Origin of the sequence: Gordonia sp. SGD-V-85, assembly GCF_001456905.1 — a bacterium.
GTDB classification, from domain to species: domain Bacteria; phylum Actinomycetota; class Actinomycetes; order Mycobacteriales; family Mycobacteriaceae; genus Gordonia; species Gordonia hongkongensis.
Genome location: NZ_LNQO01000006.1, coordinates 1 through 113,230, shown reverse-complemented (window position 1 = coordinate 113,230; position 113,230 = coordinate 1). Strand labels below are relative to the sequence as shown.

Genomic DNA, 113,230 nt, shown 5'->3' with positions numbered 1-113,230 from the left:
GCGAGCGGTCGTCGGTTCAATCCCGACAGGGGGCTCCACGCACGAACGCCGCGCACCTCTTCCGGTGCGCGGCGTCTGACATTTCGTGGGTTTCGGCTCGCCGGCCGGGGCTACCAGATGACGGCGAGGCCCGCGGCGAGCAGGGACAGGGCGCCGGCGGACCAGAAGAGGGCGCGCGGTACGGGTTCGCCGGTGCGCTTCTGCCGAGCGCTGCCCATGCCGAGGATTCCGCCGAGGACGAGCAGGATCACCAGCTTGATGCCGATCTTCGGGTAGTTCAGCTCGATACCGGCCGGCCACGGCGCCGCGAGCGCGAGCCCGGTCAGCAGGGACAGCAGCAGTCCGTAGTCCATCACGCGGGTGAACCGGAACTCGCGAGCCACGAGTTGGGTGACCCAGCCGCCGAAGGTCACGGCGAAGCCGATGATGTGCAGGAAGATTACGACGTTGCGTAGTAGCTCCATGCGGTCACCATACCCAGCAGACACGGCCGAGTTCTGGATTACGAGAACGGGTTCACGGTGCACGATGGACGGATGAAGCACGACGAACCGGGCACCTCCGCCAACTCGACGTCCCCGACCGACGGCGTGGCTCCGGACGGGACCCGCCCAACGGCCCAGACCCGGGTCGGCACCTTCCCCGGGGTCGCCGGGGAACGGGCCGACGTGTGGCGGGGCATCCGGTACGCCCGCCCGCCCGTGGGGGAGTTGCGCTGGCGCCGTGCGATTCCCCTCGAGGAGGCCGATGCGCCCGAGGACGTGGTGGATGCCTCGACCTTCGGCGCGGTCTGCCCGCAACAACTCAACCCCGCCGTACGTCTCGGTCCCGATGTGGTCATGGACGAGGACTGCCTGTTCCTCAACGTCTGGACCCCGCCGGGGGCCGCGGAGCACGCCGACGACGCCATCGGACTCCCGGTCATGGTGTGGCTGCACGGCGGCGCCTACGTGCTGGGGTCGGGGGCCCAGCCGTTCTACGAGGGCTCGAACCTCGCCGCCACCGGCGACGTGGTTGTCGTGACGCTGAACTATCGGCTCGGTGTGCTCGGGTTCGCCGACCTGTCGTCGATCGACCCGCGGTTCGAGTCGAATGCCGGCCTCAGTGACGTGCTCACCGCGTTGGGCTGGGTCCGCGACCACATCGCCGCCTTCGGCGGTGATCCCGACAAGGTGACGGTGTTCGGCGAGTCGGCGGGCGCGGGACTGGTCACCGCGCTGCTCACCATGCCGGCCGCGGCCGGGCTCTTCGGCCGGGCGATCGCGCAGAGTTCGCCCGTGACGTCGATGTACGGTGCCGACCGGGCCGCGCGGGTCGCCGACCAACTGCTCGAGGCCGCCGGCATCGACGCCGGTGGACTCGACACCGGCGAGATTGTCGGGCGTCTCGAACAACTCGACGGCATGACCTGTTCGGCGATCACCACCACCCTGTTCGAGAAGGTCCCCACCGAGGTGCCGGGGACCATCGCGTTCGCACCGGTCATCGACGGCGATCTGCTGCCCGAACATCCCCTCGACGTCTATCGCGCGGGTCGGGCGCATCCGGTGCCGCTGATCATCGGGACCAACCGCGACGAGGCGAATCTCTTCAAGTACATGAAGTCGCCGCTGATGCCGATCACCACCGCCGACATCGAGCGCATGTTCGCCGGGATGGCGAAGGAGTATCCGGACGTCGTCCTGCCCGAACGTGCGCAGGTGCTCTCCGCGTATTCCGGTCTGCGCCCGAAGGTCACCGGACTCGGCGTGGCCCGTGACGTGGCGTTCCGCATGCCCACGCTGTGGCTCGCAGAGGCGCATGCGCGTTCGGCGCCGGTCTATGTCTACCGCTACGACTGGACGACGCGAATGTTCCGGCTGCTCGGTCTGGGGGCCGCCCATGCGACCGAGGTCCCGTACGTGTGGGGGAATCTGGGCAACGGGCCGAAGGACATCACGTTCCTGCTCGGCGGGCGTAAGCAGGGAGAAGCGGTGTCGGAGAGGATGATCCGACGGTGGACCGCATTCGCACACGGTCAGGAGCCGGACGCCGGGGCGCTCGGGGATCCCTGGCCGACCTACGACACCGGCCATCGCCCGGTGTTGCGCATCGACGCCGAGGACCGGGTCGTGCAGAACCTCGACGGCGACATCTGGGAGGCGTGGGGCGACGAGGTGCTCGGCTTCCGCTGAGCCGCAACTGCTTCAGTCCCGGCGGCAATCCGCGCGAGCGTCGATGTGCGGGAGATAGGCGTCGCGCTGGGCGTCGGTGACGGGAGCGGTGCTGGCGCAGATCCAGTCGCGGGCCTCGTCGAGATCGAGCGTGTGCAGGTAGACGTTCCCGGTGGTGTCACCGCCGGAGATGATGTCCTCGTCGGTGGGGAGTCGGGCGGGCAGCTGCCAGGTGGTGGTCGTGTCGGTGGTCGCGAGCAGCGTCCCGACCGGTTGCGGGTCGGTGACCCGGCCGTCGTCGTCGAGGGCGAAGCTGATCAGCTCGTGCGTCGCTGTACCCACCGTGAGGCGGTTCGGCGCGACGGACACCGTCGAGGCGAACATGTCCTCCTCCCGGTCGATCAGTTCGGGTTCGGCGTCCGTGCCGGCCGGCGGGAGCCGCCACGTGGAGAGGTCGCGGGAGGCGACCACCAGCACATCGCCGTCGAATACGGCCTGGGCGGCCGGCGCCTCGGCGGTGATGACGTCGACCGGGTCCGCGCCCGGCGACGTCAGGTCGTACAGGTAGACGCGTTTGTCGTCGGAGGTGACCGCGACCCGCAAGCCGTCGGAGCTGAAGGCGACGTTGCGGATGAGGTCGGTGGGTCCGCGCAGCGGTGCGCCCACGCGTCGCGGGGAGCCGGGCACCGAGGTGTCCCACAGGGCCACGGTGGTGTCGGTGTCTCCGGTCGCGAGCAGATGGCCCGACGGCGCGAAGGCGACCGGGAACGAATAGCGGGTGGCGACGTCGAGGGCCGCGGCGCGTCGCGGGGCCGCGGTGTCGGTGATGTCCCACAACTCGACGAGCCCGCCGTTGTTGTTGGCGGTCGCGGCGAGGGTGCCGGGGCCGTTGAGGCTGACCCGCGGATGGTCGTTGACCCGACGCTGGATGGGCGTGCGCGATCGCAGGGTGAGGCCGTCGGACATCGTCCACAGGTTCAGGGTGGTGTCGGCGCCGACCGTCGCCAGGACTCGTTGGGCGTCGTCGGTGTCCACGCCGGTGATGGTCCCGCCGCGGTCGGGTTCGGTTCGGCCGGGCAGGCTCCAGACGTCTATCGTCCCGTCGGAGCGGCCGGAGACGAGTTGGCGGCCGCTGGGGTCGAACCGGGCCGCGAAGGTCCGCACCGAGCCCTGTTCGGAGGTCGTCTGCAGCGCCCACTGCAGGATCGGCGAGGCCGGGTTCGCGGTGTTCCACACCCGGACCAGGCCGTCGGCCCGGGCGGAGGCCACCTGCGCACCCGAACCGTCGAAGGCGATCGACCACGACCCGGCCGTGCTGTTGGGCAGCGACGTGCTCAGCGGGCGGGGTGCGAGCGGGTCGGCCACGTCCCAGAGTTGGGTGTTCGGACTGTCGCCGGTGATCGCCAGCGAGCGGCTGTCCGGGCTGAACGCGACGGCATGGGTGATGCTGGGGAAGCCGGTCAGCGGCCCGCCCAGCGGCTGCGGCGATTCGCCGGTCGTCCACAGCCGGACGGTCCGGTCGTCGCCGCCGCTGGCCAGGACGCGTCCGTCGGGGCTGAAGGAGAGGGTGCGCGCCGCGGCGGTGTGGCCGCGCAGGACGGCCGTCTCCCGGATCGCTCCGGTCGGTGAGACGGCGTACATCGTGATCGTGCCGTCGTCGGACGATGCGGCCAGGGTCCGCCCGTCGGCGGCGAACCGCACCATGTAGACGGTGCCGTGGCCCGGGGACACCGTCGTCGCCAGCCGCGGGTTCAGTGCGTCGGTCAGGTCCCACATCCGGACGGAACCGTCCCCGCTGCTGCTCGCCAGCAGTTGCCGTGTCGGGTGGAAGTCGGTGCTGGTGACGTAGTTGCCGAAGCCGCGCAGGACCGCGACCTCCCGATAGTCCGACGAGCCGGACCGGGCCCAGACGCGCACGGTCCGGTCGCCGCTCGCCGACGCGAGCTGCGTGCCCGTCCGGTTGAACGACAGGTCGTAGACCGGGCCGGTGTGGCCGGTCAGCGGGGCCACCAGGGGCGTCGTCGCGGCGCCGCGCAGACGGCTCTGGACGGTCGGGTCGTCGGGATAGACCTCGTGGGCGACGAGCAACAGTCGCGCGGCCAGCGACGGGTTGGAGTACTGGATGCTGTCGATGTGCGACAACAGCGCCGAGCGTTCGGCGGCGTTGCGCTGTTCGCGCAGGTCGTGGGCCTGTCGGAAGCCGATGGCGGCGGTGATGGACGCCGCGATGGCCAGCACGACGATCACCGACACCGCGCCGACGCGCGTGATGCGGCGCCGCTGCTGCATGGCGACCGCCGCGTCGAGGAAGGCGTCGTTCTCGCTGCTCAGCAGATGCAGGTAATCGCTGCGCAGGGTTCGTCGCCGGCGCTTGGCGTCCTCGAGGCGCGACCCGGTGTAGAGGAACGACCGGCCGCGCCCGTTGGCCAGCCACGCCGCGGTGTCGGCGTCGACCTGCTGGCGCCAGAGGTGGTTGTCGGTGTCGTCGGCGATCCACTCGGCCAGACGTGGCCAGGCGGTGAGCACCACGTCGTGCACGAGCATCACCGAGTCGGTGGACACCGTGAGCAACCTGGCCTGGGCGAATTCGTCGATGACGGTCGCGACCTCGGGCGGGAACCGGTTCGCGATGGTCGCCGTGGAGAGCGGCACGCGCAGCGCGATGCCGGCCGGCCCGACGTGCACCAGGGCGAGGAGGACCGCGCGCGCGAGATCCCGATGACGCGGATCGATCGCCGCCCAGGCCGTCTCGGCGGTGTCGGCGACCGCGCGGGCGATACCGCCGGTGGCCCGGTACCCGGACAGGGTCATGCGGTTACCGGTCCGGCGTGCCCAGGTCGCCTGGAGAACGTGCGCCAGCAACGGCAGGCGGCCGGCGCGGTCACCGCCGGTCGACGCCTCGTACAGCTCGGTGATCATCACGTCGGCGAGTCCGGTCTCGATGCGGCCGCCGGCGAGTCGGACGGGCGCGGTGATCACCTCGCGCAACTGCGTGCGGGTCATCTCCGAGACGATCACGCAGCGGTGCTGCCACGCATCGGCGAGGAACGGATGCTCGACGCACTGACTGAAGAAGTCGGCTCGCACGCCGACCACGACCACGACGTCGGACGCCAGCTCTTGGACCTCGCGCAGCGTCTCGGTCCGCAGCGGGTCCTCGAGCGAGAAGACGTTCTCGAACTGGTCGATGACGATGACCGCGTCCCCGGTCGTCGAGGCCGGCGCATCGGTGTCGCCCGGCACGTCCGGGTCGGCGATGACGAGCCCACTCGGGGTGATCTCGCCGAGTCGGGGCGACGACAATCGCCTGTCCCGGGCGAGGCCGGCACGGAGCAGCGATGACTTGCCCGATCCCGAGACCCCGGTGACCACCACCAGTCGCGACGCGGGGGACAGCGGTGGCGGTCCGGAGCGGGCCGACAGGATCGCATCGACGAGGGTGCTGACGACGTCGTCCCGGCCGAAGTACATCTGACTGTCGGCCGCGGTCAGGGTGGCGAGGCCGGGGAACGGCCGGGCATGCTGCGGTGCGGGCGGCTCGGCGGTGGGGGTCTCGTCGGGCGTCCGGCGGTCCCACATCTCCCGCCACTGCGGGATGGTCAGGACGTCGTCGGCCCCGGCGGCGACGGCGCGTGCGGTCAGCCAGACGAGCAGCGGTTCGACGGTCGCGAAGTCGCGGGGGAGATGACGGCCGTTGCGCCAGTCACTGATCCGCTGCGCCGAGACCCGGGCCCGTGTCGCCGCGGCGCGCAGCGTGGGCCGACCGGCTTGCACGAACAAACGCGTGAGTGCCTGACCGAAATCCACTCAGCTGTCCTTGTGCTCGCCCCGACAGATCGACCGCACCATCATGCGATAGCCGAACCCACCGCGCCACCATCGGCGATCCGATGTGGTGACGGCCACACCGCGGACCGCGGATCACCGGACGTGGCGTGCGGATCCGGAACCGGTTCTGTCCGGTCCGGATAGTCCGTTAGCGGCTTGATCTGCGCTTATGTACCGGTTTCCGGAACGGGGGTGGAGTGGGTCGCGTTCGTGGGGTCTGCTGGTGGGGCGCAACTCGACGGGGGTCGGGAAGCGCACAGGTTGCGTCGGTCGAAGGACACACCGAAAGTGTCGCGAAACACTGCCCGTCGGGGGCTGTGTGTCGTTCGGCCCACACGACCGCGCGGGTGCCGGACACCGGGTCGACGGGGGTCGGCGGTCTCCGGCACCCGCGTCCCCTCCTCGCCTGCCGGGTCACCCGGGCTGTCGGCGTCGATCACTACGATCTGTCCATGCGACCACCCCGGGTGCCCGTGCGATGAGCCGCCTGTTGATCTCCGACTCGCAACGCCGCACTCGCCTCATGCGCCGGCAACACCTCGATGTCTCGTCTCGAGCCGCCGACTCCGTAGAAGCCGCTGCCACGATGGTCGGTCTGCACGCGACCACACCGTCGAGCGTCCACCTCGCCGCATGGGCCCGGGTCGATCCGGAGCTCGCGCGCGAGTCGGTCGACGCCGCCCTCTACGACGACCGGACGCTCGTCAAGCACCTCGCGATGCGTCGCACGTTGTTCGTCTTCCCGCGGGACATCCTGGCCGAGTCCGTCGGAGCCCTCGGGCCGCGGATCTCGGCGTCGGAACGTACCAACATGTTGCGCGACCTCCGGCGCAGTCCCGACTTCGACGACCCGGAGGGCTGGATCGAGACCGCTCGGCGGGAGGTCCTGGCCGAACTCGCCGGTGGCGAGTCGCTGACCTCCACCGAACTCCGCGAGCGTCTGCCCGCGCTCGACGGCTACATCAGTCACGGCGCGGGCACCACGTGGGCGGGCCGCGCCCCGATGGGGCCGCGCGTGCTCAACATGCTCGACGCCGAGGGGGCGATCGTCCGCGGACCCAACCGGCTGCGCTGGCATCTGTCGCGGCCGGCGTGGACGTCCATGCCGCTCTGGCTCGGCGAGGATCTGCCGTCGATGAGCGTCCACGACGGGCACTGCGCGCTGATCGGACGCTGGCTGCGGACCTACGGACCCGGCACCGAGACGGACCTGGTGTGGTGGCTGGGGTCGACCAAGACCGCGGTCCGCGCCGCCCTCGCCGAACTCGAGACCGTCCAGGTCGACCTGGAGGGTGGCGGAGTCGGCCACGTCCTGCCCGACGATCTACCCGAGGGCACCGGGGTCGACGGCATGGGGGACGAGCCGGTCGAACCGCAGGCCGTGCTCCTTCCGGAACTCGACCCGACCACCATGGGCTACAAGGAGCGCGGCTTCTATCTCGGCGGCCACGCGCCGAAGGTTTTCGACTCCGCGGGCAACGGTGGCCAGACGGCCTGGTGGGATGGTCGCATCGTCGGTGGCTGGTATCGCCGCGCCGACTCGACGATCGACGTCGTTCCGCTCGAACCGTTGTCCTCCGAAGCGCGTCGGGCTCTCGATGCCCGGGCCGAGGAGCTCGCGGCATGGCTGGGGGACGAACCGCTGAAGACCGGCTACACCGCGCCGTATGCGCGAGGGTTGTAGGTCGATGCTTTCGCTTGGTTCGACATCTGTCAATATTGATGAATGTCGAACCAGAACCTGCTGGCGACGGCCTCCCGCGGCATGACGACCCACGAGGCGGAGACCGTCGCTCCGGCGTTGAAGGCACTCGCGGACCCGGTCCGGTTGCGGTTGTTGTCCGAGATCGCCGCGCATCCGGGAGGTGAGGCGTGCGTGTGCGACATCTCCGGACCGTTCGACCTCTCGCAGCCGACGATCTCGCACCATCTGAGAGTGCTGCGCGAAGCCGGTCTGGTGTCGAGCGAGCGACGCGCGACCTGGGTGTACTACCGCGTGAACACTGGTGCGCTACAAGAATTGTCGGGGATGCTCGGCTGTCTCGCCACGGTCCTGGGGGAAGCACGTTCGTGTGAGGCCGGACGATGAACGTCACGGAAACCGCCGTCGCGGGCAGGCTGTCGATGCTCGACCGGTTCCTGCCGGTGTGGATCGGTGCCGCGATGGTGGTGGGTCTGCTTCTGGGTCGCATCGTTCCCGGCGTGGGCAACGCGCTGGCGGCCGTCGAACTCGACGGCATCTCGTTGCCGATCGCACTCGGGTTGCTGATCATGATGTATCCGGTGCTGGCCAAGGTGCGCTATGACCGGCTCGACTCGGTCACCGCCGACCGTCGCCTGCTGCTCGGGTCACTGGCATTGAACTGGATCATCGGACCGGCGTTGATGTTCGCGCTGGCCTGGCTCCTGCTCCCGGACCTGCCGGAGTACCGGACCGGACTGATCATCGTCGGGCTGGCGCGGTGCATCGCGATGGTCATCATATGGAACGACCTGGCGTGCGGTGACCGCGAAGCCGCTGCCGTCCTGGTCGCGCTGAACTCGGTATTCCAGGTGATCATGTTCGCCGTGCTGGGCTGGTTCTACCTTTCCGTGTTACCTGGCTGGCTCGGCCTCGAACAGACGACCATCGACGCCTCGCCGTGGCAGATCGCGAAGTCGGTCCTGATCTTCCTCGGCATCCCGCTGGTCGCCGGGTACCTGACCCGCCGGATCGGTGAACGGACCAGGGGGCGTGAGTGGTACGAGTCCGCGTTCCTGCCGCGCCTCGGACCATGGGCCCTCTACGGGTTGCTGTTCACCATCGTCATCCTGTTCGCGTTGCAGGGTGAGCAGATCATGTCGCAGCCCTGGGACGTCGCGCGTATCGCTCTGCCGCTGCTGATCTACTTCGCGGTGATGTGGGGCGGTGGGTTCGTGCTCGGCGCCGCGATGGGTCTGAGGTATGCGCGCACCACCACGCTCGCGTTCACCGCCGCCGGCAACAACTTCGAGCTCGCCATCGCCGTCGCGATCGCCACCTACGGTGCGACCTCCGGCCAGGCCCTGGCCGGGGTCATCGGACCGCTCATCGAAGTGCCGGTCCTCGTCGCCCTCGTGTACGTGTCCCTCGCGTTGCGGAAACGGTTCTCTGCAACACCCGACTCGACCGGGGAGCCCGCGCGCCATGTCTGACCTCATCAATGTGCTGTTCGTGTGCGTGAGCAACCGTGGCAAATCCGTGATGGCCGAACGTCTCTCGGTGACGGTCACCGACCGGATCGCGGCGTCGTCCGCCGGAACCAGTGCGAAGATCGGTGGGCAGGTCAACGAACTGTCCGCGCAGGTGCTCGCCGAGGTCGGAGCCGACGCCGGCGGACACCGGCCACGACAGCTCACGGACGAGATGATGCGAGCCGCGGACCTGGTCGTGGTCGTCGGCACTGCCGAGGTCACCCCGCCCGACGGGGTCCGTGTCGAGGTGTGGAACACCGACGAACCCTCCGATCGAGGCATCGACGGCCTCGAACGGATGCGGTTGATCCGCGACGACATCACAACTCGTATCCGCGACCTCGCCGACAGCTTGGAGGGGTGAGCGTTCAGAACGGTGGTGGGTCGGTGGCGTTCCACCCACCGACAAGAACGACGACGCTCGGTCAGCAGCAGGCTGTGCGAGCGTCGGCGGGGTCGGTGGCGCTACCGCCGCAGCACACCGACCCCTCGGTGGATTCGTCGACACCGCTCTCGGCCAACAGCTTCGGGCTGGTTCCGAAGGTGTCGGAATCCGCGAGCACGGTGTAGATCTCCCACTTTTCGTCGCTCGGACCGGTGACCCACACCTTGTCTTGCGTTGCGAAACAACAGGTGGAGTTGATCTCCTGCTGTGTGAACATGCCTTCGCCGGACAGTCGGGCGATCTCGGCATGCACCGTCTCGCTCGATTCGACCTCCACTCCGAGATGGTTGATCGTGCCGCCCCGGCCCGGGTTCTCCAGGAGCACCAGTTTCAGCGGCGGTTCGACGATCGCGAAGTTCGCGTATCCGGGCTTTCGCTTGGCCGGCGGGGTGTCGAACAGCTTGGAGTAGAACTCGATCGCGGTATCGAGGTCATCGACATTGAGTGCGAGTTGCATGCGGGACATGAGGGGAACCACCTTCACCTGTGAGACATATGTCGAAAACATTGGTTCTTGCAGGATGTCACCTTTTCGACATATGTCAATGACGAAGGTATGGTCGGCTCATGCCCAAGACCTTGCCGGTGGTCGACATCAGCGCTCCCATCTGCTGTCCGCCGGTGTCGTCGGCGCCGCTGGACGACGAGGCCGCTCTCGAGATCGCGTTGCGACTCAAGGCACTTGCCGACCCGGTGCGCATCAAGCTCGTGTCGATCCTCCTCGCCGACAAGGAGGACGGGATCTGCACGTGCGATCTGGCGACGGCCGTCGGACTCGCCGAGGCCACGACGAGCCATCACCTGGGGCAGCTGCGAAAGGCCGGCATGGTGGCGCCCGAGCGTCGCGGCATGAACGTCTACTACCGTGCCCGGCCAGAATCGCTGGAGGCCGTGCGCAACGTTCTCAGCGCGACCGCCGGCTGCTGCTGAACGCGGGGGCCCTACGACTGGTCAGGGGTCACTCACCGACATGCGGCGGGACGGCGGCGGGGTCGGCCATCACGTCGGTGCCGCCGAGTGCCTTGTTCGCGCGGCGTTCCACCAGGAGAGGTACGAAGTCGCGGACCTCGGTCCCGTCGAAGTGCTTGTACGCCTTTTCCACAGCCGCGGCGACGTCGTCCGGTGACCGGTGCGAGTAGAGGCCGATCAGCCGGTGCTGCACTTCGCTGATCTGACGAAGTTCGTCATTCGCATCCATGGACACAATTTAGTTCGAACACGACGAAGCGGTCTCTCCTGACGAATGGGTTCACGCACCGTTCATCTCGCCGCTATCGGCGCTCCACCTCGATCGGGGAGTGAGTCGACTGCCCGCAGGGCGAGACGGGGAGGGTCGGCGGTGAACGATCCGAGAACCTACGATGTCAGCCATGGTTCGTTCCGGCCGTCCCGTCGATCCCGTCGCACAGGCGCAGGCACGCGTGCTGATGGAGGAGCTCGAACGTGTCGCGGATTCCCTCGTGGACAGGCTGCAGAACGGAACCGGGGGCGAGAAGGCCCTCCGCACGGCGCGTCGGGAACTCTACGAAGTCCGCGAGCACGTACGACGCCTCCAGGACAGATACGAACTCTCCGCCTGACCGCGCGCCCCGCGTTTCGATGAATTCGAGGGTCGGACCGGGTCTGACCCGGTGGACTGTACTCACCATCGACATTCACCGAGCGAAAGGCACCGTCATGCGAGAGGAATCGTCATGAGCGCGGCATTCCCACCCGTCGCCGACCGCGACACCTGGGCGGCGGCGCTGGCCGACCTGCGGCGCCGCGAGAAGGCGGCGACCCGCGAACTCGACGCCATCGCCGCGCAGCGTCGTCGACTCCCGATGGTCGAGATGGACGACTACGTCCTCACTGGGCCCGCCGGGCCGATCCGTCTGGTCGACATCTTCGACGGACGCTCACAGCTGATCGTCTACAACCACATGTGGACCGACGGCGCCCGGTTCCAGTGTCCCGGCTGCACCGGTTTCACCACCCAGTTCAGCCGACTCGACTACCTCGCCGACTACGACGCACGGTTCGTCATCATCACGCACGGGCCGATCGACGAGGTGCTGGCGTACAAGCGGCGGGTCGGCAATCGCATGGACTGGTACTCGTCGGCGGGTACGACGTTCTCCGCCGACGTCGACGCCGCGCCGGGCGAGGGGTTCGCCGTGAATGTGTTCCTCCGGGACGGCGACACCGTCTATCGCACGTGGCACTCGACGGGACGCGGCACCGAACAGCTGGGCTTCACGTTCGGACTACTCGATGTGCTGCCCTACGGGCGGCAGGAAGAGTGGCAGGACTCCCCAGACGGATGGCCCCAGAGTCCGACCTATTCGCGGTGGCGTGGCTCGGAGGAGATGGCCGCGGCGTATGGTGATCCCGACGCTTGAGTTCACGTCGAGGTGAATCCGCTGGTCAGCGTTCACAGGAATCTCCCAGCGTGCCTACAGTGAGGTTCCAGGGCCGCCTGGGACTCTGGTCGTGTGAGTGAAGCGGCGAAACAGAACAACACGCGCGGCGCGAAGGTCCTCGTGGTCGACGACGAGGAGAACATCCGTCAATTGCTGTCGGTGTCGCTGAAGTTCCAGGGCTACGAGGTCGAGACCGCCGCCGACGGTCCGGCGGCCCTCGACCGATGCCGCATCGCCAAACCCGACGTCCTCGTCCTCGACGTGATGATGCCGGGAATGGACGGGTTCGGGCTGCTGCGCCGGCTGCGTGCCGACGGGGTGGAGGCGCCGGCACTGTTCCTGTCGGCGCGCGACACGGTGGAGGACAAGATCAACGGCCTCACCATCGGCGGTGACGACTACGTCACCAAACCCTTCAGTCTCGAAGAGGTCGTCGCCCGGTTACAGGTGTTGCTGCGCCGCAGCGGTTTCGACGACCAGAAGCGCGCGTCGTCGAAGATCACCTTCGCCGACATCGAACTCGACGACGAGACCCACGAGGTGTTCAAGGCGGGCGAACTGGTCGCCCTCTCGCCGACGGAGTTCACGCTGTTGCGCTACTTCATGGTCAACGCGGGCACGGTGTTGTCGAAGCCGCGCATCCTCGACCACGTCTGGAACTACGACTTCGGCGGCGAGGTGAACGTCGTCGAATCCTATGTGTCGTACCTGCGGCGCAAGCTCGACACCGGGGACAAGCGACTCATCCACACCCTCCGCGGCGTCGGCTACGTGATGCGTGAGCCCCGTGACTGATGCGACGGTGACGAGTGCCGGCCGCGGCACGCGGAAGCGCGGTGTCCCACTGCGGATCTCGATGGTGGCGCTGACGGTGTTGCTCGTCGCCGTCGGACTCCTCGCCTCCGGTGTCGCGGTGACCTCGTCGATGCGGCAGGACCTCATCTCCCGCGCCGACGAGGGGCTGGAGAACGCGGTACGCACGTGGGCCGAACCCCGTGGTCTCCTCGGCGACGGCCCCGGCCCACCCGGGCCGCGTCGGCCGCCGTCGCCCTACTACGTCGAGTCCGTCGTCTACGGGCCCGGCGGGATGTCGGCCGACAACGTCTACAACCAGTTCGACGACGCACCCGACCTCAGTGGACTGACCGGTGACAACGCCGGACCCGTCACCGTCCCGTCGGTCGACGGGGACGGGCCGCAGTGGCGGGTCATCAAGCACAGCAACAGCTTCGGCAGATCCATCGTGGCCACCCCGATGTCCGACATCGACGACACGGTCAGCAGGCTGGTCTGGCTGCAGCTCGCGATCGGCGCGCTGGTCGTCCTGCTCATCGGGGTGCTGAGCTACGTCCTGGTGCGCACGAGTCTGCGCCCGCTCCGCCGGGTCGAGGAGACCGCGCACGAGATCGCGGAGGGCAATCTGACGCGGCGGGTGCCGCCGGCGCCGCCGAACACCGAGGTCGGCAGTCTGTCGGACTCGCTGAACCGGATGCTCGGCCAGATCCAGCATGCGTTCGCCTCGACGGCCGCGTCCGAACAGCAGGCCCGCGCCTCCGAGGAGCGGATGCGCCGTTTCGTCGCCGACGCCAGCCACGAACTACGGACCCCGCTCACGTCCATCAAGGGATTCGCCGAACTCTATTCACAGGGCGGCGTCCCCGACGTGACCGACGCGATGCGGCGCATCGACGACGAGGCCGGCCGGATGAACCTGCTGGTGGAGGATCTGCTGATGCTCGCGCGACTCGACGCGCAGCGGCCGCTGGACTCGGCACCCGTCGACCTCCTCGGCCTGGCCGCCGATGCCGTGCAGAGCGCCCGTGTCGCCGCCCCCGAGCGCGAGATCCGGCTCGACGTCGTCCCGGGCGATCGGCCGCCGGTCGTGCTCGGCGACGGGCCCCGCCTGGTCCAGGTGCTGCGCAACCTCATCGGCAACGCCGTGAACCACACCCCGGCGGACGCCTCGATCACGGTCGGGGTGAGCGTCGACGACGCCGCGAGCCCCGGGGAGGCGGTGCTGACCGTCGCCGACACCGGGCCGGGGCTCTCGCCCGAGGACGCCGAGCGCGTCTTCGAACGCTTCTACCGCGGGGACTCGTCCCGACATCGCGGCTCCGGCGGCGGTAGCGGCCTCGGCCTCTCGATCGTCGCGGCACTGGTCGCCGCGCACGGCGGCCGCGTCGGTGTGGACACGAGCCCCGGTGCGGGAGCGACGTTCTGGGTGCGCCTACCGCTCGCGGAGGCCGATTAGATCAACCGGCGCAACTTCGCGAATTCGGTGACGTCGTCGCGGAACCGGTCGAGTCCGACGAGCGTGTACATCCCGTCGATCTGCCGGTTGGCCCACAGCTGGTGGATGCGGCGTAGGTCGGATTGCCGTGACTTCCAACCGATCCCGTCGATCACCGCGAGGACGAGCTGGGTCGGCAGCCGCACCTCGGCCATCTCCTCGATCTCACGGACCGCGTCGGTGAGTTTGGAGCCCGTCGAGTCGAAGCCCTTGGCCGCGACCACGATGTCGGCCGACGCCGGGTCGCCGACGATGAGGTCGGCGGGCGCGGTCCGGCCGTTGCGTCCCGCGAACCGCGAGCGGGTGACGTAGTCGAGGCCGATGTCGCGGGCGATGTCCTCGATCTCGTCCTCGACACGCCGGCCCGACGCGCCCGCGCGGGTGGCGGTGGCGCGGGTGCCGGCGCGGGCCACGAGAATGTCGGCGAAGGTGAACGTGCGGGACAGCTGGGTGCGCAACATGCGGACCAGGTCGAATTCGGTGTCGAGCCAGGTCACCAGCTCGACCGGTTGTGCGCGCGCCAATGCATGCCACCCACTGGTGTCGAACCGGTCGCGTAGGGCGTTCTTCAGCTTCTCCTGGGACAGCCCGACGGCGAGCCCCAGTACGGGGACATCGGTGGGGTTGTCACGCACCCACGCCGCCAGTCCCGCGATGTCGGTGTCGAGCAGTTCACCGAGACGCGCCGTGGCCTGGGTGATCCGCTCGGCCTCCGGCGTCGACGCGGTGGGGTCGACGTGAGAGGTCAACCGTCCCAACGATTGCAGATAGTCGTCGAAGTCGCCCGCGGTGCTCATCGTGGAAAGTCGTCCACTCAGTCCCGGCCGATGAACAGGTACTCGCTCACGTCGCGGCGGGTCGCCGCCGCGTGGGTGCCGAAGCTGTACTTGTGGTCGATCGCGATGACCTCCACCGACGGCTTGACCTTCCCGAGCAGGTCGACGATTCGGTCCTTGCCCGGCAACGCATTCGACGAGTACGACAGCACGATGGCGCCGGCGTCCTCGAAATGCTCGAAGGTACGCAGCAGCGCGTCCTCGATGGTCCGCTTGTAGGCGAACGGCGTGAAGCGTTTCGGCAGCTTCTTGGTCTTGGTGTTCTCCATGATGCTCATCCCGCGCCAGTAGGCCGACAGGCCTTCGAGGAAGTGGTAGCGCTTGATGTAGTCGTTGTCGTCGGTCGGCGGGGCATACGGGGGATCGAGGTACACGAGGTCCGGTGCTGCCCAGGGTAATTCGAGGTCGAAGATGTCGCCCTGCACGCTCCGGCTGTTGCGTCCGTTGCTGAACACGGTGGCGTTGTAATCCGCGGCTGCCCGCAGACGGAAGTGGTCGCGCAGCGACATCGTCAGGTCGCGACGACCGTCGGCGTAACGCGTCGAGTCGGTGAAGGTGAATACGCCACGGGGCTGTTTGCGGGCGGCCGAGAGGACGAGGGCGGCGATCGCGAGATCGCGTCGGTAACCGCGCAGTGCGTCGATGTGCGACCACGCGGAGTCGAGGAACGCACGGTCCTCGGTGGTGAAGTACAGCCCGTCGAAGGTCCGCGAGATGTAGTCGCGATCGTCGGCGGGCGGACCGCAGATTGCTTCGACCAGTTCCGGCTCGAGCCGGACACTCGAATTGGCCACCGACGCGCGGGTGATGATGTGCGGGAAGTTGAGGAAGTCGTTGCTGACGACCTCGAAGCCCTGCGCCTTCAGCAGATAGGACACGACTCCGGAACCGGAGAAGGCGTCGACCGCGGTGGTTCCGCCGATGTCGGCGAAGGTGCGTTCGAGGTGGGGCAGCAGCCGGTATTTGGAGCCCATGTACCGGAGGCGGGGGAACCGTTGGGCGCGGGCCAGGATGTCGCTGGATCCGACGACGGCTCGGGACGTGCGTCCTGCCCGGGATGATTCTGGCCCACTCACACCGAAAAGAATGTCATGGACCCCTGACATCCCGGGACAACACTCGCCGTCGCCGGCGGCGTCACCGTGGCGACGCCCGCAACACCTAGACTCGGCCCATGGCATCGGTCTTCAGCATGATCATCAATGGCGATCTCCCGGGTCGATTCGTCTGGAAGGACGGCGAGGCGGTCGCGTTCCTCACGATCGAACCGGTCACGCCCGGTCACGTCCTGGTGGTTCCCCGCGCCGAGGTCGACCACTGGGAGCAGATGGACACCGCCGCGTTCGCGCACCTCAGTGCCGTCGCGCAGAACGTGGGTCGCGCGGTGAAGGACGCCTTCGACGCGCCGCGGATGGGCCTGCTCATCGCCGGCCTCGAAGTCCCGCACGTGCACGTCCACGTGTTCCCGGCGCTCTCGATGCAGACCTTCGACCTCGCGAACGCGAACAAGAACGCCCGCCCCGAGGACCTCGACGCCGCGGCCGAGAAGATCCGCGCCAGCCTCCGGTCGCTCGGGTACGGCGAGTACGTCGCCGACTGACCCGACCGTCCGGCAAACCCACCACTTTTCGGCGAACCCACCCCTCGTCAGGGTGCTGGGTATGCCGAAAAGGGGTGGGTTTGCGTAGGGCTCACACCGTCCGGTGGATCAGCAGCGGTAGCACCGCGGTGGCGCCGGCTTCGCGGAGGGCGGCGGCGGCCAGGGTGATCGGCCAGCCCGAGCCGTTGGCGTCGACCACGAGCAGCACGGCGCGGCCCGCGACGTCGGGCGGGTCGCCGAGGTGGTCGCGCCAGTACGCGGCCTCGACCGCGCCGGTCGCGTCGGTGGGCGGATCGCCCATGCGCACGGGAAAACTGTCGCCCTCGCGTTTTCCGACCTTCCGCAGGTGGTCGGCCAGGGTCTCGGCCAGGACGGTGCCGGTCAGACGGAGCGACACGATGACGTCGGCCCGGATACCGGTGTCGCGCACCCACGCGGCCAGCGTCGCAACCGCGGCGTCGCCCAACTCGGCGAGCGCGCGCTCGTCGCCGTTGCGGGCCGCGGCCAGCACCTCGACCCACTCCGGGGCGTCGGCATGGGCCAGGACACGACCCGGCTCGGCCAGGAGATCGGCGGAAATTCTTCCGCGACGCCCGAATTCGCCGCCCGGCCACATCTTGCGGGGGTCCAGGGTCTGGGCCTTGCGACGCAGCGTCGAGGTCACGGTGCGGACGATCTCGGCGTCGACCGAATCGGGGAGTCCTTCGCTGAGGGCGCCCCGGCAGACCGAGCAGCGTCCGCAGTCCGCGGCCTGCGGGTCGTCGAGGGATTCGGTCAGCAACCGCATGAGGCACGTGCGGCCCGCGATGTAGGCGCGCATGATGTCGGCCTCCCGACGGCGCACGGCGAGGATGCCGTCGTAGTGCTCGGCGTCGTAGGTCCAGGGCTTGCCGGTGGCCACCCACCCGTCGGGGGTCCGGTCGGTGACGCCGTCCACCGCGAGTTGCTTGAGCATCAGTTCGATTCGCGTGCGACGGAATCGGGTCGCGGCCTCGAGTTGCACGACCGATTGCGGCTCGTCGGCGGACTCCAGGGCGGCGAGCAGGTCCCGCATCTTATCCGGGTCGGGGATCGTCGCGGTCGCGAAGTGATCCCAGATCCGGTGGTCGGTCTGCGAGGCCAGGAGCATGACGACGGCGTCGTCGAGGGCACGGCCGGCACGGCCGACCTGCTGATAGTAGGAGACCGGCGACGGCGGTGACCCGACGTGCACCACGAACCCGAGATCGGGCTTGTCGTAACCCATTCCGAGCGCCGACGTCGCGACCAGCGCCTTGACCTCGTTGCGCAGCAACGCGTCTTCGAGTTCGTGGCGGCGGTCGGCGTCGAGCTGACCGGTGTAGGCCGCGACCGCGAGGGCGTCGCCGTGGACCGCCCGGATGGCCTCGACCAGCCGGTCGGCGTCGGCGACGGTCAGCACGTACACGATGCCCGATCCCGGGAGGGCGGGCAGCGACTGTGCCACCCAGCCGTACCGCTGGACCGGGGAGAGTCCGTCGAGAACGTTGAGGTGCAGAGACTTTCGGGCCAGCGGTCCGCGCAGGACGAGAGTGGGCTCGCCGGCGGTGTCGGCGTCGAGCTGAGCGGCGACGTCGGAGGTGACACGCGCGTTGGCGGTCGCGGTGGTGGCCAGGACCGGCGTCGTCGGGTTGACGGTGCGCAGCACGTCGGCGACGCGACGGTAGTCCGGGCGGAAATCGTGACCCCAGTCGGATACCGCGTGCGCCTCGTCGACGACCAGCAGACCCAGGTTGCCGGCAAGGGCGTCGAGGACGCGGCGGCCGAAACCCGGGTTGGCGAGCCGCTCCGGCGACACGAGCAGGACGTCGAGATCACCGGCGCGCAGCTGTGCCTCGATCATCGACCACTCGTCGACGTTGGAGGAGTTGAGGGTGGCCGCCGACAACCCGCCGCGGGCAGCGGCCGAGACCTGGTCACGCATGAGGGACAGCAGCGGCGACACGATGAGGGTCGGCCCACCGCCGCCCGCCCGGATGATCGCGGTCGCCGACCAGTAGACCGCCGACTTGCCCCATCCCGTCGCCTGGACCACGAGGACCCGTGCGCCGCGCTCGGTGGGATCGGCGGGTCGGCCGGCCAGCGCGGTCACGGCCCGGAGCTGGTCGTCGCGCAGGGCGGCGCCCTCACCGGCCAGGCTGGTGATCACGCGATTGGCGGCGGTCAGCTGATCCGGGGTGAGGGTTGCGGCCATGTGCCCAATGTAGATGCGCCCTCGGACACGCCGATGACGCCGTCCACACGCCCCGTTCGCGCGGGGGATCCGTTCACAGGAACCTGACAGCTCGCGCGCAGAGTGACGAGAGGCTGGGAACCGAAGGTTGTACGCATGATCCCAGAAGCACCGCCGGCCCGGACGGCGCAGATGTACACACTCATCGACAGTTCCACGCCGAACCCGATACTCGACATCGTGGTCCCCGTCTACAACGAACAGGCCGACATCGCGTCGTCCGTGCGTCGCCTCGCCGACCACCTGCGTCTCCACGTGCCGTACGCCTCGCGCATCACCGTCGCCGACAACGCCAGCACCGACGACACCCTCGCGATCGCCGCCGCACTCGCGGACGAAATCGACGGCGTGCGCGTCGTCCATCTGGAGCAGAAGGGACGCGGCCGCGCGCTGAGCGCGGTGTGGCAGCACAGTGACGCCGAGATCGTCGCCTACTGCGACGTCGACCTGTCGACCGATCTCAACGCACTCATGCCACTCATCGCACCGCTCGTCTCGCGGCACTCCGACATCGCGATCGGTACTCGTCTCAGCCGGTCCGCACGCGTCGTCCGGGGACCCAAGCGCGAGTTCATCTCCCGCTCGTACAACCTGATGCTGCGCACTGCGATGGGCGCCCGGTTCTCCGATGCGCAGTGCGGATTCAAGGCCATGCGCACCGACATCGCCCGCGAACTGCTGCCGTTCGTCGCCGACACCGGCTGGTTCTTCGACACCGAACTGCTCGTGCTCGCCGAGCAGATCGGTCTGCGCATCGCCGAGGTGCCGGTGGACTGGGTCGACGACCCCGACAGCACCGTCGACATCGTGCCGACCGCGATCGCGGATCTGAAAGGCTGTGCGCGCGTGGGGCTCGCACTCGCCATGGGCCGGTTGCCGATCGCCCAGCTGCGCGCCTCCATCGGCCGCGACCGGGCCGCGGGACCACAGCTCGACGGGGTGCCGACGGGCATGGTCGGGCAGCTCGCCCGCTTCTGCGTGGTGGGCGTCGCCTCGACGCTGGCCTACGCGGTGTTGTTCCTGGCGCTCCACTCGTTCCTCGGCGCCCAGATCTCGAACGTGGTCGCGCTCGCGGTCACCGCCGTCCTCAACACCGCCGCCAACCGGCGCTTCAGCTTCGGTATCCGCGGCCGCGACAACGCGTTGCGCCACCAGCTGTTCGGCCTGGGCGTGTTCCTGTTCGGCTGGCTGGTGACCTCGGGCGCGCTGCTGGTGCTCCACACCGCCGCTCCCGACGCGACCAAACACATCGAACTGATGATCCTGGTGACCGCCAACCTGGTGGCCACCCTCACCCGGTTCGTCGGTCTTCGCTGGGTGTTCCGCAAGACGCCCGCTCCCACCACGGAGGTAACCGCATGAGCGCGACGGTCAGTCTGAATCCGCCGGCGAACACGACCGCGCCCGAATCTCGTTCGGAGAGCAGTCACCCGACATCGAGAAATACTGTCTGGGAACGGGTCTCACTCGCATTGCTGCTGGTCGGCACCACGGTCGCATACCTGTGGAACCTGTCGATCAACGGATGGGCCAACTCCTTCTACTCGGCTGCCATCCAGGCCGGGTCCCAGTCGTGGAAAGCCTGGTTCTTCGGGTCGTCGGACATGGCCAACTCCATCACCGTCGACAAACCGCCTGCCTCGCTGTGGATTCCGGGACTCAGTGCACGCATCTTCGGGGTCAACTCGTGGTCGATCCTGGTGCCCGAGGTGCTGATGGGCGTCGCCTCGGTGGCATTGCTCTACCTCATCACCCGGAAGTACCTGGGCCACTGGGCCGGCATCCTCGCCGGGGTGATCCTCGCGGTGACACCGGTCGCGGCCATGATGTTCCGCTTCGACAACCCCGAGGCGCTGCTCATCCTGCTGATGATCGCCGCGGTCTGGTCGATGATGAAGGGACTCGAGGACGGACGGTGGCGATGGCTGGTTCTGACCGGCGTGTTCGTCGGCTTCGGATTCCTCACCAAGCAACTCCAGGTCATGCTGATCGTGCCGCCGCTGGCGGTCACCTACCTCGCCTTCGGGCCGCGTGGTTGGTTGCGCCGGATCGGACAACTGTTCGCCGCGCTCGGCGCGATGATCGTCAGCGCCGGCTGGTGGATTCTCGCCGTCGAGCTGTGGCCCGCGTCGTCGCGTCCGTACATCGGTGGCTCGCAGAACAACTCGATCCTCGAGTTGACCCTCGGCTACAACGGCCTGGGCCGGCTCAACGGCAACGAGACCGGCGCCGTCGTCCCCGGTGGTGGGGGAAACGCGATGGAGGGCATGGGCGGTGGACCGGGTGGCCCCGGAGGCGGGGGCGGCGCGTGGGGCGAGACCGGCTGGCTGCGGATGTTCGAACCCGCGCAGGGCGGTCAGATCGCCTGGCTCATCCCGACCGGCCTGATCCTCGCCGCCGTGGCACTCGTACTGATCGGCAGGGCCCGACGAACCGACCCGCGCCGTGCGTATCTGGTCGTCTGGGCGCTGTGGCTGCTGGTCACGATGGGTGTCTTCAGCTTCATGGCCGGGATCTTCCATCAGTACTACACGGCGGCACTGGCTCCCGCGGTCGCCGCGGTCGTCGCCGGCGGCGCGGCGGTGTGCTGGTCGCACCGGGACCGGCTGTGGGTGCGGATCGCGCTCGGGATCTCCGTCGCGGCCGCCGCGGTCTGGGGCTATGTCCTGCTCGATCGCACACCCGACTTCGTGCCGTGGCTGCGATACGCGGTCCTCGTCGTGGGGCTGCTCGCCGCGGTGGCCATGGTCTTCGCCCAGCGTCGGATCTTGGCGACCGCAGCGCTCATCGGGGCCATCATGGCCGGCCTGGCCGGGCCGGCCGCCTACACCGTCGACACGATCGCGACCGAGAAGAGCGGATCCATCATCACCGCCGGACCGCGCGTCGAGGGCGAATTCGGTCCCGGTGGCGGTGGGCCGGGTGGACGAGGTGGCCCGGGTGGTCCCGGCGGACGGGGCATGCCCGGCATGCCACCGCAGGGATTGGGAGCACCCGGGCAGGGGATGCCCGGTATGGGTCAACAGGATGGGGGCGGTCGGGGTGGCGACGGAGCCGCCGGAGGACTGCTCCGTGGTTCGACGCCGTCGGCGGCGCTCGTGGACAGGCTCACCGCCGACGCCGATGACTACACCTGGGTCGCAGCTGCGGTGGGCTCGATGTCGGCGTCCGGCTACCAGCTCGAGACCGGGCACTCGGTCATGCCGATCGGCGGATTCAACGGCAGCGATCCGTCACCGACCCTGGTCGAATTCCAGCAGCTTGTGGCCGCGAAGAAGATCCACTACTTCATCGGTGGCGGTTCCGGTCCCGGTATGGGTGGCGGCATGGGCGGCAACTCGTCGCAACCGTCGTCGCAGATCAGCACCTGGGTGCAGGCGAACTTCACCGCCGTCACCGTCGACGGCGTGACCCTGTACGACCTCACCCAGCCCACGAGCTGACCGGCGCCGACACCGTTTGGGCGGTCACGGGTACCGGCGTTTAGAGTCATGGACGTGCGCGTACTCGTGATCGGCTCGGGCGGCCGCGAACATGCCCTCCTCATCGGTCTGGCGAACGATCCGGCGGTCACCGACCTGCACGTCGCCCCGGGCAACGCCGGCACCTCGTCGATCGCCACGAACCATCCCGTCGACGCCGTCTCCGGCGACGCGGTCGTCGCGCTGGCACGCGAGATCGGCGCCGACCTCGTGGTCATCGGTCCCGAGGTGCCCCTGGTCCTCGGGGTCGCCGACGCCCTGCGCGCGGCCGGCATCGCGACCTTCGGTCCGAGTGCCGAGGCCGCGCAGATCGAGGGGTCGAAGGCGTTCGCGAAGGACGTCATGAAGGCCGCGGGGGTCACGACCGCCCATGCCGAGATCGTCGACAACCCCGCCCGGCTCGACGCCGCGCTCGACCGCTTCGGCCCGACCTGGGTGGTCAAGGACGACGGACTCGCCGCCGGCAAGGGCGTCGTCGTGACCGCGGACCGCGACGTCGCCCGCGACCACGCCGCCGAGTGCCTCGAGAGCGGCCACCCCGTCCTGCTGGAGAGCTTCCTCGACGGGCCGGAGGTGTCGCTGTTCTGCCTCGTCGACGGTGAGACCGTGGTGCCCCTGCTGCCCGCGCAGGACCACAAGCGCGTCGGCGACGACGACGCCGGACCGAACACCGGCGGGATGGGTGCCTACACGCCGTTGCCCTGGCTGCCCGCCGAGATGACCACGCGCATCGTCGACGAGGTCGTCAAACCCGTTGCCGCCGAGATGGCTCGACGCGGCATCCCGTTCTCCGGCCTGCTGTACGCCGGCCTGGCGATCGGGTCGGACGGGCCCGCCGTCGTCGAATTCAACTGTCGCTTCGGCGATCCCGAGACCCAGGCGGTGCTGGCCCTGCTCGAATCGCCGCTCGGGCAGGCACTGCACGCGACCGCCACCGGCACCCTCGCCGACCTCCCGCCGCTGCAGTGGCGCGACGGGGCCGCGGTCACCGTCGTGGTCGCCGCGGAGAACTACCCCGGCAAGCCGCGCACCGGCGACCTCATCACCGGTGCCGACACCGACGGGGTGCTGCACGCCGGCACCGCGCGCAACGCCGACGGCGCCGTCGTCTCCTCGGGTGGGCGGGTGCTCGCGGTGGTGGGTACCGGCGCCGATCTCGCCGAAGCTCGCGAGCAGGCCTACGCGCGGATCGCCAACATCAAGCTTCCCGGTTCGCACTTCCGCCGCGACATCGGCCGCAACGCCCTCGAGGGCCGGATCAGCATCTGAGCCTCGCTCACTCGTCCCCGTTCCCGCTCACCGAAATCGGTTGAGCGAGAACGAAATAGGGAACGACGGTCGACTCAGACCGCCAGGTTCCGCCCGAGGAACTCGACCTGCTCGGGCAGGACGCTGCGCCAGTAGCGATTGGTGTGACCACCCGCCGCGGTCCCGAACGCCGCCGGTGGCCGGAGTCCGGCGGCCCACTGCCGTGTGTAGGTGTAGAACTGGTCGCTCGAGCCGATGTTGATCAGCAGCGGGATCTTCGCGAACTTCGGCTGGGCCCCGAACAGCGAGTTCGCCTGGTAGTCGGCGAGGCCGTCGAAGGCGCGCGGCGGGAAGTTGCGCGGGTCGGCCCACATCGCGGGGGAGCTGACCGCGACCGCGGCGACACGCGGCGAACCCAGCATGGCCGCCAGGCGCAACGCGCCGTACCCGCCCATCGACCATCCGAACAGGCCGATGCGTTCGGTGGACAGGTCCAGGTCGGGGTTGCTCGCGAGCATCGGCAGGAACTCGTCGAGGATCATCGCGCCCCCGTCGGCGCCGTCGGTGCGTCGGTGGTAGTAGTTGCGCCCGATGTCGGCGGCGGCCAGCGCGAACGGCGCGTTCCCGGCGTCGACGTACTGCTGCATCACCGACTGCATCTCGAGCTTCGGCCCGAAGATCGACTTCTCGTTGGTGTTGAGCGCGTGCAGCACGACGACGACGGGCAGGGTGCCCGTCACCCCGTTGGGCCGGGCGACGGCCCAGCGCGTGTCACGCCCGGCCATGCGCGCCGAGCGGAAGCTGCCGGTGATCAGCGGTGGGCCGCCGGTGACCGGTGGCGGCGACGCCTCGACCGGTAGTTCATCGTCGGCCCGACCCTCGAGCTTGCGGGGCTCCACCGACGTCGGCGGGGTCGACCCCGAGCACGCGGCGACCCCCAGGGCGGCGGCGCCGAGGCCGGCGGCCAGGACAGCACGACGCCCGACGAACGCACGGGCGTGTTCGTCGGGATTGCTGGGGAGGGGTGGCACTCGGGTCATCGAGTCAACAGGGTAATGGCCGACCCCCGTCCCGCCGCAACGGAATGGCTCCCGACGCGCACCGTTGTGAGGAATTCCTCTCAGCTGTGCTGCCAGAAACCGTCGTGGACCTCGTGTGCGGCGTCGATCGCGAACGGACCGCGTACCACGATCGGCCGACTGCCCGCCTCGAAGACCCGTCGGCACGGCATCGCCAGCGTGGGATTGGCGGGATCGTCGCCGGTCATCTCCCGCAGGTCGTCCTCGCCGAGCGCGTAGACGACCGTCCCGACCCCGGCCCAGTAGATCGCGCCGGCGCACATGGCGCACGGCTCGGTGCTGGTGTACAGCGTCAGCTCGGCGCGCGTGTCGAGATCGAGGTGCCCGACCGCGCGGACGACGTTCGTCTCGGCATGCCCGGTCGGGTCACCCGAGGTGTCCACGGAATTCATCGCTTCGGCGACCACGCTGCCGTCCGGCGCCACAAGCAGTGAGCCGAACGGGTGGTCGCCGCGCGTCCGGGCCCGGGCGGCGAGGTCGATCGCCTGCCGGAGATGGGTGATGTCGGGGTCCTCGTGACTGTCGGGGGACATGTCCCGATCGTCGCACGGTTCCGCACGCCGGCGTGGGGCGAACGGCGAGTGTCTCAGGCCTGCCCGACGAGTTCACAGCTGAAGTCGACGGGCCGCGCGCGCCGGTCGAACTCGACGTGCGCCACCGACTCGCCGTCGGTGACGTCGCAGATCGGCGACCGGCCGCCGTCGGAGCCGGTGCGCCAGCTGATGTGCCAGCCGCGTCGCGCGGCCATCCCGTGGATCGCGACCCGATGATCGTTGACCGCAAGTGATCTCATCACCGTCGGCATCGTGGTGGCGAAGTCGGCGAAGGTCGGTTCGGGCAGCGCGACGTCGTCGAGGAGGTACACCGCGAGATCCCCGTCGTCGTGCTGTGCCGTCCAGTACGGACTGATCCCGGTGCTCTCGACCGCGGCCGCGGCCACGATGTCGATCGCCTGCGTCCGGTAGTCGGCGATCTGGTCGCGAGAGAGGCTGGGCGGCAACGACACCCGGGGAACGGCGAAATCATCGACGCCGAATCGGGCGCCGACGTCGCGCAGCGCGGCGGCTGGACCCGCCGGTTCGCCGCGAGGATGGGCCCACCCCCACACGATCGCGTCCGATTCGATGACCGCGATCAGGGTGGCACGTGAACGGACACAGTCGCGGTGCCCGTCCGGGTCGGACGAGGCCGTCGAGGTGAAGACGACGGACCGCTCCGCCGGGTCGCAGCGCGACTCGAAGCTACCGAGCCGTTCGCGCAGGAAGTCGGCGAACGCGACCTGCCGCAGACAGGTGTAGAGCGCCGCGTAATCGGCGACAGCATGGAGGCCGTCGAACTGCATGAGGTCACGGTAACCGCGGGTGTGGTCGTCGTACCCCTCTGTCCGACGTCCGACTGACGGCCGACCGCCGTCGGGCATTCCGCCGAGGTCAGCGGGCTTATACGGGAATCCGCCTGGGCGTGTATCGCTTTGGTGAAAGCGATACGACGGTACCGGCCCTTTGGCAGCATTGACTCCCATGATGACCTCGGCGGCGACACCGAAGGGTGCGCGGCGGCGGTCTCGACTGATCGAGGCTGCCGGCGAGTTGCTGCTCGAAGGAGGCTTCGATGCGGTGCGTCATCGCGCGGTGGCCGAGCGCGCGCAACTACCGCTGGCGTCGACCACCTATTACTTCGGTTCCCTCGACGACCTGATGGCCGAGGCCGCCGCCTATCTGTGCGCGCACGACGAGACCGCAGTCGCCGCCCGCTGCAACGCTCTTCCGCGCCGGCACCGGGGCAGCACGGCGACGGCGGGTGCCCTCGCCGACGTCTTCGTCGGTTCCGACACCACCCTCCAGCAACTGTCCGCGCGGTACGAGATGATCGCGCTCGCGGCCCGGTATCCGCTTCTGCGCGAGGTCGTCGCGAGCCGGGGGCAATCGCTGGCGTTCCACCACTGCGAGGTCTTGGTGAAGTCGCACCGGGTCGCCGATCCGGCGCACATCGCGCAACTGATCGGCATCGAGGACGGAGCGATCGTGGGAGCGTTGTCCCAGACGGCCGTACGACCGGTCGACGCGGTGCGCGACGCCCTGCTCGACGTCGTCGACGTCCTCGCCCCACGGGAGTGACCGGACGGAGTGTCCGGGCCGAACCTCGCGAACTCACCGCGCGGTGGACGCGGCGATGACACGATGGGGCGTCAGGTCACCGACGGGGAAGGGGATCGCGTGTCAGCGAGACGATGGATGGTGGGAGTCGGGGCCGCGCTCGGCGCGGCCGTCATGGCAGCGACGGCGTTCGTCGCCCCGACAGCGCAGGCCGCGCCGGCCGGGCGGGTCGATGCGTCGGTCCCGTTCTCCTCGGCGGTCTACGGCACCGGCTGCACCTATCCGCTGACCGTGGCGGTCAACTCGTCCGGCTGGGTCGAGTTCTTCGAGGTCAAGGCGGGTCTGCCGCCGCGCTTCGTCGGACGCGACCTGCCGCAGGGTGCGCTCGCCTCGACCACCTGGGTGCCGCACCGGACCGGTGACAAGTATCTGTATGCCGTGCAGAACGGGAAGGTGTCGGCGCCGACGTTCGTCCGCGTGCGACAGGGTTACGGGTCCAACGGGGCGTGCATCGCGTTCTGACCGCGTGTGCGCGGCCCTCTCCGGGTTTTGAGGATCGCGACGGCCGCGACCTACACTGACCGGGTGTCGAAGCCCGTCATCGCCAACGTCCTGGCCAGCCGCTATGCCTCCGCCGATCTCGCCGAACTGTGGTCGGCGAGCACCAAGATCGAGCTCGAACGGCGACTGTGGATCGCGGTCCTCAAGGCGCAGCGCGACCTCGGCATCGACGTACCGGCCGACGCCATCGCCGACTACGAGCGCGTCGTCGACCAGGTCGATCTCGCATCCATCGCCGAACGTGAACGGGTCACCCGCCACGATGTGAAGGCCCGGATCGAGGAGTTCAACGCCCTGGCCGGCCACGAGCAGATCCACAAGGGCATGACCAGCCGCGACCTCACCGAGAACGTCGAGCAGCTGCAGATCCTGCGTTCGCTCGAACACGTCCACGCCCACGGCGTGGCAGTGCTCGCGCGCATCGTCGCACGCGCCGCCGACTACTCGTCGACGGTGATGGCCGGACGCAGTCACAACGTCGCCGCCCAGGCCACCACGCTCGGCAAGCGGTTCGCCTCGGCCGCCGACGAGCTGATGATCGCGCTCACCCGGTTGCGCGAACTCATCGACCGCTACCCGCTGCGCGGGATCAAGGGGCCGATGGGCACCTCGCAGGACATGCTCGACCTGCTCGGCGGCGACGCGGTGAAGCTCGCCGACCTCGAGGGCCGGGTCGCCGATCACCTCGGGTTCGCCCGCTCGTTCACCTCGGTCGGCCAGATCTATCCGCGGTCGCTCGACCACGATGTGGTGTCGGCACTCGTGCAGCTGGCGGCCGCGCCGTCGTCGCTGGCCCACACCATCCGGCTGATGGCGGGCCACGAGCTGGTCACCGAGGGCTTCCAGCCCGGTCAGGTCGGCAGCTCGGCGATGCCGCACAAGATGAACACCCGCAGCTGCGAACGCGTCAACGGGCTCGCGGTCGTACTCCGCGGATACGGCTCGATGGCCGCCGAACTGGCGGGCGCGCAGTGGAACGAGGGCGACGTCTTCTGCTCGGTCGTCCGTCGCGTGGCCCTGCCCGACGCGTTCTTCGCGATCGACGGACTGATGGAGACCTTCCTGACGGTGCTCGACGAGTTCGGCGCCTACCCGGCCGTGATCGCCAACGAACTCGACCGTTATCTGCCGTTCCTCGCGACCACCAAGGTCCTGATGGCCGCGGTGCGCGCCGGCGTCGGGCGGGAGACCGCGCACGAGGCGATCAAGGAGAACGCGGTCGCGGTCGCGCTCGCCATGCGGGAGGAGGGACGCGAACCCGACCTCCTCGACCGGCTCGCCGCCGACGACCGCATCCCGCTCGACCGCGCGCAGCTCGACGCGTTGCTGGCCGACAAGACGGCCTTCGTCGGTGCCGCCGAACAGCAGGTCGCCGACGTCATCGCGGCCGCGGAGAAGATCATCGGGCAGTACCCCGACGCCGCGGGCTACTCGCCGGCGCCGATCCTGTAGCTCTCCGCCATCTCACTCCGGCGCGCTGACGTCGGAGTGCCTGCTACCCCCTGCTCCCTGAGGAGCGCGACCCCGTCTGCTCCCTGAGGTGCGAGCGAAGCGAGCCACGAAGGGCTCCGCAACGTGTCTCACCAGGCCCTTCGTGGCTCGTCGCTATCGCTCCTCACACCTCAGGGAGCAATGGGGTCGTTCTTTCGGATCAGGGAGCAGAAGGTCGGCTCTGTCACTCGGGGGTCGAGACGTCGGAGTGGCCGAGGTTCCAGTCCGGGAGCGCGGTGTCGCGCACGCGACGCTTGAGTTCGGGAGCACCGGGGAAGCCGCCGTCGCGCTTGCGTTCCCAGATCTGGGTGCCGTCGACGTCGATGACGAACACCCCGCCGGTGCCGGGGACGAGGGTCACCGAGCCGATCTCGGTGCCGAAGGTGTTCAGCAGTTCCGAGGCCATCCACGACGCCCGCAGCAGCCAGTTGCACTGCGTGCAGTAGGTGATGGTGATGTGCGGCTCGCTCATCGGTCCAGGATCGCAGACCCCGGGGCCCACGGCCGGACGGGTGGTCCCTGCCGCCCCGCGGGGTCACCTCACCCTCTAGGGTCGAGTCCATGCGTCCTGAACTGCAGTCCTACCGTCATCTGGCGTCGGGGAAGGTCCGCGAGATCTACGAGATCGACGCCGACACCCTGTTGCTGGTGGCGTCCGACCGGATCTCGGCCTACGACCACATCCTCAGTCCCGCGATCCCCGACAAGGGGCGCATCCTGACGGCGATGAGCTTCTACTGGTTCGACGAACTCGGGGTGCCCAACCACCTGGCCGGCGGCCCCACCGACGAACGGATCCCGGCGTCGGTCGTGGGCCGGTCGATGGTGGTCCGTCGACTGCCGATGGTGCAGGTCGAATGCGTTGCCCGCGGCTACCTGACCGGCTCGGGCCTGCTCGACTACCAGGCGACCGGGTCGGTGTGCGGCGTCGAACTGCCGGCGGGACTGGCGGAGGCGAGCAAGCTCCCCGAACCGATCTTCACGCCGGCCACCAAGGCCGAGCAGGGTGAGCACGACGAGAACATCAGTTTCGAGCGGGTCGTCGAGCAGGAGGGGGAGGAGTTGGCGCAGGCGCTACGATCGGCCACCCTCGACATCTACGCCCGCGGCGCCGCCGTCGCCGCCGAGCGCGGAATCATCCTGGCCGACACCAAATTCGAGTTCGGCCGCGGGGCCGACGTTGAACTCGTCCTGGCCGATGAGGTGCTCACCCCCGACTCGTCGCGGTACTGGGAGGCCGCCACCTACGAGGCCGGCAAGGTGCAGCCCAGCTTCGACAAGCAGATCGTGCGAAACTGGCTCACCGGTGCCGAATCCGGGTGGGACCGGGCCTCCGATGTCGCGCCGCCGCCGTTGCCCGACGACGTCGTCGACCGCACGCGGCAGCGCTATATCGATGCCTACGAATGGATCTCGCGAAAGTCCTTCGCGGACTGGCCCGACGCAGAGGTGATCTGATGACCGACGAGAAGACCATCATGAACGCAGCGCCGGTCACCGCGCCGGTGGCCAAGAAGGTGCCCACCGAACGCACCCACCACGGCGACACCTTCGTCGACGACTACGAATGGTTGCGCGACAAGGACGATCCGGAGGTCATCGCCTACCTGGAGGCGCAGAACGCCTTCACCGAATCACACACCGCGCAGCTGGCGGACCTGCGCACGCAGATCTTCGGTGAGATCAAGAGCCGCACCAAGGAAACCGACATGTCGGTGCCCAACCGGCGCGGGCGGCATTGGTACTACGGGCGAACCCATGAGGGCAAGCAGTACTCGACGTCGTGCCGGTGCCCGATCCGGTCCGAGGACGACTGGACCCCGCCAGAGGTGGGCGACGACCCGCTGCCCGGCGAGGAGATCCTGCTCGACGCCAACGTCGAGGCGGAGGGTCACGATTTCTTCAGTCTCGGGGCGCTGACCGTCAGCGACGACGGCAACTGGCTCGCCTACAGCATCGACATCGTCGGGGACGAGCGATACACCCTGCGCGTCAAGGACCTTCGCACCGGGGAGCTCCTCCCCGACGAGGTTCGCGACACCTCGGGGGGTGCGGTGTGGTCGGCGGACGCCCGGCACGTGTTCTACTCGACGGTCGACGCCGCCTGGCGCCCGGACACGGTGTGGCGTCACGACATCGGTGCCGGGACGGCCGACGTCAAGGTCTTTCACGAGCCCGACGAGCGGTTCTGGGTCGGGATGGGCACCACCCGGAGCGACAAGTACCTCGTCATCGGCGTCGGGTCCAAGATCACCTCGGAGAGCTACCTGCTCGCCGCCGACGATCCGACGGGTGAATTCCGCAGCGTCACACCGCGGGTCGACGGGGTCGAGTACAGCGTCGAGCACGCCGTCATCGGCGGCGAGGACTATCTGGTCATCGTGCACAACGAAGTCCGCGACGGGCAGAAGGCGGAGAACTTCGCCATCGACCTCGCGCCGGTCGCCGACCCGTCGGACCGTCGTCCGCTGATCGCGCACGACCCGCAGCGACGGATCGAGGACCTCGACGCCTTCGCCGACTACCTGGTCCTGTCCTACCGCCGAGATGCGTTGCCGCGTCTCGCGATCGCCGATCTGCGGCAGATCGACGGCATCCCGGTCGAATCGGATTTCCGCGAGGTGACCTTCGACCAGGAACTCGGCTCCGCGGGCCTCGGCGCCAACCCGGAATGGCGTGCCCCGAGGCTCCGCATCGGATATGGCAGTTTCATCGAACCGGCGGAACTGTTCGAGCTCGACGTCGCCTCCGGCGAGCGGACCCTGCTCAAGCGGCAGCCGGTGCTCGGCGGTTACGACCCGGCCGACTACGTGCAGTCGCGGGAGTGGGCCGTCGCCGAGGACGGCACCCGGATCCCGCTGTCGGTGGTGCGGCGCAAGGAAACCGACGCCGCCAAGCCGGCGCCCCTGCTCCTCTACGGCTACGGCTCCTACGAGGCGAGTATCGACCCGTACTTCTCGGTGGCGCGACTGTCGATGCTCGATCGCGGCATGGTCTTCGTCCTGGCGCACATCCGCGGTGGCGGGGAGATGGGGCGCTACTGGTACGAGAACGGCAAGGAACTCAGCAAGCGGAACACCTTCACCGACTTCGTGGCCGCGGGACGGCATCTCGTCGACACCGGGTGGACGACACCGCAGCAGATGGTCGCGGAGGGCGGGTCCGCGGGCGGTTTGCTGATGGGTGCGGTCGCGAACCTCGCGCCCGAGTTGTTCAACGGGATCCTGGCGTCGGTGCCGTTCGTCGACGCGCTGAACTCGATCCTCGATCCGTCGTTGCCCCTCACGGTGATCGAGTGGGACGAGTGGGGTGACCCGCTGCACGACCCGAAGGTCTACGAGTACATGAAGACCTACACGCCGTACGAGAACGTCGACGCGAAGCCGTATCCGCCGATCCTCGCCTTGACCTCGCTCAACGACACCCGGGTGCTGTTCACCGAGGCGGCCAAATGGGTTGCGCGACTGCAGGAGAAGACCACCTCGGACAACCCGGTACTGCTCAAGACCGAGATGTCCGCCGGCCACGGCGGCGTCAGCGGACGCTACAAGCAGTGGGAAGAGGTCGCGTTCGAGATCGCGTGGATCCTGCAGCAGTCGGGCGCGCTCGATACTCCCGCTGGTTGAGCTCACCCTTCCGCTGGTTGAGCTCACCTTCCGCTGGTTGAGCTTGTCGAAACCACAAAGCCCCACCGACCCGGGAGTCGGTGGGGCTTTGGTTTGCGATCAGCAAGAGATGATCAGTGCATCATGATCGGACCGCGGTCCATGTCCTCTTCGGTGAGAGGCGACGCGATCTTTTTGCGGGGCAGGAAGAACGCGGGGATCAGGGTGAGGACGATCAGGACCACCGAGATGGTGAACGTACTCGAGAACACGTCCGCGGCCGTCTCGAAGAACGACTCCGGCAACGGGTTCGGCACGCCCGGCGGCAGCGGATCGTCGGAGGTGTTCGCCATGATCGCCAGTCCCGCCTCGGGTCGGCTCGCCAGACTGCTGGCCAGGATCACCGAGATGACGGCCGTACCGATCGACGTGGCCGACTGCTGGATGACGTTCAGCAGCGTCGAACCGTCCGGGACCTGCGGGTTGCTGAGTGTCGCGAGAGCCGCGGACATGATCGGCATCATCGTCATGCCCATGCCGAGACCCTGCACGAACAGCGAACCGCAGATCAGCCAGTACGAGGTCTCGGCGCCGAGGAACATGAACGTACTCAGACCCAGCACGATCAGGACGATGCCGGCGAGCACGAACTTGCCCGGACCCATCTTGTCGGTGAGACGGCCGGCGATCGGCATGGTGAGCATGGCGCCGATGCCCTGCGGGGCCAGCAGCAGACCGGCGGTCAACGTGGACTCGCCGCGCACGCCGATGAAGTACTGCGGGAACAGCAGCGCCGCACCGAAGAACGCGACCATGAACAGCACCATCGTGATGACGGAGATGCTCAGTGTGCGGTTCGCGAAGAGCCGCAGGTCGAGCAGCGGGTTCTTCTTGCGCAGGGCGTGCACGATGAAGGCCACGATCAGCAGTGCACCGATGATGGTCGGCACCAGAACCGATGCCGTGACGAACGTGCGGTGCTCGGCGCTCGAGGAGATACCGAACAGGAACAACGCGAGCCCCGGCGACAGGAGCAACAGACCGACGACGTCGATCGAGGGGCGGCTGGTCTCCGCGTCATCGCGCAGGACGATCCACGAGTAGACCAGCGCGATGATGCCGATCGGGACGTTGATCAGGAAGATCCAGTGCCAGCTCAGCTGCTCGATGAGGACGCCGCCGAGGATCGGGCCCGAGATCGGACCCAGGAGCATCGGGATACCGAGCACGGCCATGACCGAACCGACCCGCTCGGGACCGGCCGCCTTGGTCAGCATCATCATGCCGATCGGCATCAGCATGCCGCCGCCGAGTCCCTGGATCACGCGGAAGGCCACGAGCATGCCGATGTTCGGCGCCAGCGCGCACAACACCGAACCCACGGTGAACAGGACCAGCGAGACGAGGTAGACGCGCTTGGTGCCGAAACGCGATGCCGCCCAACTCGACAACGGGATCACCGCCGCCAGTGCCAGGGTGTAACCGGTCGCGGTCCAGGCGGCGCCCGCGGCGTCGGTGCCGAACTCCTGCTGGAAGGTGTTCTGGGCGACCGCCACCACGGTGACGTCGAGGATCGACATGATCGCGCCGAGCACGACCACGCCGGCGACCAGCAGGACGTGACGGTCCAGCTTGGTGTCGGGTGGGCCGTCGTGCAGGTGGCCACCTGTGGATGAGGTCATTCGCGTGTTCCTATCGGTCGGGCGAGAAATGGGCGTGCCGCGGCCGTCCGCGGCAGAGAAGTCTGTGGGCTCGTTCGACCCCGTGAGGGTCGGTGGTCAGAGATCAGGGAGCGACGAGGTAGGAGAGGGGAGTCACGAGGCCTGCCGTCCGTCGGTGGGCAGACAGAAATGGTCGACGCCGTCGTCGACGATGGGACGCAGTGCCGCGCAGAGGTTGTCGCGCATGTCTGCGGGCAGGTTGGCGACGAAGTGTCGGATGGTCCCGCGCTTCACGGCCAGATGGGTCTCGAGGTAGCGCCGGCCCGCGTCGGTGAGGGAGATGCGCTTGACCCGACGGTCGGACGGGTCCTCTCGACGGTCGACGAGACCTCCGGTCACCAGCTTGTCCACCGTCCGGCCGGCGGCCGCGAGGGACAGCTGAACGTGATCGGCGATCGCGTTGACCGGCATCGGCCCGGGTTGGCATGCAAGCGTGGAGAGGATCCGGAGCTGCGAGAACGTGACCTCGCTTGCCGCCAGACTCTCCAGCGCCTCGGGCCGGCTCAGATCGATGAGCCGCTCGAGGAAGGCGTTGAGCGCCGACGACGCAGCGTTCACCGACTCGTCGGCGCCGCTGTTCGACCTGCATTCTCCGGACACCGAAAGATGCTAACCCGAATGCAACTATTGCCGAAACGCAATTAACGGTGACCTTGCGCATACCGTGGCGGCACCTGTGACCCGGGTCTCCCGAAGGCGGCGCGGGCGCCGTCTAATCTGGCAGCCATGGCCAACATCAAGGACATCCCCGTTACCGCTCTGGACGGCTCCGACGTCTCGCTGAAGGACTTCGGCGGACCGCTGCTCGTGGTGAACGTCGCCAGCAAGTGCGGCCTCACGCCGCAGTATGCCGGCCTGGAGGAACTCGCCAAGACGTACGGAGACAAGGGACTCACCGTCGTCGGAGTGCCCTGCAACCAGTTCATGGGGCAGGAGCCGGGTACCGCCGAGGAGATCGCGACCTTCTGCTCGGCGACCTACGGGGTGACCTTCCCGCTGCTGGAGAAGACCGACGTCAACGGCGAGGCGCGTCACCCGCTCTACGCCGAACTCACCCGGCACGCCGACGCCGACGGGGAGGCCGGCGACATCCAGTGGAACTTCGAGAAGTTCCTCGTCAACGCCGACGGTGAGGTGGTCAACCGCTTCCGTCCGCGCACCGAGCCGACCGATCCGACGGTCGTCGCCGCCATCGAATCCGTGCTCTGAGCCGATTTGGTGCACCCGGTAAGCTGACCGGCGTGAACTGATCGGGAGAACACCGGTCAGGCGACAACCGACCAGCAGACATTGAGGAGCGGTCCATGGCGCGAGTGGTGGTCGACGTGATGCCCAAAGCCGAGATTCTCGACCCGCAGGGGCAGGCCATCGTCGGCGCCCTGGGCCGGCTCGGGTTCAGTGGGATCGGCGACGTCCGTCAGGGCAAGCGCTTCGAGCTCGAGGTCGACGACACGGTCGACGACACGACGCTGGAGCGCATCGCCGAGGAGTTGCTGACCAACACCGTCATCGAGAACTTCAACGTCTCGCGCGTCGCGGAGTAGAGAGCAGCACATGACAGCACGCATCGGGGTCATCACCTTCCCCGGCACCCTCGACGACGTCGACGCCGCCCGCGCGGTCCGGCTGGCCGGCGCCGAGCCGGTCGCGCTGTGGCACGGCGACGCCGACCTGAAGGGCGTCGACGCGATCATCGTCCCCGGCGGATTCTCCTACGGCGATTACCTGCGCGCGGGGGCCATCGCCCGCTTCGCTCCGGTGATGGGATCCGTCGTCGAGGCAGCCGGCAAGGGGATGCCGATCCTGGGTATCTGCAACGGTTTCCAGGTGCTCTGTGAGGCCGGGCTGCTGCCGGGTGCCCTGACCCGTAACGAGGGCCTGCACTTCATCTGTCGCGACGAGTGGCTGCGCGTCGAGTCGAACACCACGGCCTGGACGACCCGCTTCGAGCAGGGTGCGGAGATCCTCATCCCGCTCAAGTCCGGCGAAGGACGTTACGTGGCCTCGCAGCGCAAGCTCGAGGAGCTGGAGGGTGAGGGGCTCGTCGTGTTCCGGTTCCCCGAGCGGAACCCGAACGGTTCGTCCCTCGACATCGCCGGTATCTCGAGCCCTAACGGGCGGATCGTCGGCCTGATGCCGCATCCCGAGCACGCCACGGAGCCGCTCACCGGACCCAGCGACGACGGCCTCGGCCTGTTCTACTCGGCGATCGACTCGGTCCTCGCCTCGGCGTGAATGCGCGTTCGTCGATGAGTGCGTCCGCCAGGATTCCGACCAGCGCGACCGCACGCGGCCTCGGCGAGTTCGTCGACGCCTCGCCGTCGCCGTTCCACGTCTGCGCGACGGTGGCCCGCGAACTCGAAAGTGCCGGGTACACAAGGCTGTTCGAGGATCAGCCGTGGGCGGATGCCGGCCTCGACGCCCCGTCGGCGCGGCACTACGTCATCCGTGGCGGCTCGATCATCGCCTGGGAGACCGGGCAGACCGGCACCTTCCGCATCGTCGGCGGACATACCGACAGCCCCAACCTGCGGCTCAAGCAGCATCCCGACCGCTCGTCGGCCGGAGTCGCGATGGTCGCCCTCGAACCCTACGGCGGCGCCTGGCTCAATTCCTGGCTCGACCGCGATCTCGGCCTCTCCGGCCGCCTCGCGTACCGATCGGGGAACTCGGTGGCGCACACGCTGGTTCATGTGACCGAACCGGTGGTGCGGGTACCCCAACTCGCCATCCACCTGTCCGAGGACCGGAAGGGCGTGTCGCTCGATCCGCAGCGGCATGTCAACGCGGTGTGGGGAATCGGCGACGACGTCCCCGACGTCCTCGGCTGGGTGTCGGAGTACGCGGGCATCGACCCGGACGCGCTCCTCGGCTGGGAACTCATGACCCACGACGTCGCGCCGTCGGCGATCATCGGAGCCGACGGAAACCTGCTCAGCGCACCGCGATTGGACAACCAGGGCACCTGCTACGCCGGTCTGCGAGCATTGCTCGACGCCGGGTCGTCGAACCACACGAAGATGTTGGTGCTGTTCGACCACGAGGAAGTGGGCAGCGGATCCGAGCGTGGGGCCGCCTCGGACTTCCTGGGGTCGATCTGCGAACGAATCGTGCTCGCGCGCGGCGGATCACGCGCGGACTTCCTCCAGACGATGGCCGCGAGCGTCTGCCTGTCCGGCGACATGGCGCACGCGACCCACCCGAACTATCCCGAGCGCCACGAACCCGGGCACCGCATCTCGATCGGCGGCGGACCGGTGCTGAAGGTCAACCAGAACCTGCGCTATGCGTCGGATGCGGTGGGAGAGGCCGTCTTCGCGCTCGCGTGCGACGCCGCGGGCGTCCCCATGCAGCGATATGTCCATCGCGCGGATCTGCCGTGCGGGTCGACGATCGGGCCGATCACGGCATCACGCACCGGGCTCACGACGATCGACGTCGGCGCGCCGCAGCTCGCGATGCACTCCGCGCGTGAGCTCATGGGCGCCGACGACGTGCCGATGTATTCGGCTGCGCTGCAAGCGTTTCTGACGCAGGGCTAGGAACGACACGCGAGCTTGCGGAGGGCGCGGCCGACCACCGCTTTCTCAGGCCAACGACCACTCCCTGAGGAGCGCCCGGAGCTTGCGGAGGGCGCGTCACGAAGGGTCCTGGTGAGGCAGCGGGATCAGTATTCGCGGGCGAAACCGAGGACCTTGTTCACGTACTCCATCGAGTTGTTGTACCGCAGGACGGCGGTCACCAACGAAGACGAGTCGCGCAGGTCGAGGTTGTCGTCGCACAGGTAGTTCGCGGTGGTCAGCGCGGCGTCGAAGATGTTCTGCGGGTCGGACTTGCCGTCACCGTTGCCGTCGGCGGCGTACATCTTCCACGTCGACGGCAGGAACTGCATCGGGCCGACCGCGCGGTCGTAGACCGGGTCGCCGTCGAGTTCGCCGCCGTCGGTGTCACCGATGACCTGGTTGCCGGCGAGGGAGCCGTCGAGGCGCGGACCGAAGATCGCGCTGCGCAGGACGCCGTCGGGGTTCACGTTGCCCTGATCGGCGTGGTGGGACTCGACCCGGCCGATCCCGGCGATCACCTTCCAGTCGATGCCGCAGCGCGGGTGGGTGCTCGTGACGGACTTCGCGGCCGCCTCATACGCGTCGTAGTTGGTCACCGGGACCGTGCCCGTCGTCACGCTCGCCGGCCGAACCGGCGGCGGCGGAGTGGGTGCCAGCGGGTGGGCCTTCACAGCCGGCGTCACGGACGGTGGCGTGGTCGGGGTCTCGGACGTCACCTGCGGCGCGGACACCGGCGTGGGGGCCAGCGTGTTGCCGGAGAGTTCGGCCCCGGCGGTCGCCGCGCCGGCCAGAACGCCCACCGGCAGCAGGGCGGTGGCCCACAACGGTGTGCGTGACTTCTTCCGTGGCTTGGAGTGCTTACCCAAAACTGATCGACCTCGCGTGTACATCTCGTGGTTCGTGCTTGCGGAACCGAGCCGACCGTACACGCGGTCGTGAGCAAAGCGTTACCTTGTCGTGATCAATTCAGGTCTGGACACCACCACCGATTCGTGTCCTTGCAGGTGAGGCCGGGAGCTCGGCGCGCCATGTGAAACGGCCCACAAGGGGGATTGGGACCCTCGGGTTCAGGGGAATGGCGGGGTCAATTTGGGCGGAGCATCGTCAGCGTGCTGCCCTCGCTGACGACGATGTATCCGTCGACGACCCGCACGAGTCCGGGGGAGGACAGGCCGCGCTCCCAGGCCGCGGTGTTCGCCGGGGTGAGCCCGGTCAGCAGGCCCTGGTTGACGACGACCATGGTGGTGCCGCTGGACCCGACGCACCGCGGGTTGGCGAGGATCGGCTGCTGCGGTCCCGGCGGCGGTCCGCTGCCGATGTGCGTGCCGTCGGCGAGCGCGTAGGTCGTCCGCGAACCGTCCAGGCGGCCGAAGTTCACGAGGGACCCGCACGCGATGGCATTGGCCTTGGACAGTTCGCCGTCGCGGATCTGCCACAGCGCCCCCGGACGTGCCGGGTCGCGGACCTCGTACTGCCCCTCGGCGGCGAAGACCAGGTTCGCCGCGTTCAGGACCGGGAGGGTCGACGGCCCGGGCAGCACGCTCAGACCGCCGGCCTCGGCGACCGGATCGGCGTCCACCCGGCCGTTGACGGTGGCGTAGGTGACCACCTTCTCCTCGCCGTGCGTCTGGTGATCGACGGTCACCCCGGTCGGGTAGAGCTTGATGCTGCACTGATCGCAACCGATGCGGTCCTCACCGGTGGCGGGGTTGACCAGGTACTCGCTGGCGTCGGCGGTCCTGATGACCACCGTGTCGCCGGTGACCTCGATACCGACGACCGGCGCCGCGAAGGTCCGAGCCCAGATGCCGTTGCCGGCCGGCGTGTTCAGGGTGACCTGGTGCCCGACCCGGTTGACGCGCAGGAAGTTGTTGCCGAGGCCCTCCACCGATTTGGTGTCCAGGTATTCGGCGGTGCGGGTCGGGATGCCGGCGTCGTCGACGAGGTAGAAGCCGTCCTCGAGTGGGGTGCCGAGCTGTACCGCGCAACCGACCTGGCCGGCCTCGTTGACCGCGCAGTCGCCCTGCCCCGCGTTGATGGGGCTGTCCCACAGCAGGTTTCCCGATCGTCGGTCCACCATCACGAACGAGCGCCCCAGCCCGGAGGGGTAGGTGATGAGCCATCCCTCGTCGGAGGTGTCGGCGATCTCGATGGTGACCTCGCCGGAGTAGTCCGGTAGATCCTCCTGCCCGACTATCGTCCAGGCGGTTCCCGGTTCGCGTTCGTAGCCGCGCAGCTCGCCGTAGGCGTAGTCGCCGTCGTCGGTCTGGGCGGTGCCGCTCGCCAGCACCACGCCGCCGGTCACGACCAGCGCGGCGCACAGGGCGAAGACGACGGTCCCGATGCCGAAGGGCAGACGCGCGGACAGGGCCCGGACGCGGGAGCGAGAGGACATGGGTAAGAGTCAACCATGACGGTGGTGGCCGCTCCGGAGCCGGGAGCCGGACGGCGGAGCAGGAAATTCGCCGGTCCGGTCATGGTTTTCGCGCCCGCAGGGCACTGGACTGTTCCCATGGACCTGTTGCGTGATGTGTTGGTGACCCTGACGGTCGTGACCACCGGCCTCAGTGCCGGTGTGCTGGCGGGATTCGGCTATGCCGTGATCCCCGGCCTGACCCGGGCCGGCGCCGACGTCGCGGTCGCGGCGATGCAGCGGATGAACAGCGCCATCCTCAACCCGCTCTTCGCGGTGATCTTCGGCGGCGGCGTGGTGTTCGGCGCGCTGACCGTCTGGGCCTCGTGGGGTTCCGGGCTCCGATGGTGGGTCCTGACCGCGACGGTCCTGACCGCGCTCGGTGTCGTCATCACGATGGTCGTCAACGTCCCGGCCAATGACCGCCTCGACGCCGCGGGCGTCGTCCGCGGCGACGAGGCGGTGGGGGTCTGGACGCGGTTCACCGCCGTCTGGGTGCCGTGGAACATCGTGCGGTCCGTGCTGACCACCGCGGCGGTGGCGGTGCTCGTCGTCGGGTTGGCCGTGGGGTGACTCAGAACAACTGACCGAGGTAGAACTGAGCGCCCTGGTCGTCGGTGCACCGCGCCGAGATGCCGTAGGGCGCGGTGCTCGGTTCCTCGAGCACCGTGCCGCCCGCGGCCCGGACACGTTCGACCGTGGCCACGACGTCGTCGGTCGTCCACATCGGCACTGCCACCGAGCTCTCGGCGCCGCCCGCGAGCCCGACCTGCGGTCGCGAGTCGTCGACCTCCCAGCCGTCGTCGATGCGTCCGCCATGGAACGTCCAGCCGAGGACCGAGCCGTAGAACGCGCGGAAGCGGCCGCTGTCGGGCGTCAACACCGTCAGGTAGGTCATGGCCCCGGGGTCGCGCGGGTGGGCCTGCGGGCGTTCGTCGTCGGGGTTCGCGGCGTAGACCGCGAACCGGACGCCCTGATCGTCGACGGCGTCGACCAGGCGATGACCGTCGGGGCTTGCGCCGAACTCGCCCCGCCCGCCCGCTGCGACGATGCGCCCGTGCGCGGCCTCGAGGTCGTCGACGGCGTACGCGCAGAAGACCGTCGGTGTGCCGTCGGTCTCGAAGATGCCGAGGCGATGGCCGACGTTGGTGACGCGCCGGCCCTCGGCGTCGAACTCCCAGCCGAGGACGTCGGCGTAGAAGCGTCGGGCGCGGGCGGCGTCGGGGGTGTTCAGGGACATGTAACCGATGTCGCCCTGGTGGACCATCTCGGTGCTGGTGATCTTCGACGGACCGCTCAACATCCAGCGGTGTCCGAACGGGTCGACGATGACAGCTGTGCGGGTGCCGTGGGCCTCGTACGGCTCGCGGGTGACCGCGGCGCCGGCACGAGCGGCCGTCGAGACCGCGTCGTCGGTGTCCTCGACGGCGACCATCAGACTGACAGACACCTGCCCGGGTGCGGGTGCGCGGAGTCCGAGGTCCGGGAACTCCGCCGCGAGATAGATTGCGCCGCCGCCCAGTTCGAGCTCGGCGTGACCGATGACGCCGTCGGGCATCACGATCGGTTCGCCGCGCAGCCGGGCGCCGAGTGCCTCGACGTACCAGTCGATCGCGGCCTGCGGTTCGGCGACGGCGAGATATGGGAGGGCGCCGGGGCGTTCGACCGTCGGTTCCGGTCGGGCGGGCGCCTCGGTCCGGACGGTCTCGGTTGCGTCGAGTTGTGTTGCGGTGGCCATGACGACTCCTTCGGGTAGGGTCGCCCCGCGCTCGAGGCGGTCCCGCAGCGCGGCGGCGAAATCCAGGTCGGGACGGACCGGATCGTCGAAGCCCGGCGTGCGCGCTGCGTTCAGGACGTGTAGCGGATCTCGTGCTGCGTCGAAGCGCGAGCTGTTCCGGGTGCTCATGCGTGACCTCCTCTCCCGCTGGGCTGGGGTTGTGTTTCGGGGTAGGCGGCGCGGAACGCCCGCTTGGCCCTGGTGAGAAGCGCCTCGGTGGCGCCGACCGTGCGGCCCAAAATCTCCGCGCACTCGCCGACGGGGAGATCGTCGACATAGCGCAGCGTCAGCACCGAACGGTGGATCGGCGACAACTGGCCGAGCGTGTGATGTGCGACCATCCGGTCGAGTTCGGTGTCCCACGGGTCGTCCCCGTGGTCGGGCAGGTCGTCGACCGGTTCCGGCGTGCGCTGTGCACGTCGCCAGTGGTCGGCGAGTTTGTGCCGCGCGATCCCGATGAGCCACGGAGTGGTCGGTTCGGTGTCGCGGCGTCGTCGGACGGAGTCCATGGCGGCCAGGAAGGTCTCCGAGGTGACGTCCTCGGCGGTACGACGATCCGTGCAGCGCCGCACGACGAAGCCGTACACCTCCGGCAGTGCCTGGTCGTAGACCGCCAGCAATCCCTCTGGTCCCCGGGCCGAAGAAACCGGTTGGTCGCTGCTCACACCTCTATCGTCGCGGCCGGACCCGATGATCCGACGCCCGTGGCGAAAAAAACTTGCGCCGTTCTCCGGGCGGTCACGGAGCGGTGCGTTCTCCGACGGTGAGCTCGATGATCTCGTCGGCCAGAATCTGTGGCTGGTCGAGTGAGACGAAGGTCCGGGCGTCGGGAACCTCGACGAACGGCGCCCCGCCCGGGAAGACGGCGGCCAGGCGGCGTCCGTGGGCCGGGGTGAAACACCGGTCGTCGCGACCCCACACCATTCGGACCGGGAGGTCGACGCGCGACATCCGCGGGGTGATCTGCGCCAGTTCGGCGGGGCGGATGCCGCGGAGGAACTCGATGAAGTCGTTGCGGATGCGTACGTCGCGCTGCAGCGGTTCGAAGACCGAGCCGGTGAGGTCGGGATCGGGATCGTTCAACAGCAGACCGACGCCCAGCGCGGAATGGCGCAGTGTACGCAGGCGCATCGCATCGGCCAGCGGTTTCAGCAGAAGTCGGTGCTTCATCAGCGCGAAGTACAACCGGAACGGCTGCGGCGGAAAGAGATCGAAGGCATCGCAGTTGGTGAACACCAGCCGGCTGACGAACGCGGGATCGTCGTCGAGAGCGAATTGGGTGATGGCGCCACCGGAGTCGTTGGCCACGAGGGTCGCGTCCGACAGGCCGAACCGGTCGACGAACTCACGTAGGAGCTTGCTCATCCCGCGCGGCGAGCGGTCGGCTCCGGGGCCGAGCGGGATGCGGTGCGAGCCCAGCGGCATGAGGGGCACATGGCACCGGAATCCGCGCTCGGCGAGCAACCGTGCCGTCGGTTCCCACAGCCGGTGGTCGACGACGGCGCCGTGGACGAAGACGACCGGCGGATGCGCCGAGTCGTCCGGACCGTAGGTCGCGTACTCGATGACGCCGGACGGAAGTTCGACGGTCGGCAGTGCAGTCGTCATGGCGAGACCCGCTTCTCGTAGACTCGGTAACTTACGAACACTCAGTACGAAAGTTACGTGCAACCTGTATGAAAGTCAACCGTCGTACCCAGGCCGAGCGGACCGCGGCGACCCGCGCGTCATTGATCGACGCCGGCCGGAAGCTGTTCGGCGAACGCGGCTTCGCCGACGTCGGCACCCAGGAGATCGTCGCCGAGGCCGGCGTGACGCGCGGTGCGCTCTACCACCAGTTCGACGACAAGAAAGGGCTGTTCGTCGCCGTCTACGACGACGTGGAACAGTCGATCGTCGCGCAGATCGCGGCGGCCGTGGGGGAGCGCGCCGCCGAGGACCCGCTCGCCGCGCTGAAGGCGGGTATGCGTCTGTTCCTGCGGTTGTGCACCGAACCGGAGGTGCATCGGATCACGCTCGTCGAGGCGCCGTCAGTGCTCGGATGGAGTGAATGGCGTGCTCGCGGAGAAGAATTCGGATTCGCACTCGTCGAAGGCCTGATCGCGGCCGCGATCGCCACGGGCCAGGCGGTCGAGCAGCCCACCCGCCCGCTGGCCCACGTCGCGATCGGCGCGCTCGACGAGGCGGCGCTCTACGTCGCCGCCGCCGACGATCGCGAGGCCGCCACCGAACAGGTAGCTGCGGTCCTGGAACGGATCGTCGACTCGTTCGCGACCTAGTCGCTCCTGGCGGTCAGTTGCCGCCGGCGCGCACCAGCTCGGCGCAGCGTTCGCCGACGAGCATCACGGTGAGGTTGGGGTTCACCGTCGTGTGTTCCGGGAACACCGACGCGTCGGCCACCCGAAGTCCTGCAACACCTTTGACGCGGAGTTCGGGATCGAGCGGCGACAGCTCGTCGTCGGGCGCACCCATCCGCACGGTGCCCACCGGGTGGTAGACGGTGTTGTGGGTGCGGGCGATGTAGTCCGCCAGTTCGGCGTCGCTCGTGGTATCGGGGCCCGGATACAGTTCTCGCGCAATCCACGTCGACAGCGGTTCGGCGGCGGCGATCTCGCGGGCCTTCCGTAGGCCGGCGATCATGATCCGCATGTCGTAGCCCTCGAGATCGGTGAAGTACCGCGGGTCCACGCGGGGCTTGTCGCGGAAGTCACGGGAGCGCAACCGCACCGTGCCCCGTGACCGCGCGTGCGTCACGTTCGGTGTCAGGCAGAAGGTGTTGTCACTGGTCGGATAGCCCTGACGAAGGGTGTGCATGTCGAACGGCACGCTGCCGTAGTGCATCATCAGGTCCGGCCGGGTCAGACCCGCATCGACGGTGGTGAAGATGCCCGCCTCCCACCACTGGGTCGACTCGCGGACCATCGGCTTCGCGGTCTCGAACCCGATCACCCCTTCGGGGTGGTCCTGCAGGTGTTCACCGACCCCCGGCGCGTCGACGAGGGCCTCGATCTCGTGCTCGCGCAGATCGTCGGCCGGCCCGATTCCCGAGAGCATCAGCAACTTCGGGGAGTCGATCGCCCCCGCCGACACGATCACCTCGCCCCGGGCCTCGATCCGTGTCGTGCGACCGAACGCGTTGTCGGTGATGTCGACGCCCACGGCGCGTAGCTCGCCGTCGACCCGCTCGATCACCACCCGTTTTGCCCACGACCCGGTGCGGATGGTGAGGTTCGGCCGGTCGAGGTGCGGGTGCAGATAACTGACCGACGACGAGGCGCGCACACCGTCGGGTCGTCGGTTGATCTGGAAGAAGTTGGCGCCGTTGACAACCGTGCTGCCGCTGTTGAACTCGACGCGCGGGATGCCGACCGACTCGCAGGCGTCGAGCAGGGCGACGCCGCACGGGTCGTTCGGCGGCACCGTCATGAGGTGGACCGGACCGCTGCGACCGTGGTGCGCGCCCGGCGCGTCGTTGGTCTCGATCTGCGGGTAGAGGCGGTACAACTCCGCCGAACCCCATCCGGCGCACCCGAAGTCACGCTCCCACGAGTCGAGGTCCTCGCGCGGAGCCCAGAAGGCGATGCAGCTGTTGTGCGAACTGCACCCGCCGAGGACCTTCGCCCGGGCGTGGCGCATGAAGTCGTTGCCGTTCTCCTGCGGTTCGATGGGATAGTCCCAGTCGTAACCGGATTCGAGGAGTTCCATCCACCGGTCGAGCCGCAGGATCGCGTCGTCGCCGACATCGGACGGACCCGCCTCCAGTAGGCACACCGAGACCGAGGGGTCGTCGGACAGCCGCGACGCCACCACGGCACCCCCGGAGCCGCCGCCGACGACCACGTAGTCGTAGGTCTCGCTCATCGTCGCTCCTCGCCGTCTCCGGACCGGTCCGCGAACCAGCCGGTCACGCCCGGTCGGAGATTCTCGTAGACATGTTTGGCCTCGCGGTACTCCGCCAGACCGGACGGTCCGAGCTCCCGCCCGAAACCCGACTGGCCGTAACCGCCCCACTCGGCTTCCGGCAGGTACGGCCCGAAGTCGTTGACCCACACCGTTCCGGCCCGGATCCGTCCGGCGATGCGGCGGGCGCGTGCCGCGTCGGCCGACCAGACGGCCCCCGCGAGACCGTAGACGGTGTCGTTGGCCAGGGTCACGGCCTCCTCCTCGGTGGCGAAGGTCTCCACGGTGACGGTCGGTCCGAACGCCTCGTCGTGCACGCAGGCCATCGAACGGTCGGCGCGATCGATCACGGTGGGCAGATAGAACCATCCGTCGTCGAGGCGCCCCGAACCCGCATCGCCCGTGGCGAACGCGCCACCGGTGCGAATGATCGCGCCATCCGCACGAGCCTGTTCGACGTAGGCGTGCACCTTGTCGCGGTGTGCCGCAGAGATGAGCGGTCCGGTCTCGGTGCCCTCGGAGTAGGGCAGGCCCAGCCGGATCTGCTCCGCGCGGCGGACCAGCTCATCGACGAAGCGATCGTGTGCGGACTCCTCGATGATGAGCCGCGCTCCGGCCGAACAGACCTGCCCCGAATGCAGGAACGCCGCGTTGAGTGCGTTGTCGACCGCTGCCGCGAGGAGTTCGTCGGTGGCGCAGGCGTCGGCGAAGACCACGTTCGGGTTCTTGCCCCCGAGTTCGAGCGCGACCTTCTTCACCGTCGCCGCCGCCTCGCGGGCGATGACCCGGCCGGTCACGAGCCCACCGGTGAACGAGACCAGGTCGACGTCAGGATGAGACGACAGCGGAGCGCCGGCCTCGGCGCCCGCGCCCAGGACGAGGTTGCCCACGCCCGCCGGGAGACCGACCTGCTCCAGGACCTGCATGAGCAGGATCGACGTGTGCGGGGTGAGTTCGGCGGGCTTGAGCACGAAGGTGTTGCCCGCCGCCAGTGCCGGCGCGACCTTCCACGCCGCCTGCAGCAGCGGGTAGTTCCACGGTGTGATCAATCCGCAGACGCCGACCGGTTCGTACACGATGCGCGAATCGGCGTCGGGTGACCCGGTGTCGACCACGCGCCCGGCGTCGGCCGCCGCGAGCTTGCCGAAGTACCGGAAGCAGTTCGCGATGTCGGTCATGTCGATATCCGACTCGTAGGGCCGCTTGCCGGTGTCGAGGGTCTCGGCGCGGACGAATTCGTCTCGGCGCTCGTCGATCTGGGCGGCGACGCGGAGAAGGAGGTCCCCGCGGTCGGCGGCGGGTGTGGCGCTCCACTCGCCGGCGTCGAACGCCCGGCGGGCCGCCGCGATGGCCTGCTCGGTGTCGGCCACACCGCTCTCGGCCACTACACCGACGAGCGAGTTATCTGCGGGACAACGGATCTCACGGGTCTCGCCGGAGGCGGCGGGCCGCCAGCGGCCGCCGATGTAGAGGGTCTCGCTCATCGAGCCGGTGCTCCTTCGGAACTGCTGTCGGGGATGTCCGTGTCGCTGTCGGGCACGGTACCGTCGCCGCCGGCCGGATCGGGTTCGGGGTCGTGGTGATCTCCGGCCGCATCCCGCAGATGCAGATAACCGAGATGGCGTTCGTACTGGTCGAGGATGTCACCGATGATCTGGTCTCGGGTGTATCCGGTGAGTGAGTAGCCCTGGGACCCCTCGGTGAGATACACCTCGCACCGGAAGTAGCGATCGTCGGACCGCTGGGTCCGGACCGCGTACGTCGGTGTCGGTGCCGAGACCGGCCACACGCAGTACTCGAAACGGGGAACTTCGGCGAGTTCGACGATCAGGCGCGGTGACGGCAGCCCTTCGTTCTCGGCCGACTCGTCGACCGTCGCGGTGATCCCCTCCCGGCCGAATTGTTCGGCGACCTCGGTCATGGCCGGTACGACGTTGGCTTCGATGAACTTCCGGGTCGCAACCCGGCCGGGGAAGCGCAGGGTGCCGATGAGTCGCTGTCGCCAGCTGCCGTGTTCCGTCGGGCCGCGCCCGACGGCGATCACCTTGGGCAGCGTCGTCCGGAAGCTGTCGAGTTTCACCGACTCGTTGCGGACGGCACGGAGCAGTGAGATGCCGATGAGCCCGAGGACGAAGGAGAACGGCAGGCCCATGATCACCGTCGCGGCCTGCAGGGTCAGGATCGACCCGTCGCCGCCGCCGGCGAACAGCATCGACAGGGTCAGCAGACCGATCGCCACCGACCAGAAGATACGAAGCGACCGTGTGCAATCGGCCATCGGGTCGTCGAGGCGGCTGGTGAAATTGCCCATCACGAGCGAGCCGGAGTCGGCGCTGGTCACGTAGAACAGCAGGCCGGTGATGGTTGCGATCCCGATGAGCAGCGTCGAACCCGGGTACTGATCGAGCAGCGAATAGAACCCGGCCTCGGGTGTGGAGGCCGTCGTCTCGGCGAAATCCGCATCGCCGCGGGCCACCTGCAGGGCACTGTTCCCGAAGATCGAGATCCACACCAGGATGAAGCTGAACGGGACCACCAGCACGCCGAAGATGAACTGCCGCAACGTGCGTCCGCGCGAGATGCGGGCGAGGAAGAGTCCGACGAACGGCGCCCAGGCCACCCACCACGCCCAGAAGAACAGGGTCCAGCCGTCGACGAAGGCGCGGGCGTCGTTGCCGGGCGGCGGGTTCACCTGGTCCCAGGCGAAGGTGTCGAGTGTTCGGTCGGCAAATGTGGACACATAGTCGCCCGCGTTCTGGACGAGCCCGTTGAGCAGGAAGTCCGCGTCTTTGGCGACCGTGATGTATATGAGCAGGCAGATGGCCAGGATGACGTTGATCTCGGAGAGGCGTCGGATGCCCTTGTCGACACCAGAGGTCGCAGACGCGGTCGCGATCACCACAGCCAGGACGATCAGGCCGATCTGAGCCGCCTTGCCCTGTTCGATCCCGAAGATCTCGTTCAGCCCGAAGTTGAGCTGAACGACGCCGATCCCCAACGAGGTCGCGATCCCGAAGATGGTGCCGAGGACAGCCGCGACGTCTATCGCGTCGCCCCAGCGACCTTCGACACGCTTGCCGAAGATCGGGTACAGCGCTGCCCGGATCGTCAGCGGCAGATTGTGCCGGAAGGCGAAATACGCGAGCGCGCCGCCCATGAGCGCGTACATCGCCCACCCGGTGACCCCGTAGTGGAAGACCGTCCACGTGACCGCCTCGCGCGCAGCCTCGTTGGTCTCCGCGGGCCCGGTCGGCGGGTTGAGGAAATGGGTCACCGGTTCGGCGACCGAGAAGAACATCAGATCTATGCCGATCCCGCGGCGAACAGCATCGCCGTCCAGGTGAACAGGCTGTACTCGGGGCGCGATTCCTCCGGTCCGAGCCGGTAGCGCCCGTACTTGCTGAGGCCGAGGAACACCACGAGACCGACGATGGCGGTGGCGAGGATGAAGTACCACCAGCCGAACCAGCGGGTGATGAAGTCGCGTACGTCGTTGATCGTCGACTCGGCCGCCGCCGGGGCCGCCAGCGCCCAGGCGGCGAAGGCGACCACGATGACGGCCGAGGCGAGGAAGACCGTCACGTTGACCCGGTGCGACCGGGGCCGGGCGTCGCTGCTCATGGGCTACGACGCTAGTCCGATCACGGGTGGAACGGGCGGTTTAAGCGAATCATCGGATGCGGAACGGGGTGGGTCACCTCGTGAACCGGGCCAGGAGTTCGGCGGTCTCCTCGCCGGCACCGAGCTGCGCGATGGTGTCCGCCTCGTCGTCGAGATGATCGGCATAGGTACGGCTGTAGGACGCGCGGGCGAGGCGTCGTGCGTGCCCGATCGCGGCCGCGGGCCGTTCGAGCAGGAGCGCGACGACGGCGTCGGTGGCCTCGTCGAGTTCTCCCGCCTCGACGATCTCGTGGACGAGTCCCCACTCCAACGCGGTTGCGGCATCGATCTTCTCGTTGCGCACCAGCATGCGGAGCGCGCGCCCCAATCCGATGGTCCGGGGCAGGTTGACCGACACACCGCAGTCGGGGGAGAGGCCGATCGTGGAGTAGGCGGCCACGAAGGAGGTCTTCGGCGTCGCGATCACGACGTCGGCGGCGAGGACGAGACCCAGACCGCCGCCCGCGGCGGTGCCCTGGACCGCGGCCACGACGGGAACGGGCAGGCGGTCGAGCGCGATGAGCGACCGGTGGACCGATCCGGCGAGTTCGGCGAGGAACTGTCCCCGGTCGGTCGCGGTGGCCATGCCGTGGACATCGCCGCCGCCGGAGAAGAGCCGACCGGCCGCGGACAGTCGGATGACCCGGACGCTGCCGTCGCTTTCGATGGTCTGCACCGCCGCTGCCAATCCGTCGGCGAGATCCATGTCCAGGGCGTTCGCGGCCTCCGGCCGGTTGAGTCGGATGGCGGCGACCCCGCGGTCGTCGATGGTGAAGTCGAGGCCCGTGGTCATCGAGCTGCTCCCGCGGTGGTCGCGAGTTCGGCTCCGGCACCGGGTGTCTCGGCAGCTACTCGCAGCACCTCGTCGACGGCGGCCCGCGCCCTGGTGCTGTCGTAGGCCCGTGCGATCTGCATCTTCTCCGCCTCCAACGAACCCTCGGCATGGGTGGCCAGGACCGACTGGTAGCCGCCCCACTGACCCGTGGTCAGGTCGCCGATCAGATGGATGAGTCGCAGGCGCTCCTGAGCCGGACGCGCCGCGGCGAAATACTTCTCCAGCACCGTGCGAACTTCGGGGTCATCCCAGTCGTGTCCGCCGGGTCCGGTGGCCACGAGGCCGCCGGCGAGGTCGAGCAGCGTCGCTGCGGCCTGGTGGAAACCGTGCGCGAAGTGGTACTTCGCCATGTTGACCGCCAGCGGATCCGGTAGGTGGATGCCGTTGCCGCCGTTGCGCGCTCGAACCGCGGCCAGCTCGGCGAAACCGCGTACCGTCTCGGCGTAGGTGATCAGTTCGGTCAGTTTGGTCTTCACGTGACCGGCACCGGCGATGCCGTTGGCCTCCGCGATGCCGATGGCGGCGCCGACCAGCAGGTCGAGAACGGGGAGTTTGTAGTTCACCGCCGTGAAACGGTGGTAGTCGACGAACGCGAGTGCCAGCGGGCCCGCGAGTTCGGGCTCGCGGTTGAGGAATACGCGCTCCTTCGGGACACGGACCCGGTCGAACACCGTCAGGCTCTCGAGCAGCTTGTGCCGGGACGAGATTGGGTGTTCGAAGGGGTGCTGGTCGCCGTGCAGGTACGGGGACACATAGAGGGTCAGGCCCTCGGTGTCGACCGGGATCGCGAAGCTCACCGCCCAGTCGCGGTCGGCCTCCGACATCGCGCGGGTGGGCAACACGATGATCTCATCGGCGTTGGCGCTGAACGAGGTGTGGACCTTTGCGCCGGACACGGTGATCGAATCGGCGTCCTCGTCGACGATCCGCAGATAGTGGTCGGGATCGGGCTGCCGGTGCGGCGGGAGTGACCGGTCGCCCTTCACGTCGGTCTGGGCCACCGCCAGGGCGACGTCGTTCTCGCAGCAATACCGGTAGTACGCCTCGGCTTTCGCCAGACTGTCGCCCGACAGCGCGCGCAGCAGGGCGAACAGCGCGTCGCTGCCGACCTCTTTGAGCACGATCGTCCCCGCACCCATCCGGGACAGGGTCTCGATGAGACGGCCGCGGTCGGCGATGTCCGCCGCGGTGCGCGGCACCCGGTAGAACGCGGTGTAGGGCCCGTCGCCGTCGTCGGCGACCGCGAGATCCGGCTCGGTGTGCGAGATCTCGTAGGCGAGCGACGAATGGGCGATGGCATCGGCGAACTCGTCGAACGCGGTGACGTCGTCGATCTTCTCGCCGCGGTAGACGACGCGCCGGTTGTCGCGCAGGCCTTCTCGATAGGCCTGCGGGTCGCGGATGGCCACAACTGTCCCCTCTCGATTGATCACTGCCGTGAGCGAGCGATCGCTCGGCCAGCATGCCTGCCCGGTTGCGTCGTGGTCAAGTCCCATCCGGTGGACACTTCGGCGTGACGGGTGCGCACGGCGTCGGACGTGCGCGTGCCCGGCTCGACGATGTGAGCTGTGACATCGGTATTGATTGCCTCGGAGCGCATTCGAAAGCTACGCTCGGCGGAGCCGAACGGGTGTGCCCGGGGCCGGGAACGGTCGTGCCGCCCGGGCTCCGGGCATGCGGGACGTCATCCGCCCGTCTTCGGACTGTTTAGATAACCCAAACAGGCAGCGCGTGGTGGTGGTCGCATGAATCGGCCCTCGCGGCGCTGTCCCGACCGCTCACACTCTCCACGGGTGTGCGCACCGAGAGGACTCACCGTGACACCGACCCACACCCCCGACGATTCGCTGCGGGGACGGACCCTGTTGATCTCCGGCGGCAGCCGAGGCATCGGCGAGGCCATCGCGGTGGCCGCCGCCGCGCGGGGCGCGAACATCGCGCTGCTGGCGAAAACCGCGGAGCCGCACCCGAAACTGCCCGGGACCATCCACACGGCGGCGGCCGCGATCACCGAGGCCGGTGGTCGGGCACTGCCGATCGTGGGCGACGTCCGCGACGACGCCTCGGTGGCCGACGCCGTGGCTCGTACCGTCGAGCACTTCGGCGGCATCGACGTCGTGGTCAACAACGCCAGCGCGCTGGATCTGACGCCCGCCGAGAAGATCGACATGAAGAAGTACGACCTCATGCAGGACATCAACGCGCGCGGCGCCTTCGCGCTGACGAAGGCGGCGATCCCGCATCTGCGTGCGTCGGAGAACGCGCACGTGCTGACGCTCTCGCCGCCGATCGATCTCGATCCCAAGTGGTTTGCCCAGATCGGCACCGCGTACACCATCTCGAAGTTCTCGATGTCCATGGTCACCGTCGGCCTGGCTGCTGAGCTGAAAGCCGATGGCATCGCGGTCAATTCGCTCTGGCCGCGGACCACGATCAACACGGCGGCGGTGCGCAACATCCTCAGCGAGGAGCTCGTCGCGCGGAGTCGCAAGCCGAGCATCATGGCCGACGCCGCGATGAGCATCATCACCAAGCCGGCCTGGCTGGCGACCGGGCAGTGCTTCATCGACGACGACGTCCTCGCGCGCGACGGTGTCCGCGACTTCGCGCAGTACCGCGTCGTGCCCGGGGATCAGGAACTCGAGCTCGACTTCTGGATGACCTGGAACTGAGTCACCACGACGGCGCCGGGCCATCGACAACGATGACCCGGCGCCGCCGCGTTGTCCCGGGTTTCCGGGGAAGTCCTGGATTACCGAACCGGTGCGAACTGGGGAGCCGCGTCGTCGACGCCGGCCGAGATCGATGCGTCGAAGTCGCCGTGATAGCGCTTCTTGACGATCACGTACAGGCAGAGCAGCGATGCGGCGGCCAGGAGGGCGAGGAAAAGCCCGACGCGCCAGGCGTTGTCCGGGTTGCCGTTGATGATCGCGACCATCACGAACGGCGCGAACCCGCCGATGATCGCCGAGATCTGATAACCCAGGGAGGCGCCCGAGAATCGGATCTCCGGCGGGAACAGCTCGGCGAAAAGTGTTCCCTGCGTACCGGTCTGGAGCGCCATCGCGACCACTCCGACGAGAACGGCAACCGCGAATGGCCAGATGGACGTCGGTGACGATGATCCGATCAGCAGCCACATCGGGATCGCCCAGATCGTCATGGCCGCCGATCCGATGGCGAAGACCAGCTTGCGTCCGATGCGATCCGACAGCCAGCCGAAGGCCGGGACGAGCGGGACCATCACGACGCAGGAGATCAGAATCCAGGTGAGCACGGTGGACCGGGCGACGTCGAGGTAGGTCGTCACGAACTGCACCGAACCGGTGATCATGATGTAGAAGAAGACGATTCCGATCGTGTTCGCGCCGGCGGCCATCAGGATGGTCCCCGGGTTGCGTCGGATGACGTCGAGCATCGGGGAACGCTGCACCTCGGGTGTCTGCGCGATCTTGGCCGCCACGGCCTTGAATTCCGGTGTCTCCTCGAGGAACCGGTGGATGGCGAACGCGACCGGGAGCATCACCAGGCTGATCCAGAACGGGATCCGCCAGACCCAGGACAGGAAGGCGTCCGAACTCGACAGGCCCGTGGCGAGCAGGAACGCGACATTGCCCAGCACGAGACCGATCGGCACGCCGAGCTGCGCGAAACTGCCGTAGAAGCCGCGCAGGTGCGCCGGTGCGTTCTCGGTGGCGATCAGGACGGCGCCGCCCCACTGTCCGCCGACGGCCAGGCCTTGGCAGATGCGCAGGATCACGAGGAGGGTCGGTGCGAGCCAGACCGTCTGGGTGTTGGGGACACAGCCGATCAGGAAGGTGGCGACGGCCATCAGGCAGACGGCGCCGACCAGGACGGGCTTGCGGCCGTAGCGATCGCCCAACTGACCGGCCAGGATGCCGCCGATCGGACGGGCGATGAAGCCCACGGCCACCGTGGCGAACGAGTTGAGCGCGGACACGACGGTGCTGTCGGTGGCGAAGAACGTCACGTTGAACACCAGCGCGGCGGCGGTGGAGTAGATGAAGAAGTCGTACCACTCGAGTGACGTCGAGATCGCGGCGGCGATCGACGCTCGAGCCGAACGGGGCGCCGGCCGTACGCCGGCAGGATCAGTGGGCACGGGATCAGTGGGCACGGGGATGCTCCTGGCTCAAGGGGGTGCCGGGCCGACGAGATTCGGGCCCACGGCCGTCTGGCGGGGGTGCCGTGGGGTCGTCGAATGGAAGGCCGTCGGGCCGGATGGGGGTGTCCCCGGACACAGTCGGTGCCGAGTGTCGGTCACGTCGCAGCCCCGGGTAGCAGGAGACTAGCCAACCCGGAGCGAAACAGTCAAGACGTACTCTTACGTGGGGTGCGGCGTCAGACCTCGAGCAGGACGAGGGCGGTGTCCGTCCACTGGGGCAGGTGGGGGTCGCGTCGTGGATCGCGACGGTCGAAGGTGTAGGCCAGTGCGACGCCGCGCATGCTGGTGAAGAGGATCTCGCGCAACTGTGCGTACCGGGGATGGCCTACGAGCTCCGGACCCCACATGCGGTCGATGCTCGTACGGATCACGCCGCCGAGGTGGCGCTCCACCGGCAGCAGCGCGCCGGCGATCCAGTCGTTCGTCCGCGACGCGGTCCACAGTTCGACGGCGGCCCAGAAGTGCGGCTCGTGGAACGACATCCACATCATGTCGACGATGGCCGTGACCCGCGCGGACCCGGTCGCCTCGTCGTCGATCGCGGCCACGACGCGGGCGGTCGTCGCCGCCACCCGCTCGGCGGCCAAGTGCTCGGCCGCCGCGACGAGCAGGTCCTCCCTCGACGGGAAGTGATGGAGCAGACGGCCGCGGGAGACCCCGGCGCGCGCCTGGATCGCCGAGGTGGTCGCACCGGCGAAGCCGTGCTCGATCAGGCAGTCGACCGCCGCCTCCAGGATGCGACGTCGGCTGGTGATGGTGCGCTGTTCGCGACGTGTCGGCGCCGGCCCGGCGGGAGCTGCCGTGTCGGAGGGCGCCTCGGGTGAACTCACGGTGCCACTATACGAGTCAGGTTTGACTTGTTCGCGCATTCGGCAGCGGGTACCGCATGATGCCCAGCGCGTAGTCGACGTATTCGGTCGCCAGCTGCTCGGGAGTCAACCGGCCGTCGGGCTGCCACCAGGTCGGCAGGGCGGTGCACATGGTGACGACCGCGCGCGCGGCGTCGGACGGATGCGCGGGGCGGAAGAGGCCCAGCGCGGTGGCGGAGTGGACCTCCTCGTCGACCAGCGCCTGTTGACGGTTTCGTCGTCGACTGACATCTCGTTGATTCGACGGCTCGAGCGCCCGGACCTCGCTGGAGCCCAGGAAGCCGAGCTGACGGCGGTGGGTGTGGTAGAGCGCCAGATTCTCGACGAGTGCGCAGAACCGGCCGACGGCGTCGTGCTCGCTCGTCCGCGCGGCTTCCGCTCGCCACTCGAGATCGTTCATCGTGCGGTCCAGGATGTCCATCAGGATGTGCTGCTTGCTCGGGTAGTGGTTGTAGATCCCGGGCACCGACATCCCGCATCGCGTGGAGATCCGTCGCATGGTCGTCCCGTGGTATCCGACAGCGAGGAACTCCTCGACCGCTGCCCGGAGGATCGGGGAGAAGTCGAGCGGGTCGTAGCGCCGCCAGTCTCCGTGCGCGACCGGAGCGGCCGGTGCGTCGCCCGGTTCGCGGCGCGGCACGGTTCCCGAGATGATCTGGGGGACGCCGACCCCGAGGGCGGACGCGATCGCCTCGAGCCGATCGACGCGCAGACCCGTCTTGCCGTTCTCGATCTGGCTCAGGGTCGCCGGACTCACGCCGATCGAGGCCGACAACGACCGCAGACTCACCCCCGCGGCCTGCCTGGCCCGCCGGACCCGCATCCCGGCGGACCGGGCCGGGCTGTCGGCTGCGTGGACGTCGGTCGACTCTCCCGGGGGCACGCACCGCAGTGTAGGGACGCACATCGGGGGCGTCGACGCCGCGTTCGCTCTCGGCGTAGCGACCCGGGAACACAGCCCCGGCCAGCGCAGTTGTACTGGGCACATCCCCGCCGCAACGGGGGATCCATGCACTCTGCGCAGGCGTTAACTGCAGGTGCACCCGAGACGACCTCTAGAGTGGAAGCAGGCTGGTCGTCGTCTATCCGCACCGGTTGTCCTCCGGGACCTCCGAGGTGGTCTCCGCGGCGGCCGGGGCGCTAGCAATGTGAGGGAGAACAATGTTCGAACGGTTCACCGACCGCGCGCGTCGGGTTGTGGTTCTGGCCCAAGAAGAAGCGCGCATGCTCAACCACAACTACATCGGTACCGAGCACATCCTCCTCGGCCTCATCCACGAGGGCGAGGGCGTGGCCGCCAAGGCGCTCGAGTCGCTCGGGATCTCCCTGGAAGGGGTCCGCAGCCAGGTCGAGGAGATCATCGGCCAGGGCCAGCAGGCACCGTCGGGACACATCCCGTTCACCCCGCGCGCCAAGAAGGTGCTGGAGCTCTCGCTGCGCGAGGCCCTGCAGCTCGGCCACAACTACATCGGTACCGAGCACATCCTGCTCGGCCTGATCCGTGAGGGCGAGGGCGTCGCCGCCCAGGTGCTGGTGAAGCTCGGCGCCGACCTCAACCGGGTCCGCCAGCAGGTCATCCAGCTCCTCAGCGGATACCAGGGCAAGGAGCCGCAGGAGGCGGGCACCGGCGGCCGCAGCAGCGAGTCCGGCACCCCGTCGACCTCGCTGGTCCTGGACCAGTTCGGTCGTAACCTGACCGCCGCGGCCTCCGAGGGCAAGCTCGACCCGGTCATCGGCCGGGAGAAGGAAATCGAGCGTGTCATGCAGGTGCTCAGCCGCCGCACCAAGAACAACCCGGTGCTGATCGGTGAGCCCGGCGTCGGCAAGACCGCCGTCGTCGAAGGCCTGGCGCAGGCCATCGTGAACGGCAAGGTCCCCGAGACCCTCAAGGACAAGCAGCTCTACACCCTCGACCTCGGTTCGCTGGTTGCGGGCAGCCGCTACCGCGGTGACTTCGAGGAACGCCTCAAGAAGGTGCTCAAGGAGATCAACACCCGCGGCGACATCATCCTGTTCATCGACGAGCTGCACACGCTCGTCGGCGCAGGTGCCGCCGAGGGTGCCATCGACGCCGCCAGCATCCTCAAGCCGAAGCTGGCCCGCGGCGAGCTGCAGACCATCGGCGCGACGACCCTCGACGAATACCGCAAGTACATCGAGAAGGACGCCGCACTCGAGCGCCGCTTCCAGCCCGTGCAGGTGGGCGAGCCGTCTGTCGAGCACACCATCGAGATCCTCAAGGGCCTGCGCGACCGGTACGAGTCGCACCACCGCGTCTCGATCACCGACGGCGCGCTGGTCGCCGCCGCCACGCTGGCCGACCGCTACATCAACGACCGGTTCCTGCCGGACAAGGCGATCGACCTCATCGACGAGGCCGGCGCGCGCATGCGCATCCGCCGGATGACCGCGCCGCCAGACCTGCGTGAGTTCGACGACCGCATCGCCGATGCGCGCAAGGAGAAGGAAAGCGCGATCGACGCGCAGGACTTCGAGAAGGCCGCCAGCCTCCGCGACAAGGAGAAGCAGCTGGTCGCCGAGCGCGCCGAGCGCGAGAAGCAGTGGCGCAGCGGTGACATGGACGTCGTGGCCGAGGTCGACGACGAGCAGATCGCCGAGGTCCTCGGCAACTGGACCGGCATCCCGGTGTTCAAGCTCACCGAGGAGGAGACCACGCGTCTGCTCCGCATGGAGGAGGAGCTGCACAAGCGGATCATCGGGCAGGAGGACGCCGTCAAGGCGGTCTCGAAGGCGATCCGTCGTACCCGTGCCGGCCTGAAGGATCCGAAGCGGCCGTCGGGCTCGTTCATCTTCGCCGGTCCGTCCGGCGTCGGTAAGACCGAGCTCTCCAAGGCGCTGGCGAACTTCCTGTTCGGCGAGGACGACGCCCTCATCCAGATCGACATGGGCGAGTTCCACGACCGCTTCACCGCGTCGCGTCTGTTCGGTGCCCCTCCCGGGTACGTCGGCTACGAAGAGGGCGGGCAGCTCACCGAGAAGGTGCGCCGCAAGCCGTTCTCGGTGGTGCTGTTCGACGAGATCGAGAAGGCCCACTCGGAGATCTACAACACCCTGCTGCAGGTCCTCGAAGATGGTCGTCTGACCGACGGTCAGGGTCGCACGGTCGACTTCAAGAACACCGTGCTGATCTTCACCTCGAACCTCGGTACCTCGGACATCTCCAAGGCCGTGGGCATGGGCTTCTCGTCGAGCGACGGGACCCAGTCGAACTACGAACGGATGAAGCAGAAGGTCAACGACGAGCTCAAGAAGCACTTCCGCCCCGAGTTCCTCAACCGCATCGACGACATTGTCGTGTTCCACCAGCTCACGCGGGAAGAGATCATCCAGATGGTCGATCTCATGCTGACCCGCGTGGAGGGTGCGCTGAAGAACAAGGACATGGCTCTCGAGGTCACCGACCGCGCGAAGGCCCTGCTGGCCAAGCGCGGCTTCGATCCGGTGCTGGGTGCGCGTCCGCTGCGTCGCACCATCCAGCGCGAGATCGAGGACCAGCTCTCGGAGAAGATCCTGTTCGGCGACATCGCTCCCGGACAGATCGTCCTGGTCGACGTCGAGAACTGGGACGGCGAGGGCGACGGCGACGACGCCCGGTTCGTCTTCACCGGCTCGGAGAAGCCGCGCATGGTTCCCGACGCACCGGTCGAGCTCACCAAGGCCGGCGAGGCCGACGCGAGCTGAGCGCAGCCCGTCTGAGCTGATCTGACACCAGCGGCGGCGTCACCCGACAGGGTGGCGCCGCCGTTGTGTTGTGCCCGGCTGGTGCGCGATTCCGCGGATTGACACAGCCGACGCGGAGTGTCCCAGCGCCCGATAGCATCGATCTGTGACGAGCGATACATCAGAGGTCGGGCGCAAGTCCCGACAGGACCAGCCCACCATCACCGTCGAGCGAGATGGGGAGATCGCGATCTTCCGGCTCAATCGACCCGACCGGCTCAACGCCTTCACCATGCAGATGGGGGAGGAACTGCGGGCCGCGTTCGACGACACCGACGCTGACGACTCCGTTCGTGCCGTCGTGCTGACCGGCAACGGCCGCGCGTTCTGCGCCGGCGCCGATCTCGAGGCGGGCGGGTCCACGTTCGACGCCTCGTCGGTGGTGGACTCAGACGAGGTTCCAGCGGACGAGGGCGGGAAGTTGACGCTGCGGATGTTCGCCTCGCTCAAGCCGATCGTGGTGGCGGTGAACGGTCCGTCGGCCGGCGTCGGCGTCACGATGACGCTGCCCGCCGACGTCCGGATCGCCTCGGAGGACGCGAAGTTCGGGTTCGTCTTCGCCGCCCGCGGCCTGGTGCCCGAAGCCGCGTCGAGCTGGTTCCTGCCGCGGCTCGTCGGGTTGCCGACCGCACTGCAGTGGACGATCGGCGCGAAGATGGTGCCCGTCGCCGAAGCCCATGAACGCGGGCTGATTCAGCAGGTGGTCCCCAAAGACCAGGTGCTCGAGACCGCGATCGCCGTCGCCCGCGAGATGACCGCGAACAGCGCCCCCGTCTCGGCGGCGCTGACCCGACAGCTGTTTTGGCGGATGGCCGGTGCGCCCAGTCCGCTCGATGCCCACCACGCCGACTCGAAGGCGATCTTCTACCGCGGGCAGTCCGGTGACGTGTACGAAGGCGTCATGTCGTTCCTGGAGAAGCGTCCGGCGACCTACCCCAACACCGTGTCGGAAGATCTACCCGAGATCTTTTGATCACTCAGTCGAGGGTCCCGGCCTGGATGCCGATCTCGAGTACCACGAAGATCATCGCCAGCTGGATGGCGCAGCACCACGCAGCGGCCGGCCAGGCCGGGAGTCCTCGGCGCACGCGGCGGACGACGAGGGTCACCGACACCGCCACCAGCACCACGGCCGACCCGATGCCCACCCCGATGGCGACCTCGGTCCAGACCGGACTCCCGCACTCCTCGTAGGCGCACGCGTCGGTGACGAAGACCGTCAGACCCGCGACGGCGATCGTGATCAGCGCCAAGACGGCGTGCACCAACCCCAGCACCACCGACGCGAACGCGTCAAGGGTCGACACGGGTGGCTGCGGAGGTGGATTCTCGGCGGTCTCCTCGGTGGGCATCCGCCGACGATAGCGTCGGACATTGTCCCGCGGGACCGGCGCGCGGTGAAAAACTCCTGCAAACAGCCCGTGTGAACTGGGTGAACATCCGAACACGCCGGACATAAACGGTGGCAGCGTCCATCGACCGCGGTTATCGTGGCGACAGAGCAGGCCCGACCAACGAGAGGAGGTGACGCAGATGTCGATGGGTGACAAGGCTTTCGCCGGCGAGTGGCGGACGGCCCCCTCCGACCGTCCGTGCGGACTGAAGTCCGACGGAAGGCCGGGACCGATCACATCACGCGTCACCAGTTCCTGAGGTCATGAACCTCGGTGGTCGGCGCACTCACTCGCCCACGCATCGAGGAGCTGTCATGACCATCTTCGTCACCAACGCCGGACTGCAGATCCTGGCGCGCGTCACCTGGCGTCGCGCCGCGGTTCTGTTGACCACCGAGGTCGCGCGGAACGTCGAGGGCACGCCGCTGGTCCGCGTCGTCCATTCGCCGACGCTGTCCCTGCCGATCCACAAGGTGGTGGCGATCAAGCGAGATGCCTACCGCCCGTTCGCCGGTAAGACGATGGACTCCTACGCGTCGAACGCGACCATCCTGCGGCGCGATCAATGGATCTGCGCCTACTGCGACGGTCCCGCCGACACCGTCGACCACATCGTCCCGGTCTCGCAGGGTGGGCCGAGCACATTCGGAAACCAGGTCGCGGCGTGCAAGTCCTGCAACGGTTTCAAGGCCAACCGGACGCCGCGCAAGGCGGGGATGGCGCTACGGCACGCGCCGTTCGTCTACGACCCCTGGGCCGCGGACCAGAAAGAGGTGTGGGAGATGTTCATCCTGCATCCGAAGACGGACTAGACGTTCGATCCGTTGCCCCCTTGCGATCAGGTCGGCAACGGATCGGCGCCGCGTTCCGCGAGCAGCATCGTCATCAAACCGATCTCGTCGCCCTGGTCGCCGATCATCATGAGCGCGAGGTCCTTCGTCGCGGAACCGGTCCGCTCGTCGTTGTATGCCGCCTGGGCCATCGACATCCCGCCACGGTGATGCCGGATCATCAACTGCAGGAACAAGATCTCCGCCTCGCCGGGTGGCAGGGTGGAAAGGCGGCCGATCTCGTCGATACTCGCCATGCCGGGCATCGGCGGAGGGGATTCGTCGTGATGGGTGCCCTCGTGGTGAGGGTCTCCGCCGGACATCCAGGACATCGGCTCCGGCGCGGTCACCGGTTCGTCGAACCACAGCAACCAGCCACGCATCGTAGCGGTTTCGGCGGTCTGCGTGTGAACGATCCGGTCGGCGACGCCGCGGATCTGCGGCGCGACTCCGGGCACCGCACCGATCGTTCGCGACATGAGGATCGCCTGGTCGTGGTGCGCCGACATGTCCTGCGCGAAGCCGATGTCGGACACGCTCATCGCGGATGAGTCGTGATCGCGTCCCTGCCACACCGCCCCGACGACGACACCCATGGTGACGAGCAGGGCCGCGGTCACGCCGAGGACCATCGCGCGCACCAGCGGGACGCCGAGGCGAGAAGCGCTCATCCGATCGAGGAGTTCTGGTCCGGCGGTGGCGTGTACACCGCGGGACTCAACCGCAACACCTGGAAGCCGCCGTCGGAACAGGTGACCCGCAGCTCGTTTCCGCGGAACTCGGGTGGGGACATGCACCAGTCCGTCGACATGTCACCGCCGACGATCATCCCGCTACGTGGACCGACCATCTCGTTCAACCGGACCTTGCCGTTCGCGATCGACATACCGAGGCTGAGGAATTCGACGGCGGGCAAGCCCATCAGCGAGCCGACGACGTGCGGCGAGTTGGGTGACTCCGCGATCGTGGTGCCCTTGCGGGCCGGCGGGTTGTAGTAGGCGATCTCGCGAATCCGGTCGAAGTCGCGGATGTCGAAGACCCGGATACCCGACGATTCCCAGCCGCACGCGAGCGCGGTGGGATCGGTCGCTCGGTCCACCGTGCAGTAGTGCGGATTGCTGCTGAACAGCGACCCGCCGGTCGACGACCGCAGATTGGTGTCGAGGTGCTCGGGGAGATTGATCTCGAGTTTGATCTGCGCGGTGTACCGGGGCTTGTTCACCCGCGTCACGTCGAAGATCTTGACGCCGCCCGAACCTGCTTCGTCGGCGGTGACGATGTGGGGCCGGCCCCGGTAGGTGATCGGGATCGAGTGCTGGTTCAGCTGGCCGTCGGGCCAGAGATAGGCCGCGGTGTGCGGGACCTGCGGGTGCGGCCGTCGCTCCTGGACGTCGCTGACGTCGAGCACCGTCACACCCGCCATGTTGGACAGGTACATCCGGTTGCCGTCCGGGGACATGCCGAACCCGTGCCCGAGGAACGAGTGCAGACCCTGCCAGATCACGCGGGGCGACCGGGGATCGGCGATGTCGATGGCGCTGAGGTGCCCGGGGAACACCCCGGACGCCCAGTAGGTGCGGCCGTCGGGGGAGAAGCCGCCCTCGTGCGAGGTGAACGGCAGGGGCGTCGACGTGCCCGGGCCCGTGTTCAGGAGCTTGGGTCGGGTGCAGTCGGAGATGTCGTACACGGCGAAGAAGCCGCCGCCCCAGAGCAACGGCACCGACGTAGCGGCCAGGAGCTTGCGCGCCTTGTTGACCTTCAACGTCTCCCACGTGCCGCCGCGCATCGCCGGATCCGTCAGGGACCCGACGACTCGCGGCGCGCTCGGGTCGGATGCGTCGATGACCTGTACGCCCGGCGGGTTCACCCAGTTGTTTCCGGGGAACAGGCTGCCGGTGTAGCTGCAGTGCTCGAAGCTCGCCGACACGATCCCGCCGCCGGCGCCGCGGACACCGCCGATCCGCGTGATGTTGCAGCGGTAGCCGCGCATGCTCCGCCCGGACAGACGATCTTCGGCGCTGACATCACCCTGCAGGCCGGGTTCGGGGAGTGAGCCCGGCCCGCAGTCCGCTTGGGGAACCGCGACCTCGGAGATGTCGGGGAAATAGTGGTTGGCCGCGCCGGCGGGGGCCGCGACCAGCATCGTCGAGAGAAGCGTCGCACCGGCCAGGAGGCAGGTGACGGCGTGGCGACGACGGCGCCGGCGGACCCCCGAACGGACCCTGTGTCGCGCGTCGAAACGAGTAGGCATCATCGCATCCCCCGATCGTGATCTGAGTCAGGCTAGTGGGCGAGGCGAGACGACATCGCGGAATCGTCGAATCCGGTCTCACGAACAGAGCCGGCCCGGGTCTCCGGGCCGGCTCGTGTCGGGTGCGTCAGACGTCAGACGGCGTCGCCGCCGTCGATACTGCCGAAGTCGCCGACCTCGACGTTGCCCTCGTCGTCGACGGCGGTGTCGAAGGTGCCGTCGCCGTCGGTGTCGGCGACGGCGATGTCGGTGAGGCCGTCGGCGTCGGTGTCGGCTTCGATGATGTCGATCTCGCCGTCGGCGTTGGTGTCGTAGGCGATGGAGTCGGCCTGGCCGTCGCCGTCGGTGTCGAGGATGGCGTCGGTGGTTCCGTCACCGTCGACGTCGGTGAGTGCGGCGTCGACGGCTCCGTCGCCGTCGGTGTCGACGAGAACGGCGTCGGCGGGGATCTCGGTGCTCATTGGTATGTCCTTCCAAGTGGGGTGAGTGCTTCTGGGCGGTTCATGTACTTGGAGGCGACGTCGAGGACGAATGTTCCCGGGGTGCCGGGAGTCGTTCGGATGACCGATCCGGCGACCGGCTACCGTTTGGTCTCGTATCACTCGACTTCGGAGGTTCACTGTGCAACAGATCGGCGTCATCGGCGGAGGCACCATGGGAGCGGGCATCGCGGAGGTGTGTGCGAAGGCCGGCAGCGATGTCGTGATCGTGGAGGTCAAGCAGGAGTTCGCCGACGCCGCGCGGGCGCGGGTGGAGAAGTCGCTGGCCAAGGCGGTCAGCAAGAACAAGCTGGCGCAGGACGACGCCGACGCCGCCCTCGGACGTCTGCGGGTGACGACCGACTACGCCGACCTCGCCGATCGCGACCTGGTGATCGAGGCGGCGCCCGAGATCGAGGAGCTCAAGCGGCAGATCTTCGCGAACCTCGACGAGGCGACCGGTGCCGACACCATCCTCGCGACCAACACGTCGTCGATCCCGATCATCAAGGTCGCGACCGCGACCAAGACCCCCGAACGCGTTGTCGGCGTGCACTTCTTCAACCCGGTGCCGGTGATGCCGCTGGTCGAGATCATCTCCACGCTGACCACCGCGCCGGAGACGGCCGACGCCGTGAGCGCATACGTCACCGACACCCTCGGCAAAACCGCGGTCCGCGCGGGTGACCGTTCCGGCTTCATCGTCAACGCGCTGCTCATCCCGTACCTGTGCCAGGCCATCCGGATGTTCGATTCGGGCTACGCCTCGGCCGAGGACATCGACCTCGCGATGAAGGGTGGCTGCGGCTACCCGATGGGGCCGCTCACCCTGCTCGACACCATCGGCCTCGACGTGACGCTCTCCGCCGCGGAGTCGCTGTACGCGGAATTCGCCGAACCCCATTACGCGCCGCCGGCGCTGCTGCGTCGCATGGTCGACGCGGGACGCCTCGGACGGAAGACCGGTCGCGGTTTCTACACCTACTGACAGCTGATCGCCGACGCCGAACCCCGGCTCACCTTCGGGTGAGCCGGGGTTCGTCGTATGAGGGGTCCTCCACGCGGGGATTGTCGGCCGTCGTGTGCCCCGCTAAGCTGGCAGCAATCAGACAACAAGTGTTATCAGAATGGGTGGGGTCATGACGCAATCCGACGAGCGGATGTCGCGGGTGGAGATGGACAACATCGACAGCAGCTTCTTCGCGCGCTCGCTGCTCTCGATGGGACAGACGATGAGCACGACGAACGTCATCATGCAGCTCGCCAATCCGGCGGTCGGCTACGGTGTCGCACACAGCAAGGTCGAGAACGGGCGGCTCGACAAACATCCGGTCAAACGCGCACGGACCACCGCGTCGTATCTGGCGGTCGCGATCCTCGGCAACGCCGACGACCGGCGCCGGTACCGGCATGCCGTCAACCGCCAGCACGCGCAGGTGCGCTCGGACGAGAACAGTCCCGTGGAGTACAACGCGATGAACACCGACCTGCAGCTCTGGGTCGCGGCGTGCCTCTACTTCGGGTGGGAGGACATCTACGAGCGCGTCCACGGACCGCTGCAGGGCGCGGATCGCGAGAAGTTCTACCAGCAGGGCAAGGTCTGCGGGACGACGCTGCAGATGCCGGCCGAGGCGTGGCCCGCCACGCGCGACGAGTTCACCACCTACTGGGACGACCAGGTCTCGCGCATCGAGATCAGCGACGAGATCCGGGACTTCCTCCTCGACATCGCCAATTTCGGTTACGCGCCGGAACGCATCCAGGAGAAGTACGGTCCGGTGAAATTGCGCCGGACCATCGGCTATCTGCCGCAGCCGTTCCGCGACGCACTCCGGGTCGAGTGGACCGACGAGGATCAGGCGTGGTTCGACGGCTACGTCGGCCGGTTGGTGGAGAAAGAGCGTCGCACTCCGCTGTGGGTGTCGCAGTTGGGTTTCCGGCTCCTGCTGGCCGACGTCCGGCTTCGGGTCAAGATGGGGCGGCCGCTCGTCTAGGAGGCGCCGGCACCGCTCCGGCGCGCGGCCAGGAAGGCGAGTGTTCCGGCGCCCAGGCACGCAACGGCGCCGACCGCGAGACCGATGCGCGCGCCGAATGTCTCGATGATCGCGCCGACGATCGGGCCACCGATCGGCGTCGAGCCCATGAACGCCACCGACCACAGCGCCATCACCCGGCCCCGCATCCGCGGTTCGGAGTTGAGCTGCAGGGTCGCGTTTCCCGTCGACATGAAGGTGACACTCAACCAGCCGACCCCGAAGAGTGCGCAGATCGCCGTCGGGAGGTTCGGGGCGAGTGCGGTCGCCGCGACGGCGACCCCGAAGCCGAAGGCCGCCAGCGTGAGTGGCCGCAATCCGGTGTTCCCGCGGGCCGCGACCACGAGTCCGCCGACGACCGCACCGACTCCCATCGCCGACGTCATGAAACCGAGGGCTTGTGGCCCGCCGTCGAACACGAAGTCCGCGGCGGCGGGCAGCGTGACCGGGAAGTTGTACGTCAGGGTCCCGACGAGTGCCATCGTGGCCAGCGGGATCCACAGCGCGGGGCGACTCCGGACGTATCGAAGACCCTCGCGCAGCTGACCTTTCGCGCGCGGAACCGGTGATTCCGCGGTGATCTTCGACGAGTCGAGCGCGAGCAGCGACGCGACCACGGCGATGAAGCTGACCGCGTTGATCGCGAAGCATAGACCCGAACCGACGAGGGCCAGGATCACCCCGGCCACCGCCGGACCCACCGCGCGAGCGGCGTTCACCATGACCGAGTTGAGTGTGACCGCGTTGCGGATGAGGTCTTTGCCGACGATCTGATGGATGAACGCCTGCCGCGCCGGCTGTTCGAAGGCGTGCCCGAGCCCGAGCATCACCGCCAGCACGCCGACGTGCCAGACCTGCACCACCCCGGTGAGGGTGATGGCGGCGAGCGCCGCGGCCAGCAGCCCCATCATCGACTGCAGGACGATGAGCAGGCGTCGGCGGTCGACGCGGTCGGCGATCACGCCCGCGTAGGGCCCGATGAGCAGGACCGGAAGCGCCTGCAGGGCGACGATGAGTCCCAGGACGGACGCCGACCCGCTCAGCGTCAGCACGAGCCACGCCTGCGCCGTCGCCTGCATCCACGAACCCGTCATCGAGACGGCCATACCGGCGTAGAACAGGCGGTAGTTGGGAATGCGCAGCGAGGCGAACATGCTGTTCCGCCCGGCGTCTCCGGGGCGCCGACCGTCCGGTTCGCGCTCCCGCGGTTCGTCTCCGATCTCGGGAACACGGTCGTCGGTCATCGCCGACCATCGTAGGCGCGTGCGCCTCCACCCAGGGGCCCGCCTCCAGTAACGTCGGCGGGATGACGCAGACGGTGATCGTGTCGGGCGGGACGGGCGGCCTGGGGTCGGCGGTCACCCGCACGTTGCTCGACGACGGATGGCGCGTGGTGGTGCCCGGGCGCACCGAAGCCGGGTTGTCACGCCTCCCGGAATCGGACCGGTTGGTCGGTGTGCACGCCGACCTCTTCGACGAGGCGTCGGTCGCCGAGGTCGTGGCGATCGCCACGAGCGACGCGTCGGCGCCGGTGACCGCGGTGGTGAACCTGGTGGGCGGGTTCGCGATGGGGGAGCGGGTCGACGCGACGCCGGTCGACGAGTTCGAGCGACTGCTCCGGCTCAACCTGCGGCCGCTGTATCTGCTGTCCGCGGCGGCCATTCCGAGGATCATCGAGGCCGGCGGCGGGTCGATCGTCGGGGTGTCGGCGAAGGCGGCGTTCGCACCCTTCTCCGGTGCGGCCGGGTACATCACGTCGAAAGCTGCGGTGTGGGCGTTCATCAGTGCGCTCGCCGCCGAGTACAAGTCCGACGGCATCCGGGCCAATGCGATCCTGCCGTCGGTGATCGACACCCCGGGCAACCGCGCTAGTCAGCCGGATTCGTCGCGGGCGGGCTGGGTGTCGCCGGAATCGATCGCGCAGACGATCTCGTTCCTGGTCTCCGACGCCTCGAGTGCGATCACCGGCGCGCAGGTCCCCGTGCCGGGCGTCGGCTGAGCCGGAGAACCGCTGGTGCGCAATAATCTGCGTTGAGCGATGGTGTAAGCGGTCGCACCGCAGTCGATTCAACTATGCCGGATGGAAGTCGCATGCGGGATCGCATCTGTCGATTACCCCGGCAGCGGGTCACCGTTCTCGCGCTTGCGCGGGAGCCATGTTGCGAGGGTCCGGCCCAACGTCTGAACCAGCTCGGAACCGAACACGCACAGCGTCTTCTCCCACGGATGTCCGAATGTGCCAGTGCTGAAGTCGGGCCGAGCGAAGATGTAGTAGTCGCCGTTCGGGAACACCGGCACCGGCCACTCGGCGTCGAACGTCTCGGCATGTGCCGCTGCATTGAGCCGATAACCGGGATGCTGCCAGTCGAGCACGATCCAGTAGGGATCGTCCTGCGCTTTGACGAAGCAACGCTGCGCCTCGGCGTTGATCGCATCGAATTGGGCGCTCCACACGCCGGGAGAGTTCTCCGGGACAGATAGGTCGAAGGTTACCGACGGAGCCGGATCGACAACTGCGGGCCAGCCTTTCGGGTAGATGCTGGGCCGGAACGATCGAAACCGATCACGGAACAACTCCCACGCCACGTCCTCTTCGTCTCGGGGCAGGTAGCTCCATCCTGGCGGTAGCGGGTTTCCGTGGTCGAGGGTCCAACGCATCATCGGTCCATCGTCGCAGAGCGTAGCGGGCGGAACACCTTCATCACGTTCCGCCACAGCACTCTCAGACGACATCCGATGGTGCGCGGCGCCAGACGAAGAGACCCACCGCGACGAGGATCTGCCCGCAGATCAGCGCGGCGGGGAGGGCAAGCAGTTCCCAACCGGTCGTGCCGAAGTTCGTCGCCCACACGACGATCGCTGCGCCGAGCGCTACGGTGGTCAACTGGCCGAGGGTCGTGAGGATCGACGCCACCGTGCGCGAGCGTCCCCGAAAGACACACGCGCCGCCGACGATCAGTGCAACGAAGGCGCACAGCAAGCCGATCAGCGTCGGGAACACCACCATGTACTCGAAGCCGCCTGAGACCTCGACAACACCTGACAGAACGAGTGATGGCACGACGAACGACAAGATGACCACCGTGCACAGCACCGAGATGATCGAGGCGAATCGCAGTGTCTTCATCCAGTCACGGTATCTGCGGTACGGATTCCATTCGGTTCTCCGTCCGTCGTGTCTCGTCCCCCCACGGCCAGGGGTTCGTTCCGACCGTCGGCCCACGCGGATGTGGCCGGTCCACAGCAACGAAAACAGCCGTACTGCTGCCTTCAACACGTACATTGAGCATGTGCTGCTCGCCGAGGCCGGACTGTCGGAATGCGCCAGAGACGCTGCGTGCAGCGCTGACTTCAACCGGCCGTTCTACATCGCGTTCGCATTGCTGGTCTTGTTCTCGGTGTGGTTCACCCTGTCGATGTTCGCGACCGTCGACGTCGTCGGTCATCATCTCGGCCTACGAGGCAGTCTGTCGTGGGTGGGGGTCGTGTGGCTTGTCCCGGTCGTCGGAGCAGCTGTGTGGCGGCTGAGCCGGTGGCAATGGCTGGTCAGGCGCAACTCTCTCGAGTGACGCGAGGACTCGAACGTGATGGAAGCCGGAGACGTACGGTGAGAACCGCGGCAGCGCAACCGAAGATGTCAATCGCGATTGGGTCGCGCGTGCACATAGGCTTCGACGACGGTGCGCATCACCGGTTTTCCGTCACCGTTGCGCAGCTCCGCCGACGAGGTGACCAGAGCGCGGGCACGGTCATCGAACTCGATCGCGTCGATGACGGTCGACCCGGTGAGGGTGTCGCCGGGGCGGACGGGACGCAGGAATTCGACGTCGCCCAGTCGCTTGCCCGCGATCACCCGCCAATTGTTCAGCACGCCGGTGACATTGAGCCTCTGGTAGATCGACATCGTGTGCAACCCACTGGCGATCAGCCCGCCGTAGGGGCCGCGTTCGGCAACGGCCTTGTCCACGTGAAAGTCCTGCGGATCCCATGCGCGGGCGAAGTCGAGCAGTTCGTCTTCGCTGACGTGATGCGTGCCGAACTCGAAGATCTGGCCCACGGACAGGTCATCGGCCCACAAGCGGTCCGATGCGTCGCTCACCTCAGGTCTGCCGCGATCTTCGGCCAGGTGGTCTCGAGGTCGCGTTCCCAGTAACCCCAGGAGTGGGTGCCGCTCGGCCGGAAGGTGACCTCGTGCGGCACCTTGAGCGCCCGCATGCGCGACACCATCTGCTTGGTGCACTCGTTGACCGCGGCCTCGATGATGCCGCCGATGACCATCTGGTTGGCCAATGTCAGCGGATCGCCGGCGACCAGCGGTGCCTCGAGCCGGTCGAACTGTCCGGGCATGCCGGTGCCGCTGGTCATGTAGACCTTGGTGCCGCGCAGCTTGTCCGCGTGGATGTACGGGTCGTTGTCCCGCCACCCGGCCGAATTGACCGGTCCCCACATGTTGTTCAGGTTGCCCTGCCCGCGGTCGGCGACGACCATCCGGATGTAGGCCTGTCCCACCGGGTCGCTGGTACGCGCGCACCCGCTGTAGGCGGCGGCTGACCGGTAGAGCTTCGGTGCGGCGATCGCGAGGTTGAGCACCGACGTCCCGGCCATCGAGATCCCGGCGATCGCGTTGACCTTGGTGGTGTCGAATTCCTTGTCCACCAGCGGCGGGAGCTCCTTGGTGAGGAACGTCGTCCACTTGTTGCGGCCGAGTACCGGATCGTCGTGCTGCCAGTCGGTGTAGTAGGAGAACGCGCCGCCGATCGGTGTGACGACGTTGACCTCTTTGTCGGAGAAGAACTTCGCATACTGGGTCTTGGCCGCCCAGGTAGCCGAGTCCTCGCCGCCGCCGGCGCCGTTGAGCAGGTAGAGCGTGGGGCGCGGCTTGGTGGTGTCCTTGGGGCGCAACACGTTGACGGGGATGAGTTTGCGCATCGCCGCCGAGTAGACGATGAGTGTCGACTGCTGGGCGGAGTCGTGGACCACGGTGTCGATGCGAGCGCGATCGGGATCGGGGGTGGGCTCGGCCAGCGCGGCCGGAGCCCATCCGGCGGTCGCGACCGCAACGGCACATCCGACGACGCACAGTCGTCGCAACCAGGAGGATCGCACCACTAGCCCCTTCTGTTAACAGAATTCTCAGACGTAACAAAGGTAGCCGAGTTCGAGTGGCGCTCCCAAGTCGAGAAGGTGCTCGTCACCCAGTTGTGACGTCACGTTCGAGGGGAGAACCCGATTACTTGACGCGATCCTTGAGCAGGAGCCGGACGGTGAGTTCGAGCCGGTTCGTGACGTCGGTCGCCGACGCGCGACGGGTCAGCCACTGCACCAGGTTCGACATCCACACATCGGAGAGGACGCGCGCGATCGCGAGATCTTCCTCGGTGGGTTCGCCGTCGTCGACGATCGCTCCGGCGAGGAGCCGGTCGATGATCCCGGCGACCTGGTCGACCTCGGCGGTCGCCGACGCGTCGGCGAACATGAACGCACGCGTCATCGCCTCGGTGAGGAGCGGATCGCGCTGCATGGCGAAGGTGATCATGTCCAGGACGTGACGGAGGCGGTCGATCGCGGTGTCGCCGCGCAACTGCGAACGATCGACCTTCGACTCGACTCGCTCGAACTCGCGGGCGAGCGCGGTGACGAGAAGGTGGACCTTCGACGGGAAGTAGCGGTACAGCGTCCCGACGGCGACGTCGGCCTTGTCGGCGACGGTGCGCATCTGCACGGCGTCGTATCCGCCCTTGGACGCCAGCGCGAGGGTGGCGTCGAGGATGCGGCGGCGGCGTTCGCGCTGCGCGGTGGAGCCGGCTTCGGGCGAGGCGGCCGACGCCGCAGCCCCGTTGGGGGCGTCGACCGCGGCGTTGCCGGGTGCAGAACGGGCCATGTGCTCTCGAACATCCTCACGTGATCAAACGTCTCAATGGGTGGATCGTGGGTGGCTACCCGATCCAAGTACACCCATGGCATATTAGAACAGGTTCTAATTATTCGTCACAACTCGACATACAGGGATTGCCAGTGACAATCGCCACGTCTTCCGAGCAGATCGCGGTCCGTGACAGCATCGCGTCCTGGGCGCGCTCCACCAGTGTGACCGACATCGTGCGGTCCGACCTCGACAAGCCGAGCGACCAGTGGACCGGTCTATTTTCGCAGATCGCCGATCTGGGCGTGTTCGCCGCAGCGGTCCCCGAGGCGTCCGACGGTCTCGGTGCGAGTTTCCTCGACGTGGCCGCCATGCTCGAGCAGTGCGGGGTCGATCTCGTCCCCGGCCCGCTCGGTCCGACGGTGACCGCGGCGATCGCGCTGGCGGTTCGCCGTTCAGATTCGGCGAAGGGTGACGACGACCCGGGTGCCGCGCTGTTGGCGGAGGTGCTGGCCGGATCGGTGCCGGTGGTGACGCCCGCGACGAGCCACGCCGGGACGGGTCTCGTCCTGGCCGACGGCGAACTCGACCTCGGGCTCGTCGCCGGCTACGTCGAGGGCTGTGCCGTGCTGGTCGAATTCGGGACCGACGATCGGGAACGGTCCTGGTGGATCATCCCGCCGGGTGCGGGAGTCGCCGACGTCACGCCGCAGACCCCGCTCGACGGAACCGCGTCGGTCAGCCACGTGACCCTGTCCGGGGTCGCCGTCGAGGACCTCGTCGAACTGGGCGACGGGACGTTCGTCGCGGGCCTCTTGTCGGCGACGCTGGCCGCCTATCAGAGCGGCGTCACCCGGTGGGCCCTCGACGCCGCCGTCGACTACGCGAAGGTCCGCACCCAGTTCGGCGTGCCGATCGGATCGTTCCAGGCGATCAAGCACATCTGCGCCGAGATGCTGTGCCGCAGCGAACGCGTCACCGCGGTCGCGTGGGATGTCGCCGGCGCGGTCGACGACGTGCTCGCGGCCGGGACGGGGGACGAGCTCGCTCCGGCGCTCGAGCAACTCGAGATCAGCAGGCTGGCGGCCGACGTCGTGGTGGGCCGCGACCCGGTCGCCAACACCAAGGACTGCGTTCAGGTCCTCGGCGGCATCGGGTTCACCTTCGAGCACGACGCTCACCTGTATCTGCGCGCCGCACTCGCCGCGCAGGCGTCGCTCGCGAACGCGTCGTCGCACGCCGCCACCCTCGCCCGGCGCGGGCTCGCGGGGGCGCGACGGCGCTTCCGTCTGGACCTCTCGCAGGTCGAGGACCGGCGCGACGAGGTCCGCACCACCGTCGCGAGGATCGCCGACGCCGAACCCGACGATCGTCGCCGTCTCCTCGCCGAGACCGGCTACCTGACCCCGCATTGGCCTGCACCGCACGGTCTGGGGGCGGATGCTGCGATGCAGCTGCTGATCGACACCGAGCTCGAGGCGGCCGGGATCGACCGGCCCGACCTGGTGATCGGCGCATGGGCGATCCCGACGATCCTGGAACACGGCACCGACGCGCAGCGCGAGCGGTTCGTCGCCCCGACGCTGGCCGGCGACATCGTGTGGTGCCAGCTGTTCTCCGAACCCGAGGCCGGCTCGGACCTGGCCGCGTTGCGCACACGGGCGGAACGGGTCGACGGTGGCTGGCGCCTGGACGGCCAGAAGATCTGGACCTCGCAGGCGCACAACGCCCGGTGGGCGATCTGCCTCGCGCGCACCGATCCCGAAGCGCCGAAGAACAAGGGCATCACCTACTTCCTCGTCGACATGGGTTCGCCGGGCATCGACATCCGGCCGCTGCGCGAGCTCTCCGGGCGGGCCAACTTCAACGAGGTCTTCCTCGACGGTGTGGTCGTGCCGGATGACTGTGTCGTCGGCGAGATCAACGGCGGCTGGCGGCTGGCCCGCACCACCCTCGCGAACGAGCGGGTGGCGATGGGCGGTACCGGCCTCGGCAAGGAGATGGAGTCGCTGCTCTCGCAGGTGCGGTCGATGGATCGGGAGCTGACCGCCGAGGAGCTAGCGTCGCTCGGCACCCAGCTCGCCGACGCCCACGTCGGCCGGGTCCTCGACGCGAGGGCGGCGACCAGGCAACTGGCCGGGCTCGACCCCGGTGCGTTGTCGAGCGTGCGCAAGCTGATCGGCGTCGAACATCGCCAATCGGTACCCGATCTCGCGCTGCGGCTCCTGGGGGTCGCGGGTCTGGCGGCGACCGAGGCGTCCGATGCGGTCCTGCAGAACCGCTGCCTCTCGATCGCGGGCGGCACCACTCAGATCCTGCGCACGGCCGCGGCGGAACGCATTCTCGGTTTGCCGCGGTAACCGGCTGCGGCGAAAGTGCCGAAACCGCAGATAAGCGCCGATTCCGACACCCTTGCGCGCGGACTCTGATACAACTAGAACAGGTTCTAGTTCTTGACGGGTTCATGGTGAGGGAGGCACAGGGTGGACTTTGCCCTGGACGGCACGGCGATCGCGGTTCGCGATGTCGCCGAGGACGTGTTCGCGCGACGACAGCCCGACTGGGAGTCGACGTTCGGTGGGCGTCATTCCGGTGGGACGGCAGCGGCCGAGCAGGAGGCGACCCGCGGCGGGTTCGAGGCCGATGGCTGGCAGGCGCTCGTCGACGCCGGACTGCTCGCCCTGCCCCTGCCGGCCTCGCTCGACGGTGACGAGGTCGACGAGTCGGGTCTGCTCCCGTTGTTCCGCCGGATGGGCCGGGCCGCGGCGGTGACGCCGGCGCTCGGATCGCTGACCGCGGCGCTAGTGTTCGCCAGGGCCGACGCCCAGGACGGCGAGGGATCGGTGTGGTCGCGGTTCGGGGGTTCGCTCACCGGCGGCAGTTGGGTGTCGGTGGCGATCGGCGAACACGGCGACGCCCTGACGGCGCATCCGCGGACCTCGGTCCGTGACGGGCGGCTCACCGGCACGAAGGTCGGCGTCCTGCACGCCGACGGTGCCTCGCTGTTCCTGGTGGCCGCCGATGCCGGTGTCGTCGCCGTCTCGCCCGCCGCCGACGGGGTCACCATCACGCGCACGCCGACCTCGAGCGGCTGGGGTGAGTACACGGTGGCCTTCGACGACGTACCCGTCGACGACGCCGACATCGTGGTCCGCGACCTCGCGATCCTCCGTGATCGCTACCGCCTGGCGCTGTGCGCCTACGCCGACGGCCTGGTCGCCGGCGCCACCCGACTGACCGCCGACCACGTCTCCACGCGCGAGCAGTTCGGCAAGCCGATCGCCTTGTTCCAGGCGGTGGGCCAGCAGCTCGCCGACATCTACGTCGTCGGCCGGTCGATGGAACTCGCGACCACCTCGGCGGCCTGGCGGTTGTCCGAAGGTCTGGACGCCGCAACCGATCTCGCGATCGCCGCCTACTGGCTGGCCGAGGAGGTCCCGCCGACCACGCGGACGATGACCCACCTGCACGGCGGCATCGGCGTCGACATCACCTATCCGCTTCACCGCTACTTCTCGCTCACCAAAGACCTCGCGCGTCTGGTGGGCGGAGCGCACGTGCGGCTCGACGAGCTCGCCGACATCACCGACGTCCCCGCCGACGACACCCGTATCGCAGAGGTGCCCGATGTTCATTGATCTCACCCCCGAACAGCGCGCGCTGCGCGCGGAACTGCGCGAGTACTTCGCCGACCTCGTCACTCCCGACGAGGCAGCGGTGATGCTGACCGAACGCCACGGCCCGACCTACCGCAAGGTCATCAAGCGGATGGGTGACGACGGCTGGTTGGGCGTCGGCTGGCCGACGGAGTTCGGCGGCAAGGGTTTCGGTGAGATCGAACAGCAGATCTTCACCAACGAGGCCGTGCGCGCCGACGTCCCGCTGCCGGCGGTGACGCTGCAGACCGTCGGGCCGACGCTGCAGGTCCACGGCACCGAGGAGCAGAAGCAGAAGTTCCTGCCCGCGATCCTGGCCGGTGATGTGCACTTCGCCATCGGGTACACCGAACCCGAGGCCGGCACCGACCTGGCGTCGTTGACCACCACCGCCGTCCGCGACGGCGACCACTATGTGGTCAACGGCCAGAAGATCTTCACGACCGGCGGTCACGACGCCGACTACATCTGGCTCGCCGTCCGCACCGATCGGGATGCTCCCAAGCACAAGGGCATCTCGATCCTCATCGTCGACACCTCCGACCCCGGTTTCACGTGGACGCCGATCATCACCGCCGACGGCGCGCACCACGTGAATGCCACCTACTACCAGGATGTTCGGGTTCCGGTGTCGATGCGGGTCGGCGAGGAGGGGGGCGGGTGGAAGCTGATCACCACCCAGCTCAATCACGAGCGCGTCATGCTCGGCCCCGCCGGTCGTATCGACGGACTCGCGGCCCGGGTGCGTGCCTGGGCGCAGCGGCCGGGCCCCGACGGGACGGTCATCGCCAAGCATCCCGACGTCCGTCGCGCGCTCGCGACCATCGACGCCTACGGCCGCATCAACGAGTTGCTCAACTGGCAGGTGGCCGCGACAGGTGAGGCCATCTCGATGGCCGACGCGGCGGCCACCAAGGTGTTCTCGACCGAACGCATCCAGACCGTCTGCCGGATGGTCGACGAGATCATCGGGCGCTACGGCGATTTCGCCGATCCGGAGACCGCGGCGCTGGTGAACTGGCTCGACGTCCAGGAGAAGCGTCACGTCGTCATCACGTTCGGCGGTGGCGTCAACGAGGTCATGCGCGACATGATCGCGACCGCCGGCCTCGGACTCCCGCGGGCCAAGCGGTGAGCGCGCCCGAGCTCGCCCGCGACGGCGTCGCCGGAGACGAGGCGATCCGAGCCGCCGCGCAGGAGATCATCGACGCCGGACCGAGCGCACCGGTCGCCGGGCGGGACCCGATCAATCAGCCCATGATCAACAACTGGGTCGAGGCGATGGGCGACACGAACCCCGTCTACACCGACGACGCGGCGGCCCGGGATGCCGGCCATCCCGGCATCGTCGCGCCGCCCGCGATGGCGCAGGTGTGGACGATGCGCGGCCTTCACGGGGTGCGGACCGCGGACGATCCGCTGGGTCGCGCGAGCGAACTCTTCGACGAGGCCGGCTTCACCTCGGTGGTGGCCACCAACTGCGACACCGTCTATCACCGCTACACCCGCCCGGGCGAGGAGGTCGCGCTGTCGGCCGAACTCGTCGAGGTCGTCGGGCCGAAGAACACCGCGCTCGGCGAGGGCTGGTTCTTCACCACCCGCAACGTCTGGTCGGTCGGCGGAGACGACGGGGCGCGTGAGGTCGTCGCCGAGATGCGGTTCCGCATCCTGAAGTTCCGCCCCGCCGCACGCGCTGCCGCCGAGCCGGTTTCCGACGCCGGGGTGCCCGACGATCTCGACCCGGCTCGCTTGCTCAAGCCGAGCGCGTCGAGAGACACCGCCTTCTTCTGGGAGGGCGTCGCCGCCCACGAGTTGCGCATCCAGCGCGACGGCGACGGTGCACTGCGGCATCCGCCGGTCCCGGCGACCTGGAAGCCGCGCGAGGCCGACGGAACCGTCCCGCCAACGGATTACGTGGTCGCGGCCGGTACCGGCACCGTCTACAGCTATGTCGTGCATCGAGCGCCGAAGGTGCCCGGGCGGCGGTTGCCGTTCGTCGTGGCCCTCGTCGAACTCGACGAGGGAATCCGTATGCTCGGTGAGCTCCGGGGCGTCGAACCGGAGGAGGTGGCCATCGGCATGCCGGTGCGCGCCACCTATCTGGATTTTCCGGCCGATGACGAGGCCGGGACCCCGGCCTGGACCCTGCACGCGTGGGAGCCGGCCGTGCCTACCGAAGGGGAGCCCGCATGACGAGCGTTGCCACCGACCCCGCTGCCGTCGGAACGACGCTGCCGGCGTTGACGATCGAGGCGACCCCGACGTTCGTCGTGGCGACCGCGCTCGCCACACGCGACTTCCAGGACGTGCACCATGATCGCGATCTCGCGCAGGCGAAGGGGTCCAAGGACATCTTCGTCAACATCCTCACCGACACCGGGCTGGTCGAGCGGTTCGTGACCGATTGGGCTGGCCCGACCGCCCGAATCCGCTCCATCGCGCTGAAACTCGGTGTGCCCTGGTACGCCTACGACACGGTCACCTTCACCGGCGAGGTCACCGCGGTCGACGCCGGGGTCATCACCGTCGCCGTGACCGGGACGAATTCGCTGGGCAAGCACGTCATCTCGACCGTCACGCTCACGATCGGTGCGACCGAACCCGACACGGTCGGTTCGCCCGCGGGTCGAGGGGAGGGACTCTGATGGGATCACTGTCCGGTCAGGCGGTCATCGCCGGCATCGGTGCCACGGAGTTCTCCAAGGATTCCGGGCGCAGCGAACTCCGGCTCGCCGCGGAGGCGGTGTCGGCGGCGATCGCCGACGCCGGTCTCACACCCGCCGACGTCGACGGTCTCGTCACGTTCACGATGGACACCAACAGCGAGATCTCCGTCGCCCGGGCAGTGGGGATCGGGGATCTGACCTACTTCTCGCGGATCCACTACGGCGGTGGTGCGGCGTGTGCCACGGTGCAGCAGGCCGCGATGGCGGTGGCCACGGGTGTCGCCGACGTCGTGGTGGCCTACCGCGCATTCAACGAACGGTCGGGACTGCGCTTCGGGCAGGTCAATTCGGCGGTGGCGAACCAGGAGAACTCCTCGGGTACTGAGAACGCCTTCACCTATCCGCACGGGTTGTCGACACCGGCCGCGTTCGTCGCGATGATCGCGCAGCGCTACATGCACGACTTCGGTGCCACCAGTGAGGATTTCGGGCGGATCGCCGTCGTCGACCGCAAACACGCGGCGGTGAACCCGGACGCGTTCTTCTACGACAAGCCGATCACCCTGGAAGACCACCAGAACTCGCGGTACATCGCCGAGCCGCTGCACCTCCTCGACTGCTGCCAGGAATCCGACGGCGGTGTCGCGCTGGTGATCGTGTCCCCGGAACGCGCGAAAGACCTGCCGCACAAGCCCGCCGTGATCGCGGCCGCCGCGGCCGGCAGTGCTGCCGACCAGTACATCATGACCAGCTATTACCGGGACGAGCTCGCCGGTCTGCCGGAGATGGGGCTCGTCGGCCGGCAGCTGTGGTCGCAGTCGGGTCTGAACCCCGACGACATGGACATGGCGATCCTCTACGACCACTTCACCCCGTACACACTCCTGCAGCTCGAGGAGCTGGGATTCTGCGGTCGGGGCGAGGCCAAGGACTTCGTCCGGGAACCGGGTGCCCTCGAGGTGGGTGGCCGGTTGCCGCTGAACACGCACGGCGGCCAGCTGGGCGAGGCCTACATCCACGGCATGAACGGGATCGCCGAAGGGGTCCGGCAGATCCGCGGGACCTCGGGCAACCAGGTCGAGGCGGCCGAGAAGGTCGTCGTGACCGCCGGAACCGGCGTTCCCACAAGTGGATTGGTGCTGACCGCATGACAGCTGCCGATCCGACGCACTTGCACTCGAATTCACTCCGTATGACCAAGGAGCGCGCACGATGAAGTTCAACCTCGCGAATGTCTTCGAGACCGTCGCCGACTCGGTGCCCGAGCGGATCGCGCTCAGCTACCAGGGTCGCCAGATCAGCTATGCCGAACTCGACACCCTCTCCAATCAGGTGGCGCATCTGTTCGCCGGCGCGGGGATCGGTGCGTTCGACAACGTCGCGCTGTTCCTGAAGAACAGCATCGAACACGTGACTAGCCTGCTGGGACTGCTGAAGGTGCGCGCGGTCCCGGTCAACGTGAACTACCGCTACACCAACGCCGAACTGCAGTACATCTTCGACAACTCCGACTCCCGCGCGATCATCGTCGAACTGCCGGAGCACCAGCGCAGCGTCGCCGCGCTGCTCGGCGAGACCCCCACCGTGCGAACGGTGTTCGTCATCGGCGACATCGTCGAGGAACTCCGTGCGGCGGTCGCCGACCTGCCCGACGGGCGCGTCGTGGAGATCGTGTCGTTCGCCGACGCGGAGTCCAAGCCGGACGGCCGGGACTTCGAGCCGCGCACCGGCGAAGAGCTCTACCTGCTCTACACCGGCGGTACCACCGGGTACCCGAAGGGTGTCATGTGGCAGCACGACGACTTCTTCCGCAAGCCGCTGTCGGGGGGCAACCCGTACGGCGAGGCCCGCAAGGATCTCGCGGAGATCGGCACGGCGGTCAAGGATTTCCCGCCGATCGCGTTCCTGCTCGCGGCTCCGCTCATGCACGGCGCGGCGTCGTACTCGTTGTTCACGTTCTTCACCCTCGGTGGCCGGCTGGTCATCCAGCGCGACTTCGACCCCGAGGCGATCGTGACCGAGATCGAGAAGGAGAAGGTCAACATCGTCCTCATCGTCGGCGACGCCATGGGCATGCCGCTCGTCGAGGAGCTCGAGAGGCGCAAGGACTCCGTCGATCTGTCGTCGATGTTCTCGATCACCTCCGGCGGCGCGATCTGGTCTCAGCACGTGCGGGACCGGATGCTCGCGGTGAAACCGGATCTGGTGCTGCGCGACAACTTCGGCGCCTCGGAGTCGGGTAACGACGGCGAGATCATGATGGACGAGAACGGGAATCTGAAGGTCCCGCCGACGGACCGGATGATGGTCGTCGACGAACGGCACAACAAGATCGAGCCCGGCTCGGGCGAGGTCGGTTACATCGCGCGCATCGGCAACGTCCCGCTCGGCTACTACAAGGACGAGGAGAAGACGGCGAAGACCTTTCCGACGCTGGCCGACGGCACCCGGATCTCGATCCTGGGCGACATGGGCACCGTGGAGGCCGACGGTTCGATCGTGTTCCTCGGACGTGGTTCGCAGTGCATCAACACCGGCGGCGAGAAGGTCTACGCCGAGGAGGTCGAGGCGGTGCTGCACGCGCATCCGGCGATCGCCGACGCACTCGTCGTCCCGGTTCCCGACGAGAAGTACGGCCAGCGGGTCGCGGCGGTGGTCAACGTCGCCGACGGGGTCGACGAGCCCTCGTTGGAGGAGATCCAGGACCACTGCCGGGAGACCCTCGCCCGCTACAAGGTGCCCCGCACGGTCGTCTTCGTCGACGAGGTCAAGCGGACCCCGGCCGGCAAGGCCGACTACCGCTGGGCCAAGGCCGCGGCCGCAGCGAACGAGGCCGCCCCGGTCTGATCAGCCCTCGAGTGCCAGGCGCACTCCGAGCCCGATCAACGCGACTCCGCCGATCGCTTCGACGCGACGGCGGATTCGTGCGCTCTGCAGCCATCCGGCGATACGGCCCGCGGCGCCCACCAGCACGGTGAAGTACGCGGCGGTCAGCGCGATGTAGATGGCCCCCAACCCTAGGGTCGTCCATCCCGTCGAGTAGCCGTCCGGCACGAAGCCTGGCAAGAGACTGATGAACAGGATGCCGATCTTCGGGTTGAGGATGTTGGTGAGCAGGCCGGCGGTGAAACCGGAGAACAGCAGTCCCGCCTTCCGGCCCGCGGGCGGCTCGACCACGTCCTGCGATGCCGCGAGATCAGGTGCGGCGCGCAGCAGCGCGCGGACCGAGCTGATACCCATCCACACGAGGTAGCATGCCCCGACGATCTTGAGGATCTCGTAACCGGTCTCGCTGGCCTGCAGCAATGCCGACAGGCCCAGGACCGCGGCGGTGACCCAGACCATCAGTCCGCACACGATGCCGGCGGCGGTCCGGAAGGCTTCGCCGCGTCCACCACGGACCACTCCGCGCAGGACCACCAGGGTGTCCGGACCCGGCAGCAGCACGATCAGCGTCGCGGTGACGATGAAGGACAGGAGCGCGGCGAGCATGAAGGTCATGGTAGGAACCGGGGCGCGGGCGAGCGCGCCGGGGCCGGTGGCCCCCACTGCTGGTCGAGCACCGTCGACTGAGCTGCAGCGAGGCCGCGTCCCGTTCTGCTGGCCGAGCAGCGTCGACCGAGCGCAGCGAGGCCGCGGCGTCCCGTTCTGCTGGCCGAGCAGCGTCGACCGAGCGCAGCGAGGCCGCCGCGTCCGTCGAGGTCACCTGGGTCAAGCCACGGACGTCAGCCGCACCACCGCCCACAGTGCGACCACCGCGACGACGAGCGTGGCGGGAACGGTGAGTGCGCCGAGGCGTAGGTACTCGCGGGAGGTCGGGGCGCCCGTGCCCCCGCCGGAGCCGTCGCGGTGCATGATGTCGCGCCACAGCAGGTTGGCCAGCGACCCGAAGTAGGCGAGGTTGGGTCCGAGGTTGACGCCGAGGAGCATCGCCAGGACCAGGCCGGGCTCGTGGGCGACGAGCGGGATGAGCAGCAGGGTGGCGGGCAGGTTGTTCACCAGGTTGGCGAGGACCGCGGCCAGCGCGGCGACCGCGAGCAGCGCGAGGAGTGATGAGTCATCCGGGATGAGGTTGCCGATCCAGTCGCCGATCGGGCCGGTTCGCACCGGGAGGATGACGACACCGAGCACGGCGACGAATCCGAGGAACGGGATGTTCAGGGCCTGCACCGTCTCCCACACAGTGGGCAGCGGTGCGTCGAGCAACCGCGGCACCGTGAAGGCGACCGCGCCCACGCCGGCCACCGCGGCCAACGGGACGCCCAGCGGTTCGGTCACGACGAAGGCGAGCAGCAGCAAGCCGAGCATCACCAGCATGAGGGTGGGGCGGGGCGGCGCATCCACCGGAGCCGGATCGCCGGCGGTCGAATCGGCTGCCGGGGCAGCGCGCGCGAGCGAGTCGGCGAAGTACATCCGGAAGATGAGGTATTCGACGACGATCGCGGCGATCCAGGGTGCCAGCATGACGCCGGTGAAGCCGAGGAAGGTCAGCCCGGTCGCGGAGAACGCCAGGAGGTTGGTCAGGTTCGACACCGGCATGAGGGTCGACGCGGTGTTGGCCAGGTGGGCGTTCGCGAACGCGACCGGGGTCACCGGCGCCCCGATCCGCCGCGCGGTGGCGACGGCGACCGGCGTCAGCAGGACGATCGTGGTGTCGATACTGAGGACCGCGGTCGTCGTCGCCGCGGCCAGGAAGACGATGCGCAACAACCGATGTGGCGAGGCCCGACTCCACCGGGCCAGGAGGGCGCCGATCCAGGTGAAGACCCCGGCGCGGGCACAGGCGTCGGCGATCACCAGCATCGCGGCCAGGAAGCCGATGGTCGGCGCCATCGTGGCGATATCGTCGGCGGCCTGCTCGACGTCGGCCAGGCCGAGCGCGAGGAGCAGCGCGGCGACCGGTGCGGCCACCACAACGGCCGGAACACGCTGGGCGACAACGGTCGCGACGATCACCACGAGCAGGGCGGCGACTCCGACCAGGGTGCCGGCGATGCTGTCCGCGGTGAGTACCACCGGGACAGGCTACTCAGTCGCGGGCGTAGGTGTCGTCGCGGTCCTGGTCGGGGTCGGACTCGATGGTCGGCGGCACCTCGACGATGCGTCGCGGCGTGAGCCACAGCAGCGCGACCGAACTGACGAGCATGATCCCGCCCAGGACGAGGCAGGCGTACTCGAACGGCACGTAGAACGCCTCTTGACTGCCGTCGGCGATCTTCTCCGCGAGCGATGCGGCCTGACCGGACAACCGGTCCACGACGACCGTCGCCTCGGCGAGGGATCGCTCGATCAGCGTCCCGGCCTGGTCGGCCTGGGCGACCATGGCCTGGCCGCCGGCGGTGTCGCCGGTGGCGATGCGCTGCTCACCGGCGGCGGTCAGTTGATCGCGGGCCAGTTGTGCGGTCTCGCCGATGCGCGACTGGTATCCCGCGGCGACGATGCTGCCCGCGATCGCGATACCGATCGCCGCGCCGATCTCCCGGGCGGTGTCGTTCACGGCCGAGCCGACGCCCTGGTTGTCGAGCGGGGTGTTGGACATGATGGCCGTCGTGGCGGGCGCCGACGCCAGACCGATCCCGACCGCTATCAATGCGACCACGCCGGCGAGCGTCCAATACGTCTCGTACCGGAACGATCCGAGGAGGATCAGCCCGACGCCGGACAGCAGGGCGCCGGCGGCGATGACGAACTTGAGCGAATCCAGTCGTACGGCAAGCCAGTTCGCGATGAGCGTGGTGAGGCCGACGCCGGCCACGAACGGCATCAGCGCGACCGCCGACTGCAGCGGGGTGTAATCGAAGACCAGCTGCAGCAACTGCAGCAGCAGGTAGAACATGCCGAACGAGGCGAGGAACTGGACCGCGACCGACAGCGCCCCGGACCCGAAGGCGCGGTTGCCGAGCAACCGGACGTCGAACAGCGGCGACGTCGAACGCAGTTCCACGGCGACGAACCCGCCCGCGAGCAGGACGCCGCCCACGATGCAGATCAGGACAACGGGATCCGCCCAGCCCCGATGAGGTGCCTCGAGCAGACCGAGGACGACGCCGGTGATGGCCAGGACCGAACAGACGGTCCCCGGGATGTCGAAGCGACCGGGGTCGCTGTCCTTGGAGGTGCCGATCGTCAGGCACAGCGCGGCCGCGACGGCTGACGCCGCGGCGAAGGTGATGAAGATCGAGTGCCAGGAGAAGAACTCCAGGAGAAGCCCGGTGACCAGGAAGCCGGCGATGGCGCCGCCGCCGGCGATCGCCGACCAGATGCTGATCCCGACCGCGCGTTGACCTTCCGGCATCCCGGACGTGATGAGCGACAGGGTGGTGGGCATGATCAGCGCCGCGGCGGCACCGGCGAAGCACCGGGCCAGGATCAGCTGGGTCGGGCCGTCCACCCAGATCGCCACCAGTGAGGCGATGCCGAAGAGGAGCAGGCCGGCGATCAGTACCTCGCGGCGTCCCAGCCGATCGCCGATCGCGCCCGCCGGGAGCAGGAGCGCCGCGAGCGCCAGGGTGTAACCGTCGACGATCCAGGTCATCTGACCGGCGTCGGCGCCGGTGTCGATCGCGATGTCGGGCAGGGCCGTGTTGAGGGCGGCCATGGCGGCCACGACCATGCTGACCGACAGGCAGGCGACGAGGACGAGCCAGGCGGACCGGGCGTCGAGGCGGATGGCGGACGGTAATCTCATTCGGCGTCCTGCGCTTTCGGGGTCGGCATACGGAACCGGTTCGGTCGGCACGTTCGCCGCCACCGCGGTGTTGCGGTTTCGTTATCGCGACACGCTATGTGGGCGCCGACGCTACTCGAGTAACTTGTGACACATTTATCACTGCAGTATCGATACCGGGCGAACGCGAGACCGCGCCGGTCCCCGTTGGCCCCGGACAACCGAAAGTGGTGACAGGTCATGGCCTCACCCCGAATCGCACGAACCCCCGCCGCTGCTACTCCCGCTGCCGCATCGCCCGACGTCGCCCCGAACGGGACCGAGATCTCGCCCGCCCGCGTCCATGTGTGGCGTGTGCTGTCGATGCTCGCCGCACTCATCGGCGTCGTCGTGGCACTCGTGGCCATCGCGTCGTCAGCGGTCTGACCCGACCCTCTGGGGAGGGCGGTGCGACCGCCGACGACGCGCGCGCCGACTGCTAGGCGGCGTGCCGCTCGATGGCGGCACCCAGACGCGGCAGTGCCGCGATCACGTACTTCTTCCCCTTGCCGCGCAGCGAGTTGTACGCCTTCGCGAGTGCGGGCTTGGCGGTCTCGGCCTGCTGGTCGGTCACCGACAGCAGGGCCTCGGCCGCGGCATCTCCGTTGGCCGAGAGGTGATCGCCGAAGGCGACACCGGCAGGCTTGGAGTCCCAGAACGGCGCCAGCGCCTTCAGGAAGTCCTCGGCCATCTGATCGGTGGCGCTGCGCACGACACCGGGCTTCACCTTCTGCACCGCGGAGTAGGCGGTCTTCACAGCAGCGCCGCTCAGACCCGACTGGTCGGCCACCTCGGCGTCGATGACACCGACGAGGTCGGTCACCAGTGCACTGCGGTTGTCGGCGAGTAGGGGCGTCAGCGAATCGCTCATGGGCGTCTCCTCGGGGATATGCGACGTGGAACCTGCGGGCCGCCTCGCGGGCCGCGTGTGTAGCGTACTGGCCCCACCAGACAGCGGCTCGGGGCTGCTGCGCCCGAGCCGCCGCGGCGTCGGTACTACTGGCGACGTTCGCAGACCACATTGCCGAGGGCCTTCGCGCCGTCGCGCTCGACGACGGTCGCGGTGGCCAGCAACCGGGAGCCGTCCTCCCAGACCTCGACCGCGAGGGTCTCGCCCGGGAACACCACGCCCGCGAACGACGCCGAGTAGTCGGCGACCGCGGTCACGTCGCCGCCGAGGACTTCGTCGACGATCACGCGGCAGACCGTGCCGTACGTGCACAGGCCGTGCAGGATGGGCCGGGGAAAGCCCGCGCGGGAAGCGAACTCGGGGTCGGAGTGCAGCGGGTTGCGGTCTCCGCACAAGCGGTAGAGCAGTGCCTGCTGGGGGAGCGTCGCAACGGTCAGCCGATGATCCGGCGCACGGTCGGGGTAGTCGACCTTGGCCGACGACCCGCGTTCGCCGCCGAATCCGCCCTCGCCCTTGGCGAAGATCGACGAGCGGGACGTCCAGAGGGTCTGGCCGTCGTCGCCGGTGGTCACCGACTCCTGCACGATCACCGCGGCCGACCCCTTGTCCTGGATCTCGGCGATCCGGGTGCGGGTGGTCGCCTTGCCGGCGGCCGGCAGCGGCCGGTACGCGGTCACCTGCTGGCTGCCGTGCACGACCTTCGCGAGGTCGATGTCGATGCCGGGGAACGAGACCTTCGGGGGCTCGGTGGTGTGGAACCCGGCGGCCACGGTGGCGAAGGTGGGCAGCACCTTCGGCGTCGCGTCGTGGATGTACTCGAGCCCGGTGGTGTCCATCGGGTCTGCTGCGGCACCCACCGCGAGGTTGTAGAGGGCGGCGTCGGAGGCCGACCATTCGAAACTCACCTCGGGCAGGTCGGCACCGAGGGCGACGGAGAGGTCGATGGGCATCGGGTCAGGCTCCTGTCGATGTCGGGGTGGCGGCGTTGGCGGCGATGTCGGCGGCGGCCAGGTATCCGAAGACCATGGCCGGACCGATCGTCGCGCCCGGGCCGGCGTAGGTGTGCCCCATGACCGGCGCGCTGGTGTTGCCCGCCGCGTAGAGACCCTCGATGACCGAGCCGTCGGCCCGCAGTGCGCGGCCCGAGGCGTCGGCGTTGATCCCGCCCTTGGTGCCGAGATCGCCCGGGACCATCTTGACCGCGTAGAACGGGCCCTTGCTGACCTCGCCGAGGCTCGGGTTGGGCTTGTTGGTGATGTCGCCGTAGTAGTGGTCGTAACCGCTTGTGCCACGGCCGAAGTCCTCGTCGACACCCTTGCGGGCGAAGCCGTTGAACCGCTCGGTGGTCGCGGTCAGCGCGTCGGCCGGGACGCCGATCTTCTCGGCGAGTTCCGCGATGCTGTCGGCCTTCACGACGACGCCCGACTCGAACCACTTCTTGGGCAACGGCTGTCGCGCGTTGATGCCCGCGAAGAGATAGCGGTTGCGGCAACGCTGATCGAAGACGAGCCACGACGGCACGTTCTCGCCGGGCCCCTCGCCCTGGCCGAACTCCCCGCCGTACATCTGGTGCACCGCTTCGACATACGGCAGCGACTCGTTCATGTAGCGCTGCCCGCGCGTGTTCACCATGAAGGTGCCCGGTACCGCTCGCTCCGACAGCGCGAACCACGGACCGCGCGGCAGCGGGATGGTCGGCCCCCACCAGGCGTCGTCCATGAGCGACACCGCGGCGCCGATCTTGAGGCCGGCGTTGATGCCGTCGCCGGTGTTGCTGGGGGCACCGGTGGTCCACTCGGAACCGATGGGGTCGCGCTGGTACTTCTTGCGCATCTCGTCGTTGTGCTCGAACCCGCCGCAGGCGAGGATCACGCCGTGGCGGGCCCGGATCTCGACGCGCTTGCCGTCGGATTCGGCGATCACGCCGACCACGCGGCCGTCTTCGGTGATGAGGTCGGCCAGGCCGGTGTTCAGCCGTACCGGGACACCCGCCTCGCGGACGCCGAGAAGGAGCTCGGCCGCGAGGGCGGCGCCCATGGCGATCAGCTTCTTGCCGCGGCTGCGCGCCCAGAAGAACCGGCTGCCGACCTTCGCCATCCGCAGCGGACCGCGCCAGTGCCGCAGGCCGGTGTTGAGCCAGCGGTAGTCCGACTGCAGGACGACCATGTTCAGCGGCGCCTTGGTGTACTGCGGGTGCAGGGTCTTCAGGTCATCCCCGAGGCGGCGTGCGTCGAACGGCCGCGGCTCGATCGACCGTCCGGCGAGCCGTCCGCCGGGTGCCTCCGGGTAGTAGTCCGAGTAGTTCTTGACCCACTCGAGGTCGAGGGGGGCGTGCGCCATCAGGAAGTCCAGCGCCTCGGGTCCGCGGTCGATGTAGGCGTCGATGCGGTCGGCGGGCGCGTGTTCGCCGATGATCGCGTGCACGTACTCGCGCGCCTTCTCGGGGGTGTCGACCACGCCGTCGCGGCGCAGCACCGAGTTGTTCGGGATCCAGACGCCGCCCCCCGACCGCGATGTCGAGCCGCCCCAGTACGGCGATTTCTCGATCAGGACCGTCGACAAGCCCTTCTGAGATGCGGTGATCGCCGCGCTCAGGCCCGCACCGCCGGCCCCGACGACGACGACGTCGAAGGTCTCGGGTCCAGGGGTCTCGGGTTGGGTACTGGTCTGTTCTGGTTCGGTCGAGCCGGCCATGGGGTCCCCTTCGTGCGCGCAGCTGGAACGTGTTCTACCTGAATTAGAACACGTTTCAGAAATGCCACGCCAGGGGTGCTCCCGTTCCCGTCGGCTGTGCGCCCGAATCTGTCGACTGTGCGTCTGAACTCGTTCACTGTGCGGCTGTTCTCGTCGACTGTGCGACGGGATCGGACGCGCCGGTGATGACGTGCCAGGGGTCGAGGCCGTCGTCGAGGATGCGCGCCGCCAACTGCTCCGACCATTCGTGCTCGGTCCCGTACCGGTCGCGCCAGGTCCACAACGCCGTGGTGAACCGGCCGAGGGAATGTTCGGCGGTGAACCCGATAGCCCCGTGGATCTGATGGGCCGCGGCCGCGACGTCGTGCGCGGACCGCGACGTGACGATCTTCGCGGCGGCGATCGCGTCGCGGGCCGTAACGATGTCTTCCGACGCCGCGTCGGTCGCTGCTCGTGCGGCGGTCTCCATCATCGTGCTCTGCGCGGCCATGTGCGCGAGCCTCTGTTGGATGGCCTGGAACTTCGTCAACGGCCGGCCGAACTGGACCCGCTCGGCGGCATACCGGATCGTGCGTTCGCGTACCGCTCGCGCGGCTGCGGCCAGGGTGACGGCGTAGACGAGCGCCCCACGCGTGCGTAGATCGTCGACCGTGACCGGCGACGAGGCGGAGAACGTGACCTCGGCGTCGTCGAAGACGATGTCGCTGTAGTCCAACCCCATCAAGTCAGTGCCAGGCTCGACCCGAAGCCCAGCTTCGCGACGATCGACGACCGCGATCACCGCGCCGTCGGTGGTCGAGGCCAGGATCACGATGACGTCGGCCGACGCGGCGTACGGGACTCCGATCGCGGTGCCGCTGAGTCGGATTCGCTCGTCATCTCCTCGGACGGTTGCCTCGTCGACGACCGCGACGGTCGCGCTCAGCCCGTCGAGTACGTGATCGACGCGTCCCGCGAGCCACGCAGCCAGCAATGCGTGTTCGACATACGGGGTGATCGCGCCGGCCTCGGTGAGAGTGTCGAGGACGGCAAGAGCGTCGCCGAGCTCGGCGCCCTGACCTCCTGCCGGCTCCGGGACGTCGAGAGCGGTGAACCCGGCGTCGACGAGGGCCATCCACAACGTGAGGTCGGCTTCGGTGGCCGGGGTCCGCAGGTCGACGGGAAACCGTGTCACCATCGCGGCCGTCGCCGCAGCGAGTTCTGCTGCCAGTTCGGTCATCGCATCCCCAGTCCGCGCGCGACGATGCCGCGCAAGATCTCGTTGGTTCCCCCACGCAGGGTGAAAGCCGGTGTGTGCAGGACTGATTGAGCCAGCAGGCGGTCGAAGTCCGACCCGCCGGTGCGCCGCGGGGTCGCGCCGGACGCGTCCCGGATCGCGGTGACGAGGTCTCCTTCGAAGGTCGAACCGAGGTCCTTGACCATCGCCGCCAGTACGTCGGGTTTGCCGCCGGATTGAAGTTCACGCGCCACCTGCATCGACATCTGGCGCAGCGCCCAGGCCTGTGCGGTCAGCTCGCCCAGTGTTTTTCGCTGCTGCGGCGTCGCGCCGTGCTGTCGAAGCAGGTCGGTCCAGGTGCGGAGCAACGGCAGCGTGGAGAGGTAGCGTTCCGGCCCCGACCGTTCGAAGGCCAACTCGCTCATCACCTGTCGCCATCCCTCTCCGCGCACGCCGAGCAGTGCCGAGGAGTCGACGACGGCATCGTGGAAGATCACCTCGTTGAAGTGCGCTTGACCGTCGATGCTCGCCAGCGGACGTATCTCGATGTCCGGGTGGGGGAGGTCGACGACGAACTGCGACAAGCCCTGCTGCCGATCGTCGGGTGTGCCCTCGGTGCGGGCGAGCAGCACCATCGCGTGTGCGATGTGAGCACCCGTGGTCCAGACCTTGGTGCCGCTGATCGACCACGAGTCCCCGTTGTCGGTGGCCCGGGTGCGGACCGCGGCCAGATCGGAGCCGGCGTCGGGTTCGCTCATCCCGATCGCGAAGAACATCGTGCCCGCGGAGATCTGCGGGATGTAGTGCTGCTTCTGCGCCTGCGTCCCGTTGGCGAGGATTCCCGGAGCCATCTGCCGATCTGCGATCCAGTGCGCCGCAACCGGTGCGCCGTGCGCGAGGAGTTCCTCGGTGACCACGAAACGCTCGACCGCCGAGCGCGCCTGTCCGCCGTACTCGGCGGGCATGGTCATACCCAGCCAGCCCCGATCGCCGAGTCGTCGACTGAAGTCGGGATCGAAACCCGTCATCCAGCTGTCTACGTCGGGACGGAAAGCGCCCTCGGCGAGTTCGGTTCGCAGGAAGTCGCGCACCTCGGACCGCAGGGCGCGCAGGACGTCGTCCCGGCTCATCACCGGCCGGGACCGCGCGACGACCAGTTCTGCCCCTTGCGGGCCATCGACCACATCTGCACGCCACGCTCGATCTCGATCGCCGAATCCCAGGTCACCGCCGGCGGGCCAAGTTCGAGTCGGACACTGGCCATCACCCGGCGCGTCAGTTCGGGGTCGCGCGCGGCGGGTCCGGTCAGATCGGCGACGATCGCCGGGATGTCCGGAACCGGTGCGGCCGCGTACGCCAGGCCACGTTCGACCGCCTGCGCACCGGACAGCGACTGACCGCAGGCGGCGAGCGCGATCGTGTCGGCCCGCCCCACCGCGCGGTTCAGCAGGGTGAGGTGCCCGCCCCCGGGATGGATGCCGCGGGCGAGGAATCCGCTGTCGAGGACGGCGTCGGGTGTGGTGACGAGCAGGTCGACGGCGAGCGCGAGGTTGAGGCCCGCCCCTACGGCCCCACCGACGACGACCCCGACCGTGGGGACCGGCAGGGACCCGACCCGGACGAACGCGCGGTAGACCGCGGACAGTTGCGCCACGGATTCCGGTGCCGCCGGATCGGCCGACGCGCCGGCCAGGATCCGCGTGTCGGCCCCGCTGCAGAAGTACGAACCGGCTGCGTCGACGACGACCGCGCCGATGTTGCCGTCCGCGGTGACCCGGTCGCAGAACTCCTCGATCGCCGCGGCCATCTCGAGGGTGATGGCGTTCTTGCGGCGTGGGTTGTTGAGCGTCAGCCGTCCCACGCCGTCGTGGAAGGTCGTGAGGACGGCTTCGCCAGTGTCGTCGGTGTCCGGCGAGACGGGATTCGGGGACTCGGAACTCATGACGAGAACCGTAGTCGTCCGGTGCGCGCGTGATGGCCGATCTCGGTCACGCCTCGGAATGCGCGACGATCGGACCGAGGACTGCCCGCAGACTGCAACGTGTTCTAAACTAGAACGCGTTCACATGTGGAAGGCGAGGGCACGATGACGGTTGAGCAGGGGATTCGCGAGCAGATCGCAGCCGATCTGGCGCGGGCGGAGGCGACGGCGGCCGCCATCGACCGCCCCACCGACGCCCATCCCGACCTCGATGTGGTCGACGCGTACGAGATCCAGCTGATCAACATCCGCAAGCGGCTCGACGCCGGCGCGAAGGTCGCGGGGCACAAGGTCGGCCTGGCCTCCGAGGCCATGCAGAAGATGATGGGCGTCGACGAACCCGACTACGGCCATCTGCTCGACGACATGCAGTACTTCGAGCACACCCCGATCGATGCCAAGAAGCTCTGCTTCCCGCGCGTCGAGGTCGAGGTCGGTTTCATCTTGGGCGAGGACCTGCCGGGCGAGGGCTGCACCAATGAGGACGTGATCGACGCGGTCGCGTGGGTGGTGCCCTCTATCGAGCTGATCGACTCGCGGATCAAGGACTGGAAGATCACCCTGTGCGACACGATCGCCGACAACGCGTCGTCGTGTGGCTGGATTCTCGGACAGCAGCGCGTCCCGATCTCCGAGATCGACACCGGCGACATCGAAGCCACGCTGACGCGCAACGGCGAGATCGTGGCGAAGGGCAACTCGTCTGCGGTGCTGGGGCATCCGCTGAATGCGGTGAGTTGGCTCGCGCGCAAGGTCGAGGGCTTCGGGGTGCGCCTGCGCAAAGGTGACGTGATCCTGCCGGGCACCGCGACGCGGGCCATCGACATCTCGTCGGGCGATCACTTCGTGGCCGACTTCGCCGGTCTGGGCAGCGTCACCCTCGACTTCACCTGACACGAAGTGTCCCTCGATTCACCGAGTCAACAACAGCTTTCACCGAGTAAGAGGAGGAACCCGTGGCAGCCAAGCTGACCGCAGCGATCATCGGGTCGGGCAACATCGGCACCGACCTGATGTACAAGCTGGAGCGCTCCGAGGTGATCGAGCCGCGCTGGATGGTCGGCATCGATGCCGCCTCCGAGGGCATGAAGCGCGCGGCCGATCATGGCCTCATCACGATGAGTGGTGGTGCCGACGAACTGCTGGCGTCGTCGGAACGTCCGGATCTGATCTTCGAGGCGACCTCGGCCTATGTGCACCGCGAGTACGCACCGAAGTACGAGGAGGCGGGCATCATCGCCGTCGACCTCACCCCGGCCGCGGTTGGCCCCGCGGTGGTGCCGCCGGCCAATCTTCGCGAGCATCTCGACGCGCCGAACACCAACATGATCACGTGCGGCGGGCAGGCGACAATCCCGATGGTGCATGCGGTGAGTTCGATTGTGCCGGTGCCGTATGCCGAGATCGTCGCGTCGGTGGCCTCGGTGTCGGCCGGGCCGGGCACCCGCGCGAACATCGACGAGTTCACCGCGACGACCTCGGCGGGTGTCGAGACGATCGGCGGCGCGCAGCGCGGCAAGGCGATCATTATCCTGAATCCGGCGGACCCGCCGATGATCATGCGCGACACCATCTTCTGTGCCATCCCCGAGGATGCGGACACCGATGCGATCGCCGAGTCGATCCACCGGCGGGAGAAGGAGATCCAGGCCTACGTGCCGGGATACCGGTTGCTGCAGGATCCCCAGTTCGACCCGCCGAGCGTCCTCAACGGCGGACACGCCCGAGTGTCCATCTTCGTCGAGGTCGAGGGTGCAGGGGACTTCCTCCCGCCGTACGCCGGGAATCTGGACATCATGACCGCTGCCGCCACGAAGGTCGGCGAAGAGATCGCGAAGACGAAGTTGGGAGTTCCCGCATGAGCACCAATGTGGTTCTGACACCGCGCGACCCGAAGTTGATGGCGAACGCGCGCAAGTACTCCGACACCCTCGACATCCGCATCACGGACTCGTCGCTGCGTGACGGCAGTCACCACAAACGCCACCAGTTCACCGAGGACGAGGTGCGCGCCATCGTCGGCGCCCTCGACGAGGCCGGGGTGCCGGTCATCGAGGTGACCCACGGTGACGGTCTGGGCGGTTCGTCGTTCAACTACGGTTTCTCGAAAACCCCTGAGCAGCAGCTGATCAAGGCTGCCGCAGAAACAGCAAAGCGCGCGAAGATCGCCTTTCTGATGCTGCCGGGGCTGGGCACCAAGGACGACATCCGGGCGTCGCAGGACAACGGCGGTCAGATCTGCCGCATCGCGACGCACTGCACCGAGGCCGATGTCTCGATCCAGCATTTCGGACTCGCGCGCGATCTCGGTCTGGAGACCGTCGGGTTCCTGATGATGAGCCACAGCCAGCCGCCGGAGGTCATCGCCAAGCAGGCCCGCATCATGGCCGATGCCGGGTGTCAGTGTGTGTACGTCGTCGACTCCGCCGGTGCGCTGGTCCTCGAGGACGTGACCGTTCGGGTCCAGGCCCTGGTGGCCGAACTCGGCAACGACGCACAGGTCGGGTTCCACGGGCACGAGAACCTCGACATCGCGGTTGCCAACTCGGTCAACGCGATCCGCGCGGGCGCGCAGCAGATCGACGGGTCGATCCGGCGATTCGGGGCGGGCGCGGGCAACACGCCCACCGAGGCCTTCGTGGGTGTGTGCGACAAGCTCGGCATCACCACCGGCGTCGATTTCATGAAGATCGCCGACGCCGCACAGGATGTCGTCCGTCCGGCCATGCCGTCGGAGTGCCTGGTCGACCGCTCGGCGATGATGATGGGCTACGCCGGTTGCTACAGCTCGTTCCTCAAGCACGCGGAGGGGCATGCCGAACGCTATGGCGTCTCGGCTGCGGAGATCCTCCTCGAGGCGGGCAGCCGCAAACTGGTCGGCGGTCAGGAGGACCAGCTCATCGACATCGCGCTCGAGCTCAAGAAGAAGCAGGACGCGAACGCCGGGGTCTGAGCAGAAATCCGGCGGGGGCCGTCGCCGGTTGCCGCTCAGCTCCGGCTGATGTGCGCGAGGAAGTCGCGCGCGGCGCCGGCGGTCGGTTGTGGGCCCGAGAGCCACACGGCGCGGAGCGGCCGGGCGAGATCGAGGCCGGCCATCGGGATGTGGGTCAGCCGGTGTCCGAGGTCGTCGGCCACCGAGAGGTCACTGAGTACCGCCGGACCGGCTCCCGCGATGACCGCCGCGCGCACCGACGCCGTCGTGGACAGTTCCAGGACGGGTGGCGCGGCCTCTCGTCCGGGGCCGAGGGTCCTGGTCAGGGCGCGCTCGAGAAACTCCCGGGTGCCCGAGCCCTCCTCGCGCGTCACCAATGGAGTGCGGGCGAGATCGGCGGCCGTGACCGGCCGCCGCAGCCTCGTCCACGGATGACCCGGTGGTACGACGAGGATCAGCTCGTCGCGCGCGACGGTCCGGCTGCGCAGACCGGTCTGGACGCGTGACCCCTCCACGAAGCCGAGTTCGACGTCGCCGGCACGGACCAGGTCGTACACGTGATCGGAGTTGGTCGCGGTGAACGACACCTTGGGAGCAGGATGATGCTGTGCGGCAAACGAGACGAGCCAGCGCGGCAGGAGGTGCTCGGCGACGGTGAGGCTGGCGGCCAGGCGCAGCTGATCACGTCGTTCGAGGCGTAGGGCGGCCAGTCCGGCGTCGAACTCGCCGGCCAGGGTGAGCAGGCGGTCGGCCCATTCGGCGACGAGCCGCCCGGACTGCGTCGGCACCGAACCACGCGGCGTGCGCGTCAGCAGAGCGACGCCGAGCTGCGTCTCCATCGCGCGGATGCGCGCCGACACCGCCTGCTGGGTGACGCCGAGCTGGGCCGCGGCGGCGTTGAGGCTGCCCGTGGCGACCACCGCCTGCAGGGTCTCGAGGGACGCGAGGTCGGGCATCCGCGGACTCAGCACCATCGCTCGAGAATACAAGCGCCGGTTGTACCCGGGATACAAACGGCAGTTGTATCCTGCCAACGATTCGGGTCCTACCGGCGTCGTGGGATTCGCGGGAACGTGATGGACATGACCACGACCCCTGCCTCCGCCGGACTCGCAGCACCGGACCTCGGGACCGCGACAGCCCGCGGGGTGGGGCGGCGTCGCGCCACCTACGTGCCGCCCAACTGGTTCGCCGCGGTGATGGGCACGGGGATCATCGCGATCGCCGCGCACAGCCTGCCCTGGCAGCCCACAGGTCTGGCGGAGGTGGCAACCGTTTTCTGGCTGGTGGCCTGCGCGGTGTTCGGCGTCGTGCTGGTCGCCACGGTCCGGCACTGGGTCCGCGACCCGGAGGTCGCCCGCGGTCATCACGCCCACCGCGTCGTCGCCCACTTCTACGGGGCGGTGCCGATGGCGATCATGACGGTCGGGACCAGCACGATGGTCGTCGGAGCGACGGTGATCGGCCGGGATCTGGCGTTGGGGATCGACCTCGTGTGCTGGGTCGTCGGCACGATCGGCGGGGTCGTCACCGCGGTGGTCATCCCGTACCGGCATCTCATCGTCGGGCGCACGTCGGTCGGCGACGCGTTCGGCGGCTGGCTGATGCCGGTCGTCCCCCCGATGGTCTCGGCGTCGGCGGCCGCGGTGCTGACCACGCAACTGCCCGCGGGTTGGGCATCGCACGTGGTGATGGGGATCGGCTGCGCGATGTTCGTCCTGGCCGCACTCGCCTCGCTCCGCATCATCTGGGTGTTGGCGGCGCGGCTGCGCACCGGTGACGTCGGCGCCGCGCACATGGTCCCCACCTGGTGGATCGTCCTCGGACCGCTCGGCCAATCGGTCACTGCGGCGTGCCTGCTGGGCCACGTCGCACCCCATGTCGTCGACGCACCCATGGCTGAGACCCTGCATTCGTTCGCGGTCGGTTATGGCCTCGCCGTCTGGGTGGCGGCGACCCTCTGGATCGGTGTGGCTGCTCGGCTCACCGCGCGGACCCTGAGGTCGGGGATGCCGTTCGCGATGACCTGGTGGGCGTTCACCTTCCCCCTCGGCACCTACGTCACGGGTTCGAGTGCGCTGGCCCTCACCGTAGGCGGGACGGTCTTCGAGGTCGTGGCCGTCGCCGGGTTCGCAGTCCTCGTGGTGGCATGGAGCGTGGTGGCGGTTCGCACGATTCGCGGGGTCGTCACCGGCGAACTCCTCCGGGCACCCGGGGTGCGGTGAGTAGTCCCACCCGCACACCCACCCCTTTTCCGTGAACCCACCGCCTTCGGACCGGGTGGGTTCACGGAAAAGGGGTGGGTTTGTCGGAAGGGCGGGGCTACGGAGTCCCCGTGGTAGCGGGTTGCGGAGTGTGCGTGGGTCCCGTCTGCACCGGTGCCTCATGCATCCGGTCCACGACGATCATGCCCTCGAGGAACTTGCCGGCGGAGGCCAGGAGCCAGATCCGCTTCTGCATGGCGGTCATCGCACCAGCGGTGGCGGGTGTGCCGTCCCGCCAGGTGGGGACCTCGTCGAGGTAGCTCTGCACGGAGGCGGGAGGGACGGTTGCATCGTGTGCCGACATGCGAATCCTGTTCTACGCCGACGAGTTCCACGCGATATGACGGTGAATCGTGTCTGTGGAAGTCGGACGCTACAGGGTGCCGTCGGCCATCGCGTTGCGGCGGGATGAACGTTCGACGCCGCCGATGACCTGCGCGGTAGGACTCGGTGCGCACCGAGTCCTACCGCGGCCGCGCGTCACATGCCGGCGGGCGGATGTCCCAGACAGATCAGGGCTCCCATCGGATCCTTGATCGCGGCCAGCGTCCCGTATGGGGTGTCCTCGCCGGCCATGAGGATCTCCGCGCCCAGCGACTCGGCCTGCTTCACCGTGGCAGCGACATCGTCGACGGTGATGTAGACCTGCCAGAACGACGGCACCCCGGCCGGGAAGAGCTTGACCGAGTCCATGATCCCCGCGTACGACGCCTCACCGTAGAAGATCTGGCCGTAGCTGTCGGGCCCGACGGCGTCCGGGTCGCCACCGGTGCCGACCTCCTCGATGCGAGCGCCGAGCACGGTCCGGTAGAACTCGACGGACTTGGCGTAGTCCATGCTCTGACACTCGAACCAGTAGGGCGTGCCGTGCTCGCCGAACTCGGTGTACCCCTTGTGATTCTTCGGTTGCCAGAACCCGATCGCCGCCCCCGCGGTGTCGAAGGCCATCAACATCGTGCCCTCCTCGCCGATGGCCATCGGCGGCACCATGATCGAGCCCCCGGCCGACTCGACGGCCTTCACCGTGGCGTCGGCATCCTCGGTGTGGAGGTACACCGTCCAGATGTCGGGCGGCCCGGCGCCTTCCATCACCGGACTGAGACCGGCCACCCGCTTGCCGTTCTTGTGGAAGTTGCGATAACCGCCCATCTCCTCGTCGGGGGCCTCGGCCTGCCAGCCGAAGATCGCGCCGTAGAACTCCTCGGCCTTCGCGGTGTCACTGCTCATCAGGTCGAACCAGATCGGTGCCCCGGAGGGGGCTGCATACTCTGCCATTGCTGGGTCCTCTTTCTTGCTCCGCGTGAACTGGTGGACGACTGCCCGTCGGAACTTCTGACTGACAGGGTCGCGCAAACTCATCGGTCGCGGACGGCGTTGCGTTTAGTCCGACTCATATCCACCGACGTCGGCTCATGGCACCCTGATCGGATGACCAAGCATGCAGGGACGGTCGAACGACTCCGCGGCCTCGCGTGGCCGACGATGCTGGCGGGTGGTCTGCTGCTGGTGCTCTTGGCACAGGTGCAGTGGGGCAGTACCGATGAGGGCGTGGAGCCGTCGATCACCGGGTTGGGACGCGTCACGATCCTGGGCGCCAGCGACGACGATGTCGCGTTCTTCTTCGAGGACAACACCGGCCGCCCGGGCCTGAGCGTGGTGGTGCTCGGTGCCGTGATCGCGGTGGTCGCCGCCCTCGGCTGGTGGCGCCCACGCCTGCGCCCGTCCGCCATCGGCCTGATGGGGCTGGCGTCGGTCATCGTGCTCGTCGTCGGCATCCGCACGCTGAGCGACCCCGCCGCGCATCTGTTCTCCGACCGCGTGTCCGAGGCGCTCGACGCCGACCTCCCCGAGATGCAGGCGGGTTACGGACTGATCGGGACCGTCGTGGTCGCGATCCTGCTCCTGGTCGTCGTCGGTTTATGGGTGCTGAGCACCGTGTGGCCCCGTGCGGCTGCCGGTGCGGCTGCCGCCGAGCGAGCCGAGGTCAACCGAACCGACGAATCGTCTTGATGTAGCCCATGTCCTTCAGCTTCGTGAATCCGATGGGGACGCCGTTGGGGCCGTAGGCGTTGAACACCCGACCGGCGCCCGCGTAGATGCCGACGTGCCCGGCGTCGCGACCAAAGATGATGATGTCGCCCGGTGCCAGGGCGCGAAACGGTATCGCGTGTCCGACCTTCGCCTGCTGCTGGCTGGTCCGGGGGAGCTGGACGCCGGTCGTGTAGAACGCCCACCGCACCAGCCCGGAGCAGTCCCACGAATGCGGGCCGACGCCGGCCCACTTGTACGGCTTGCCGATCTGGGTGATCGCCGCCCCGAGCGCGTTGAGGCCGACGGTGGTCGGGATCGGCAGATAGATCGGGACCGACCCGGAGGAATCCGACGATCCCGCGGCCGCGGCGTGACCGGTGTCGAGGAGTGGGGAACCGGCAAGGGGAACGCCGACCGACAACGCGGCGGTGAGTGCGATGGTGCAGGTCACGCGCCTGGCGCGCGTCATCGAAACGGACATGACGACAGCTTGGCCGAGGTGAGTCGGCGTGTCGTCGGTCGTTCTCCAGGTGTGACGAACGTGTGACCGGTGTGATGCCTGGGACTTGTGTTATCTAATGGTGCTGCAGTTCCGGCTAACCGATCACCAGTAGCCGTCCGGATCGGTGGCGGGCGACTCGGCCGGGATGATGCCCTCGCTGACCCCGTGGTCGATACTCGCCGACAGCCGGGCGCACGTCGGCATCATCGCTCCGGGCAGCAGCGGGCCGTTCCCGTCGTCGCCGCCGGCGCGCATCTGCTCGAGGCCGAGGCAGCGGTCCCGGGCGTCGGCGTTCCACTGCACGCTGGTGTGGAACGAACTGGTCTTCTTCACCAGCACGCACGCATGGCATGCCCGGCACTCGATCTCGCGCATCCCACCCTGCAGGTAGTGCTCGCGGTCGCGGCGGGTGGCCTCGTGAACCCGGGCGAGCCGGTCCGGATCGTTCTGGAAGTCGGGCGCCTTCGCCCAACGGTCGGAACCCCCGGGAGCCCCTGCCATCCGAACCCCTGCCGCCCGGGTCACGTCAGACCTCGGCCTTCTCCGTGGATTCCGACGCCGTGGATTCCGCAGCCTTCTCGGCCTCCTGGCGGCGCAGGTTCTCCTGGATCTCCTCGTTCCAGCTCTCGAGGGCCTTGGAGGTGTCGATCTCGTACTCGAACCGGCCGGTCATCTCGTCGGTGACGTCGGCCTTGTCGACGTAGAACTGGTCGTACCAGCGGCGGAGCTGGTAGACCGGGCCGTCCTCCTCGACGAGGAGCGGGTTGTCGATCCGGGTCTTGTTCTTCCAGATCTCGACGTCCTGCAGGAAGCCCACCTCGACGCCGGCGCTGATCTTGGTGGCCATCTTCGACGCCTGTTCGGCGGTCAGGCCGTCCGGGACCTTGGCCATCACGCCGTACATCAGGACGAAGGAGTTCTCGTCGATCGGGTAGTGGCAGTTGGTGAGGATGGTCTCGACCGCGTAGCCGCCGTAGTACTGGATCATCGGGTTCAGCATGTACGACGGGCCGTAATACGCCGCGATCGATTCGAGGCGGCTGTCGCCGTAATTGGTGCCGAGGGTGACGTCGGGCCGGCCGTGCGAATTCATGTACTGCGCGGCGATCTCACCCTCGAAGACGTTCTTGAAGTAATCCGGAAGAGCGAAATGCACGTAGTAGAAGTGCGCCATGTCGACGACGTTGTCGATGATCTCGCGACAGTTGGAGCCCTCGATGACGATGCGGTTCCAGGTCCAGGGCGTCCACTCGTCGGACCCGAATTCCTCGAGTTCGGGGATGATGCACTCATCCGGGGGCGGATTGCCCTCGGGATCGTTGTAGACGAAGATCTGGCCGTTGCGGACCATCGACGGCCACGAGCGCGTCTTGGCGAGCTTCGGGTTGCGCTTGGCGTAGGGCACGCCGGCGCAGCGTCCGTTGCCCTTCCACAGCCAGCCGTGGAACGGGCACGCGACGTTGTCGCCCGAGAGCTTGCCCTGGGAGAGGTCGCCGCCCATGTGCCGGCAGAACGCGTCGAGCACGTTCACCTCGCCCTTGGTGTCGACCCAGACCACCAGCTTGGTGCCGAAGATCGTGACGGAGTGGGGCTTGCCGTCGTCGAACTCCTCGTGCAGGCCGAGGCAGTGCCAACCGCGCGCGAAGCGGGTGGGTGGCGCACCCGTGTCGATCTCCCGGATACCCACATCGGCCCCGTCGGAGGCGGCGGCTGCGCTCGGCGCGCCGGGGCTGCTCGGGGTCATCGTCTCGGGTCCTGAAGACATGTGCCCTCTCCTGTCTGTGGCTGATGTCGCGTCGAAGAACTGTACCCAATACTAGAACACGTTTCAGATTTGTCAGGCCGATCGTCGTCCCGAACGTCGATCGGGCCTGTACATGGGCATAAAGTCCCAGTCCTCGACAGAAATGAGAACGTGTTCTAATCTCGAACTCGATGGGTACAGCGGCCGGCTCGTCCGGCCGAGGAGAGACGAGTAGGAGCAGGCGAGATGCCAGCACAACGGAGCGAAGCCGCCGAGCAGGTCCTGGAGAAGATCAACGTCCTGCTCCCGGAACTCGAGCAGCGTGCGCAGTCGACCGAGGATCTGCGTCGAATCCCCGACGAGACCGTCTCGAGCCTCGAGACCGCCGGCTTCTTCCGGCTGTTGCAGCCCGAGCAGTGGGGTGGCTACCAGGTCGACCCGGTCACCTTCTACGAAGCGGTCCGCCGGATCGCGTCGGCCTGCGGGTCCACCGGCTGGGTGTCGGGCATCATCGGCGTCCACAACTGGCACCTCGCCCTCTTCGACCAGCAGGCGCAGGAAGACGTGTGGGGTTCGGACACCAATGTCCGGATCTCGTCGTCGTACGCGCCGATGGGCATGGGTGAGGTCGTCGACGGCGGCTACAAGGTCAACGGTTCGTGGGCGTGGTCGTCGGGTTGCGAGACTGCTGACTGGGTCTTTGTCGGGGGTCCGGTCATCAAAAACGGCAAGCCCGTCGACTTCGTCAGCTTCCTGATACCGCGTGAGGACTACACGATCAAGGACGTGTGGAACGTCGTCGGTCTGCGCGGCACCGGGTCCAACACCATCGAGGTCAAGGACGTGTTCGTGCCCCGGCACCGCATGCTCAGCATGCGCACGATGTCGATGGGGCAGAGCCCAGGCCTGGAGCGCAACACCGCGCCGGTCTACAAGATGCCATGGGGCACCATTCATCCCAGCACCATCGCGACGCCGATCGTCGGCATGGCCTACGGCGCCTACCGCGCCCACATCGAGCACCAGGGCAAGCGGGTCCGGGCCGCCTACGCGGGCGAGAAGGCCAAGGAGGATCCGTTCGCCAAGGTCCGGATCGCCGAGGCCGCCAGCGACATCGACGCCGCGTGGCGCCAGCTGTCGGGCAACCTGCAGGCCGAGTACGACCTCATCCTCGCCGGCGAGGAGGTCCCGATGGAACTGCGGCTGTCCGCTCGACGCGACCAGGTGCGTGCGACCGGACGTGCGATCGCCGCGATCGACCGGCTCTTCGAGAACTCGGGCGCCCACGCGCTCGAGAACGGGACACCGATCCAGCGCTTCTGGCGCGACGCCCACGCCGGCCGCGTGCACGCCGCGAACGACCCGGAGCGCGCCTACGTCGCATTCGGCAACGGCGAGTTCGGAATTCCCATCGGCGACACGATGGTGTGACCCTTCGTGACGCTCGCAAGCTCGCTCCTCAGGGAGCAGGGAAGTGGCTCGCAAGCTCGCTCCTCGGGGAGCAGGGAAGTGGCTCGCAAGCCCGGAGCTTGCGAAGGGCACGCCCCTCCGCTCCCTGAGGAGCCCGGAGCTTGCGGAGGGCACGCCCGTCCGCTCCCTGAGGAGCCCGGAGCTTGCGGAGGGCACGCCCCTCCGCCCCCTGAGGAGCCCGGAGCTTGCGGAGGGCGTCACGAAGGGTCCGGCCAGCACCGTCGGCAAGAGCACAAAGAGGAGTAGCAGATGAGTGACAGTCCGATTCGCTCGTTGGGGTACATGAGGATCGAGGCCACCGACATCGAGGCGTGGCGCACCTACGGCCTCAAGGTCCTCGGCATGATCGAGGGCTCTGGTCTCACCGACGGTGCCCTGTATCTCCGGATGGACGATTTCCCGGCCCGTCTGGTCATCGTGCCGTCCGAGCACGACCGGCTCGCCTGCGCGGGCTGGGAGGTCGCGAATGCCGCTGAGTTGCAGGATGTCCGGGATCGGCTGTCGCGTGCGGGTGTGGTCTTCCGCGAGGGCAAGGACGAGGAGGTCGCCGACCGTCGGGTCGCCGAGATGATCGTCTTCGACGACCCGGCGGACAACACCCTGGAGGTCTTTCACGGCGCCGCGCTGGAGCACCGGCGCGTCGTCAGCCCGTACGGGCATCGCTTCGTCACCGAGGAGCAGGGTCTGGGCCACGTGGTGCTCACCTGCTCCGACGACAAGGCGGCGCTCGAATTCTACCGGGACGTACTCGGATTCAAGCTCCGGGACTCGATGCGCCTCCCGCCGCAGGTGGTCGGCCGCGAAGAGGGCGACGAGGTGCCGTGGTTGCGCTTCCTCGGCTGCAACCCCCGACATCATTCGCTGGCGTTCCTGCCGATCCCGAACAGCACCGGCATCGTCCACCTGATGGTCGAGGTCGAGAACGCCGACGACGTCGGCCTGTGCCTCGACCGCGCGCTGCGCAAGAAGGTGCCGATGTCGGCGACGCTCGGCCGACACGTCAACGACCTCATGCTGTCCTTCTACATGAAGACGCCGGGCGGCTTCGACATCGAATTCGGTTGTGAGGGGCGCACGGTGAAGGACGACGAGTGGATCGCCCGGGAGAGCACGGCAGTGAGTCTGTGGGGGCATGACTTCAGCGTCGGGTTCAAGGGCTGAGATGCCTTTGTCCGAGATGCCCTCCGGCGCCGCGACCCAGCAGTCCACGCGTTCGCCCTACGGGTCCGCCGATTTCGACTCCCGTCAGTTCCGAACGGCGATGGGCCAGTTCTGCACCGGGGTCACCGTCATCACGACCCTCGACGACGCGGGTAAGCCGGTCGGGTTCGCCTGCCAGTCGTTCGCCGCGTTGTCGCTCGATCCGCCGCTGGTCCTCTTCTGTCCGATGAAGACCTCCCGGAGCTGGAAGGTCATCGAGAAGACGGGCAAGTTCTGTGTGAACGTCCTGTCGAACCGCCAGCAGGACGTCAGCGCCGCCTTCGGCGCCCCCGGCGACGACAAGTTCGCGAACGTCATCTGGGACCCGTCACCGGCCGGTCTCCCCGTCATCCGGCACAGCCTGACCTGGGTCGAATGCGACGTCGAGACGGTCACCGACGGCGGTGACCATCACATCGTCATCGGCCGCGCACTGACTCTCGGAGAAGTGCTGCAGGACAAGCCGTTGCTGTTCTACCGTGGCGGCTACCTGTCGACCGAACACCCGCGGGTCACGCCCGCACAGGCAGAGTTGGAAAACTTTCTCACATGGACGGGCGGGGACACCTGGCTATGACCGTCGACGACGCGACGAGTACCGAGACAGCGACGACCGAGACATCGTCAACCGAAACAACGAGTGGCGCACCGCTGGTCACGCAGCCCCTCCTCGACGCGATCGCGGAGGCCGAGAAGCTGGTCGCATCGGCCGATTTCGCCGAGACCGAACAGGATCTCGCCGAAGGCTACGACTACCTCGCGGGGAGTATCGCCGCCATCGTCCAACTGGTGCGCGCCCGGTCCATCTCCCACCCGAACTTCGTGACGTCCACCGGGCCGTCGACGAAGATGGGCCTGGACAATCCGGACACGCTCTATTATCACGCCGACGTCGAACCCACCGGGACATACCGGGTACGCGGGCGGCGCGGTACCACAACCGATCTCAGCTTCCAGGTCCTGCGCGGCGACTACACGGCCTCGTCGGTACCGGGCGGCGAGGATGCGTTCGACGACCGGCGGCTGACGATCGCCGACGACGGGTCGTTCGAGCTGACCTTCGGCCCACCCATCCCGGATGCGCCGGACGACTACTTCCCGCTCGGCGAGGGCGCGTCGATGCTCGCGGTGCGCGAGGTCTACTCCGACTGGTCCGAACGCAAGGGGTCGATCACCATCGAACGGGTCGACACCATCGGGACCGCGCCGCCGGAGCCGGACCTGGCCCGGGTGTCCCGCCGGTACGCGACGGCCGGCAAGATGCTGACGGCTCGCATCAACACCTGGTTCAACTTCCCGAAGTGGTTCTACCTCGACGAGCCGGTCAACACGTTCACCGCACCGCGGCAGACCCCGGGCGGCCTCAGCACGCAGTTCTCCTCCGTCGGACACTTCCGGTTGGGGCCCGACGAGGCGATGGTGATCACCATTCCGCGGTCCGACGCCCCGTACCAGGGATTCCAGCTCGGCAGCATGTGGTACATCTCGCTGGACTACGTCAACCACCAGACCAGCCTGAACTCCGCTCAGGCGCAGGTGGATCCGGACGGGATGATCCGCATGGTGGTGTCGCATCGTGATCCGGGCGTCGCGAACTGGATCGAGACGACGGGACGGTCGAGGGGCATCCTTCAGTTCCGCTGGCAGCGCAGTGATTCGCCGATCGGCCCGGACCTGGGCCCGACCGCACAGGTCGTCGCTTTCGACGAAGTCGCCGACCATCTGCCGCACCTCGAGCACAACAGGATCGACGCCGACGGCTGGGCGGAGCGGATCGCGGCACGTCAGCGCGGGTTCGCCGAGAGGATGCTGGGATGAGCGCACAGGGGGGTCTGCTCGCCGACAAGGTCGTCGTGGTCTCGGGTGTCGGTCCGGGACTCGGGCGGTCGATCTGTCTGCGCGCCGCCGCGGAGGGGGCGCGGGTCGTCCTCGCCGCCCGCACGGAATCGCGTCTGAAAGAGGTCGCCGCCGAGATCGACGCCACCGGCGGGACCAGCCTCGTCGTCCCGGCTGACATCACCGACGACGCCGCCGTCGACAACCTGGTGGCCACCACCGTCGCCGAGTTCGGCCGGGCCGATGTACTGGTCAACAACGCCTTCGCCCTCCCGTCGATGAAACCGTTGTCCCGCACCGACTTCGATCAGATCGCGAGCAGCATCGACGTCACCGTGCTGGGCACACTGCGGGTGATTCGCGCGTTCACCGACGCGCTGGGCGAGTCCGACGGCTCGATCGTGAACATCAACTCGATGGTCATCCGGCACTCCGAACCCCGTTACGGCAGTTACAAGATCGCGAAGTCGGCGCTGCTGGCGATGTCGCAGTCGCTGGCCTCCGAACTCGGCGACAAGGGGATTCGCATCAACTCGGTCGCACCGGGTTACATCTGGGACGACCAGCTGAAGTGGTACTTCGGCGAGGTCGCCAAGAAATACGGGATCTCACCCGACGACGTCTACGAGCAGACGGCGTCGAAGTCCGACCTCAAGCGATTGCCGGAGCCGGACGAGATCGCCGACGCCGTCGTGTTCCTCGCCTCGCCGATGGCGCGCGCCATCACCGGGCACACCCTGGACGTGAATTGCGGTGAATACCATGACTAGTGCGGCACGCACCGACGTCGGCACGATCGAAGACCTGCATTCCTCGGCCACTCGCGCCACCGGCCTCGACGACTTCGGGGACACCGAGTACCTGGAGCCGTTGGGCATCCTGCTCGACTCCTACCGCTCCGAGGCGGGGCTGACCGAGATCGGCAGCAAGATGTTCCGCTTCTTCCTCAAGGGCGCGTTGGTCGCCCGGTTGCTCAGCGAGGCGTCGTGGAAGGCGAACCCGGGGTACGCCGACGTCGAGGTGACGCGGCCGATCTTCGTGACCGGCCTGCCGCGCACGGGAACGACTGCGCTGCACCGACTCCTGGCCGCCGATCCGGCGCACCAGGGCGTCGAGATGTGGCTCGCCGAGTTCCCGCAGCCCCGGCCGCCGCGCGACACCTGGTCCGACAATCCCGTCTACCAGCAGATCCAGGCCGGGTTCGAGCAACATCACGTCGAGAATCCCGAGTTCATGGGGTTGCACTACATGGACGCCGGCGAGGTCGAGGAGTGCTGGCAGCTGCTCCGCCAGAGCGTCATGTCGATCTCGTACGAATCCCTCGCGCACATCCCGACCTACTCGAGGTGGCTCGCCCAACAGGACTGGACGCCGGCGTATCTCCGACACCGCAAGAACCTGCAGCTGATCGGGCTCAACGATCCCGGCAAGCGGTGGGTGCTCAAGAACCCCAGCCATCTGTTCGCGCTCGACGCGCTCATGGCAGCGTACCCGGATGCCCTGGTGATCCAGACGCACCGGCCGCCCAGCACTCTCATCGCGTCGATGTGCAGCTTGGCCGAACACGCCACCCCGGGATGGTCGACGACGTTCACCGGCGAGCAAGTGGGCCAGGACCAGCTCGAGCTGTGGTCGCGCGGACTCCGTGAGTTCTCCACCGCACGGAAGCGGTACGACCCGGCCCAGTTCCTCGACATCGACTTCACCGATCTGCGCAACGACCCGATGGGCACCGTCGAGCGGGTGTACGCGGCGCTGGACACCCCGATGTCGGAGGACGCGCGTGCGGCGGTGACCGCGCTCGACGAGGAAAGCCGGTCGGGTGCGCGCAAACCGCAGCACCGGTACCAGCTCGCCGATTACGGACTCGACGAGGCAACGGTCGAGGCGGCCTTCGCCGTCTGACCCACCGGCCGCCCGCCGGTCGTTCTACAGTGCATCGCATGGCAGAACCGGAGAACCGACAGTCGGCAGAGGGACTGAGCCGGCTCATCGCATTCGCCGACGCGGTGGTCGCGATCGCGCTGACCCTGCTGGTGCTCCCGCTCGTCGACATCGCGAACGACCTGCGCGAGGAGTCGTCGGTCGCGGACGTGGTGTCCGACAACTCGATCGAACTGGTCAGCTTCATCATCAGTTTCGGCGTCATCTGGATCCTGTGGCGCCAGCACCATCAGACGATGGAGTACTTCCGCGCCTACGACCGCACGCTGATCAACCTCCACTTCATCTGGTTGCTCACGATCGTGGCGCTACCCTTCGCGACGGCCCTCATCGACGGTGCCCACATCGAGCAGGCCAACATCCTCTACATCGGTGTGCTGGCCGTCTCGGTGGGCTCGCTCATCGCGATCGCCGAATGGGGTCGTCGGCACCGAGAACTGCTCGCCGACGACGACGCGACCGACCGATGGGTTGCATCATCGAGCGGAGTCGCCACGTTCATCATCCTCGCGGTCGCACTGGGCGTCGCGATCGTGTTCCCGCGCAGCGGAAATCTGCCGCTGTTCCTACTGCTGCTGACCGACCCGGTCGAGCGGCTGCTCGCCCGGTGGCGGCCGCGGCGGCACTGAGGTCGGTCAGCGCAGTGCGCGGGCCGCTTCGGTAACCGCGGTGTGCGGGGCACCGAACATCTGCGACGTGGCCTGTGCGCGTTTGAAATAGAGCTGGATGTCGTGCTCCCAGGTGATGCCGATGCCGCCGTGCAGCTGGATGGCCTCGCCCGCGACACGACGATTGGCATCGGAGCAGTACACGTGGGCGGCCAGCGCCAGGTCGGCGGTGTCCGGGTCGTCGGCGGCGAGGGCGGCCACGGCGGCGCGGGAGATCGACCGCGCCGTCTCGACCAGCACGTACATGTCGGCCATCCGATGCTTGAGGGCCTGGAACGAGCCGATGGTGCGCCCGAACTGCTTGCGGGACTTGGTGTACTCGACCGTGAGGTCGAGCGCTCGCTGCGCGCCCCCGACCTGCTCGGCGGACAGCAGGGCCCACGCGAGCGCGCGGAGCCGGGACGCGAGATCGTCCGGCGCCGGGATCGCCGCGGACGCGACCTCGTCGAAGCGCACCGAGGACAGCGCCCGGGTCGGGTCGAGGACGGGCATCGGCGACACCGAGACGCCGTCCGCATCGGCGGCCACCTCGTGCAGGGTCAGGTGCGTCCCGGGTCCGGCTGCGAGCACGAGGAGCACGTCGGCCGATTCGCCGTCGACGACGAAGTGGGCTGTCCCGGTGAGGAGTCCGGCGTCGGCGCGCACACCGGGTGCCTGCCAGCCGCGTTCACCGGCCCAGCACACCGCCGCGGTCCGCTCGCCTGCGGCCAGGGCGGGGAGAAGTCGCGACGACGCGTCGTCGTCACCCGCGAGCAGGATCGTGCCGGTGGCGAGTGCGGAGCCGAGCGCGGGGACGGGACTCAGTGCGGCGCCCAGTTCTTCGAGCACCGCGGCCGACTCCATCCATGACGCCCCGGCACCGCCGAATCGCTCGGGGACAGCCAGCGCGGCGACGCCGATCTCGGTGCACAGTGTCTGCCAGAGACTGGAGTCGATCCGCCCCGAGGCGGACATCGCGGCGCGGACCGTCGTCGAATCGCCCCGGCGACGCAGGAGATCCCGCACCGCCTCGACGAGTGCCTCCCGTTCCTCGGCGCCGATGGCCGGGCTTTCGATGCCGGTACTGACGGTCACAGCGTCTCCAGGATGCGTTGGCGGTGTACGGCGGGGGAGCCCCAGGCGTTGAGCAGCGCCCGGGTCTTGGTGATGTACAGCGAGATGTCGTGCTCGGCGGTGTACCCGATCGCCCCCATCACCTGCAGCGAGCGGCGGGCCGACAGGTCGGCGGCCTCGGCGGCCGCGACCTTCGCCGCCGAGATGTCGCGCGAGACGTCGGTGCCCTCCGGCACCTGGCCGTCGACGCCGAGGGCGGCTGCGTGAACGAGGGGGCGGGCCATCTCGATGGCGATCGCCACGTCGGCGAGATGATGTTTGACGGCCTGGAACGACCCGATCGGTCGGCCGAACTGCTTGCGCGACTGCGCGTATTCCGAGGCGATGGACAGCATCGCCTGACCCAGGCCGAGCAGCTGCGCGGCCGTGGCCAGTGCACCCGCGTCCGCGGCGTCGGACGCATCGATCCCGGTGGCCAGGACGTCGCCGGCGGTGACCCGCGACAACGTCCGGGTGCTGTCGACCGAGGGCTCGGTGCTCTGCACGGTGGCCCGCGAGAGCACTCCGTCCTCGACGAGGTAGACATCGGCGGCGGCGGTGTCGGCGGCCAACGGCTGGAGCGGTCCGATCGCGCAGGTCGCCAGCCGCCCCTCGGCGAGGTCGCTGAGCGGGCCCGACACGTCGGCGTCGTGCAGCAGGATCGGCAGCACGGCGACGCTCTCGACGATCGGGCCCGGGGCACAGTGGCGTCCGAGTTGCTCGACGGCGACGACCATCTCGACGGCCCCGGCGCTGCTGCCGCCGTGTGACTCGTCGATCAGGAGTCCGCTGATGCCCGCGTCGGCCAGCTGTGAGTAGACCTTGGCGACGGCCGCGCGGTCACCGGCCGCCCAGGCGCGCGTGGCGGTCGGCATGTCGGCCTTGCCCAGCATGGCGTCCACCGTCGAGGCGAGGTCGGTGTGGATGTCGGAGAGTCGGAAGTCCATGATGATCACCGATCTCCACGGGGAAGGCCGAGCAGGCGCTCGGCGATGACATTGCGCTGGATCTCGTTGGTACCCGCGTAGATCGGCCCGGACAACGAGAAGAGGTAGCCGTCGGTCCACCGGTCGTCGAGCTCGGCGGCCGGGCCCTGCAGGTCGAGGGCGGTCTCGTGAGCGGCGATGTCCCACTGCGACCAGAACACCTTGTTGATGGACGACTCCATGCCGAGCGAACCACCGGCCGCAAGACGACTCACCGTCTGATACGTGGACAGCTCGTAGGCTCGTGACCCGATCCACGCATCTGCCACGCGCGCATCGGTGTTCGCCGTCGACGGGACGTCGTCCCGGTTCGACCGCCACAGTTCGACGAGGCGGTCGGTGGTGGCCAGGAACCGGCCGGGTGCGCGCAGGGACAGCCCGCGTTCGTTGGCGGCGGTGCTCATCGCGACCCGCCACCCGTTGTCCACCTCGCCGATGACACCCGACTCGCCCGGATTCGACGGATCGTCGGGGACGAAGACGTTCTCCAAGAACAGCTCTGCGAACCCGGCCTCGCCGTCGAGCTGTGCGATCGGTCGGACGGTCACGCCCTCGCTGCGCAGGTCGAACATGAAGTAGGTGAGACCCTTGTGGCGCTGCGCCTGTTTGTCGGTGCGGAAGAGGCCGAAGGCGCGGTCGGCGAAACTCGACCGCGAACTCCAGGTCTTCTGACCGTTGAGCAGCCAGCCGCCGTCGGTGCGAACGGCGGTCGACCGCAGCGAGGCGAGGTCGCTGCCGGCCTCGGGTTCGCTCCACGCCTGACCCCAGATGTCGTCGGCGTTGGCCATCCGCGGCAGGATGCGTTCCAGCTGAGCAGGACTCGCGTGCTCGAACAGGGTGGGTGCGAGCAGGAAGATGCCGTTCTGGCTCACGCGTCCGGGAGCACCCGAACGGTAGTACTCCTCCTCGAAGATGACCCAGTGCAGCAGCGGGGCATCGCGGCCGCCGTATTCCTCCGGCCAGCTGACGACCGACATCCGGTCGGCGGCCATCGTCCGCTCCCACTCGCGGTGCGCCTCGAATCCCTCGGCGGTGTCCATCGACGGAAGCGGTTCGCGCGGAACATGATCGGCCAGCCAGGTGCGGACCTCGGCGCGGAAGTCGTCGGCGGCGTCGTCGAACAGCAGGTCCATGTCAGCTCACCGATCCCGCGGTGCCGGTCGACGCCGACGCCTTCATCGACTTCGCGTCCATCCCGCCGAGGGAGTCGCCACCCGCCTCGGAGTTGGCCGCGTGCGCGAAGTGGTGCCAGCCGAACACCGAATCCATCGAGTTGCGCAGTCCCATCTGGTCTTCGCAGATGTTGACGGCCTTCTTGCTCAGGAAGAGCCCCTGCATCGGCATGGCGACGGCCTTCTCGGCGATCTCGTTCACCTTGGTCTCGAGGGCGTCCCGGGGAACGACGTGGTTGACCATGCCCCAGTCGGCCGCCTGCGTCGCGGTGAAACGTTCACCGGTGAAGAGGATCTCCTTCGCCCGGCGCGGGCCGAGCACGAAGGCGTGGGCGAAGTACTCGACGCCGGGGATGCCCATGCGGGCGACCGGGTCCGAGAAGAACGCGTCATCGGAGGCGACGATGAAGTCGCAGATCCAGGCGAGCATGAGACCGCCGGCGATGCACGCGCCATGGACCTGGGCGATGAGGGGTTTGGGGATGTCACGCCAGCGGCGGCACATCCCCATGTACACCTCCATCTCGCGGGCGAGACGCTGGTCGGCACCGGTCTTGTCGGTGTGGTCCCAGTGCAGGACGGCCGCGTTCTCGTAGTAGGTGTCGAAGTCGCGTTCGGGGGTGCCGATGTCGTGTCCGGCCGAGAAGTGCTTGCCGTTCGCCCGCAGCACGATCACCTTCACCGAAGCGTCGTCGACGGCCTTGCGGAAAGCGGCGTCGAGCGAATAGGTCATCACCGAGTTCTGCGCGTTGCGGTACTCCGGGCGGTTCAGCGTCACATAGGCCACCGCGCCGTCGGGGCCGCCGGTCTCGTAGGCGACCGGTGAGGTGTCCGGGCCCAGATCGTCGGGTCCGAGCGGAGGTGGGATGACGGCGTCACTCATGCCCCCGAGACTAACCTAGCAAGTGCTTGGTTGGTAGTCGGTGTCGGTGATCGCCGGGGTCAGAAGTGCGGTGTGGAGCGATAGGTGAGCTCCCGGATCCGGCCGTTTAGGTGGCGGCTGTCGTCGGCATCATCTCGGCGAACTCGCGAAACATGTTGGCGACGATCACCATTCGATGTTTCCTCTGCTGTTTAGCCCTAAAGAACACCATAATCCCTGCTCCCTGAGCCTGGATCCGTGGATGGGTGCGGGGTGTCGGTAACGTGAAAATGCCCTCTGAGCTGGAATGATTGGTGGTGTTGAGACACAAAACATTCCAGCTCAGAAGGCACTTTCAGTGAAAGTATCGCACACGTTCTCCGCCACGTCCGCCATGTTCGACGACGACAACCTGGTGTCGCACGCCGGACTGGTGCCGGTCATGAGAGTGGCCGAGTCGACCGGGTTGGCCGCATCGCTGGGCGACCGGGTCGATCTCGGTACCACCCAGGTCGCCTCCGCTGGGGCAAACCTCGACGCGAAACTGTTGACCGTGATCGGCGGATTGTGTTGCGGCGCTGACAGTATCGACGACCTCGGAAT

At 68.2% G+C, this 113,230-nt stretch carries 107 protein-coding genes, 1 tRNA gene and 2 pseudogenes (1 of these 110 cut by a window edge); 55 read left to right on the top strand and 55 right to left on the bottom strand.

What is annotated here, in order from left to right:
• Nucleotides 1–38: transfer RNA gene (locus AS181_RS09000), tRNA-Thr, on the top strand; it begins 37 nt to the left of the window's first position.
• Nucleotides 39–110: 72 nt separating this feature from the next.
• Here AS181_RS09000 and AS181_RS08995 read toward each other — a convergent pair.
• The gene (locus tag AS181_RS08995) at nt 111–464 is read right to left on the bottom strand and encodes a hypothetical protein (protein WP_058251248.1); all 354 of its coding nucleotides are present in this window, start codon (nt 462–464) and stop codon (nt 111–113) included.
• 72 nt (nt 465–536) lie between these two features.
• Between AS181_RS08995 and AS181_RS08990 the strand changes: the two genes are divergently transcribed.
• A complete protein-coding gene (locus tag AS181_RS08990; protein WP_175404301.1) occupies nt 537–2,174 on the top strand; it encodes a carboxylesterase/lipase family protein in 1,638 nt (545 codons plus the stop codon).
• Nucleotides 2,175–2,186: 12 nt separating this feature from the next.
• Here AS181_RS08990 and AS181_RS08985 read toward each other — a convergent pair whose 3' ends face one another.
• On the bottom strand, nt 2,187–5,960 hold the full coding sequence (locus AS181_RS08985; protein ID WP_058251246.1) for an nSTAND1 domain-containing NTPase: 3,774 nt from the start codon (nt 5,958–5,960) through the stop codon (nt 2,187–2,189).
• Between the two features lie 499 nt (nt 5,961–6,459).
• On the opposite strand from AS181_RS08985, the gene AS181_RS08980 reads away from it, so the two are divergent.
• From AS181_RS08980 to AS181_RS08965, 4 genes are read left to right on the top strand one after another with little or no spacing between them, the layout of a single operon-like run.
• The gene (locus tag AS181_RS08980; RefSeq protein ID WP_058251245.1) at nt 6,460–7,665 is read left to right on the top strand and encodes a winged helix DNA-binding domain-containing protein; all 1,206 of its coding nucleotides are present in this window, start codon (nt 6,460–6,462) and stop codon (nt 7,663–7,665) included.
• A gap of 42 nt (nt 7,666–7,707) precedes the next feature.
• Entirely contained in the window at nt 7,708–8,070 is a 363-nt protein-coding gene (locus tag AS181_RS08975; protein WP_058251244.1) for an ArsR/SmtB family transcription factor, read from the top strand.
• On the top strand, nt 8,067–9,155 hold the full coding sequence (gene arsB, locus AS181_RS08970; RefSeq protein ID WP_058251243.1) for an ACR3 family arsenite efflux transporter: 1,089 nt from the start codon (nt 8,067–8,069) through the stop codon (nt 9,153–9,155). Before AS181_RS08975 ends, arsB begins: the two co-directional genes overlap by 4 nt.
• Nucleotides 9,148–9,558, top strand: a complete 411-nt coding sequence (locus AS181_RS08965) for an arsenate-mycothiol transferase ArsC (protein WP_058251242.1) — start codon at nt 9,148–9,150, stop codon at nt 9,556–9,558. Before arsB ends, AS181_RS08965 begins: the two co-directional genes overlap by 8 nt.
• A 61-nt stretch (nt 9,559–9,619) precedes the next feature.
• On the opposite strand, the gene AS181_RS08960 is transcribed toward AS181_RS08965, so the two are convergent.
• On the bottom strand, nt 9,620–10,105 hold the full coding sequence (locus AS181_RS08960) for an ArsI/CadI family heavy metal resistance metalloenzyme (protein WP_058251414.1): 486 nt from the start codon (nt 10,103–10,105) through the stop codon (nt 9,620–9,622).
• A gap of 101 nt (nt 10,106–10,206) precedes the next feature.
• Here AS181_RS08960 and AS181_RS08955 point away from each other — a divergent pair, with 101 nt between their 5' ends.
• The gene (locus AS181_RS08955) at nt 10,207–10,569 is read left to right on the top strand and encodes an Rv2640c family ArsR-like transcriptional regulator (protein ID WP_058251241.1); all 363 of its coding nucleotides are present in this window, start codon (nt 10,207–10,209) and stop codon (nt 10,567–10,569) included.
• 28 nt (nt 10,570–10,597) lie between these two features.
• Here AS181_RS08955 and AS181_RS08950 read toward each other — a convergent pair whose 3' ends face one another.
• Nucleotides 10,598–10,837: a three-helix bundle dimerization domain-containing protein gene (locus AS181_RS08950; RefSeq protein ID WP_058251240.1), complete on the bottom strand. Its 240-nt coding sequence runs from the start codon at nt 10,835–10,837 to the stop codon at nt 10,598–10,600.
• 172 nt (nt 10,838–11,009) lie between these two features.
• Between AS181_RS08950 and AS181_RS08945 the strand changes: the two genes are divergently transcribed.
• From AS181_RS08945 to AS181_RS08930, 4 genes are all read left to right on the top strand, one after another.
• Entirely contained in the window at nt 11,010–11,219 is a 210-nt protein-coding gene (locus AS181_RS08945) for a hypothetical protein (protein WP_058251239.1), read from the top strand.
• Nucleotides 11,220–11,333: 114 nt separating this feature from the next.
• Nucleotides 11,334–12,020 (top strand): DUF899 domain-containing protein, encoded by a 687-nt coding sequence (locus tag AS181_RS08940; protein WP_058251238.1) that lies wholly within the window; start codon nt 11,334–11,336, stop codon nt 12,018–12,020.
• Between the two features lie 93 nt (nt 12,021–12,113).
• The gene (locus AS181_RS08935; protein ID WP_058251237.1) at nt 12,114–12,836 is read left to right on the top strand and encodes a response regulator transcription factor; all 723 of its coding nucleotides are present in this window, start codon (nt 12,114–12,116) and stop codon (nt 12,834–12,836) included.
• 61 nt (nt 12,837–12,897) lie between these two features.
• On the top strand, nt 12,898–14,292 hold the full coding sequence (locus AS181_RS08930) for a sensor histidine kinase (protein ID WP_175404308.1): 1,395 nt from the start codon (nt 12,898–12,900) through the stop codon (nt 14,290–14,292).
• Here AS181_RS08930 and AS181_RS08925 read toward each other — a convergent pair.
• A complete protein-coding gene (locus AS181_RS08925; protein ID WP_058251235.1) occupies nt 14,289–15,128 on the bottom strand; it encodes a hypothetical protein in 840 nt (279 codons plus the stop codon). The two genes, AS181_RS08930 and AS181_RS08925, sit on opposite strands and share 4 nt — an antisense overlap.
• Nucleotides 15,129–15,145: 17 nt before the next feature.
• Nucleotides 15,146–16,243 carry a DNA adenine methylase gene (locus AS181_RS08920; RefSeq protein WP_435082472.1) on the bottom strand — a complete coding sequence of 366 codons (1,098 nt, stop codon included), beginning with the start codon at nt 16,241–16,243 and terminating at the stop codon, nt 15,146–15,148.
• 98 nt (nt 16,244–16,341) lie between these two features.
• On the opposite strand from AS181_RS08920, the gene AS181_RS08915 reads away from it, so the two are divergent.
• Nucleotides 16,342–16,767 (top strand): HIT family protein, encoded by a 426-nt coding sequence (locus AS181_RS08915; protein ID WP_004020640.1) that lies wholly within the window; start codon nt 16,342–16,344, stop codon nt 16,765–16,767.
• Between the two features lie 91 nt (nt 16,768–16,858).
• Here the strand turns inward: AS181_RS08915 and AS181_RS08910 are convergent, their stop codons facing one another.
• Complete coding sequence (locus tag AS181_RS08910; protein WP_058251233.1) at nt 16,859–18,979, bottom strand: RecQ family ATP-dependent DNA helicase; 2,121 nt, start codon at nt 18,977–18,979, stop codon at nt 16,859–16,861.
• A gap of 135 nt (nt 18,980–19,114) precedes the next feature.
• On the opposite strand from AS181_RS08910, the gene AS181_RS08905 reads away from it, so the two are divergent.
• From AS181_RS08905 to purD, 3 genes are read left to right on the top strand one after another with little or no spacing between them, the layout of a single operon-like run.
• Nucleotides 19,115–20,380, top strand: coding sequence for a bifunctional glycosyltransferase family 2/GtrA family protein (locus AS181_RS08905; RefSeq protein WP_058251232.1), 1,266 nt, complete (start codon nt 19,115–19,117; stop codon nt 20,378–20,380).
• On the top strand, nt 20,377–22,461 hold the full coding sequence (locus AS181_RS08900) for an ArnT family glycosyltransferase (protein ID WP_058251231.1): 2,085 nt from the start codon (nt 20,377–20,379) through the stop codon (nt 22,459–22,461). Before AS181_RS08905 ends, AS181_RS08900 begins: the two co-directional genes overlap by 4 nt.
• A 54-nt stretch (nt 22,462–22,515) precedes the next feature.
• A complete protein-coding gene (purD, locus tag AS181_RS08895; protein WP_175404300.1) occupies nt 22,516–23,769 on the top strand; it encodes a phosphoribosylamine--glycine ligase in 1,254 nt (417 codons plus the stop codon).
• Between the two features lie 74 nt (nt 23,770–23,843).
• On the opposite strand, the gene AS181_RS08890 is transcribed toward purD, so the two are convergent.
• The 3 genes from AS181_RS08890 to AS181_RS08880 form a co-directional block, all read right to left on the bottom strand.
• A complete protein-coding gene (locus tag AS181_RS08890; protein ID WP_058251229.1) occupies nt 23,844–24,788 on the bottom strand; it encodes an alpha/beta hydrolase in 945 nt (314 codons plus the stop codon).
• Between the two features lie 80 nt (nt 24,789–24,868).
• Nucleotides 24,869–25,360, bottom strand: a complete 492-nt coding sequence (locus AS181_RS08885; protein ID WP_058251228.1) for a nucleoside deaminase — start codon at nt 25,358–25,360, stop codon at nt 24,869–24,871.
• 53 nt (nt 25,361–25,413) lie between these two features.
• On the bottom strand, nt 25,414–26,169 hold the full coding sequence (locus AS181_RS08880; protein WP_058251413.1) for a DUF6882 domain-containing protein: 756 nt from the start codon (nt 26,167–26,169) through the stop codon (nt 25,414–25,416).
• A gap of 181 nt (nt 26,170–26,350) precedes the next feature.
• On the opposite strand from AS181_RS08880, the gene AS181_RS08875 reads away from it, so the two are divergent.
• From AS181_RS08875 to purB, 3 genes are all read left to right on the top strand, one after another.
• Nucleotides 26,351–26,944, top strand: coding sequence for a TetR/AcrR family transcriptional regulator (locus AS181_RS08875; protein ID WP_175404307.1), 594 nt, complete (start codon nt 26,351–26,353; stop codon nt 26,942–26,944).
• Between the two features lie 99 nt (nt 26,945–27,043).
• Nucleotides 27,044–27,445, top strand: a complete 402-nt coding sequence (locus tag AS181_RS08870; protein WP_058251411.1) for a hypothetical protein — start codon at nt 27,044–27,046, stop codon at nt 27,443–27,445.
• Nucleotides 27,446–27,508: 63 nt separating this feature from the next.
• Nucleotides 27,509–28,936: an adenylosuccinate lyase gene (gene purB / locus AS181_RS08865; protein ID WP_058251227.1), complete on the top strand. Its 1,428-nt coding sequence runs from the start codon at nt 27,509–27,511 to the stop codon at nt 28,934–28,936.
• A gap of 223 nt (nt 28,937–29,159) precedes the next feature.
• Here purB and AS181_RS08860 read toward each other — a convergent pair whose 3' ends face one another.
• Nucleotides 29,160–29,447: a SelT/SelW/SelH family protein gene (locus AS181_RS08860; RefSeq protein WP_058251226.1), complete on the bottom strand. Its 288-nt coding sequence runs from the start codon at nt 29,445–29,447 to the stop codon at nt 29,160–29,162.
• Between the two features lie 89 nt (nt 29,448–29,536).
• Between AS181_RS08860 and AS181_RS08855 the strand changes: the two genes are divergently transcribed.
• Together AS181_RS08855 and AS181_RS08850 are read left to right on the top strand one after the other, a co-directional pair.
• Nucleotides 29,537–30,433: a phosphoribosylaminoimidazolesuccinocarboxamide synthase gene (locus tag AS181_RS08855; protein ID WP_058251225.1), complete on the top strand. Its 897-nt coding sequence runs from the start codon at nt 29,537–29,539 to the stop codon at nt 30,431–30,433.
• A complete protein-coding gene (locus tag AS181_RS08850; protein ID WP_058251224.1) occupies nt 30,433–32,601 on the top strand; it encodes a S9 family peptidase in 2,169 nt (722 codons plus the stop codon). Before AS181_RS08855 ends, AS181_RS08850 begins: the two co-directional genes overlap by 1 nt.
• Nucleotides 32,602–32,714: 113 nt before the next feature.
• Here the strand turns inward: AS181_RS08850 and AS181_RS08845 are convergent, their stop codons facing one another.
• The gene (locus AS181_RS08845; protein WP_058251223.1) at nt 32,715–34,262 is read right to left on the bottom strand and encodes a DHA2 family efflux MFS transporter permease subunit; all 1,548 of its coding nucleotides are present in this window, start codon (nt 34,260–34,262) and stop codon (nt 32,715–32,717) included.
• Between the two features lie 132 nt (nt 34,263–34,394).
• Nucleotides 34,395–34,901, bottom strand: a complete 507-nt coding sequence (locus AS181_RS08840; protein ID WP_058251222.1) for a MarR family winged helix-turn-helix transcriptional regulator — start codon at nt 34,899–34,901, stop codon at nt 34,395–34,397.
• Between the two features lie 126 nt (nt 34,902–35,027).
• Between AS181_RS08840 and AS181_RS08835 the strand changes: the two genes are divergently transcribed.
• From AS181_RS08835 to AS181_RS08820, 4 genes are all read left to right on the top strand, one after another.
• Complete coding sequence (locus AS181_RS08835; RefSeq protein WP_058251221.1) at nt 35,028–35,510, top strand: glutathione peroxidase; 483 nt, start codon at nt 35,028–35,030, stop codon at nt 35,508–35,510.
• Between the two features lie 95 nt (nt 35,511–35,605).
• Nucleotides 35,606–35,845, top strand: coding sequence for a phosphoribosylformylglycinamidine synthase subunit PurS (gene purS, locus AS181_RS08830; RefSeq protein ID WP_010844201.1), 240 nt, complete (start codon nt 35,606–35,608; stop codon nt 35,843–35,845).
• A gap of 10 nt (nt 35,846–35,855) precedes the next feature.
• Nucleotides 35,856–36,536, top strand: coding sequence for a phosphoribosylformylglycinamidine synthase subunit PurQ (gene purQ, locus AS181_RS08825; protein ID WP_058251220.1), 681 nt, complete (start codon nt 35,856–35,858; stop codon nt 36,534–36,536).
• Between the two features lie 14 nt (nt 36,537–36,550).
• Nucleotides 36,551–37,843 carry a M18 family aminopeptidase gene (locus tag AS181_RS08820; protein ID WP_058251410.1) on the top strand — a complete coding sequence of 431 codons (1,293 nt, stop codon included), beginning with the start codon at nt 36,551–36,553 and terminating at the stop codon, nt 37,841–37,843.
• 125 nt (nt 37,844–37,968) lie between these two features.
• Here AS181_RS08820 and AS181_RS08815 read toward each other — a convergent pair whose 3' ends face one another.
• Nucleotides 37,969–38,730, bottom strand: coding sequence for a lytic transglycosylase domain-containing protein (locus tag AS181_RS08815; protein WP_058251219.1), 762 nt, complete (start codon nt 38,728–38,730; stop codon nt 37,969–37,971).
• Nucleotides 38,731–38,948: 218 nt separating this feature from the next.
• Complete coding sequence (locus tag AS181_RS08810) at nt 38,949–40,259, bottom strand: PQQ-binding-like beta-propeller repeat protein (protein ID WP_058251218.1); 1,311 nt, start codon at nt 40,257–40,259, stop codon at nt 38,949–38,951.
• 117 nt (nt 40,260–40,376) lie between these two features.
• Between AS181_RS08810 and AS181_RS08805 the strand changes: the two genes are divergently transcribed.
• Nucleotides 40,377–40,850, top strand: coding sequence for an anthrone oxygenase family protein (locus AS181_RS08805; protein ID WP_058251217.1), 474 nt, complete (start codon nt 40,377–40,379; stop codon nt 40,848–40,850).
• A 1-nt stretch (nt 40,851) separates the two neighbouring features.
• Here the strand turns inward: AS181_RS08805 and AS181_RS08800 are convergent, their stop codons facing one another.
• From AS181_RS08800 to AS181_RS08790, 3 genes are all read right to left on the bottom strand, one after another.
• Complete coding sequence (locus AS181_RS08800) at nt 40,852–42,183, bottom strand: VOC family protein (protein WP_058251216.1); 1,332 nt, start codon at nt 42,181–42,183, stop codon at nt 40,852–40,854.
• A complete protein-coding gene (locus AS181_RS08795) occupies nt 42,180–42,674 on the bottom strand; it encodes an RNA polymerase sigma factor (protein ID WP_058251215.1) in 495 nt (164 codons plus the stop codon). Before AS181_RS08795 ends, AS181_RS08800 begins: the two co-directional genes overlap by 4 nt.
• A 118-nt stretch (nt 42,675–42,792) precedes the next feature.
• Nucleotides 42,793–43,662 carry an alpha/beta fold hydrolase gene (locus AS181_RS08790; RefSeq protein ID WP_058251214.1) on the bottom strand — a complete coding sequence of 290 codons (870 nt, stop codon included), beginning with the start codon at nt 43,660–43,662 and terminating at the stop codon, nt 42,793–42,795.
• A gap of 68 nt (nt 43,663–43,730) precedes the next feature.
• Between AS181_RS08790 and AS181_RS08785 the strand changes: the two genes are divergently transcribed.
• Nucleotides 43,731–44,333 carry a TetR/AcrR family transcriptional regulator gene (locus AS181_RS08785; protein WP_058251213.1) on the top strand — a complete coding sequence of 201 codons (603 nt, stop codon included), beginning with the start codon at nt 43,731–43,733 and terminating at the stop codon, nt 44,331–44,333.
• 13 nt (nt 44,334–44,346) lie between these two features.
• On the opposite strand, the gene AS181_RS08780 is transcribed toward AS181_RS08785, so the two are convergent.
• From AS181_RS08780 to AS181_RS08760, 5 genes and pseudogenes are all read right to left on the bottom strand, one after another.
• Nucleotides 44,347–45,915: a GMC family oxidoreductase gene (locus AS181_RS08780; protein ID WP_058251212.1), complete on the bottom strand. Its 1,569-nt coding sequence runs from the start codon at nt 45,913–45,915 to the stop codon at nt 44,347–44,349.
• On the bottom strand, nt 45,912–47,438 hold the full coding sequence (locus AS181_RS08775; protein ID WP_058251211.1) for an aldehyde dehydrogenase family protein: 1,527 nt from the start codon (nt 47,436–47,438) through the stop codon (nt 45,912–45,914). The genes AS181_RS08780 and AS181_RS08775 overlap by 4 nt, the downstream gene beginning before the upstream one ends.
• A pseudogene (gene betT / locus AS181_RS08770) lies at nt 47,435–49,575 on the bottom strand (choline BCCT transporter BetT). Before betT ends, AS181_RS08775 begins: the two are co-directional and overlap by 4 nt.
• Before the next feature lie 73 nt (nt 49,576–49,648).
• Nucleotides 49,649–50,407, bottom strand: a complete 759-nt coding sequence (locus AS181_RS08765; RefSeq protein ID WP_058251210.1) for an enoyl-CoA hydratase/isomerase family protein — start codon at nt 50,405–50,407, stop codon at nt 49,649–49,651.
• A complete protein-coding gene (locus AS181_RS08760; RefSeq protein ID WP_058251209.1) occupies nt 50,404–51,858 on the bottom strand; it encodes a 4-hydroxyphenylacetate 3-hydroxylase N-terminal domain-containing protein in 1,455 nt (484 codons plus the stop codon). The genes AS181_RS08765 and AS181_RS08760 overlap by 4 nt, the downstream gene beginning before the upstream one ends.
• Nucleotides 51,859–52,266: 408 nt before the next feature.
• On the opposite strand from AS181_RS08760, the gene AS181_RS08755 reads away from it, so the two are divergent.
• Nucleotides 52,267–53,121: an SDR family oxidoreductase gene (locus tag AS181_RS08755; protein ID WP_058251208.1), complete on the top strand. Its 855-nt coding sequence runs from the start codon at nt 52,267–52,269 to the stop codon at nt 53,119–53,121.
• An 80-nt stretch (nt 53,122–53,201) separates the two neighbouring features.
• Here the strand turns inward: AS181_RS08755 and AS181_RS08750 are convergent, their stop codons facing one another.
• The 3 genes from AS181_RS08750 to AS181_RS08740 form a co-directional block, all read right to left on the bottom strand.
• Nucleotides 53,202–54,572, bottom strand: coding sequence for an MFS transporter (locus tag AS181_RS08750; RefSeq protein ID WP_058251207.1), 1,371 nt, complete (start codon nt 54,570–54,572; stop codon nt 53,202–53,204).
• 239 nt (nt 54,573–54,811) lie between these two features.
• Nucleotides 54,812–55,465, bottom strand: coding sequence for a TetR/AcrR family transcriptional regulator (locus AS181_RS08745; RefSeq protein WP_058251206.1), 654 nt, complete (start codon nt 55,463–55,465; stop codon nt 54,812–54,814).
• Between the two features lie 16 nt (nt 55,466–55,481).
• Nucleotides 55,482–56,387, bottom strand: coding sequence for a TetR family transcriptional regulator (locus AS181_RS08740; RefSeq protein ID WP_231742351.1), 906 nt, complete (start codon nt 56,385–56,387; stop codon nt 55,482–55,484).
• 278 nt (nt 56,388–56,665) lie between these two features.
• Here AS181_RS08740 and AS181_RS08735 point away from each other — a divergent pair, with 278 nt between their 5' ends.
• Together AS181_RS08735 and AS181_RS08730 are read left to right on the top strand one after the other, a co-directional pair.
• Nucleotides 56,666–59,206: an ATP-dependent Clp protease ATP-binding subunit gene (locus AS181_RS08735; protein ID WP_058251205.1), complete on the top strand. Its 2,541-nt coding sequence runs from the start codon at nt 56,666–56,668 to the stop codon at nt 59,204–59,206.
• 145 nt (nt 59,207–59,351) lie between these two features.
• Nucleotides 59,352–60,218 (top strand): enoyl-CoA hydratase-related protein, encoded by an 867-nt coding sequence (locus AS181_RS08730; protein WP_058251204.1) that lies wholly within the window; start codon nt 59,352–59,354, stop codon nt 60,216–60,218.
• A gap of 4 nt (nt 60,219–60,222) precedes the next feature.
• Here AS181_RS08730 and AS181_RS08725 read toward each other — a convergent pair whose 3' ends face one another.
• Nucleotides 60,223–60,597 (bottom strand): hypothetical protein, encoded by a 375-nt coding sequence (locus AS181_RS08725; protein WP_058251203.1) that lies wholly within the window; start codon nt 60,595–60,597, stop codon nt 60,223–60,225.
• A 356-nt stretch (nt 60,598–60,953) separates the two neighbouring features.
• Here AS181_RS08725 and AS181_RS08720 point away from each other — a divergent pair, with 356 nt between their 5' ends.
• On the top strand, nt 60,954–61,451 hold the full coding sequence (locus AS181_RS08720; protein ID WP_058251202.1) for an HNH endonuclease: 498 nt from the start codon (nt 60,954–60,956) through the stop codon (nt 61,449–61,451).
• 26 nt (nt 61,452–61,477) lie between these two features.
• Here AS181_RS08720 and AS181_RS08715 read toward each other — a convergent pair whose 3' ends face one another.
• The 3 genes from AS181_RS08715 to AS181_RS08705 form a co-directional block, all read right to left on the bottom strand.
• Nucleotides 61,478–62,140 (bottom strand): DUF305 domain-containing protein, encoded by a 663-nt coding sequence (locus tag AS181_RS08715; RefSeq protein ID WP_058251201.1) that lies wholly within the window; start codon nt 62,138–62,140, stop codon nt 61,478–61,480.
• A complete protein-coding gene (locus AS181_RS08710; RefSeq protein ID WP_058251200.1) occupies nt 62,137–63,723 on the bottom strand; it encodes an LVIVD repeat-containing protein in 1,587 nt (528 codons plus the stop codon). Before AS181_RS08710 ends, AS181_RS08715 begins: the two co-directional genes overlap by 4 nt.
• Nucleotides 63,724–63,854: 131 nt before the next feature.
• Entirely contained in the window at nt 63,855–64,181 is a 327-nt protein-coding gene (locus AS181_RS08705) for a hypothetical protein (protein WP_058251199.1), read from the bottom strand.
• Between the two features lie 160 nt (nt 64,182–64,341).
• On the opposite strand from AS181_RS08705, the gene AS181_RS08700 reads away from it, so the two are divergent.
• Nucleotides 64,342–65,187 carry a 3-hydroxybutyryl-CoA dehydrogenase gene (locus tag AS181_RS08700; protein ID WP_058251198.1) on the top strand — a complete coding sequence of 282 codons (846 nt, stop codon included), beginning with the start codon at nt 64,342–64,344 and terminating at the stop codon, nt 65,185–65,187.
• A gap of 139 nt (nt 65,188–65,326) precedes the next feature.
• On the top strand, nt 65,327–66,193 hold the full coding sequence (locus tag AS181_RS08695; protein ID WP_058251197.1) for an oxygenase MpaB family protein: 867 nt from the start codon (nt 65,327–65,329) through the stop codon (nt 66,191–66,193).
• Here AS181_RS08695 and AS181_RS08690 read toward each other — a convergent pair.
• Nucleotides 66,190–67,476: an MFS transporter gene (locus AS181_RS08690; protein WP_058251196.1), complete on the bottom strand. Its 1,287-nt coding sequence runs from the start codon at nt 67,474–67,476 to the stop codon at nt 66,190–66,192. The two genes, AS181_RS08695 and AS181_RS08690, sit on opposite strands and share 4 nt — an antisense overlap.
• Nucleotides 67,477–67,538: 62 nt before the next feature.
• Here AS181_RS08690 and AS181_RS08685 point away from each other — a divergent pair, with 62 nt between their 5' ends.
• Nucleotides 67,539–68,231: an SDR family NAD(P)-dependent oxidoreductase gene (locus AS181_RS08685; protein WP_058251195.1), complete on the top strand. Its 693-nt coding sequence runs from the start codon at nt 67,539–67,541 to the stop codon at nt 68,229–68,231.
• 113 nt (nt 68,232–68,344) lie between these two features.
• On the opposite strand, the gene AS181_RS08680 is transcribed toward AS181_RS08685, so the two are convergent.
• Nucleotides 68,345–68,893 (bottom strand): DUF2716 domain-containing protein, encoded by a 549-nt coding sequence (locus AS181_RS08680; RefSeq protein WP_058251194.1) that lies wholly within the window; start codon nt 68,891–68,893, stop codon nt 68,345–68,347.
• A 61-nt stretch (nt 68,894–68,954) separates the two neighbouring features.
• Nucleotides 68,955–69,359, bottom strand: a complete 405-nt coding sequence (locus AS181_RS08675) for a hypothetical protein (RefSeq protein ID WP_058251193.1) — start codon at nt 69,357–69,359, stop codon at nt 68,955–68,957.
• Nucleotides 69,360–69,522: 163 nt separating this feature from the next.
• On the opposite strand from AS181_RS08675, the gene AS181_RS08670 reads away from it, so the two are divergent.
• Nucleotides 69,523–69,801, top strand: coding sequence for a hypothetical protein (locus AS181_RS08670; protein WP_139114201.1), 279 nt, complete (start codon nt 69,523–69,525; stop codon nt 69,799–69,801).
• Nucleotides 69,802–69,869: 68 nt separating this feature from the next.
• On the opposite strand, the gene AS181_RS08665 is transcribed toward AS181_RS08670, so the two are convergent.
• The 3 genes from AS181_RS08665 to kstR form a co-directional block, all read right to left on the bottom strand.
• Nucleotides 69,870–70,331 carry a MaoC/PaaZ C-terminal domain-containing protein gene (locus AS181_RS08665; RefSeq protein WP_058251191.1) on the bottom strand — a complete coding sequence of 154 codons (462 nt, stop codon included), beginning with the start codon at nt 70,329–70,331 and terminating at the stop codon, nt 69,870–69,872.
• Nucleotides 70,328–71,338 carry an alpha/beta hydrolase gene (locus AS181_RS08660; protein WP_058251408.1) on the bottom strand — a complete coding sequence of 337 codons (1,011 nt, stop codon included), beginning with the start codon at nt 71,336–71,338 and terminating at the stop codon, nt 70,328–70,330. Before AS181_RS08660 ends, AS181_RS08665 begins: the two co-directional genes overlap by 4 nt.
• A 124-nt stretch (nt 71,339–71,462) precedes the next feature.
• Nucleotides 71,463–72,113, bottom strand: a complete 651-nt coding sequence (gene kstR / locus AS181_RS08655; protein ID WP_058251190.1) for a cholesterol catabolism transcriptional regulator KstR — start codon at nt 72,111–72,113, stop codon at nt 71,463–71,465.
• A 134-nt stretch (nt 72,114–72,247) separates the two neighbouring features.
• On the opposite strand from kstR, the gene AS181_RS08650 reads away from it, so the two are divergent.
• From AS181_RS08650 to AS181_RS08620, 7 genes are all read left to right on the top strand, one after another.
• A complete protein-coding gene (locus AS181_RS08650) occupies nt 72,248–74,455 on the top strand; it encodes an acyl-CoA dehydrogenase (protein ID WP_058251189.1) in 2,208 nt (735 codons plus the stop codon).
• Between the two features lie 123 nt (nt 74,456–74,578).
• The gene (locus AS181_RS08645; protein ID WP_058251188.1) at nt 74,579–75,733 is read left to right on the top strand and encodes an acyl-CoA dehydrogenase family protein; all 1,155 of its coding nucleotides are present in this window, start codon (nt 74,579–74,581) and stop codon (nt 75,731–75,733) included.
• Nucleotides 75,723–76,886 carry an acyl-CoA dehydrogenase family protein gene (locus AS181_RS08640; protein ID WP_058251187.1) on the top strand — a complete coding sequence of 388 codons (1,164 nt, stop codon included), beginning with the start codon at nt 75,723–75,725 and terminating at the stop codon, nt 76,884–76,886. Before AS181_RS08645 ends, AS181_RS08640 begins: the two co-directional genes overlap by 11 nt.
• Nucleotides 76,883–77,944, top strand: coding sequence for a bifunctional MaoC family dehydratase N-terminal/OB-fold nucleic acid binding domain-containing protein (locus tag AS181_RS08635; protein WP_058251186.1), 1,062 nt, complete (start codon nt 76,883–76,885; stop codon nt 77,942–77,944). The genes AS181_RS08640 and AS181_RS08635 overlap by 4 nt, the downstream gene beginning before the upstream one ends.
• Complete coding sequence (locus tag AS181_RS08630; protein WP_058251185.1) at nt 77,941–78,396, top strand: MaoC family dehydratase; 456 nt, start codon at nt 77,941–77,943, stop codon at nt 78,394–78,396. The genes AS181_RS08635 and AS181_RS08630 overlap by 4 nt, the downstream gene beginning before the upstream one ends.
• Nucleotides 78,396–79,568: a lipid-transfer protein gene (locus tag AS181_RS08625; protein WP_058251184.1), complete on the top strand. Its 1,173-nt coding sequence runs from the start codon at nt 78,396–78,398 to the stop codon at nt 79,566–79,568. Before AS181_RS08630 ends, AS181_RS08625 begins: the two co-directional genes overlap by 1 nt.
• A 61-nt stretch (nt 79,569–79,629) precedes the next feature.
• A complete protein-coding gene (locus AS181_RS08620; protein WP_058251183.1) occupies nt 79,630–81,264 on the top strand; it encodes an acyl-CoA synthetase in 1,635 nt (544 codons plus the stop codon).
• On the opposite strand, the gene AS181_RS08615 is transcribed toward AS181_RS08620, so the two are convergent.
• The 3 genes from AS181_RS08615 to AS181_RS08605 form a co-directional block, all read right to left on the bottom strand.
• Entirely contained in the window at nt 81,265–81,909 is a 645-nt protein-coding gene (locus tag AS181_RS08615) for a LysE family translocator (protein WP_058251407.1), read from the bottom strand.
• Nucleotides 81,910–82,128: 219 nt separating this feature from the next.
• The gene (locus tag AS181_RS08610) at nt 82,129–83,433 is read right to left on the bottom strand and encodes an SLC13 family permease (protein WP_058251182.1); all 1,305 of its coding nucleotides are present in this window, start codon (nt 83,431–83,433) and stop codon (nt 82,129–82,131) included.
• Nucleotides 83,434–83,446: 13 nt separating this feature from the next.
• Nucleotides 83,447–85,105: an MFS transporter gene (locus AS181_RS08605; protein ID WP_058251406.1), complete on the bottom strand. Its 1,659-nt coding sequence runs from the start codon at nt 85,103–85,105 to the stop codon at nt 83,447–83,449.
• A 219-nt stretch (nt 85,106–85,324) separates the two neighbouring features.
• Between AS181_RS08605 and AS181_RS08600 the strand changes: the two genes are divergently transcribed.
• Nucleotides 85,325–85,510: a hypothetical protein gene (locus AS181_RS08600; protein ID WP_058251181.1), complete on the top strand. Its 186-nt coding sequence runs from the start codon at nt 85,325–85,327 to the stop codon at nt 85,508–85,510.
• A 52-nt stretch (nt 85,511–85,562) separates the two neighbouring features.
• On the opposite strand, the gene AS181_RS08595 is transcribed toward AS181_RS08600, so the two are convergent.
• The 6 genes from AS181_RS08595 to AS181_RS08570 form a co-directional block, all read right to left on the bottom strand.
• The gene (locus tag AS181_RS08595) at nt 85,563–85,994 is read right to left on the bottom strand and encodes a DUF6918 family protein (protein ID WP_058251180.1); all 432 of its coding nucleotides are present in this window, start codon (nt 85,992–85,994) and stop codon (nt 85,563–85,565) included.
• 125 nt (nt 85,995–86,119) lie between these two features.
• On the bottom strand, nt 86,120–86,983 hold the full coding sequence (locus AS181_RS08590; RefSeq protein ID WP_058251179.1) for a MaoC/PaaZ C-terminal domain-containing protein: 864 nt from the start codon (nt 86,981–86,983) through the stop codon (nt 86,120–86,122).
• 4 nt (nt 86,984–86,987) lie between these two features.
• Nucleotides 86,988–88,727 (bottom strand): 3-oxosteroid 1-dehydrogenase, encoded by a 1,740-nt coding sequence (kstD, locus tag AS181_RS08585; protein WP_058251178.1) that lies wholly within the window; start codon nt 88,725–88,727, stop codon nt 86,988–86,990.
• A 133-nt stretch (nt 88,728–88,860) separates the two neighbouring features.
• Entirely contained in the window at nt 88,861–89,946 is a 1,086-nt protein-coding gene (locus tag AS181_RS08580) for an acyl-CoA dehydrogenase family protein (protein ID WP_058251177.1), read from the bottom strand.
• Nucleotides 89,943–91,073, bottom strand: a complete 1,131-nt coding sequence (locus tag AS181_RS08575; RefSeq protein WP_058251405.1) for an acyl-CoA dehydrogenase family protein — start codon at nt 91,071–91,073, stop codon at nt 89,943–89,945. The genes AS181_RS08580 and AS181_RS08575 overlap by 4 nt, the downstream gene beginning before the upstream one ends.
• Nucleotides 91,073–91,885 (bottom strand): enoyl-CoA hydratase-related protein, encoded by an 813-nt coding sequence (locus AS181_RS08570; protein WP_058251176.1) that lies wholly within the window; start codon nt 91,883–91,885, stop codon nt 91,073–91,075. Before AS181_RS08570 ends, AS181_RS08575 begins: the two co-directional genes overlap by 1 nt.
• 144 nt (nt 91,886–92,029) lie before the next feature.
• Between AS181_RS08570 and AS181_RS08565 the strand changes: the two genes are divergently transcribed.
• The 3 genes from AS181_RS08565 to dmpG all read left to right on the top strand — a co-directional run bounded on the left by AS181_RS08565 (nt 92,030) and on the right by dmpG (nt 94,877).
• Nucleotides 92,030–92,818 (top strand): 2-keto-4-pentenoate hydratase, encoded by a 789-nt coding sequence (locus tag AS181_RS08565; RefSeq protein WP_058251404.1) that lies wholly within the window; start codon nt 92,030–92,032, stop codon nt 92,816–92,818.
• Between the two features lie 62 nt (nt 92,819–92,880).
• Nucleotides 92,881–93,786 (top strand): acetaldehyde dehydrogenase (acetylating), encoded by a 906-nt coding sequence (locus AS181_RS08560; protein WP_058251175.1) that lies wholly within the window; start codon nt 92,881–92,883, stop codon nt 93,784–93,786.
• Complete coding sequence (dmpG, locus tag AS181_RS08555; protein WP_058251174.1) at nt 93,783–94,877, top strand: 4-hydroxy-2-oxovalerate aldolase; 1,095 nt, start codon at nt 93,783–93,785, stop codon at nt 94,875–94,877. The genes AS181_RS08560 and dmpG overlap by 4 nt, the downstream gene beginning before the upstream one ends.
• 35 nt (nt 94,878–94,912) lie before the next feature.
• Here dmpG and AS181_RS08550 read toward each other — a convergent pair whose 3' ends face one another.
• A complete protein-coding gene (locus tag AS181_RS08550) occupies nt 94,913–95,830 on the bottom strand; it encodes a LysR family transcriptional regulator (protein WP_082652897.1) in 918 nt (305 codons plus the stop codon).
• Between the two features lie 102 nt (nt 95,831–95,932).
• Between AS181_RS08550 and AS181_RS08545 the strand changes: the two genes are divergently transcribed.
• Complete coding sequence (locus tag AS181_RS08545) at nt 95,933–97,081, top strand: TDT family transporter (protein WP_082652896.1); 1,149 nt, start codon at nt 95,933–95,935, stop codon at nt 97,079–97,081.
• Between the two features lie 97 nt (nt 97,082–97,178).
• On the opposite strand, the gene AS181_RS08540 is transcribed toward AS181_RS08545, so the two are convergent.
• Both AS181_RS08540 and AS181_RS08535 read right to left on the bottom strand, forming a co-directional pair.
• The gene (locus AS181_RS08540; protein ID WP_058251173.1) at nt 97,179–97,424 is read right to left on the bottom strand and encodes a hypothetical protein; all 246 of its coding nucleotides are present in this window, start codon (nt 97,422–97,424) and stop codon (nt 97,179–97,181) included.
• A gap of 176 nt (nt 97,425–97,600) precedes the next feature.
• Nucleotides 97,601–98,395, bottom strand: coding sequence for a VOC family protein (locus tag AS181_RS08535; protein ID WP_058251401.1), 795 nt, complete (start codon nt 98,393–98,395; stop codon nt 97,601–97,603).
• A 153-nt stretch (nt 98,396–98,548) separates the two neighbouring features.
• Between AS181_RS08535 and AS181_RS08530 the strand changes: the two genes are divergently transcribed.
• Nucleotides 98,549–99,130 (top strand): hypothetical protein, encoded by a 582-nt coding sequence (locus AS181_RS08530; protein WP_058251172.1) that lies wholly within the window; start codon nt 98,549–98,551, stop codon nt 99,128–99,130.
• On the opposite strand, the gene AS181_RS08525 is transcribed toward AS181_RS08530, so the two are convergent.
• From AS181_RS08525 to AS181_RS08515, 3 genes are all read right to left on the bottom strand, one after another.
• Entirely contained in the window at nt 99,105–99,632 is a 528-nt protein-coding gene (locus AS181_RS08525) for a C40 family peptidase (RefSeq protein WP_058251171.1), read from the bottom strand. The genes AS181_RS08530 and AS181_RS08525 overlap by 26 nt on opposite strands.
• 123 nt (nt 99,633–99,755) lie before the next feature.
• Nucleotides 99,756–100,154 (bottom strand): hypothetical protein, encoded by a 399-nt coding sequence (locus AS181_RS08520; RefSeq protein ID WP_058251170.1) that lies wholly within the window; start codon nt 100,152–100,154, stop codon nt 99,756–99,758.
• Between the two features lie 25 nt (nt 100,155–100,179).
• Nucleotides 100,180–101,418, bottom strand: a complete 1,239-nt coding sequence (locus AS181_RS08515) for a Rieske 2Fe-2S domain-containing protein (RefSeq protein ID WP_058251169.1) — start codon at nt 101,416–101,418, stop codon at nt 100,180–100,182.
• Nucleotides 101,419–101,643: 225 nt separating this feature from the next.
• On the opposite strand from AS181_RS08515, the gene hsaA reads away from it, so the two are divergent.
• The 7 genes from hsaA to AS181_RS08480 all read left to right on the top strand — a co-directional run bounded on the left by hsaA (nt 101,644) and on the right by AS181_RS08480 (nt 108,476).
• On the top strand, nt 101,644–102,828 hold the full coding sequence (hsaA, locus tag AS181_RS08510) for a 3-hydroxy-9,10-secoandrosta-1,3,5(10)-triene-9,17-dione monooxygenase oxygenase subunit (RefSeq protein ID WP_058251168.1): 1,185 nt from the start codon (nt 101,644–101,646) through the stop codon (nt 102,826–102,828).
• A gap of 288 nt (nt 102,829–103,116) precedes the next feature.
• Nucleotides 103,117–104,028: an iron-dependent extradiol dioxygenase HsaC gene (gene hsaC, locus AS181_RS08505; protein ID WP_058251167.1), complete on the top strand. Its 912-nt coding sequence runs from the start codon at nt 103,117–103,119 to the stop codon at nt 104,026–104,028.
• 16 nt (nt 104,029–104,044) lie between these two features.
• Nucleotides 104,045–104,644 carry a 3-hydroxy-9,10-secoandrosta-1,3,5(10)-triene-9,17-dione monooxygenase reductase subunit gene (hsaB, locus tag AS181_RS08500; RefSeq protein WP_058251400.1) on the top strand — a complete coding sequence of 200 codons (600 nt, stop codon included), beginning with the start codon at nt 104,045–104,047 and terminating at the stop codon, nt 104,642–104,644.
• Complete coding sequence (locus AS181_RS08495) at nt 104,641–105,885, top strand: hypothetical protein (RefSeq protein WP_058251166.1); 1,245 nt, start codon at nt 104,641–104,643, stop codon at nt 105,883–105,885. Before hsaB ends, AS181_RS08495 begins: the two co-directional genes overlap by 4 nt.
• Nucleotides 105,882–106,673, top strand: a complete 792-nt coding sequence (locus AS181_RS08490; RefSeq protein ID WP_058251165.1) for an SDR family oxidoreductase — start codon at nt 105,882–105,884, stop codon at nt 106,671–106,673. Before AS181_RS08495 ends, AS181_RS08490 begins: the two co-directional genes overlap by 4 nt.
• Complete coding sequence (locus AS181_RS08485; protein ID WP_058251164.1) at nt 106,666–107,808, top strand: sulfotransferase family protein; 1,143 nt, start codon at nt 106,666–106,668, stop codon at nt 107,806–107,808. Before AS181_RS08490 ends, AS181_RS08485 begins: the two co-directional genes overlap by 8 nt.
• Nucleotides 107,809–107,846: 38 nt before the next feature.
• Nucleotides 107,847–108,476, top strand: coding sequence for a TMEM175 family protein (locus tag AS181_RS08480; RefSeq protein WP_058251163.1), 630 nt, complete (start codon nt 107,847–107,849; stop codon nt 108,474–108,476).
• Nucleotides 108,477–108,482: 6 nt separating this feature from the next.
• Here the strand turns inward: AS181_RS08480 and AS181_RS08475 are convergent, their stop codons facing one another.
• Genes AS181_RS08475 through AS181_RS08460 form a run of 4 tightly spaced genes read right to left on the bottom strand, consistent with a single transcriptional unit; the run spans nt 108,483 to nt 112,648 of the window.
• Nucleotides 108,483–109,589 carry an acyl-CoA dehydrogenase family protein gene (locus AS181_RS08475; RefSeq protein ID WP_058251162.1) on the bottom strand — a complete coding sequence of 369 codons (1,107 nt, stop codon included), beginning with the start codon at nt 109,587–109,589 and terminating at the stop codon, nt 108,483–108,485.
• Nucleotides 109,586–110,554, bottom strand: a complete 969-nt coding sequence (locus tag AS181_RS08470) for an acyl-CoA dehydrogenase family protein (protein ID WP_058251399.1) — start codon at nt 110,552–110,554, stop codon at nt 109,586–109,588. The genes AS181_RS08475 and AS181_RS08470 overlap by 4 nt, the downstream gene beginning before the upstream one ends.
• Before the next feature lie 5 nt (nt 110,555–110,559).
• On the bottom strand, nt 110,560–111,726 hold the full coding sequence (locus AS181_RS08465) for an acyl-CoA dehydrogenase family protein (protein ID WP_058251161.1): 1,167 nt from the start codon (nt 111,724–111,726) through the stop codon (nt 110,560–110,562).
• 1 nt (nt 111,727) lies between these two features.
• Nucleotides 111,728–112,648 carry an enoyl-CoA hydratase gene (locus tag AS181_RS08460; protein ID WP_058251160.1) on the bottom strand — a complete coding sequence of 307 codons (921 nt, stop codon included), beginning with the start codon at nt 112,646–112,648 and terminating at the stop codon, nt 111,728–111,730.
• A gap of 337 nt (nt 112,649–112,985) precedes the next feature.
• On the opposite strand from AS181_RS08460, the pseudogene AS181_RS08455 reads away from it, so the two are divergent.
• Nucleotides 112,986–113,230, top strand: a pseudogene (locus tag AS181_RS08455) (IS1380 family transposase); the annotation flags it as partial.

Excerpts from the sequence above, each read along its gene's own strand:
- AS181_RS08545 (WP_082652896.1), top strand. The coding sequence starts at position 95,933 with ATGGACATGACCACGACCCCTGCCTCCGCCGGACTCGCAGCACCGGAC.
- AS181_RS08625 (WP_058251184.1), top strand. The coding sequence starts at position 78,396 with ATGGGATCACTGTCCGGTCAGGCGGTCATCGCCGGCATCGGTGCCACG.
- AS181_RS08990 (WP_175404301.1), top strand. The coding sequence starts at position 537 with ATGAAGCACGACGAACCGGGCACCTCCGCCAACTCGACGTCCCCGACC.
- hsaA (WP_058251168.1), top strand. The coding sequence starts at position 101,644 with ATGCCAGCACAACGGAGCGAAGCCGCCGAGCAGGTCCTGGAGAAGATC.
- AS181_RS08480 (WP_058251163.1), top strand. The coding sequence starts at position 107,847 with ATGGCAGAACCGGAGAACCGACAGTCGGCAGAGGGACTGAGCCGGCTC.
- AS181_RS08515 (WP_058251169.1), bottom strand. The coding sequence starts at position 101,418 with ATGTCTTCAGGACCCGAGACGATGACCCCGAGCAGCCCCGGCGCGCCG.
- AS181_RS08785 (WP_058251213.1), top strand. The coding sequence starts at position 43,731 with ATGAAAGTCAACCGTCGTACCCAGGCCGAGCGGACCGCGGCGACCCGC.
- AS181_RS08915 (WP_004020640.1), top strand. The coding sequence starts at position 16,342 with ATGGCATCGGTCTTCAGCATGATCATCAATGGCGATCTCCCGGGTCGA.
- AS181_RS08975 (WP_058251244.1), top strand. The coding sequence starts at position 7,708 with ATGTCGAACCAGAACCTGCTGGCGACGGCCTCCCGCGGCATGACGACC.
- AS181_RS08780 (WP_058251212.1), bottom strand. The coding sequence starts at position 45,915 with ATGAGCGAGACCTACGACTACGTGGTCGTCGGCGGCGGCTCCGGGGGT.
- AS181_RS08565 (WP_058251404.1), top strand. The coding sequence starts at position 92,030 with ATGACGGTTGAGCAGGGGATTCGCGAGCAGATCGCAGCCGATCTGGCG.
- AS181_RS08790 (WP_058251214.1), bottom strand. The coding sequence starts at position 43,662 with ATGACGACTGCACTGCCGACCGTCGAACTTCCGTCCGGCGTCATCGAG.
- AS181_RS08595 (WP_058251180.1), bottom strand. The coding sequence starts at position 85,994 with ATGAGCGATTCGCTGACGCCCCTACTCGCCGACAACCGCAGTGCACTG.
- AS181_RS08495 (WP_058251166.1), top strand. The coding sequence starts at position 104,641 with ATGACCGTCGACGACGCGACGAGTACCGAGACAGCGACGACCGAGACA.
- AS181_RS08695 (WP_058251197.1), top strand. The coding sequence starts at position 65,327 with ATGGGTGGGGTCATGACGCAATCCGACGAGCGGATGTCGCGGGTGGAG.
- AS181_RS08950 (WP_058251240.1), bottom strand. The coding sequence starts at position 10,837 with ATGGATGCGAATGACGAACTTCGTCAGATCAGCGAAGTGCAGCACCGG.
- AS181_RS08735 (WP_058251205.1), top strand. The coding sequence starts at position 56,666 with ATGTTCGAACGGTTCACCGACCGCGCGCGTCGGGTTGTGGTTCTGGCC.
- AS181_RS08580 (WP_058251177.1), bottom strand. The coding sequence starts at position 89,946 with ATGACCGAACTGGCAGCAGAACTCGCTGCGGCGACGGCCGCGATGGTG.
- AS181_RS08845 (WP_058251223.1), bottom strand. The coding sequence starts at position 34,262 with ATGACCTCATCCACAGGTGGCCACCTGCACGACGGCCCACCCGACACC.
- AS181_RS08910 (WP_058251233.1), bottom strand. The coding sequence starts at position 18,979 with ATGGCCGCAACCCTCACCCCGGATCAGCTGACCGCCGCCAATCGCGTG.
- AS181_RS08535 (WP_058251401.1), bottom strand. The coding sequence starts at position 98,395 with ATGGCAGAGTATGCAGCCCCCTCCGGGGCACCGATCTGGTTCGACCTG.
- hsaB (WP_058251400.1), top strand. The coding sequence starts at position 104,045 with ATGCCCTCCGGCGCCGCGACCCAGCAGTCCACGCGTTCGCCCTACGGG.
- AS181_RS08725 (WP_058251203.1), bottom strand. The coding sequence starts at position 60,597 with ATGCCCACCGAGGAGACCGCCGAGAATCCACCTCCGCAGCCACCCGTG.
- AS181_RS08675 (WP_058251193.1), bottom strand. The coding sequence starts at position 69,359 with ATGAAGACACTGCGATTCGCCTCGATCATCTCGGTGCTGTGCACGGTG.
- AS181_RS08550 (WP_082652897.1), bottom strand. The coding sequence starts at position 95,830 with ATGGTGCTGAGTCCGCGGATGCCCGACCTCGCGTCCCTCGAGACCCTG.
- AS181_RS08945 (WP_058251239.1), top strand. The coding sequence starts at position 11,010 with ATGGTTCGTTCCGGCCGTCCCGTCGATCCCGTCGCACAGGCGCAGGCA.
- AS181_RS08575 (WP_058251405.1), bottom strand. The coding sequence starts at position 91,073 with ATGAGCCGGGACGACGTCCTGCGCGCCCTGCGGTCCGAGGTGCGCGAC.
- AS181_RS08485 (WP_058251164.1), top strand. The coding sequence starts at position 106,666 with ATGACTAGTGCGGCACGCACCGACGTCGGCACGATCGAAGACCTGCAT.
- AS181_RS08605 (WP_058251406.1), bottom strand. The coding sequence starts at position 85,105 with ATGAGATTACCGTCCGCCATCCGCCTCGACGCCCGGTCCGCCTGGCTC.
- dmpG (WP_058251174.1), top strand. The coding sequence starts at position 93,783 with ATGAGCACCAATGTGGTTCTGACACCGCGCGACCCGAAGTTGATGGCG.
- AS181_RS08690 (WP_058251196.1), bottom strand. The coding sequence starts at position 67,476 with ATGACCGACGACCGTGTTCCCGAGATCGGAGACGAACCGCGGGAGCGC.
- AS181_RS08620 (WP_058251183.1), top strand. The coding sequence starts at position 79,630 with ATGAAGTTCAACCTCGCGAATGTCTTCGAGACCGTCGCCGACTCGGTG.
- AS181_RS08900 (WP_058251231.1), top strand. The coding sequence starts at position 20,377 with ATGAGCGCGACGGTCAGTCTGAATCCGCCGGCGAACACGACCGCGCCC.
- AS181_RS08530 (WP_058251172.1), top strand. The coding sequence starts at position 98,549 with ATGACCAAGCATGCAGGGACGGTCGAACGACTCCGCGGCCTCGCGTGG.
- AS181_RS08890 (WP_058251229.1), bottom strand. The coding sequence starts at position 24,788 with ATGACCCGAGTGCCACCCCTCCCCAGCAATCCCGACGAACACGCCCGT.
- AS181_RS08860 (WP_058251226.1), bottom strand. The coding sequence starts at position 29,447 with ATGAGCGAGCCGCACATCACCATCACCTACTGCACGCAGTGCAACTGG.
- purS (WP_010844201.1), top strand. The coding sequence starts at position 35,606 with ATGGCGCGAGTGGTGGTCGACGTGATGCCCAAAGCCGAGATTCTCGAC.
- AS181_RS08885 (WP_058251228.1), bottom strand. The coding sequence starts at position 25,360 with ATGTCCCCCGACAGTCACGAGGACCCCGACATCACCCATCTCCGGCAG.
- AS181_RS08965 (WP_058251242.1), top strand. The coding sequence starts at position 9,148 with ATGTCTGACCTCATCAATGTGCTGTTCGTGTGCGTGAGCAACCGTGGC.
- AS181_RS08810 (WP_058251218.1), bottom strand. The coding sequence starts at position 40,259 with ATGTCCTCTCGCTCCCGCGTCCGGGCCCTGTCCGCGCGTCTGCCCTTC.
- AS181_RS08850 (WP_058251224.1), top strand. The coding sequence starts at position 30,433 with ATGACCGACGAGAAGACCATCATGAACGCAGCGCCGGTCACCGCGCCG.
- AS181_RS08715 (WP_058251201.1), bottom strand. The coding sequence starts at position 62,140 with ATGAGCGCTTCTCGCCTCGGCGTCCCGCTGGTGCGCGCGATGGTCCTC.
- AS181_RS08590 (WP_058251179.1), bottom strand. The coding sequence starts at position 86,983 with ATGCCCATCGACCTCTCCGTCGCCCTCGGTGCCGACCTGCCCGAGGTG.
- AS181_RS08775 (WP_058251211.1), bottom strand. The coding sequence starts at position 47,438 with ATGAGCGAGACCCTCTACATCGGCGGCCGCTGGCGGCCCGCCGCCTCC.
- kstR (WP_058251190.1), bottom strand. The coding sequence starts at position 72,113 with ATGGCCCGTTCTGCACCCGGCAACGCCGCGGTCGACGCCCCCAACGGG.
- AS181_RS08835 (WP_058251221.1), top strand. The coding sequence starts at position 35,028 with ATGGCCAACATCAAGGACATCCCCGTTACCGCTCTGGACGGCTCCGAC.
- AS181_RS08540 (WP_058251173.1), bottom strand. The coding sequence starts at position 97,424 with ATGTCGGCACACGATGCAACCGTCCCTCCCGCCTCCGTGCAGAGCTAC.
- arsB (WP_058251243.1), top strand. The coding sequence starts at position 8,067 with ATGAACGTCACGGAAACCGCCGTCGCGGGCAGGCTGTCGATGCTCGAC.
- AS181_RS08805 (WP_058251217.1), top strand. The coding sequence starts at position 40,377 with ATGGACCTGTTGCGTGATGTGTTGGTGACCCTGACGGTCGTGACCACC.
- AS181_RS08800 (WP_058251216.1), bottom strand. The coding sequence starts at position 42,183 with ATGAGCACCCGGAACAGCTCGCGCTTCGACGCAGCACGAGATCCGCTA.
- AS181_RS08465 (WP_058251161.1), bottom strand. The coding sequence starts at position 111,726 with ATGGACCTGCTGTTCGACGACGCCGCCGACGACTTCCGCGCCGAGGTC.
- AS181_RS08490 (WP_058251165.1), top strand. The coding sequence starts at position 105,882 with ATGAGCGCACAGGGGGGTCTGCTCGCCGACAAGGTCGTCGTGGTCTCG.
- AS181_RS08820 (WP_058251410.1), top strand. The coding sequence starts at position 36,551 with ATGAGTGCGTCCGCCAGGATTCCGACCAGCGCGACCGCACGCGGCCTC.
- AS181_RS08765 (WP_058251210.1), bottom strand. The coding sequence starts at position 50,407 with ATGACCACGGGCCTCGACTTCACCATCGACGACCGCGGGGTCGCCGCC.
- AS181_RS08570 (WP_058251176.1), bottom strand. The coding sequence starts at position 91,885 with ATGAGTTCCGAGTCCCCGAATCCCGTCTCGCCGGACACCGACGACACT.
- AS181_RS08600 (WP_058251181.1), top strand. The coding sequence starts at position 85,325 with ATGGCCTCACCCCGAATCGCACGAACCCCCGCCGCTGCTACTCCCGCT.
- AS181_RS08525 (WP_058251171.1), bottom strand. The coding sequence starts at position 99,632 with ATGTCCGTTTCGATGACGCGCGCCAGGCGCGTGACCTGCACCATCGCA.
- purQ (WP_058251220.1), top strand. The coding sequence starts at position 35,856 with ATGACAGCACGCATCGGGGTCATCACCTTCCCCGGCACCCTCGACGAC.
- AS181_RS08470 (WP_058251399.1), bottom strand. The coding sequence starts at position 110,554 with ATGGACTTCCGACTCTCCGACATCCACACCGACCTCGCCTCGACGGTG.
- AS181_RS08960 (WP_058251414.1), bottom strand. The coding sequence starts at position 10,105 with ATGTCCCGCATGCAACTCGCACTCAATGTCGATGACCTCGATACCGCG.
- AS181_RS08940 (WP_058251238.1), top strand. The coding sequence starts at position 11,334 with ATGAGCGCGGCATTCCCACCCGTCGCCGACCGCGACACCTGGGCGGCG.
- AS181_RS08995 (WP_058251248.1), bottom strand. The coding sequence starts at position 464 with ATGGAGCTACTACGCAACGTCGTAATCTTCCTGCACATCATCGGCTTC.
- AS181_RS08925 (WP_058251235.1), bottom strand. The coding sequence starts at position 15,128 with ATGAGCACCGCGGGCGACTTCGACGACTATCTGCAATCGTTGGGACGG.
- AS181_RS08955 (WP_058251241.1), top strand. The coding sequence starts at position 10,207 with ATGCCCAAGACCTTGCCGGTGGTCGACATCAGCGCTCCCATCTGCTGT.
- AS181_RS08720 (WP_058251202.1), top strand. The coding sequence starts at position 60,954 with ATGACCATCTTCGTCACCAACGCCGGACTGCAGATCCTGGCGCGCGTC.
- AS181_RS08680 (WP_058251194.1), bottom strand. The coding sequence starts at position 68,893 with ATGATGCGTTGGACCCTCGACCACGGAAACCCGCTACCGCCAGGATGG.
- AS181_RS08460 (WP_058251160.1), bottom strand. The coding sequence starts at position 112,648 with ATGAGTGACGCCGTCATCCCACCTCCGCTCGGACCCGACGATCTGGGC.
- AS181_RS08520 (WP_058251170.1), bottom strand. The coding sequence starts at position 100,154 with ATGGCAGGGGCTCCCGGGGGTTCCGACCGTTGGGCGAAGGCGCCCGAC.
- AS181_RS08880 (WP_058251413.1), bottom strand. The coding sequence starts at position 26,169 with ATGCAGTTCGACGGCCTCCATGCTGTCGCCGATTACGCGGCGCTCTAC.
- AS181_RS08685 (WP_058251195.1), top strand. The coding sequence starts at position 67,539 with ATGACGCAGACGGTGATCGTGTCGGGCGGGACGGGCGGCCTGGGGTCG.
- AS181_RS08875 (WP_175404307.1), top strand. The coding sequence starts at position 26,351 with ATGACCTCGGCGGCGACACCGAAGGGTGCGCGGCGGCGGTCTCGACTG.
- AS181_RS08710 (WP_058251200.1), bottom strand. The coding sequence starts at position 63,723 with ATGATGCCTACTCGTTTCGACGCGCGACACAGGGTCCGTTCGGGGGTC.
- AS181_RS08905 (WP_058251232.1), top strand. The coding sequence starts at position 19,115 with ATGATCCCAGAAGCACCGCCGGCCCGGACGGCGCAGATGTACACACTC.
- AS181_RS08980 (WP_058251245.1), top strand. The coding sequence starts at position 6,460 with ATGAGCCGCCTGTTGATCTCCGACTCGCAACGCCGCACTCGCCTCATG.
- kstD (WP_058251178.1), bottom strand. The coding sequence starts at position 88,727 with ATGGCCGGCTCGACCGAACCAGAACAGACCAGTACCCAACCCGAGACC.
- AS181_RS08640 (WP_058251187.1), top strand. The coding sequence starts at position 75,723 with ATGTTCATTGATCTCACCCCCGAACAGCGCGCGCTGCGCGCGGAACTG.
- hsaC (WP_058251167.1), top strand. The coding sequence starts at position 103,117 with ATGAGTGACAGTCCGATTCGCTCGTTGGGGTACATGAGGATCGAGGCC.
- AS181_RS08855 (WP_058251225.1), top strand. The coding sequence starts at position 29,537 with ATGCGTCCTGAACTGCAGTCCTACCGTCATCTGGCGTCGGGGAAGGTC.
- AS181_RS08705 (WP_058251199.1), bottom strand. The coding sequence starts at position 64,181 with ATGAGCACCGAGATCCCCGCCGACGCCGTTCTCGTCGACACCGACGGC.
- AS181_RS08630 (WP_058251185.1), top strand. The coding sequence starts at position 77,941 with ATGACGAGCGTTGCCACCGACCCCGCTGCCGTCGGAACGACGCTGCCG.
- AS181_RS08615 (WP_058251407.1), bottom strand. The coding sequence starts at position 81,909 with ATGCTCGCCGCGCTCCTGTCCTTCATCGTCACCGCGACGCTGATCGTG.
- AS181_RS08930 (WP_175404308.1), top strand. The coding sequence starts at position 12,898 with ATGGTGGCGCTGACGGTGTTGCTCGTCGCCGTCGGACTCCTCGCCTCC.